This is a genomic window from Rickettsia endosymbiont of Urophora cardui, from assembly GCF_964030725.1.
Lineage (GTDB): Bacteria > Pseudomonadota > Alphaproteobacteria > Rickettsiales > Rickettsiaceae > Rickettsia.
This window is the reverse complement of record NZ_CAXIPY010000005.1, coordinates 1-115343: the sequence shown is the minus strand read 5'-3', so window position 1 is coordinate 115343 and position 115343 is coordinate 1. Positions and strand designations below refer to the sequence as shown.

Genomic DNA, 115343 nt, shown 5'->3' with positions numbered 1-115343 from the left:
TCATTATCATCTCTGGAGGTAAAGCCTCAATACTGTGATATAAAGTATGTAATTTTGCTTTATGGTTCAGAGTACTTACTTGTGTTAGGTTAAAATAATTTACATTAATATAATTAACCACCTTCTTGTCAAAGCACGATATGTCATTTGCTGACATCATCTCTTTTAACACTGACTGTACTAAATTATCTTTGGCATGACACTGATAAAAATTAAGCAGTTTTGCAGCATCAAGCGAATCATACTTCGAATCATCTTCACATAAGGACGAAATATTATGCATCACTTCTTTTACTTTATCATAACAAAGCATATTATGTTGTATTGCATTGTTAATACGGTATCTTATCCCTGGTTCTATCTTATGAGAACTTAAGTCTATTACTATTGACCTTATTAATCGATTTGATTCTATAGCAATTGTTAATTCCTCTAAGCCATAAGAAATAATAATATTGCCGTCAATATTAATAGAAGTAAGGCTAGTATGATCTTGAATAAATTCTGATAACTCTGCTGCTCCTTCATCGTCCAAACCGCACCGCGATAAATCAAGATGTGTTAGAGATTGATTCTTTTTTAATGCAGCTAATAAGTTTAATAATTCGCCGGGACGTATATAATTACCAGATAAATTAAGATGTTTAATCATATTATTGTTGCATATGATATGCTGTATAATCAATCGCATGCTTGCCGGGGCGATATTAGTATATGCCAAATCAATGTGATTAATAGTTGTGTTGTGTTGTAATTTTAGTACAATCTTTTTTATATCTGTGTAGTTAATATCAATATTTGATAACTTGATAGATGTGATAGAGTTTTGATCCGTGCTTAAGAATTCGTCAAACTTTTTGATATTTCTTGCGATATCTGCTGAGTATTCCCGTTGCATCTCGTCCTCTAATATGTCCCATGCTCTCATGTCAGGGTCTCCAGTTGATGCATTAAATTTATAGTCTGTATAAGTCTCTGTATAGATTTCACTATATCTTTGCAGAATATTTCTAGTGCCTTCGTACTCAAGTAAGTGTTTGTATTTATCCTGAGTGATATCGATTTTCTCAGGAAATTCTCGAAGATTATACACTTCTTGTTTTGTACCAGTGTTATAATTTGCATCAGTACCTGTATGGATTATTACTTTTTGTCTCTTTATGTACGGTGTATTATTGAATGGCTGATTTTCATGGGATGAGCATGTCGTAATATCACTTATTGCTTTATTGGGTTGATTGATGGTTATTGATTCTGGTTTTGTGAAGTTTATATTCAATTCCATTGTTTGAATATGATCAAGATTATTATTATCGTGTTGTGTAAAAAACTTAAATGGTTTACCAGCACGAGTTAGAACTTGTAATTCTGTAATACCTGCAGAATGGGTCAATATTTGAATATTAATGTTGTTGTCTTGAATTTTTAATATATACCACAGCGATTTCAAAGGTAGAAAGTCAAATGAGTGGTCGTCCTGAACAGTAGGCAATAGTAAGCGAGTAAAGTTGAATTTCGCAATTTGACTTACCAAATCTTGAAATATCAAAGGTATATTTACTACTCTTGGATTATACAAAGCAGTATATATGTTATTGATAACTCTTGTTATTATGGGATTTTGATTTTTATACTGCCAATGTGCAGCATGTCCACATAATGCTGTTATGTGCATTGCGTGAGTGCGTATCTGTATCTCTATATTTCGTTTAGATGAGTCCATCACGATGGTATGTAAGGATTGATAACCATTAGGTTTTGGTATATTGATATAATCTTTTACATGTCCTCTCCTAATCTGATATTGTTTATGTACGCAATCAAGAGCTTTATAACATTCTTCAATATCGTTAACTATAATCCTAATTCCTAGGATATCATATAATTGTGCTAAATTTACATTGTGATCTAGCATTTTTAGCCAGACAGAATAAGGATTTTTGACTCTACCAATGATTTCTGCATGAATATTTGATGCATGCAAAATGTTACTTAATAAATTAGAGACATCACATATCAATTTGTTACTGTTCCCATAAATTGTGTGTATATATTCTGTAATATATTGGTACTCATCTGGTTTTAGAAACTGCAAACAAATATCCTGTAATTCATTTTGGATTGCTCCTAAGCAAGCTTTCTGAACACATGGGAGATAAAATTCTATTATCTCTAAAATAACTATAGTGTTTTCTGTATGTGATTGATTTAAGTTAAATATACTAATTTTATGCAATAAGTAGCTTAATTTAATGCACAGTGTATGTGTCATAATATTTTCTGGAAGTGCAAATAAGCAGTCCATAAAATTCTTTTGCTGTACTTTGTGAGAAGGGATGTAATGAATTTTTGATAATTGAATAATACCCTGTATTATATTAGCAACTTTGATACCAAAATCATCTCTAATTATGTCTAACTTTAGATCATATAACTCTTCTTTTATCGGATCAATAAATGAACTGAGTAATGATGCAATTAAAGCATCTTGATAAGGATTAATAGTTAAAATGATTTCAGCAATTTCTAATGAATAAGAATGATCATTTTTATTATAAATTAAATAATCAATTATTCGACCTAAAGTTCTATCATCAATTGATACAATAGGACGACATCTTGAGAATAATAATCTTATTAATTTCTGCAACTTTTGATCATTTTGCATATGTATAACTTAATCCATGAAGATATTGCTACTAAATTTTGGCATGCCTGGTAAATTCCAGTATTAATTAAGCCAGATTTATATTTTCTTCCCATACCTCATTGGGTGTTTTATAACCGAGCACTTTTCTTGGTAAATTATTTAAAAAATCCTCAATTTCTTGTAATTGCTTTATTGTTAATTTTTTTATATCTAAAGATTTAGAGTATACTCTGTGCACCATTGAGTTAATCTTCTCTATCAATGGTTTTTGCCATGGAGAATAAGGATTGCAAAAATATACTTTTCGTTCAGATTTTGGCAATAGTTGTTCATGATTGGTAAATTCTTTGCCATTATCTAACGTTATGCTTTTGATTATATGCGACAATTGTTTAAGTTTTTTATTCATGTTACCAATCACATCTTGTGTTCTTTTTGAACGGTTTAAAGTGAGAAACACTTTTTGTGTTCTGATATCCACAAGAGCGCCTATATTACGACTTTGATTACCTTTGTTAAAAGTTAAATCACCTTCTAAATGACCTATTGCTGCTATCTTTCTATTTATCTCTGGTCTTTCAGTAATGGAAACTCGATTTGGTATTGTAATTCTTTTGTTTCTGATTCTTGTACCATGATGCAACCTATTTTTCCTTTTTCTTGCTAAAGATAAATATAATTTTTGCCTTTGTGCTATAGGAGATGTATAAATAAACTGGTATATACTCTCTGTAGAAATATTGACAGTATCTCGTGATAGTTTACGTCTACCTGAAATTATATCTGGTGAAATACCCTGTGTTAACTGCTTTATTATTTCTGCTCGTAAATTATTATCAATATCTAATTTTCTTTTTCTCTTACCTTGCCTTAAACTGCAAGCAAGTGTGTTAGCCCTATCTGGTCTATAATTATGCCTCATTCTCTTGAGTTTATAACATATAGTGCTTTTATCACGGCCAATCTTTGTCCCTATATATCGCGAGCTATAACCACTCTTATTCATTTCGTATATTTTAAATCTTTCATCTATCGTTAAATGAGCCATGATATATCTATATTTAAATGATGCTCCTCGCAGCAGAGCTACGAGGTATCTAAAAAAGTTTTAGTTGTTTCTTACTGAAGTTTTGACAAAATCCTTTCCATAAGGAGAAATGTATTCCAATTTTTTTATACTTTTTTAGTAATAACAAAATTTATTTATTCTATTTGGGTACATAATGTGTCAAAAACTGTAGCAATTTTGTCTAATATTGCTGGTTTATACTTACTAATATTATTTGGTAATTCTAGCTTTTTATTAAATGAGGTTTTGGTAATTTGGTTACTTCCATCAAAACTTGATTTTATTGTAATTTCCAACTTACCGTGTTTATTACTTTTGCGTATTACTGGTGCAAATGGTTTGACCTGATGATTATTTCTAATATTTCTATGATCTGGTATCCCTCTGGATATAGACTTTTCTAATATTTCTTCAAGGGCAATTTGTGGCATAGATCTATAAACTTCACTTGGAGACAACATATTGCTATTGATTTTTTTATCCCATGCCCTTACTTTTCTTGCCTTAACTGAAGATTGTGCATGATACAATATGTTGTACGCTAGCATTACGAATAACATATAATCCTCATCTTTATTTGGATCATTCGTTTGAAATTTATCCATCAATAATTTTGACTTACCAAATTTAAAAAAATGCTCAATATCAAACCTTTGTCTATAGTATTCATATACTTCTTTACCACTGATTTTATCTTTTTGTTGGCCAGAAACACATAACCATAAATCTCTGTTATATTTCCCATTTCCTGATGCATCTAACACCTTAACCTGAATAAAATTCAGCGGTTTATCAGACATGATATGCTGTTTCTTGCCCTTGATTAGATAATTCTTAAATAGTGAAATACTAATTGATATGTCACCATTTTTTGTAGCCTTTACTACAGTTTCTTCTGTATCTGGAATCAGTAAATTATCAGAACTACTACAAGAAATCTTAGCTCCATAAGATCTTTTACGACCTCTTGTTTTTTGCTCCTCTATATATATTTTGTAAATACTGCGATTAATTCTTTGGCGGGTTATTGTTACCGTATTTGCTTCATTGTGCAGCGGGTGAATGAAAGATAGAGCGCTATAACCTGCATCACCTACTGTTATATTTAGAGCCTTTTGTGGTATTTGCTTAACAATTTTCATTATTTGTTTGCTACCTTTGCTATACTTATTCTCATCTGATTTTACTCTATTTATAGATATTGGTACAGACCATTTAGGCTGAGCACCGATGCAAACTACACTATATTCATAACCCGCAACTGGTCGGTTATTAGCATTCTGTCTAATATATGTACGATCAATTGCTTTCTTGGAATCTTTCTTGCTACTCACTGTAGTATCTATTTGCAGTAAGTTTTTACCCTCATTAATCAGTTTACTTATTAAGTATTTTTCTATATCTTCTCGAGTCTTAAAACGTTGCTCATCTCTTATATTTAATGATTCATCACGAGCACAGTAAAAATTCTCTATAGCTCTGTATACACTTGACCAACTACGCTGAAAATATTTATTAGTTGTTAATTCAACAACAGATCTTGCTTTAACGCTATCATTAGTTACTAGTGATAGTATTAATTCTAAAACCACATCTTGATTATAGGGGAAAATTTTTTATTTCTTGCAACATTTCTTGCATAATCATACACACTAAAAACCATTTTGTATTTGAGCGTATTTATATCATACTTTATAAGTTTGGTTATCTTTTTGTCAAAACTTCAGTTCTTATGATATCACGAAGCAGAGCTTCGGGGAATTAAACCCTGAGAGATTAAAAATTGATTATATCTGGCTTAATTAATTATAGAACTTTCCTAGCTATATGCGGATATTGCTTACTCCATTTTTGATCAAATGACTCAAGAGCTAATTCTGCTTCTTTTTCAGTAGCAGAAGTATAGATTAGTTTCAAATCCGCTGCTAATTGCTTTCTATCTTTATATGATACATATTTGAGGCTATTCCTGATCTGATGGACAATACAAATTTGATGTTCAGTTTTCGGATATACTGATGCAATAGCATCAGACATACCAGTTAGATTATCACTACAAGCAATTAAGATATCTTTTACTCCTCGATTCTTCATTTCAGTAAAATTACCAAGCCAAAATTTAGCTCCTTCATTCTCACTTATCCATAAGCCTAAAATATCCTTTCTGCCAGATAAATCTATTCCTAAAGCTACATATACTGATTTATTAATAATAAGTTTATCTTGTCTTACTTTCACTACTAAACAGTCAAAATATACTATAGGGTATACTGATTCAAGAGGTCTACTCTGCCAAATCTTGACCTCATCTATTACTTCATCTGTAATCCTGCTGATTAGGCTCTCACTGATCTCAGCTCCATATAATTCTTGCAATTGTGTTTTAATATCAGACACACTCATACCCTTCGCATATAAGGATATTATCTTTTGGTCTAAGCCATCTATTCTTGTTTGTTTCTTTGAGACTATTATAGGTTCAAATTTACCTTGTCTGTCTCTTGGAACATTTATCTCTATAGTACCATTCTCACTAATCAGATTCTTACTAAAACTACCATGCCTCGCATTCTCAGTTTCAGCTCTATCATACTTGCTATAACCTAAATGTTCTGACATCTCAGCATGCAGTGCTCGCTCTAAAATACCCTTGGTTAATTCCTTAATTAATCCATTCTGACTTAGTACTGTTTTTAAATCTACTCCGCCTTCTATCAGCAAATCTATTGCTTCATTTATTTTTTTATTCTTCTCTATTTGCATTTCTGTTACCTATATTTTTAATTACTTCTAATATAGGCTCAACAAAAATTTACACAATCATTGCAAAAGACTCTTTTTATTACAGTCAATGCCAATGTATAGCCCAACAAAAATAACTCAAATCATAAAAAGTATTACTTCTAACCTGAATTCTGGATTAATCTAGGTTTGGAAGTAAGTATTTACAAGGGATAGAAGATACTCTATATAATTTTTAGCAAAAAAACAAGAGTATCCCCATGAAGAAAGATATTACTGCATTATTTTGTTTTGTCGATGATTTTTGTAAAATTAGCGAGCAGTGGATTAATAAATCATTTCTACCATTAATCTCTCAGGGTTTAATTCCCCGAAGCTCTGCTTCGTGATATCATAAGAAACAACTAAAACTTTTTTAGATACCTCGTAGCTCTGCTGCGAGGAGCATCATTTTCTTTTAGTCAAGTGTTTCCCTCAGCTCTTTATTATATAAAGCATAATATTCACCCTTATTATCAAGCAGCTGCTTATGGTTTCCTTGTTCACAAACCGCACCGTTTTTCATCACAATTATATTATCAAGGTCAGTAATACTACTTAAGCGATGGGTAATAATTAAAGTAGTTTTTCCTTTGTGTAATTTCTTGAGAGATTCTAGAATTTTCTGCTCAGAAGATTGATCTAAGCTGCTTGTTGCTTCATCCCAAATTAGAATAGGTGCATCTTTTAAGAAAGCTCTGGCAATCGATAAACGTTGACGCTGACCCCCTGAAAGAGTTGTCCCTTGCACGCCTATTTGTGTATCATAACCATTTGGTAGCTGCATGATAAACTCATGTGCATCAGCATATTGTGCTGCCTTAATTATTTCTTCCTGTGTAGCATTAGGTTGACTATATGCTATATTCTCGGCAACGCTAGTATCAAATAAATGCGTATCTTGTGTAACTAAAGCAATTTGGCTGCGTAGAGAAGTAAGCTTAATATCTTTAATATCATGAGTATTAATTAAAATTCTTCCTTCTGTTGGATCATAAAAACGTGCTAACAAATTGCTGAGTGAAGTTTTACCACTACCAGAACGCCCAACAAACGCAATCATTTTATTAGGTTTTAACTTTAAATCTATATGTTTTATAGCTACCTTACTTTCAAAACTTAAAGCTAATTTTTCAAAAGTAATTTGTGCGTCAGATAAATCGATTTCCTTAGAATTACTATGATCTTTAATTAAAGGTTCGGTCTCCAAAATACTAAATACCCTTTTAGCTGCTGCAATACCCTCTTGTAGGTTAATATTCAACGATACTAAACTTTTAAATGGTCTATAAGCTGCAGCAAAAGAAGCTAAAAAAGCAAATAATGCCCCTGGTGTAGTCTTCCCATCAAGTACCAAACTACCTCCATACCATACCATACCGCTAACTGCAAGACCGCTTAACCCCTCCATAATCGGTGAAACTAACGCATCTAATTTAGATGTTTTTTTGTAATATTCTAAAATATTATTAATAATTAATGCTGCTCTTTTACTTTCTATTTTTTCACCGACAAAAGATTTAATAATTTTAATTGACTGAAAGGCTTCATCAAGCTTAGAAGTATAATGCCCGAGCTCTTCTTGTGATCGTGCAAATATTCTTCTTATCCTTCTACCCATCTTTTGTATCGGATAAACAGCAAGCGGAAAAACAAGGAAAACCACACAAGATAATAGCGGTTCTAAATTAAACATCGTTATTATTAAACATACTACAGTTAGAAAATGTTTAGCACATCCGACGAGTAAATTAGAAACAGCACCACGCATTAAAGAAATATCGTTAGTAAAGCGGGATATAAGACGCCCTGAAGATTGCTTTTGAATAAAAGAAATATCGGCAAATAACAAATGCTCATACATTTTTATCTGCAAATCATTTAATACTCTCTGCCCGACAAATTTTATTAGATAATTCTGATAATATTCCGAAATTCCTTTGACAAAGAAAGTTACGATAAGCATTATCGGCATTATAACAAGCATTCTTCTATCATGCGTTAAAAAAATCTTATCAATAATAGGTCTAACCGCATGTACTATAATTGCCGTACAAATTGCTGCGACAGCCATACAAAATATTGCTACATATATCTTAGTTGCATAAGGTTTAATATGATTTTTTATCAACCTTTTAATTATATAAAAAGCTTGGTAGTCATTATCTAAATTATTATTCATTGTCGTTAAAAATATTAAATTGGTGAGTAGGACTAGTTGGCAGTGGAATTTTTAAATGCTCAAAAGCAGCAGCTGTTATCACCCTGCCCCGTGGTGTTCTTTGTAGTAAACCTATCTGTATTAGATAAGGCTCTATGGTTTCCTCAAGTGCATCACGCTGCTCGGAAAGAGCGGCGGCAATTGTCTCAATCCCGACAGGTCCGCCATTATAATTATCTGCTATAAATTTGAGATAACGATAATCATTGCTATCAAGCCCAATAATATCAACCTCCAAGCGGTTTAAACCAAAATTAGCTATTTCTTTATCTATTTCTAACTGATTGTTAACCGCTGCAAAATCTCTTATACGACGTAGCAACCTTAAGGCAATTCTTGGCGTTCCTCTACTTCTTCTTGCTATTTCTTCTGAACCTGAATCAATCAAATCAATATCAAGCAATTTACTTGCTCTGTTTAAAACCTTTTTCAGCTCTTCGGTATTATAGAAATTCAAACGCATAGGAATACCAAACCTATCACGCAAGGGGTTACTAAGCAAACCAAGACGGGTAGTAGCACCTATAAGCGTGAATTGCGGCAGGTTTATTTTTACCGATCTTGCAGCAGGACCTTCTCCGATAATTATATCAAGCTCAAAATCTTCCATAGCCGGATATAAAACCTCTTCAACCGAAGTATTTAAACGGTGAATCTCATCAATAAATAATACATCATTTTTTTCAAGGTTGGTGAGAATAGCGGCTAAATCTGCTGCTTTAAGTATGGCAGGACCGGAAGTAGATTTGAAATTACCACCTATCTCATTAGAAATAATCTTAGCAAGCGTAGTCTTACCTAGCCCAGGCGGACCGTAAAATAAAGTATGATCAAGATGCTCGCCACGTGATTTAGCTGCCCTAATAAATACAGAAAGGTTTTCCTTAATCTGTTGCTGTCCAACAAATTCTTGCAAATATGACGGTCTTAGCGGCAATTCTTGATCATTTTGACTTTTTTCAGGATATAATATGCTTGTCATCACATAATTAAATTATACATAATAACTAAATAATAGCGGAAAAACAATTTTTTGCTATATCTTAATTTACTGAAGTTTTGACAAAAATCTTATTTTTCTAACTAAAGTAAAAATTTATGTTTAAAATGATGCTCCTCGCAGCAGAGCTACGAGGTATCTATCCAAAAAGCTTTAACTGTTTTTGTTGAAATGCTTTATAAGAAGGTTTGCCTGAACCTTGATTCTGTACATAATGACGTAATTTCTGCTCATCACCATGTTTACCTAACGCTAATTTAGGATAAGGGATAGATAGAAAGCTTATAGATAAAGGGTTTAAAGGAGATTAATGTTGAGTTATGATAGATTTTTTTAATAAAAATTTTTTGTCAAAACTTCAGTCATTGTGGTGTATTGATAATTCAACAAATTGATTATTTGAAGAGTCTTTTGCAATGATTGTGTAAATTTTTGTTGAGCCTATATTAGAAGTAATTAAAAATATAGGTAACAGAAATGCAAATCGAGAAGAATAAAAAAATAAATGAAGCAATAGATTTGCTGATAAAAGGCGGAGTAGATTTAAAAACAGTACTAAGTCAGAATGGATTAATTAAGGAATTAACCAAGGGTATTTTAGAGCGAGCACTGCATGCTGAGATGTCAGAACATTTAGGTTATAGCAAGCATGATAGAGCTGAAACTGAGAATGCGAGGAATGGTAGTTTTAGTAAGAATCTGATTAGTGAGAATGGTACTATAGAGATAAATGTTCCAAGAGACAGACAAGGTAAATTTGAACCTATAATAGTCTCAAAGAAACAAACAAGAATAGATGGCTTAGACCAAAAGATAATATCCTTATATGCGAAGGGTATGAGTGTGTCTGATATTAAAACACAATTGCAAGAATTATATGGAGCTGAGATCAGTGAGAGCCTAATCAGCAGGATTACAGATGAAGTAATAGATGAGGTCAAGATTTGGCAGAGTAGACCTCTTGAATCAGTATACCCTATAGTATATTTTGACTGTTTAGTAGTGAAAGTAAGACAAGATAAACTTATTATTAATAAATCAGTATATGTAGCTTTAGGAATAGATTTATCTGGCAGAAAGGATATTTTAGGCTTATGGATAAGTGAGAATGAAGGAGCTAAATTTTGGCTTGGTAATTTTACTGAAATGAAGAATCGAGGAGTAAAAGATATCTTAATTGCTTGTAGTGATAATCTAACTGGTATGTCTGATGCTATTGCATCAGTATATCCGAAAACTGAACATCAAATTTGTATTGTCCATCAGATCAGGAATAGCCTCAAATATGTATCATATAAAGATAGAAAGCAATTAGCAGCGGATTTGAAACTAATCTATACTTCTGCTACTGAAAAAGGGAAAGTTCTATAATTAATTAAGCCAGATATAATCAATTTTTAATCTCTCGGGGTTTAATTCCCCGAAGCTCTGCTTCGTGATATCATAAGAAACAACTAAAACTTTTTTAGATAGTCTATCCGCCAAAAACACTTCAAATCCTGATCATTTGTAATGGGATAGAGTTTTGACAACAAATTGCTAAGATTTTCAATAAAAATTAATAAGTTATGTTAATTTTTACTGATACATTTCTGTGTTGGTCTAATTTTGATATGGAGCTATTGTTAACGATTTTTTATCGTTCATCTAGTTTTTGCATGATGATATTTTTGATTTATGTGGAGTTAGACACGATTTGTAAATGATTTGCAATGCATCGTAAATTCAAACCAATAGCAGAGATTATTGGATTGATAATATCTCCTATCATACCTTTCAAGAAGTTTCTACCCATCCGACCATATTGCTTTAAGTGACCTATTATTGGTTCTATGGCACTGCGTCTCTTGATCATAGACTTGTCCTCTTGTAACAACTTCTTCCGCGTTTTTGGGGTATATACCTTACTCTTCTCCTTTACATTGCTACCACTATACCCAAGATCAACAAATGATTTCTTTATCTTGATTCCAGTGACACTCTCTACTGCTTCAAAGCTCTGATGCAATGTATGACCATCATAAGGATTATTATGAAACGATTTTGCGGATAAAACAAAATTTCTACGACCACTTACTACTACCGCTACTTTATTGCCAAACTCATATGGCTTGTTGCGTTTTCCCTTTCCTATACACTCTACTTCAGGGGCATGAAAACTATATAATACTTTGTTATCTTCTTTATATTGCTTTTTAGCTTCTCTTTTTAAAACAGATTGGTTATGTATTTGTTTTATTTTTTGCAATACTTCTTGATTTTTGAGAGACAAGTTTAATTGCTTATTTTTGATCTCACGCTCACATACTCTAATCAAACGACCCAGTAATATTTTTAAATGCTTCATTATTTTTCAACGCTTCTTGGCTTTACTATGTTCTTTATATTTCCATAGCTTTACTATATCGCGTTTATAGGTTCTAGCGTATGTTTCATTCAAATGTATACCCAAACTGTTGCAAAGCTTTACTATGCTAAGCCTAGCTTTATCCATTAAATAAACATCGTGTGGGTGTTTGATATTCTTAATTTGTACAGTCGTATCAGCGATGATTAATTCCAAATCTTTTTTTTTAATTGTGTTAGTTTTTATCCCAACCCTGATCAACTCCGATAATATCTCATTATATCCAGCTTCACCTAATACACTACGAAACCGTCGTATACTAGTTTCCGAGATAGCTATGTCTTTTTCTATATATTCCCACCCGCAGAAATACTGCCAATACATATTCTCTTTTAGCTCTTCCTCTGATAATGAATCTGAAAAATTATACATTGCTTGTAGCATCGTTATGCCAAGCATCACTCTATGACATTTTCTATTTCTACCAAATTTCTTAATACAAACATTTTTTGATAACCACTCTTCGAGCCTAGACCAATTTATTAATTCTCTTAATTTATATAGCTTATTATTTGGGTTTAATTCTTCTTTTAATTTATAACCAAACAGTTTCCCTTGTTCTTGCGATTTGATAATGTTGTCTATTGGCATTGACTGAAATCCATAAGGTTTATGACCATATTTTATCATTTTCTTACGGATTGTTGTATTACTTCTTGTCTTAAAACCATATTATCTATAAGGCTTGTAGAGTTTTGGCGGACGGACTAGATACCTCGTAGCTCTGCTGCGAGGAGCATCATTTCCTTGATCAATATCTCTTGTACATAAGTTTCAAAAATGTTCTTATTACATGTTCCATCAAATATTATCGGGGCAATCATATCTTTGACACACAGCCCAGCAATCATACTAATACGTGATTGATGTTGATAGACCTTTTCACCATAACATCTTTGACCGATAATGCTCCACCCGTGTTCTCTACAGCTATTATCTTCTATCCCAGACTTATCTATAAATACTAAATCTTGTTTATCTATAGTTTTTAGTTTCAATATAAACTCATTCCTTAGACCAATATCCCTTTTGGGATGAAGAAAAGTTTTTTTTATAACTATACTCTAATTTATTAAGCAATCTTGATATAGTACTTGCAGATACTTTTTGACTCCAGTTCTTAGCTAGCTCCATGGTGGTTTTATCAAAATTAAGTTCTATAAATTTTTTAAATCCCTCTATGTCTCTTATTATTCTACGATGTCCTGTATGATAACCACTTTTTGCTTTGACATCGCCAGTTTGTTTCTTTAATTTTTTCCACTCTATTATAGTCTTCCTACTAATAGAGTATATCTCTGCAGTCTCTTTTATTGTTTTACCATCTGTTAAACTTTTTATTACTCGTATTCTTAAATCGTATGAATATGCCTTTGCCATAAGTTTTTCATTTAGTGTAATCCAACTCATACTATAAGTCACTACCTTATCGCATTAAGCTATATATCAATATAATGAAGATAAAGATATTTATGCACTTGCCGGTGAAGCTCCTAATTATGTATAGGTTTTAGTGTCATTGTAAGTGAGCTTAAAACTTAAGTAGAGCGTAGAAATCTCATAAAGCAAATTCCTGAGATTGCTTCGTCAATTACTTCGTAATTTCCTCGCAATGACGACTCTCAATCCACGCAGGCAAGCCTTAAGCGGGGATGACATCGAAGCCGTACAACAAGACCAGTTTCTCCTCACAATAACGTTTTATAGCATCAAAAAATTCAATGCGTAAAGATATCAACTTCATCCCAGCCGACTAAATCTAAATTGGCTCTGGTCGGTAGAAATTTAAAGATATCTTGAGCAAGTTCAAATCTATTTTCTTTAACTAACATTGCTATTAAATGTTCTCTTAACTTATGCAAATAAAGCACATCTTTAGCAGCATATTCTTGTTGGTCAGAAGATAGATTATCAGCACCCCAATAAGAAGATTGTTGTTGTTTGGAAATATTTACTCCTAACAATTCTCTACATATATCCTTAAGCCCATGGCTTTCAGTATAAGTTCTAACTAGCTTTGAAGATATTTTAGTACAAAAGATATTCTCTAAATCGATACCCAAATATTTTTTTATCGCTGCTAAATCAAATCTTGCGAAATGAAATATTTTGTAACGTTCTTTATCACTTAATAAATTTTTTAGGTTAGGAGCATTATAATTTTGATCTAGAAAATGCACAAGGTGAGCATCACCATTTCCGTTACTAAACTGCAATAGACACAGTTTATCTCTATATAAATTTAGTCCCATCGTTTCAGTATCTATTGCTAAATCACCTTCAAGTTCAAAATCATCCGGTAAATCATTTTGGTAAAGCGTAATAGTCATAATATATTCTTTGGTTAAATTTTAGATTTTGTGACGGAGTCTATGGTTTACTATTGGTATTAAAAACTTGTTCGCTTGGAGCTGCTATACCTAAAACTTTGCGTGCTTGTTCATCTAGCATATCCTTATCTAACGATTCGGTTCTAAGTAGTTTAACGTTATGTTCAAGCTCTACTCGTGCAGCTCGCAATAACTTCAATTCATCATAGGATTTTTCAAGCTGTCTATTTACTTTTAAATATGCAATAACTCCTTTATTGCCGTAAATGCAGTGAAAAACAAAATATCCTAGCAGCAATGCTAGGAAGATATTTAAAATTATTTTTTTTGTATTATTATTCGAAAGTACTAAATTAAGAATACTCATAAATATAATCCATTTATAAAAAATAATATTGGGGCAGTTAAAATTATACTGTCAAATCTATCTAATACTCCCCCATGACCAGGTATAATATTGCCGCTATCCTTAATATTAAACTTTCGTTTAAAATATGAAATAAATAAATCACTTAGTTGAGCTATTAAAGCTAGCGTACAACTAATTATAAACAAATAAATCTTATTTGAGAAATAGTAATTTTCAATATAAAAACTTGGTATAAAACTAATTAAGGTTGCAACTAAACCTGCAGATAATATTCCTGTCATTAAGCCACTCCAAGTTTTTTTAGGGCTGATTTTTGGAGCAAGTTTTGCACCGCCCAAGGTTTTGCCGCCAATCATCGCAAATGTATCTACCGACCAAATTATGCAAAAATAAAGCATAACAAGCCAATTATTTATATAGTTGCTACTTAAGAATATTAATAAGCTTATGGGAATTGGGATAATAATTAACCCTATTATTAGATATATAGTAGAAGAATAGGTCATATCATACCATTCGCTAAGCATCCCTATAGCTACTAATATCATTAAAACATAGAATAAAGGTTTAAGCCATAATATGGCTACCACAAATGATGGTACTAATACTATACCAGACAGTATTCTAAAATATAAATTTGATTTTTGTTTATCTTTTGCCAAACGTTCTTTTCCTTTTTGAATAATCATCTATAGCGTTTATTATGTCTTCTTTATTAAAATCAGGCCAATATTTTTGAGAAAAATATAGTTCAGCATAAGCTGCTTGCCAAAGCAAGAAATTACTAATGCGAAAAACACCGCCAGGTCTTATTAATAAATCTACATCCGGCATTTCTGGATCATATAACGCATTTTGTATATCGCTCTCAAGAATTTCTGTTTTACCACTTGCAATAATTTTAGTGCAAGCATCTGTTATTTCTTGACGACTACCATAGCTAAAAGCTATACAAAGAGTTAATTTGTTATTATCTTTCGTTAATTCTATAGTATTATTTATTTGTTTTTGCAATGAGTCGCTTAATAAATTAAGCCTACCTATTACTTTTATTTTAATGCCGTTTTTATGCAAATTATCTAGCTCTTTTTTTAAATAAATGTTTAATAACCTCATTAAAAAAGATATTTCTGTAGTTGAACGTTGCCAGTTTTCGGAAGAGAAAGTATATAGCGTAACGTATGGGATTTTAAGGTTAATAAATTCTGGTAATAATTCATGTACTTTATCAGCTCCGGCTCTATGTCCCTCAGATTTAGGTAAGTTATGCGTAGCTGCCCAGCGTGCATTACCATCCATTATTATTGCTAAATGTTTTATGTTAGTCATTGAAATATATATTTTTGGTTCTTTTTAACGTCATTGCGAGCCACTGAAAGTGGCGTGGCAATCTTATCAGAATGTCCTGAGATTGCTTCGTCGCTCTGCTCCTCGCAATGACGACTATACAAATTTTTAAAGTTCTATCTTAGTATACACAGGAATTGCTACTCTAACCGACAACCCACCTAAATCCTTACTATCTTCTAGATAAAGAAATCCGTTATGATCTTTTACTATCTCACGAGTAATAGCAAGTCCAAGACCTACATTACTTGAATTATCTAACTGCCTTGCTTTATCCGATCTATAAAATGGCTTTAATACTAAAGGTTTTTCTGCATTATCTATGCCGCTGCCATTATCTTCAATGATTATCGATAAGTTAGATGAGTTAGCATTTAACGAAATTCTAACTTTAGTACCATATTTTATAGCGTTACTAATTAAATTAGACAAGGCTCTTTCAAAAGAATGTGGTTTAATTCGAAGTTTTACTCCATCTAATTTAGTAGGGTTTATAAACTTTATATCTATATGTGACCATTTATTTAAAAAAGATTTAATCCAGGATAAAATAAAAACCTCTTTAAATTGTTCTGCACTTTCGCCTCTTGCAAAATCTAGATAGGAGTTTATCATTTGCTGCATAGTTAATATATCTTGCTTTAGTCCGTCCGTCTCTTCATTTTCGTCCATTAATTCAAGTTGTAATTTCATGCGTGTTAGAGGAGTTCTTAAATCATGAGAAATCATAGCAAGCATGGTAGTTCTTTTGGTAATTTGCTTTTCTATACGAGATTTCATCTTTAAGAAAGCAAGCCCTGCTTTTCTTATTTCTAAAGCACCTGTAGGCTTAAAATTCTTACTTTTTAAGATACCTCGACCGAATTCATCCATGCTATCTGCAAGAGCAACTATTGATTTAATTTGATTTTTAGAGAAAATAATAGAGATGGAAAGTAATATGATAGTTAAAAATATAATCCATAGAACAAAGATATACACTGTTGGGTTAAGTAATAGTTTGGCTGGAAAAGAAATATTTAATATCTCGTTATTTAGTTCTAATAATACTTGAATTCTATTTTCCTTAGTTAAGTTAATTATATTTTTTTCATGAATTTTTATATTTAAAATATTTTTAAATATAGTTAAGGGTTCGTTTAACTTAGGCTGTTTTGCTAATAGTTTCTTATTAGGCTCAAATTGATAAGATAAATTGAGATAATTTTCTGATAAATGTGTTATTTCTTTGGGATTGTCTTTATGCTCTTTAATTAAAGATTCTATTTCATTGATAATAATGGTGCTAGTATAATATGAAACATTATACCAATGACGATCATAAAACAAAAATATAGCAACTAGCTGTCCTATCAAAATCGGCATAATTATGATAAGCATAAATCTTAGGCATAAAGTCCTAGGTAATAGTTTAGATATAAAGTGCATATCCCTCATTACGCACGGTTTTTAAATATTTCGGTTCTTTAGGATTATCTTCTAGCTTATTTCTTATTCTGGTAATTTGTACATCAATAGAACGTTCACTAAGACCTCCCATAATTTTTGAAAGCTCAAGGCGGCTAACAGAAGTGCCAAGACGTTCTATAAATATCTCAAGTAACTTCTGCTCAGTAGAGCTAAGCGGAATTATCTGATCATTTTTAGTAAATTCTTTAGTATTATAATTATAAAAATTATTGCCAAATTTGGTTATATTTTTTTCTTTTTTGGGATTATTATAATTATTGATCAAGTTATTTATACGCAATAATAATTCTCGTGGTTCAAAAGGTTTAATAACATAATCTGATGCACCGGCTTCAAGACCTTTAACACGGTCATCAGCTTCCGATAAAGCAGTTAGCATTACTATTGGTATATTATTCCCAGCGTCCCTAATGGTAGTGGCAAAATCAAGCCCTGTAATGCTTGGTAACATGACGTCTAAAATAATCAAATCGTAATTAGACGTTTTTAGCAAATCCTTTGCCTCTATAGCTGAAATAGCCGTCGATACTAAAAACTCATTTTTATTTAAAAATTGCTTTAAAAGTGCTAATATTCTGGTATCATCATCAACAATTAGGATATGTGCCTTATATTCTTGCATATAAATATGATGTAATTTTTAAAAATTTTTCCGTCATTGCGAGGAGCATAGCGACGAAGCAATCTCAGGAGCTTGCTTTATGAGATTGCCACGCTCCTTGCAGTTACTCGCAATGACATCATTACTCTAGTACAAATAACAATTAATAACAATGACAAAAAATTCTGAAAATGATCTTTGGTATATTTGGATTAATGGTGAGTTAGTTCCTTATGAGCTTGCTACAGTGCATGCTTTAACTCATAGTTTGCATTACTCGGGATCAGTATTTGAGGGTGAGCGGGCTTATAATGGGAAAGTTTTTAAACTTAAAGAACATACTGAAAGATTGATTAAATCAGCAGAAGCTTTAGGATTAAAAGTGCCTTATAGTGTGGAAGAAATTATAAAAGCTCATGAATTATTAATAGAGAAAAATAAGATTCAGGATGCATATATAAGACCGCTTGTTTGGTGTGGGAGTGAGTCTTTAAATATTATTAACCCTAAATTGTCGACTAACGTTTTGATTGCAGCTGTTCCCTCTATGCCACGAGCATTTGTTGCAGGATTTAATTTGCATGTAAGCAGATGGCGTAAAGCTGCACCTAATATGATGCCGGTGCAATCTAAATCCGCTGCTCATTATAACATGGCAATAACAAGCAAGAAAGAGGCTAAAGGCCTTGGCTATGATGATGCATTATTACTTGATTATGAGGGGTATATTGCGGAATGTACTACAACCAATATTTTCTTTGTTAAAGATAATGTGCTATATACTCCAATTGCTGATAGATTTTTAGATGGTATAACAAGACAAACTATTATTGAAATTGCAAAAAATTTAGGGCTAGAAGTAAAAGAAGAGCGTCTAAAATTAGAACATATAGAAGATTTTATCAGCTGTTTTGCTACAGGTACAGCAATTGAAGTGCAGAATATTAATTCTATAGATCTTGGTAATAAGAAAGTTATTTTTAATGATCACAAAATTGTGAATGTTTTGAAAGAAGAGTATGGTAAAATTGTGAGGGGGTAGTATGTCATTCCCGCCTATGTAGGAATGACATCGAAGCCATGCAACAATATATCCTCGCAATGACAAAACAACATAAAAATGAAAAATAATGAATAATATATTTAAGGGTTTGATTACAGCAATAATAACGCCGTTTAAAAATAATAAACTAGATTTAGATGCCTTAGAAAAGATTTTAGAATATCAAATAAATGCTGAAGTGCATGCCGTAGTAATAGCAGGTTCAACAGGTGAGGGGAGTAGTTTAAGCTTTGAAGAGTATAAATTATTATTGCAGACGGCTAAGGATATTATAAATAAGCGTATTCCTGTAATTAGTGGATGTTCTTCAAATAATACCGCATATGCAATAGAGCTTGCGGCTGAATCTACAAAAATCGGAGTTGACGGCTTTATGATTAGTCTGCCGTCATATTTGAAGCCTACTCAAGATGGAATTTATAAACATTTCGAAGCAATACATGAAGCTAGTAATTTGCCGATTATGCTATATTCAGTTCCGAGTAGAACCGGAGTCGATTTTACAGATGAAACGATATTTAAGCTCGCTAAGTTACCTAGTATTTTAGCTTTAAAAGATGCAGGAATAGATTTAGAAAGACCACTTAGAATTAAATCTGTAGTTAATAAAGAATTTAATCTATTATGTGGTAATGATGATTTAAGTCTTGCTTTTAATGCTCAAGGCGGAGTAGGGTGCGTATCAGTAATTTCAAATATTACCCCTAAACTGTGCAAAGAGCTTCAAGAGAAATGGGATAACAATGATGTTAAAGGAGCTTTAGAGACTCATCAAAAATTATTACCTTTATATACAGCACTATTCGTAGAATCAAACCCAATTCCAGTTAAGTACGCTATGCATTATTTAGGATTATGCACAAACGAAATTCGTTTGCCTTTAACTGAAGCAACAGATACAACTAAAAAACAAATTGAGGAAATTATAACATCCTTATCTATAAAAGCATGACGGAATATAAGAAAATTATTGCACAAAATAAAAAAGCTCTCTTTAATTATTTTATTGAGGAAAGACTAGAAGCAGGTATTGTATTAAAGGGTAGTGAAGTTCAATCACTTCGTCAAGGTAAAGCATCTATAGAAGAGAGCCATGCAGCTGATACGGGAAATGAGGTATTTTTGTATAATTGTCATATTGCAGAATATGAAAAGGCAAATAGGTTCAATCATTCTACCAGAAGACCACGTAAATTGTTACTACATAAAAAAGAAATAAACAAAATTATCGGTAAAACTAAAATAAAGGGTTATACTCTAGTTGCCTTGTCTATGTATTTTAACAAAAAGAACAAAATAAAAATTGAGCTTGGTATTGCTAAAGGTAAAAAATTACACGATAAAAGAGAATCGATTAAAGAAAAAGATTGGAAGAGAGATCAGAGTAGATTGATCAGACAGAAGTAAAGGGTAAGGTATAGTTGTCACCCCGTGATTTATTCACGGGGTCTAGGAAAAAATATGTAATATTTTTTATTGTTTTTCTGGATCCCGTGGTCAAGCCACGGGATGACACAGTAGGAATTGCATCTCATCGCAATGATGTACCTTAGCCCGAAACAAAATAAAATTAATTTTAAAGGTTATTTATGCAGCATATTGTTGGAAAGATATTAGTTATATTTGTAGTAATTATAGGAGTTTTATTTATTTTTAAGACTATAAAAACTTCTTATACAAAACCTGTTTCCATAGAAGTTAAACAAAATGAAGAGCCGAAACAATGTGAAGAAGAAAGAGTTAAGAAGATTATAGAGGAATATCTGCTTAATACTCCTGAAATAATAATACAATCAATAGAAAATCTACAAAAGCGTAAAGTACAAGAAAGTGAAACCAAAGTTAATAGCTACATTAAGGATAACAAATTAGATATCGAGAATAGCCAAAATTTTCCTGTCATAGGTAATAAAGACGGTGATATAACTATAGTTGCTTTTTATGATTATTCTTGTTCCTACTGTAAAAAAGGTGATGTTTCTCTAAATGAGTTATTACCAAATGATCCAGAAGTGAAAATTTTGTTAAGACCATTACCTATCCTTGGTGATGCTTCTGATTATTTAGCAAAAATAGCATTAGCGGTTTATAAAATTAACCCTAATAAATTTAAAGCTGTTCATAGTGAGTTAATGAAGATAAGAAATGTTTCTAAAGAAACTGTCGAAGAATTATTAGCCAAAAATGACTTAAATATTACGGAAGTTGAAGAGATAGCTGACAGTTCTGAGATAAGAGATTTAATCGCTCAAAATATGCAGATAGCTAGAAATCTTAAAATTCAGGGTGTACCTGCATATATAATTAATGCTAGGTTAATCCCTGGGTCAGTAGATTTCCCTCAATTATTAAGCATAGTCAAAGAAATTAGAGATAATAAGGGGGCTTAGTTAAGCTTTAGGTGTATTAGTTGACATTTGATCTTACATTTAATCTCTCAGGGTTTAATTCCCCGAAGCTCTGCTTCGTGATATCATAAGAAACAACTAAAACTTTTTTAGATACCTCGTAGCTCTGCTGCGAGGAGCATCATTCTCTCAGGGTTTAATTCCCCGAAGCTCTGCTTCGTGATATACTACTTGAATGGAAGAAAGCAGTTATATACATAAGAGTCATAATGTCACAGTACTAATATATCATTTAGTAACGCCGGCAAAGTATAGAAGAGTAATATTCAATCAAGAACTAGATGATTATTTGTGTAAAATTTGTGAGCACATAGAAGATCGTTATGAAATTAGATTTTTAGAAATAGGAGTAGATAAAGATCACGTACATTTTTGATTACAGTCAATACCAATGTATAGCCCAACAAAAATAACTCAAATCATAAAAAGGGTAAATTCCAGTATTAATTAAGCCAGATTTATATTTTCTTCCCATACCTCATTGGGTGTTTTATAACCGAGCACTTTTCTTGGTAAATTATTTAAAAAATCCTCAATTTCTTGTAATTGCTTTATTGTTAATTTTTTTATATCTAAAGATTTAGAGTATACTCTGTGCACCATTGAGTTAATCTTCTCTATCAATGGTTTTTGCCATGGAGAATAAGGATTGCAAAAATATACTTTTCGTTCAGATTTTGGCAATAGTTGTTCATGATTGGTAAATTCTTTGCCATTATCTAACGTTATGCTTTTGATTATATGCGACAATTGTTTAAGTTTTTTATTCATGTTACCAATCACATCTTGTGTTCTTTTTGAACGGTTTAAAGTGAGAAACACTTTTTGTGTTCTGATATCCACAAGAGCGCCTATATTACGACTTTGATTACCTTTGTTAAAAGTTAAATCACCTTCTAAATGACCTATTGCTGCTATCTTTCTATTTATCTCTGGTCTTTCAGTAATGGAAACTCGATTTGGTATTGTAATTCTTTTGTTTCTGATTCTTGTACCATGATGCAACCTATTTTTCCTTTTTCTTGCTAAAGATAAATATAATTTTTGCCTTTGTGCTATAGGAGATGTATAAATAAACTGGTATATACTCTCTGTAGAAATATTGACAGTATCTCGTGATAGTTTACGTCTACCTGAAATTATATCTGGTGAAATACCCTGTGTTAACTGCTTTATTATTTCTGCTCGTAAATTATTATCAATATCTAATTTTCTTTTTCTCTTACCTTGCCTTAAACTGCAAGCAAGTGTGTTAGCCCTATCTGGTCTATAATTATGCCTAATTCTCTTGAGTTCATAACATATAGTGCTTTTATCACGGCCAATCTTTGTCCTATAATGGACTGAAAAAATTGGACAAAAAAATGAAGGAGTGTGTTTCCGCAATAAGTTAGAATAAATAGCAATAAACTTAAGAGGAAAGATGAAGAAAAATAAAGTAAAAATTTTCAGTGCTTCAGAAAAAACGGGGATAGTATTAGAATTAATAAAAGAGGAGTCGACACTTGGTCAGTTAGCTTCAAAATATGCAATAAGTGTTAAAACAATTCAAAATTGGAAAAAACAGTTTTTAGGTAATGCGGCATTAGCTTTTGAACCAGCTAAAGTTTTGAGTGAATATCAAGCACAAATAAATCATTTACAAGAGCAAAATGATGAACTTGCTAAAGCTCTTGGTAGAATCACAGTTGAGAGGGACTGGGCCGTGGGAAAGCTCAAAAGCTTGGATTTATCAAATAAAAAGAGTCTTGTACACTCCAAGCTAAATCAACTCTCAAAATCAAGACAGTGTGAACTATTAAAGATTAGTCGATCTACAGCCTACTATAAATCCAAGGAGATGAGTATAAATAAATTAAGTATTTTAAATAGAATAGATGAAATATATACAGATAATCCTGAATTTGGTTATCGCTATATTCATCAACAGTTACTAGAAGATGGTTTTATTGTCGGTAAAGATCGAGTACTGAAATATATGAGGATGATGGGTATAGAAGCTATTTACCCACATAAGAAAAAATCGGAAAGTTCTATAATTAATCTCTCAGGGTTTAATTCCCCGAAGCTCTGCTTCGTGATATCATAAGAAACAACTAAAACTTTTTTAGATACCTCGTAGCTCTGCTGCGAGGAGCATCATTTAAATATAGATATATCATGGCTCATTTAACGATAGATGAAAGATTTAAAATATACGAAATGAATAAGAGTGGTTATAGCTCGCGATATATAGGGACAAAGATTGGCCGTGATAAAAGCACTATATGTTATGAACTCAAGAGAATGAGGCATAATTATAGACCAGATAGGGCTAACACACTTGCTTGCAGTTTAAGGCAAGGTAAGAGAAAAAGAAAATTAGATATTGATAATAATTTACGAGCAGAAATAATAAAGCAGTTAACACAGGGTATTTCACCAGATATAATTTCAGGTAGACGTAAACTATCACGAGATACTGTCAATATTTCTACAGAGAGTATATACCAGTTTATTTATACATCTCCTATAGCACAAAGGCAAAAATTATATTTATCTTTAGCAAGAAAAAGGAAAAATAGGTTGCATCATGGTACAAGAATCAGAAACAAAAGAATTACAATACCAAATCGAGTTTCCATTACTGAAAGACCAGAGATAAATACAGGAGTTTCGCACTTAGCAAAATTGTGTATTAGTTAGAAGCCATTTAATGTTGTTCTGAATTGATGTTTTTATAACTTCCCAAGTTTGTTGATATAAAGTAATGTTTTCATTTATCCTCCTTTTGTTCATATCAAGCCAGGCCAATACAGCAAGGCAAATATGATTTCTTTGAGCTCGACCCGTGCGTGCCTGACAGCATTCAATACCACAAGTTTGTTTCAATTCTCGATGATAAACTTCTATAGACCAACGCGCCTTAACAATTTTCTCTATTTGCTCACGTGTAGGATTCTCTAAATTAGTTGTTATGTAATCAATGCGACCATTTTTTGCCACAAACTTAAATACCGTAACCCAACCGTATCCACGTAGGTGAATTTTTAGCCCTTCATCGGGAATCTCTAAAGTTTCCAAGCTAACATTACGATTAACTTTTCTATTTTTTCTTAGGTTGGTAACCCATATCCAACCTAAATTACGTATATGTTTTAAATTATCCAAACCACTATACCAAGCATCCATAACTATAGCATCAGGCTTGATACCTCTTTCTTTAGCTAAAGTAAGCATATCACGAAAATGCTCGTTCTTTGTTTTACCATCAGTTTCTTTATCATATATTCTATAATCTACAGGAGTAGATTGATCAATTTGAGTATTGTAATGCAGTAAGTTTACCATTCCTATACCAGGTATAACATCATGTACAGCCCCAGAATATTGATAATTTACAAGCTCGATCCTCTTACTGTATTGCTTTGACAATAAGGTGTCATCTCCCACTAATAAACAAGGATCTTCCAGATCAATATATTTTGACACTTTGCTATAGATTTCGCTAGGGCGAAAATCCTTACTCTTTAACCATCGACTTGCACTATCGTGCGATAGATCTAATGGACTTACTTCAGATAATGCTTTGCTAGTATATCTTACACTACTTGCTTGTAAGAATGATTTATATAAATCTTTGCTACATTTTGATCTTGTCATTTTTATCTAAAACTATTTTTCTCTAGATTAGCATATTATTTGCTAAGTGCGAAACTCCTGAAATAGAAAGATAGCAGCAATAGGTCATTTAGAAGGTGATTTAACTTTTAACAAAGGTAATCAAAGTCGTAATATAGGCGCTCTTGTGGATATCAGAACACAAAAAGTGTTTCTCACTTTAAACCGTTCAAAAAGAACACAAGATGTGATTGGTAACATGAATAAAAAACTTAAACAATTGTCGCATATAATCAAAAGCATAACGTTAGATAATGGCAAAGAATTTACCAAGTCCGTCCGCCAAAACTCTACAAGCCTTATAGATAATATGGTTTTAAGACAAGAAGTAATACAACAATCCGTAAGAAAATGATAAAATATGGTCATAAACCTTATGGATTTCAGTCAATGCCAATAGACAACATTATCAAATCGCAAGAACAAGGGAAACTGTTTGGTTATAAATTAAAAGAAGAATTAAACCCAAATAATAAGCTATATAAATTAAGAGAATTAATAAATTGGTCTAGGCTCGAAGAGTGGTTATCAAAAAATGTTTGTATTAAGAAATTTGGTAGAAATAGAAAATGTCATAGAGTGATGCTTGGCATAACGATGCTACAAGCAATGTATAATTTTTCAGATTCATTATCAGAGGAAGAGCTAAAAGAGAATATGTATTGGCAGTATTTCTGCGGGTGGGAATATATAGAAAAAGACATAGCTATCTCGGAAACTAGTATACGACGGTTTCGTAGTGTATTAGGTGAAGCTGGATATAATGAGATATTATCGGAGTTGATCAGGGTTGGGATAAAAACTAACACAATTAAAAAAAAAGATTTGGAATTAATCATCGCTGATACGACTGTACAAATTAAGAATATCAAACACCCACACGATGTTTATTTAATGGATAAAGCTAGGCTTAGCATAGTAAAGCTTTGCAACAGTTTGGGTATACATTTGAATGAAACATACGCTAGAACCTATAAACGCGATATAGTAAAGCTATGGAAATATAAAGAACATAGTAAAGCCAAGAAGCGTTGGAAAATAATGAAGCATTTAAAAATATTACTGGGTCGTTTGATTAGAGTATGTGAGCGTGAGATCAAAAATAAGCAATTAAACTTGTCTCTCAAAAATCAAGAAGTATTGCAAAAAATAAAACAAATACATAACCAATCTGTTTTAAAAAGAGAAGCTAAAAAGCAATATAAAGAAGATAACAAAGTATTATATAGTTTTCATGCCCCTGAAGTAGAGTGTATAGGAAAGGGAAAACGCAACAAGCCATATGAGTTTGGCAATAAAGTAGCGGTAGTAGTAAGTGGTCGTAGAAATTTTGTTTTATCCGCAAAATCGTTTCATAATAATCCTTATGATGGTCATACATTGCATCAGAGCTTTGAAGCAGTAGAGAGTGTCACTGGAATCAAGATAAAGAAATCATTTGTTGATCTTGGGTATAGTGGTAGCAATGTAAAGGAGAAGAGTAAGGTATATACCCCAAAAACGCGGAAGAAGTTGTTACAAGAGGACAAGTCTATGATCAAGAGACGCAGTGCCATAGAACCAATAATAGGTCACTTAAAGCAATATGGTCGGATGGGTAGAAACTTCTTGAAAGGTATGATAGGAGATATTATCAATCCAATAATCTCTGCTATTGGTTTGAATTTACGATGCATTGCAAATCATTTACAAATCGTGTCTAACTCCACATAAATCAAAAATATCATCATGCAAAAACTAGATGAACGATAAAAAATCGTTAACAATAGCTCCATATCAAAATTAGACCAACACAGAAATGTATCAGTAAAAATTAACATAACTTATTAGTCTATCCGCCAAAAACACTTCAAATCCTGATCATTTGTAATGGGATAGAGTTTTGACAACAAATTGCTAAGATTTTCAATAAAAATTAATAAGTTATGTTAATTTTTACTGATACATTTCTGTGTTGGTCTAATTTTGATATGGAGCTATTGTTAACGATTTTTTATCGTTCATCTAGTTTTTGCATGATGATATTTTTGATTTATGTGGAGTTAGACACGATTTGTAAATGATTTGCAATGCATCGTAAATTCAAACCAATAGCAGAGATTATTGGATTGATAATATCTCCTATCATACCTTTCAAGAAGTTTCTACCCATCCGACCATATTGCTTTAAGTGACCTATTATTGGTTCTATGGCACTGCGTCTCTTGATCATAGACTTGTCCTCTTGTAACAACTTCTTCCGCGTTTTTGGGGTATATACCTTACTCTTCTCCTTTACATTGCTACCACTATACCCAAGATCAACAAATGATTTCTTTATCTTGATTCCAGTGACACTCTCTACTGCTTCAAAGCTCTGATGCAATGTATGACCATCATAAGGATTATTATGAAACGATTTTGCGGATAAAACAAAATTTCTACGACCACTTACTACTACCGCTACTTTATTGCCAAACTCATATGGCTTGTTGCGTTTTCCCTTTCCTATACACTCTACTTCAGGGGCATGAAAACTATATAATACTTTGTTATCTTCTTTATATTGCTTTTTAGCTTCTCTTTTTAAAACAGATTGGTTATGTATTTGTTTTATTTTTTGCAATACTTCTTGATTTTTGAGAGACAAGTTTAATTGCTTATTTTTGATCTCACGCTCACATACTCTAATCAAACGACCCAGTAATATTTTTAAATGCTTCATTATTTTCCAACGCTTCTTGGCTTTACTATGTTCTTTATATTTCCATAGCTTTACTATATCGCGTTTATAGGTTCTAGCGTATGTTTCATTCAAATGTATACCCAAACTGTTGCAAAGCTTTACTATGCTAAGCCTAGCTTTATCCATTAAATAAACATCGTGTGGGTGTTTGATATTCTTAATTTGTACAGTCGTATCAGCGATGATTAATTCCAAATCTTTTTTTTTAATTGTGTTAGTTTTTATCCCAACCCTGATCAACTCCGATAATATCTCATTATATCCAGCTTCACCTAATACACTACGAAACCGTCGTATACTAGTTTCCGAGATAGCTATGTCTTTTTCTATATATTCCCACCCGCAGAAATACTGCCAATACATATTCTCTTTTAGCTCTTCCTCTGATAATGAATCTGAAAAATTATACATTGCTTGTAGCATCGTTATGCCAAGCATCACTCTATGACATTTTCTATTTCTACCAAATTTCTTAATACAAACATTTTTTGATAACCACTCTTCGAGCCTAGACCAATTTATTAATTCTCTTAATTTATATAGCTTATTATTTGGGTTTAATTCTTCTTTTAATTTATAACCAAACAGTTTCCCTTGTTCTTGCGATTTGATAATGTTGTCTATTGGCATTGACTGAAATCCATAAGGTTTATGACCATATTTTATCATTTTCTTACGGATTGTTGTATTACTTCTTGTCTTAAAACCATATTATCTATAAGGCTTGTAGAGTTTTGGCGGACGGACTTATTAATTTTTATTGAAAATCTTAGCAATTTGTTGTCAAAACTCTATCCCATTACAAATGATCAGGATTTGAAGTGTTTTTGGCGGATAGACTACCAATCATGAACAACTATTGCCAAAATCTGAACGAAAAGTATATTTTTGCAATCCTTATTCTCCATGGCAAAAACCATTGATAGAGAAGATTAACTCAATGGTGCACAGAGTATACTCTAAATCTTTAGATATAAAAAAATTAACAATAAAGTAATTACAAGAAATTGAGGATTTTTTAAATAATTTACCAAGAAAAGTGCTCGGTTATAAAACACCCAATGAGGTATGGGAAGAAAATATAAATCTGGCTTAATTAATACTGGAATTTACCTTAGTTTCAAATCCGCTGCTAATTGCTTTCTATCTTTATATGATACATATTTGAGGCTATTCCTGATCTGATGGACAATACAAATTTGATGTTCAGTTTTCGGATATACTGATGCAATAGCATCAGACATACCAGTTAGATTATCACTACACGCGGCTCTGTCTCATCAATTGTGTAAATTTCGTGAACCATTAAATTCTACCATCAAATTTGATCATAAAATGAGCCATAGCTTCATTCCAATTGGGGATAGGCATAGACCATTTTTTGGTAATATAATCAATTGTCAGATATAAAACCTTAAATACTGCGTCATCATTTGGAAAGATGCGTTTATTCTTAGTAACTTTTCTCAATTGGCTATTCAGCGATTCTATCGCATTTGTAGTGTAAATAATCTTACGAATCTCCTTTGGATATTGCAAGAAAATTATCAAATTATCCCAATTATTATACCAAGATTTAGCTATATGCGGATATTGCTTACTCCATTTTTGATCAAATGACTCAAGAGCTAATTCTGCTTCTTTTTCAGTAGCAGAAGTATAGATTAGTTTCAAATCCGCTGCTAATTGCTTTCTATCTTTATATGATACATATTTGAGGCTATTCCTGATCTGATGGACAATACAAATTTGATGTTCAGTTTTCGGATATACTGATGCAATAGCATCAGACATACCAGTTAGATTATCACTACAAGCAATTAAGATATCTTTTACTCCTCGATTCTTCATTTCAGTAAAATTACCGAGCCAAAATTTAGCTCCTTCATTCTCACTTATCCATAAGCCTAAAATATCCTTTCTGCCAGATAAATCTATTCCTAAAGCTACATATACTGATTTATTAATAATAAGTTTATCTTGTCTTACTTTCACTACTAAACAGTCAAAATATACTATAGGGTATACTGATTCAAGAGGTCTACTCTGCCAAATCTTGACCTCATCTATTACTTCATCTGTAATCCTGCTGATTAGGCTCTCACTGATCTCAGCTCCATATAATTCTTGCAATTGTGTTTTAATATCAGACACACTCATACCCTTCGCATATAAGGATATTATCTTTTGGTCTAAGCCATCTATTCTTGTTTGTTTCTTTGAGACTATTATAGGTTCAAATTTACCTTGTCTGTCTCTTGGAACATTTAGCTCTATAGTACCATTCTCACTAATCAGATTCTTACTAAAACTACCATTCCTCGCATTCTCAGTTTCAGCTCTATCATACTTGCTATAACCTAAATGTTCTGACATCTCAGCATGCAGTGCTCGCTCTAAAATACCCTTGGTTAATTCCTTAATTAATCCATTCTGACTTAGTACTGTTTTTAAATCTACTCCACCTTCTATCAGCAAATCTATTGCTTCATTTATTTTTTTATTCTTCTCTATTTGCATTTCTGTTACCTATATTTTTAATTACTTCTAATATAGGCTCAACAAAAATTTACACAATCATTGCAAAAGACTCCTACACGCAATTAAGATATCTTTTACTCCTCGATTCTTCATTTCAGTAAAATTACCAAGCCAAAATTTAGCTCCTTCATTCTCACTTATCCATAAGCCTAAAATATCCTTTCTGCCAGATAAATCTATTCCTAAAGCTACATATACTGATTTATTAATCTCTCAGGGTTTAATTCCCCGAAGCTCTGCTTCGTGATATCATAAGAAACAACTAAAACTTTTTTAGATACCTCGTAGCTCTGCTGCGAGGAGCATCATTAATAAGTTTATCTTGTCTTACTTTCACTACTAAACAGTCAAAATATACTATAGGGTATACTGATTCAAGAGGTCTACTCTGCCAAATCTTGACCTCATCTATTACTTCATCTGTAATCCTGCTGATTAGGCTCTCACTGATCTCAGCTCCATATAATTCTTGCAATTGTGTTTTAATCAGGAGTTTCGCACTTAGCAAAGTTGCGAATCAGTTAAAAGCCATCTGATATTGTTTTGAATTGATGTTTTTATAACTTCCCAAGTTTGTTGATATAAAGTAATGTTTTCATTTATCCTCCTTTTATTCATATCAAGCCAGGCAAATACTGCAAGGCAAATATGATTTCTTTGAGCTCGGCCCGTGCGTGCCTGACAGCGTTCAATACCACAAGTTTGTTTTAATTCTCGATGATAAACCTCTATAGACCAACGTGCCTTAACAATTTTCTCTATTTGCTCACGTGTGGGATTTTCCAAGTTCGTTGTTATGTAATCAATGCGACCATTCTTTGCCACAAACTTAAATACCGTAACCCAACCGTATCCACGTAGGTGAATTTTTAGCCCCTCATCGGGTATCTCTAAACTTTCCAAGCTAACATTATGATTAACTTTTCTATTTTTCCTTAGGGTGGTAACCCATAGCCAGCCTAAATTACGTATATGTTTTAAATCCTCCAACCCGCTATACCAAGCATCCATGACTATGGCATCAGCAGGAGTTTCGCACTTAGCAAATAATATGCTAATCTAGAGAAAAATAGTTTTAGATAAAAATGACAAGATCAAAATGTAGCAAAGATTTATATAAATCATTCTTACAAGCAAGTAGTGTAAGATATACTAGCAAAGCATTATCTGAAGTAAGTCCATTAGATCTATCGCACGATAGTGCAAGTCGATGGTTAAAGAGTAAGGATTTTCGCCCTAGCGAAATCTATAGCAAAGTGTCAAAATATATTGATCTGGAAGATCCTTGTTTATTAGTGGGAGATGACACCTTATTGTCAAAGCAATACAGTAAGAGGATCGAGCTTGTAAATTATCAATATTCTGGGGCTGTACATGATGTTATACCTGGTATAGGAATGGTAAACTTACTGCATTACAATACTCAAATTGATCAATCTACTCCTGTAGATTATAGAATATATGATAAAGAAACTGATGGTAAAACAAAGAACGAGCATTTTTGTGATATGCTTACTTTAGCTAAAGAAAGAGGTATCAAGCCTGATGCTATAGTTATGGATGCTTGGTATAGTGGTTTGGATAATTTAAAACATATACGTAATTTAGGTTGGATATGGGTTACCAACCTAAGAAAAAATAGAAAAGTTAATCGTAATGTTAGCTTGGAAACTTTAGAGATTCCCGATGAAGGGCTAAAAATTCACCTACGTGGATACGGTTGGGTTACGGTATTTAAGTTTGTGGCAAAAAATGGTCGCATTGATTACATAACAACTAATTTAGAGAATCCTACACGTGAGCAAATAGAGAAAATTGTTAAGGCGCGTTGGTCTATAGAAGTTTATCATCGAGAATTGAAACAAACTTGTGGTATTGAATGCTGTCAGGCACGCACGGGTCGAGCTCAAAGAAATCATATTTGCCTTGCTGTATTGGCCTGGCTTGATATGAACAAAAGGAGGATAAATGAAAACATTACTTTATATCAACAAACTTGGGAAGTTATAAAAACATCAATTCAGAACAACATTAAATGGCTTCTAACTAATACACAATTTTGCTAAGTGCGAAACTCCTGATCAGGATTGAGACCTCTTTCTTTAGCTAAAGTAAGCATATCACAAAAATGCTCATTCTTTGTTTTACCATCAGTGTCTTTATCATATATTCTATAATCTACGGGAGTAGATTGAGCAATTTTAGTATTGTAATGTAGTAAGTTTACCATTCCTATACCAGGTATAACATCATGTACAGCTCCAGAATATTGATAACGTACAAGCTCAATCTTCTGACTGTATTGCTTTGATAATAAGGTGTCATCCCCCACTAATAAACACGGTGCTTCCCAATCTATATATTTTGACACTTCCTTATAGATTTCGCTAGGACGAAAATCCTTACTCTTTAACCATCGACTTGCACTATCGTGAGATAGATCTACTGGACTCACTTCAGATAATGCCTTGCTAGTATATCTGACACTACTTGCTTGTAAAAATGATTTATATAAGTCCTTGCTACATTTTGTTCTTGTTATTTTTATCTAAAACTATTTTTCTCTAGATTAACATACTTTTTGCTAAGTGCGAAACTCCTGTTAATATCAGACACACTCATACCCTTCGCATATAAGGATATTATCTTTTGGTCTAAGCCATCTATTCTTGTTTGTTTCTTTGAGACTATTATAGGTTCAAATTTACCTTGTCTGTCTCTTGGAACATTTATCTCTATAGTACCATTCTCACTAATCAGATTCTTACTAAAACTACCATTCCTCGCATTCTCAGTTTCAGCTCTATCATACTTGCTATAACCTAAATGTTCTGACATCTCAGCATGCAGTGCTCGCTCTAAAATACCCTTGGTTAATTCCTTAATTAATCCATTCTGACTTAGTACTGTTTTTAAATCTACTCCGCCTTTTATCAGCAAATCTATTGCTTCATTTATTTTTTTATTCTTCTCTATTTGCATTTCTGTTACCTATATTTTTAATTACTTCTAATATAGGCTCAACAAAAATTTACACAATCATTGCAAAAGACTCAAATTTTACCCAGTTTTAGGTATTACTGGACCAAGACAATCAGGGAAAACTACTCTTGCAAAAATATTATTTCCTCTGATAAAATATTAAAATAATCGTTATTACGAAAATTAATATAATCCTAATAAATATAGTACCAAATTCCTAAGATTGCTGAATCAATACTACGCATCTAACAAACTATATCATTTCAAATACTGCTTTAGATACCTACCTGTATGGCTTTCGTCACATGCGGCAATATCAGCGGGGGTGCCATGTACCACTATCTTACCGCCTTTATCACCACCCTCAGGACCAATATCAATAATATAATCAGCTGTTTTTATCACATCTAGATTATGCTCGATAACCAAAACAGTATTTCCCATATCAACAAGCTTATGCAGCACTTTTAGCAATTTATTAATATCGTCAATATGTAGCCCTGTAGTTGGCTCATCTAGTATATACAGCGTTTTACCGGTTGAACGCCTTGACAGCTCTTTAGCAAGTTTAACACGCTGTGCCTCCCCTCCTGAAATGGTGGTAGCCGATTGACCGATTTTAATATAGCCAAGCCCTACTTCATTTAAGGTAATAAGTTTTTCATAGATTAATGGGATTTTTTCAAAGAATTGCATTGCATCTTCTACTGTCATCATTAATATATCAGCAATAGATTTACCTTTATATTTTATCTCTAAAGTTTCTCTATTATATCTATGACCGTTACAAATGTCACATTTTACATATACGTCAGGCAAGAAGTGCATTTCTATCTTAATGAGCCCATCACCTTGACATGCCTCACATCTACCGCCCTTAACGTTAAATGAAAACCTACCAACCTTATAACCTCTAGCTTTTGACTCAGGCAGTTCTACAAACCAGTCTCTAATATGAGTAAACGCACCGGTATAAGTTGCAGGGTTAGAACGCGGAGTTCTACCAATTGGTGACTGATTAATATCAATAATTTTATCTATATATTCAAGTCCTTTTAATTTTTGGTATTTTCCTGGAAATACTTTTGCTGTAGGCTCTAGATGCTTTAAAGCAGCCTTATATAGAGTATGGATCATCAAACTTGATTTTCCGCTTCCTGATACCCCTGTTATAGCAGTAAATGTACCGAGCGGGATTTTTATATCGACATTATCTAAATTATTAGAAACAGCTCCAATAAGCTCTATTGCTCTATTATCATGTCCTGTTCGTGTTTGCGTTGGCACTTTAATTGTTTGACGACCGCTTAAATATCTTCCTGTAATACTTTCTTCAAAATTCTTTATTTCTTCAGCATTACCCTCAGCAATAACCCGACCACCATGAATACCAGCACCAGGTCCTATATCAATAATATGATCAGCCTCATACATTGTTTCTTCGTCATGCTCAACTACTAAAACAGTATTACCAAGATCTCTTAGCCTTTTTAGCGTTTCAATTAATCTAGTATTATCACGTTGATGCAAACCAATAGATGGCTCGTCAAGTACGTATAAAACACCGCTTAAGCCCGATCCTATTTGCGAAGCAAGACGGATACGCTGACTTTCTCCTCCTGATAAAGTGCCAGACTCTCGTGACAATGTTAGGTAATCAAGTCCAACATTCATCAAAAATTTTAGTCTTTCATTAATTTCTTTAAGGATACGTTCAGCGATAAATAATTGTTTTTTATTTAATTTTTGTTCTAGGTGAGCAAACCATTGTTGCAGTGTTGCAATACTCATATCTGCTACTTCACCTATATGAATATTTACTATTTTAACACATAAAGCTTCGTCTTTTAGCCTATAGCCATTACAAGCCGTACATTTATGTTCGGACTTAAATTTAGCTAACTCTTCCTTGATTAAAACCGATTCTATAGTGCGATCTTTTTCTTGCAAACTCGGTATTATTCCAGCAAATGGCTGATGCATTACTTGTGTTTTAGAACCATCATGAAACTCAAATCTTATCGCTTCTTCTCCAGAACCTTCAAATAAAATTGTTTTAATATTATCAGATAAAGCTGAAAAAGGTGAGTCTATAGAAAATCTATAATGCTCAGCAAGTGCTTTTAATGTCTCTAGGATAAATTTTGAGGACGTACTGCCCCACGGCACTATTGCACCATCTTTAATGGATATTCTATGATCTGGTACAATTAAATCACGATCGAAGAACAACTCTTTACCAATTCCCTCGCATTTAGGACATGCACCAAAAGGACTATTAAAGGAAAATATTCTTGGTTCAATTTCTGTAAGCTGAAATCCTGACACTGGACAAGAATATTTTTCGGAAAAAGTTATACGCTGATTTTTTTCGTATTCAGTATTAGCTGCAGTTGGTAATTCTACGATTTCTAGGTAGGTAATACCATCAGCAAGATTTAATGAACTCTCTAAACTATCAGCCAGCCTATGGCCTAAATTCTCATCTAAAACTATTCTATCAACAATTACTTCAATATTATGTTTTTTATTTTTATCAAGCTTCGGCAAATCATCTATTTCACAAGTTTCCCCATTAACAATTAACTTCTGGAATCCTTGCTTTTTCAGATTCATAATCTCATATTTGAATTCCCCTTTATGTCCTCTGACAATCGGAGCTAGTAAATATATCTTCGTACCTTGCGGTAATTCATTTATTATATCTACCATTTCAGAAACAGTTTGACTATGTATAGGAAGACCCGTTGCCGGAGAATAAGGAATCCCAACCCTTGCATATAATAACCTGAGATAATCGTAAATCTCAGTTATAGTTCCAACTGTAGAACGCGGATTCTTAGAAGTAGTTTTCTGATCAATCGCAATAGCTGGCGATAATCCAGAAATAGACTCAACATTCGGTTTATTTTGCAAATGCAAAAATTGCCTTGCATATGAAGATAAGCTCTCAACATATCTTCTTTGACCCTCTGCATAAATCGTATCAAACGCTAAGGAAGATTTACCCGAACCGCTAAGACCAGTTATAACGACAAATTTATTCCTTGGAATATCAACATTTATATTCTTTAGATTGTGCTCTTTAGCACCACGTACCTTGATATATTCTTGGTTCATATCACTCTTACTGAAAAATTTTAGGATATTTTAAAAAACCTGTAGTATTATAGGCTCTTTTATTTTATTATTGCAATAATAATATTTTTAAAATAGGTAATCTATGGCAGGTAGCTTAAATAAAGTGACATTAATAGGCAATTTAGGACGTGATCCTGAAATTAGAACTACGGGGGAAGGAAAGGAAATAGTGAATCTTTCTTTAGCCACCACCGACATTTGGAAAGACCGTGTTACCGGTGAAAAAAAAGAAAAGACCGAATGGCATAGAGTAGTGATATTTAACGAAGGGTTAGTATCTGTTGTAAAAAACTACGTTAAAAAAGGTGGTAAATTATATATTGAAGGCTCGTTACAAACTCGTAAATGGCATGATAGTTCAGGCGTAGAAAAATATACTACAGAAATCGTATTACAAAATTTTAATTCACAATTAATATTATTGGATAGCAAAAATTCTACTAGTTCTAGTCTTCAAGATTCAGGTCATAGTGAATATAAACATTCCAAACCTTCTTTTGATCATAGCGACTTAGATGACGAAATACCGTTCTAATTATCGTAACGTTATTGCGAGGAGTGGCAAAGCCTACTGTGTCATCCCGTGGCTTGGGAACTAGATCCAGTAAAAATACTAATATTAGTATTTTTTATTATTTTTTCTGGATTGCCACGCCACTTTCAGTGGCTCGCAATGACGAGGAAAATAATCATTAAATACATTATGAAAAATTTTATTTGGATAATATTTTTAGTTTCTGTGCTACTTTCTGGTTGTTCTACTACCCATGATGTGGCAAGTAGAGTGAAACATTCGCAAGATATAGCTAAACAAAATAATTTTCAGCAACAACTTGTAAAAGGTGGTGATTTTATTCTTACGACTTATCAGCGTGTCACTGATCGTAATCAGCCTTTTGTATTTTACATTGAAGGGGATGGACATCTTGCAGATGGAGGCGTTAATTCTGACAACCCTACCCCTGTTAATCCAATGTTGTTAAGACTTGCTACAATCGATAAGCGACCGAATGTTGTTTATATAGCAAGACCTTGTCAATATACTCCTTTAGAGATGAATGCAAAATGCGTTAATGATTATTGGTTAGATAAAAGAATGAACCATGAAGTGGTAAATTCAATTAATGATGTCATAAATACTATTAATAATGGGCAGAAATTTAGCTTAGTTGGCTTTTCAGGTGGCGGCGGGCTTACAATATTAATCGCTAGCCAAAATAGTAATGTGAAAGATATTATAACGATTGCCGGTAATTTAGATACTGAGAAATTTGACAAGCATCATAATTATCGTGGTTATCTAACTAAATCATTAAATCCAATAAATTACGCAAGGCAAATCAGTCACATCCCTCAACTACATCTCTCAGGAGCAGATGACAAAAGAGTTCCAACTTTTATCGCAGAACTTTATATAAACGCTAGCTCATCTAATTGTGTCAAGCATAAGGTTTTACCTAATATTACTCATGCAAAAGGCTGGGATACAGTTTGGAATAGTATATTAAATATTCCGCTAAACTGTAAATGATGCTCCTCGCAGCAGAGCTACGAGGTATCTAAAAAAGTTTTAGTTGTTTCTTATGATATCACGAAGCAGAGCTTCGGGGAATTAAACCCTGAGAGATTAATTCTAATACTATCCCCGTTTTTTCTGAAGCACTGAAAATTTTTACTTTATTTTTCTTCATCTTTCCTCTTAAGTTTATTGCTATTTATTCTAACTTATTGCGGAAACACACTCCTTCATTTTTTTGTCCAATTTTTTCATGTATGGACCTCCTGTAGAATGCAAGAAAAAAATAACATCAATAATAAAAACAAACAAATGCAGTCATGTATCCGGCTTATAGCTGATAAATCAACCTAATTTATTCTACAGCCCTGATGGAATTCGCTGGCTTACAAACTATATACTTATCAGTCCATCGGCTTCTAAAAGAGCCACTGAAAAACGCAGTTTTTTTGTAAGCTAAGGTTTGTCTTATTTACCATCAATATTAATTATCTCAAGCATATTTCGGGTTGGAATCTCTTACATATTGTTTTGCTTTTACCTATTCATTATATAAATCACCATTTATTTTACTTATAAGTGCTATGCTACACACTCTTTAGCTACAAACTTTACTCTCTACATAATCATCTCCTGATCTTAGTACAGCAAACACCACTCTTGCCAACTTATTAGCTATGGCAACTGTCGTTTTATTATGGCTACTTCGCTCAGATAAATTAAACATCCATTTCGTAAATTGGCTAAAATCTTTTTTAGATTTCTGTTCTTCCGATGTAAATCTTATCTTGGCATTTAGTACAGCTCTAGCCCCTTGAATTAATAAAGTGCGTAAGTATACATCACCTCGCTTGCTAATTCCCAGCAGCTTATCCTTCCCACCACTTGAATGTTGTCTTGGCACTAATCCTAGCCATGCCGATAATTGCCTGCCATTCTCAAAACTTGTAGCATTACCTATTGATGCTATTAAAGCAGTAGCAGTAATTAAACCAAGACCAGGTATAGCTCTTAATCGTTGATATTGAGTTAGGTTACTTGCTATCATTGTTAATCGTTTTTCTATCTCTTTTATTTTTCTGTTATTATCTAAGAATTCTTCTTTTAGTTCACTAAATGTTTGATAACTTAACTGGCTTAATTTCCCTGCATCTAAAATCTCAATTAATTTTGTGATAACCTTATTAATGCCTTGAGGAACAATAAAACCAAACTCATGTAGTAGCCCCCTAATTTCATTAGCAAGTGCTGTACGATTTTTTACCAATCTCTCTCTTACCCTATGTATTGATAAAATTTCTTGTTGCTCTATAGTTTTAATTGCAACAAATCTCATATTAGGTCTTGTCACGGCTTCACATATCGCTTCAGCATCTGCTTGATCATTTTTATTAGTTTTAACATATGGTTTGACAAATTGCGGTGCCATTAGTTTTACTTCATGCCCTAATTTAGTTATTTCTCTTGCCCAATAACTAGAACCACCACAAGCTTCCATCCCTACTAAGTCTATCCGCCAAAAACACTTCAAATCCTGATCATTTGTAATGGGATAGAGTTTTGACAACAAATTGCTAAGATTTTCAATAAAAATTAATAAGTTATGTTAATTTTTACTGATACATTTCTGTGTTGGTCTAATTTTGATATGGAGCTATTGTTAACGATTTTTTATCGTTCATCTAGTTTTTGCATGATGATATTTTTGATTTATGTGGAGTTAGACACGATTTGTAAATGATTTGCAATGCATCGTAAATTCAAACCAATAGCAGAGATTATTGGATTGATAATATCTCCTATCATACCTTTCAAGAAGTTTCTACCCATCCGACCATATTGCTTTAAGTGACCTATTATTGGTTCTATGGCACTGCGTCTCTTGATCATAGACTTGTCCTCTTGTAACAACTTCTTCCGCGTTTTTGGGGTATATACCTTACTCTTCTCCTTTACATTGCTACCACTATACCCAAGATCAACAAATGATTTCTTTATCTTGATTCCAGTGACACTCTCTACTGCTTCAAAGCTCTGATGCAATGTATGACCATCATAAGGATTATTATGAAACGATTTTGCGGATAAAACAAAATTTCTACGACCACTTACTACTACCGCTACTTTATTGCCAAACTCATATGGCTTGTTGCGTTTTCCCTTTCCTATACACTCTACTTCAGGGGCATGAAAACTATATAATACTTTGTTATCTTCTTTATATTGCTTTTTAGCTTCTCTTTTTAAAACAGATTGGTTATGTATTTGTTTTATTTTTTGCAATACTTCTTGATTTTTGAGAGACAAGTTTAATTGCTTATTTTTGATCTCACGCTCACATACTCTAATCAAACGACCCAGTAATATTTTTAAATGCTTCATTATTTTCCAACGCTTCTTGGCTTTACTATGTTCTTTATATTTCCATAGCTTTACTATATCGCGTTTATAGGTTCTAGCGTATGTTTCATTCAAATGTATACCCAAACTGTTGCAAAGCTTTACTATGCTAAGCCTAGCTTTATCCATTAAATAAACATCGTGTGGGTGTTTGATATTCTTAATTTGTACAGTCGTATCAGCGATGATTAATTCCAAATCTTTTTTTTTAATTGTGTTAGTTTTTATCCCAACCCTGATCAACTCCGATAATATCTCATTATATCCAGCTTCACCTAATACACTACGAAACCGTCGTATACTAGTTTCCGAGATAGCTATGTCTTTTTCTATATATTCCCACCCGCAGAAATACTGCCAATACATATTCTCTTTTAGCTCTTCCTCTGATAATGAATCTGAAAAATTATACATTGCTTGTAGCATCGTTATGCCAAGCATCACTCTATGACATTTTCTATTTCTACCAAATTTCTTAATACAAACATTTTTTGATAACCACTCTTCGAGCCTAGACCAATTTATTAATTCTCTTAATTTATATAGCTTATTATTTGGGTTTAATTCTTCTTTTAATTTATAACCAAACAGTTTCCCTTGTTCTTGCGATTTGATAATGTTGTCTATTGGCATTGACTGAAATCCATAAGGTTTATGACCATATTTTATCATTTTCTTACGGATTGTTGTATTACTTCTTGTCTTAAAACCATATTATCTATAAGGCTTGTAGAGTTTTGGCGGACGGACTACTAAACATTGTGGTAAATTAGCCATAAATGTTAAAACCTGATCTCTCATCAATTTTTTCTTTAATACTGTCTTGCCATTTTTATCTACACCATGAATTTGAAAAATTCTTTTTGCAATATCTATACCAATTGTAGTAACCTCCATATGGACCTCCTTAATTGTTGTTTTAATATGTTAAATATTAACCCTAGAAGATTAGCAACTGCTTTTCATTCTCTATATCAGGAGGTCCATACCATTAGTCCATTATACCCCCGTGGCTTGACCACGGGGTCTTGTATCGCAAACTACGTCCTAAGATACCGCGATCAAGTTGCGGTATGACAAGGGAAAAACTGGTCCACGCAGGCAATGCCATAACACCACTATTTTTGCTTATAGACAGTCACTCGCATCTGGTGTATTGCTTTAAAGCCTAAATAAATTGCGATACGTTCTAGTATAATTTCTTGGTAAAAAGATACTTCTAAAGCTGTTGCATGATCTTCTGCTTGTATAAACAACGTATTAATCTTTTGTTTTTTATTAGTATCAGCAATTATTTTTAAAGGTAATACCTTATCGCTAAATTTAAATCCGACTATTTGGTTCCAATTAAACATAATTTCAGGAAGCAAAGGATGTTGCCTTGCAAATATATGCCTAACTATTTTATGAACATCATCTTTAATTAGCTTCATCTTAATAAACTTTGGACAGTTAAAGTAATTACTGCTAAAGCAAGCATCACAGATATTATAGGTAAGTATAACGACAGTACGGATAATATCATCAAGAATATATTACAAATTGCTATAATTGATACTACCCGTTTATGAGATTTGCCTTTTTTGACAGCTTTTTGGAAAAAATGCTTTAAGTGAGGTTGCCAAATTTTTTCTTTATTTACTAATCTAATTAATATAGTCAGTACCGCATCGGTTAAGTAATATAAACTAGCGATAAAGCAAGCTATAAATAAGTTAATATTTGTAGTAGCAAGCATCAACAAACAAAAACCTAGTAAGAAACCAAGGCTAATGCTACCCACATCTCCTAAGAATATTTTTGCCGGCTGCCAATTAAATATTAAAAATCCAATAGAACAACCAAGTATAACAATATTCGTACTGAATATAAAATATGGATTAGCAAGTAGCTGAAATTGTAGTAAACATAATATAAGTATAGTGCTTGATAGATGAATAGACTCTATACAACTCATGCCGTCTATACCATCCATAAAATTATATATATTAACGAAGCCACTTAAAGCTATAATTAATGCAATAAAAATAAGATATATTGGTACATTAATATTAGCAGCAAAATCCAGAGAGATCAAAAGATAGATAGCAAAAGCAGAACAAATTAAATGAGTTATCAACCGAATTAGTACCGGCACAGGTTTTAAATCATCTAAAAAAGAAACTGTCGCAATTACAAATAATGGCGGTAATATTTTTGCCGAGTTAGTAAGCAAACCGCTTGTTATATATTCAAAACTGCTTAAAGCAATCATTACAACAATTACGATAGCAAGACCTCCACCACGTGGGGTAATCTTATTATGAGAACGACGCTGACTAGGTATATCAACTAAACCAATTATCTTAAAATATTTGGTCAATATGTATGTTAATATAGTAGTTGCTATAAAAGAAAAAATAAATAATACAATATAGCTATTTATATTCATAGTAACATGTTAGATTCAAAGCTAAAATATTTATTATTACTGATAATTACATGATCATGCACTATAATATTTATTGTTTTACACATATCTACTATTATATTTGTCATATCAATATCGGCTTTTGAAGGATCAGGGCTACCACTTGGATGATTATGAACAAGTATAATATTACTCGCCTCATGGCTTTGTTGCATAAATAAGCTTTTGAATATACTGCCCCTAACCCCGCAATGCTAGCCTAGCCAACAGGCACAGAGATAGGTTTACCAATTTCAAACATTTTGTTTAATAAGTGGCATTTAATAGACATTTCTTTTGTCATATTTTGATCATGTCTTGATAGAAACTTACTACCAAAAGAAGTTTTAAATCGAAAGAACGTGTTCTCTACACGCTCCCTTCTACCATAATTATTCTTTACCCTCCATGCTTGGTATCCTTTGTTTTGTTGATATATAACAGCTGCATCTCTCTCAGTTTTATCCCTAAGCGATTGAACTTTTACTGAAGAGTTTGGGGGTCTAATAACTGGTTTTATCTTCTTCTTTCTCAACAATTGATATGTAGATTCACCGTCATACCCTCGATCTCCCAGAAAATCCTTGGCTCTGACATTAGCTATTAGTAGTCCAATCTGTGATCTATCATCTATAGTATGCTCTGTGGTACTATCGGCAAGTATCATACCTTGATCTTCTATAACGATATGTAGCTTTTTCCATATGCGACGCTTATATTGCTTACCATGCTTATTTTCTAGCCATTCGTTCCCTGTGTAGGCTTGTATCCCTGTACTATCCATTGAAATACAACTAAATTCTTTATCTTGATTTCCATGTAAATACCTAAGATCTAATGACTTCATACGCTTACTTAATGTTGTATAGTCTGGACATCTAATAGATAAACCCGATATTTCAAAGAGCCAGTTTATAAAGCCTTGGGTTTGGCGTAACTTAAGACCGAATAAGCATCTGATCTTCAAACACTGTAATATAGCGTGATCACTATAGCGTCTAGGTCTTCCTCGTTTCATTTCCTCTCTGTAACCAGCATACCAGCCAATCGCCAAATCACTGGCAATCATAAAATCTATGCGACCCCTGTTGCGTAAAAAATTATTATATTCTGACCAATTCGTTATTTTATATTTAGAATACTTGCGTGATTTACTAAAAGGGGCTTTCTTCCGAGATTTCATATAATCTGGATTATTTTTAATTCAGGACATCTTACCAGATTATCACCACTCTTGCTCTACAAATCTTATTGATGCAACAAAGCCACGCCTCATTATATAACCTGAATTCTGGCTTAATCTAGGTTTGGAAGTAAGTATTTACAAGGGATAGAAGATACTCTATATAATTTTTAGCAAAAAAACAAGAGTATCCCCATGAAGAAAGATATTACTGCATTATGATAGTGGACTGAAAAATCAAGACAAAAAAATGAGTAGTATGTTTTCCTAATTTTTCGATTATCAGGCAGCAATTTGCTGATAATTTTGCATATAATTCAGATATACATTCATAGTCCGTCCGCCAAAACTCTACAAGCCTTATAGATAATATGGTTTTAAGACAAGAAGTAATACAACAATCCGTAAGAAAATGATAAAATATGGTCATAAACCTTATGGATTTCAGTCAATGCCAATAGACAACATTATCAAATCGCAAGAACAAGGGAAACTGTTTGGTTATAAATTAAAAGAAGAATTAAACCCAAATAATAAGCTATATAAATTAAGAGAATTAATAAATTGGTCTAGGCTCGAAGAGTGGTTATCAAAAAATGTTTGTATTAAGAAATTTGGTAGAAATAGAAAATGTCATAGAGTGATGCTTGGCATAACGATGCTACAAGCAATGTATAATTTTTCAGATTCATTATCAGAGGAAGAGCTAAAAGAGAATATGTATTGGCAGTATTTCTGCGGGTGGGAATATATAGAAAAAGACATAGCTATCTCGGAAACTAGTATACGACGGTTTCGTAGTGTATTAGGTGAAGCTGGATATAATGAGATATTATCGGAGTTGATCAGGGTTGGGATAAAAACTAACACAATTAAAAAAAAAGATTTGGAATTAATCATCGCTGATACGACTGTACAAATTAAGAATATCAAACACCCACACGATGTTTATTTAATGGATAAAGCTAGGCTTAGCATAGTAAAGCTTTGCAACAGTTTGGGTATACATTTGAATGAAACATACGCTAGAACCTATAAACGCGATATAGTAAAGCTATGGAAATATAAAGAACATAGTAAAGCCAAGAAGCGTTGGAAAATAATGAAGCATTTAAAAATATTACTGGGTCGTTTGATTAGAGTATGTGAGCGTGAGATCAAAAATAAGCAATTAAACTTGTCTCTCAAAAATCAAGAAGTATTGCAAAAAATAAAACAAATACATAACCAATCTGTTTTAAAAAGAGAAGCTAAAAAGCAATATAAAGAAGATAACAAAGTATTATATAGTTTTCATGCCCCTGAAGTAGAGTGTATAGGAAAGGGAAAACGCAACAAGCCATATGAGTTTGGCAATAAAGTAGCGGTAGTAGTAAGTGGTCGTAGAAATTTTGTTTTATCCGCAAAATCGTTTCATAATAATCCTTATGATGGTCATACATTGCATCAGAGCTTTGAAGCAGTAGAGAGTGTCACTGGAATCAAGATAAAGAAATCATTTGTTGATCTTGGGTATAGTGGTAGCAATGTAAAGGAGAAGAGTAAGGTATATACCCCAAAAACGCGGAAGAAGTTGTTACAAGAGGACAAGTCTATGATCAAGAGACGCAGTGCCATAGAACCAATAATAGGTCACTTAAAGCAATATGGTCGGATGGGTAGAAACTTCTTGAAAGGTATGATAGGAGATATTATCAATCCAATAATCTCTGCTATTGGTTTGAATTTACGATGCATTGCAAATCATTTACAAATCGTGTCTAACTCCACATAAATCAAAAATATCATCATGCAAAAACTAGATGAACGATAAAAAATCGTTAACAATAGCTCCATATCAAAATTAGACCAACACAGAAATGTATCAGTAAAAATTAACATAACTTATTAATTTTTATTGAAAATCTTAGCAATTTGTTGTCAAAACTCTATCCCATTACAAATGATCAGGATTTGAAGTGTTTTTGGCGGATAGACTTCATAGGCTTTTTAGGCTCTGTCTCATCAATTGTGTAAATTTCGTGAACCATTAAATTCTACCATCAAATTTGATCATAAAATGAGCCATAGCTTCATTCCAATTGGGGATAGGCATAGACCATTTTTTGGTAATATAATCAATTGTCAGATATAAAACTTTAAATACTGCGTCATCATTTGGAAAGATGCGTTTATTCTTAGTAACTTTTCTCAATTGGCTATTCAGCGATTCTATCGCATTTGTAGTGTAAATAATCTTACGAATCTCCTTTGGATATTGCAAGAAAATTATCAAATTATCCCAATTATTATACCAAGATTTAGCTATATGCGGATATTGCTTACTCCATTTTTGATCAAATGACTCAAGAGCTAATTCTGCTTCTTTTTCAGTAGCAGAAGTATAGATTAGTTTCAAATCCGCTGCTAATTGCTTTCTATCTTTATATGATACATATTTGAGGCTATTCCTGATCTGATGGACAATACAAATTTGATGTTCAGTTTTCGGATATACTGATGCAATAGCATCAGACATACCAGTTAGATTATCACTACAAGCAATTAAGATATCTTTTACTCCTCGATTCTTCATTTCAGTAAAATTACCAAGCCAAAATTTAGCTCCTTCATTCTCACTTATCCATAAGCCTAAAATATCCTTTCTGCCAGATAAATCTATTCCTAAAGCTACATATACTGATTTATTAATAATAAGTTTATCTTGTCTTACTTTCACTACTAAACAGTCAAAATATACTATAGGGTATACTGATTCAAGAGGTCTACTCTGCCAAATCTTGACCTCATCTATTACTTCATCTGTAATCCTGCTGATTAGGCTCTCACTGATCTCAGCTCCATATAATTCTTGCAATTGTGTTTTAATATCAGACACACTCATACCCTTCGCATATAAGGATATTATCTTTTGGTCTAAGCCATCTATTCTTGTTTGTTTCTTTGAGACTATTATAGGTTCAAATTTACCTTGTCTGTCTCTTGGAACATTTATCTCTATAGTACCATTCTCACTAATCAGATTCTTACTAAAACTACCATTCCTCGCATTCTCAGTTTCAGCTCTATAGCTAACGCGAAAAGGTTTTTACCATAGTTTTTGTATTTACTCACATATTCACCAGATCTAAATCCTATTAAACATTGCTGGACTAACTTTAAAAACTGTTTACATAAAATTATTGATCAATGCCTAAGTTTTTCCTAATCTGTGGTAGAAACATTTCCGTGTTAGCTATATCATACTTGCTATAACCTAAATGTTCTGACATCTCAGCATGCAGTGCTCGCTCTAAAATACCCTTGGTTAATTCCTTAATTAATCCATTCTGACTTAGTACTGTTTTTAAATCTACTCCGCCTTCTATCAGCAAATCTATTGCTTCATTTATTTTTTTATTCTTCTCTATTTGCATTTCTGTTACCTATATTTTTAATTACTTCTAATATAGGCTCAACAAAAATTTACACAATCATTGCAAAAGACTCGCTTTTTATAACCAATACTTGAATGAAATCTGTGATAATTATATTTATTCAGATAATGATCAATCCCCTCTTTTAACTCTTTAACATTGTTAAAATCATTAATAAAGATACAATTATATTTTAAAGTTCTAAAAAACCTTTCTATTACTATATTATCAATACTTCTACCTTTGCCATTCATTGAAATTTGGATATCATGCTCCTTGAGAATATTTATGTGGTCATAACTGGTATATTGGCTACCTTGATCACTATTAAATATCTGTGGAGCGTTATACTTACTGAGAGCTTGTTTCAAGACATCAGTTACAAGAGATGCATCCATAGAATTTGACAGTTTATAGTCCGTCCGCCAAAACTCTACAAGCCTTATAGATAATATGGTTTTAAGACAAGAAGTAATACAACAATCCGTAAGAAAATGATAAAATATGGTCATAAACCTTATGGATTTCAGTCAATGCCAATAGACAACATTATCAAATCGCAAGAACAAGGGAAACTGTTTGGTTATAAATTAAAAGAAGAATTAAACCCAAATAATAAGCTATATAAATTAAGAGAATTAATAAATTGGTCTAGGCTCGAAGAGTGGTTATCAAAAAATGTTTGTATTAAGAAATTTGGTAGAAATAGAAAATGTCATAGAGTGATGCTTGGCATAACGATGCTACAAGCAATGTATAATTTTTCAGATTCATTATCAGAGGAAGAGCTAAAAGAGAATATGTATTGGCAGTATTTCTGCGGGTGGGAATATATAGAAAAAGACATAGCTATCTCGGAAACTAGTATACGACGGTTTCGTAGTGTATTAGGTGAAGCTGGATATAATGAGATATTATCGGAGTTGATCAGGGTTGGGATAAAAACTAACACAATTAAAAAAAAAGATTTGGAATTAATCATCGCTGATACGACTGTACAAATTAAGAATATCAAACACCCACACGATGTTTATTTAATGGATAAAGCTAGGCTTAGCATAGTAAAGCTTTGCAACAGTTTGGGTATACATTTGAATGAAACATACGCTAGAACCTATAAACGCGATATAGTAAAGCTATGGAAATATAAAGAACATAGTAAAGCCAAGAAGCGTTGGAAAATAATGAAGCATTTAAAAATATTACTGGGTCGTTTGATTAGAGTATGTGAGCGTGAGATCAAAAATAAGCAATTAAACTTGTCTCTCAAAAATCAAGAAGTATTGCAAAAAATAAAACAAATACATAACCAATCTGTTTTAAAAAGAGAAGCTAAAAAGCAATATAAAGAAGATAACAAAGTATTATATAGTTTTCATGCCCCTGAAGTAGAGTGTATAGGAAAGGGAAAACGCAACAAGCCATATGAGTTTGGCAATAAAGTAGCGGTAGTAGTAAGTGGTCGTAGAAATTTTGTTTTATCCGCAAAATCGTTTCATAATAATCCTTATGATGGTCATACATTGCATCAGAGCTTTGAAGCAGTAGAGAGTGTCACTGGAATCAAGATAAAGAAATCATTTGTTGATCTTGGGTATAGTGGTAGCAATGTAAAGGAGAAGAGTAAGGTATATACCCCAAAAACGCGGAAGAAGTTGTTACAAGAGGACAAGTCTATGATCAAGAGACGCAGTGCCATAGAACCAATAATAGGTCACTTAAAGCAATATGGTCGGATGGGTAGAAACTTCTTGAAAGGTATGATAGGAGATATTATCAATCCAATAATCTCTGCTATTGGTTTGAATTTACGATGCATTGCAAATCATTTACAAATCGTGTCTAACTCCACATAAATCAAAAATATCATCATGCAAAAACTAGATGAACGATAAAAAATCGTTAACAATAGCTCCATATCAAAATTAGACCAACACAGAAATGTATCAGTAAAAATTAACATAACTTATTAATTTTTATTGAAAATCTTAGCAATTTGTTGTCAAAACTCTATCCCATTACAAATGATCAGGATTTGAAGTGTTTTTGGCGGATAGACTTTATAGCTCAATATGGCCTTGCTATGCCAATCTATAATAGCTGCCATATACATAAAGCCACCATTAGTTCTAATGTAAGTAATGTCACCACTCCAAACCTCATTCACATTAGGCACATACACTTGCTTTGTTGAGCCAGATTTAGTCCAATATTGATCAAGTAAGTAGCTATAGATCTTATGCTTGACTAACGAATATTAGAATTACCCTCAACGAACATTAAAATTACCTATAAAAAAGAAGTAACTATGGACAGTAAAATCGAATAAAAATTTATTTTTAAATATTTAAATATTATTCGAGAATTACTGATGACATGTACAAATAACCAAGTAGGTATTTTAATGCAAAAGATCAAAAAATATAATCAGATAATTTCTGCTGCAAAAGCAGGTATGAGTGTAAAAACGGCACGTAAGTATTTACGTATTAATATAAGTATCCAAGCGAATTACGCACAATACGTAAATATAGGACACGTAAGGATCCATTTGTGAAGCACTGGGATGAAATAGAATCAATGCTAGAATCAGCACCGGAGTTGCAAGCAACTACCATATTAGCATATTTGACAGAAAAGTATCATGGGAATTATAATGGGAAGCAATTACGCTGTTTGCAGAAAAGGTTGAAACAATGGAGAGCTGCACATGGTAAGGATAAGACAGTAATCTTTTTACAAAATATTCTTCCTGGCAAACAGAGTCAGTCTGATTGGACCAATATGAATCAATTGGGTATTTGTATTGGTGGGCGGCTCTGTCTCATCAATTGTGTAAATTTCGTGAACCATTAAATTCTACCATCAAATTTGATCATAAAATGAGCCATAGCTTCATTCCAATTGGGGATAGGCATAGACCATTTTTTGGTAATATAATCAATTGTCAGATATAAAACCTTAAATACTGCGTCATCATTTGGAAAGATGCGTTTATTCTTAGTAACTTTTCTCAATTGGCTATTCAGCGATTCTATCGCATTTGTAGTGTAAATAATCTTACGAATCTCCTTTGGATATTGCAAGAAAATTATCAAATTATCCCAATTATTATACCAAGATTTAGCTATATGCGGATATTGCTTACTCCATTTTTGATCAAATGACTCAAGAGCTAATTCTGCTTCTTTTTCAGTAGCAGAAGTATAGATTAGTTTCAAATCCGCTGCTAATTGCTTTCTATCTTTATATGATACATATTTGAGGCTATTCCTGATCTGATGGACAATACAAATTTGATGTTCAGTTTTCGGATATACTGATGCAATAGCATCAGACATACCAGTTAGATTATCACTACAAGCAATTAAGATATCTTTTACTCCTCGATTCTTCATTTCAGTAAAATTACCAAGCCAAAATTTAGCTCCTTCATTCTCACTTATCCATAAGCCTAAAATATCCTTTCTGCCAGATAAATCTATTCCTAAAGCTACATATACTGATTTATTAATAATAAGTTTATCTTGTCTTACTTTCACTACTAAACAGTCAAAATATACTATAGGGTATACTGATTCAAGAGGTCTACTCTGCCAAATCTTGACCTCATCTATTACTTCATCTGTAATCCTGCTGATTAGGCTCTCACTGATCTCAGCTCCATATAATTCTTGCAATTGTGTTTTAATATCAGACACACTCATACCCTTCGCATATAAGGATATTATCTTTTGGTCTAAGCCATCTATTCTTGTTTGTTTCTTTGAGACTATTATAGGTTCAAATTTACCTTGTCTGTCTCTTGGAACATTTAGCTCTATAGTACCATTCTCACTAATCAGATTCTTACTAAAACTACCATTCCTCGCATTCTCAGTTTCAGCTCTATCATACTTGCTATAACCTAAATGTTCTGACATCTCAGCATGCAGTGCTCGCTCTAAAATACCCTTGGTTAATTCCTTAATTAATCCATTCTGACTTAGTACTGTTTTTAAATCTACTCCACCTTCTATCAGCAAATCTATTGCTTCATTTATTTTTTTATTCTTCTCTATTTGCATTTCTGTTACCTATATTTTTAATTACTTCTAATATAGGCTCAACAAAAATTTACACAATCATTGCAAAAGACTCAGTATTTAAGGTTTTATATCTGACAATTGATTATATTACCAAAAAATGGTCTATGCCTATCCCCAATTGGAATGAAGCTATGGCTCATTTTATGATCAAATTTGATGGTAGGATTTAATGGTTCACGAAATTTACACAATTGATGAAACAGAGCCTCATTTGGAAAGATGCGTTTATTCTTAGTAACTTTTCTCAATTGGCTATTCAGCGATTCTATCGCATTTGTAGTGTAAATAATCTTACGAATCTCCTTTGGATATTGCAAGAAAATTATCAAATTATCCCAATTATTATACTAAGATTTAGCTATATGCGGATATTGCTTACTCCATTTTTGATCAAATGACTCAAGAGCTAATTCTGCCAGGAGTTTCGCACTTAGCAAATAATATGCTAATCTAGAGAAAAATAGTTTTAGATAAAAATGACAAGATCAAAATGTAGCAAAGATTTATATAAATCATTCTTACAAGCAAGTAGTGTAAGATATACTAGCAAAGCATTATCTGAAGTAAGTCCATTAGATCTATCGCACGATAGTGCAAGTCGATGGTTAAAGAGTAAGGATTTTCGCCCTAGCGAAATCTATAGCAAAGTGTCAAAATATATTGATCTGGAAGATCCTTGTTTATTAGTGGGAGATGACACCTTATTGTCAAAGCAATACAGTAAGAGGATCGAGCTTGTAAATTATCAATATTCTGGGGCTGTACATGATGTTATACCTGGTATAGGAATGGTAAACTTACTGCATTACAATACTCAAATTGATCAATCTACTCCTGTAGATTATAGAATATATGATAAAGAAACTGATGGTAAAACAAAGAACGAGCATTTTTGTGATATGCTTACTTTAGCTAAAGAAAGAGGTATCAAGCCTGATGCTATAGTTATGGATGCTTGGTATAGTGGTTTGGATAATTTAAAACATATACGTAATTTAGGTTGGATATGGGTTACCAACCTAAGAAAAAATAGAAAAGTTAATCGTAATGTTAGCTTGGAAACTTTAGAGATTCCCGATGAAGGGCTAAAAATTCACCTACGTGGATACGGTTGGGTTACGGTATTTAAGTTTGTGGCAAAAAATGGTCGCATTGATTACATAACAACTAATTTAGAGAATCCTACACGTGAGCAAATAGAGAAAATTGTTAAGGCGCGTTGGTCTATAGAAGTTTATCATCGAGAATTGAAACAAACTTGTGGTATTGAATGCTGTCAGGCACGCACGGGTCGAGCTCAAAGAAATCATATTTGCCTTGCTGTATTGGCCTGGCTTGATATGAACAAAAGGAGGATAAATGAAAACATTACTTTATATCAACAAACTTGGGAAGTTATAAAAACATCAATTCAGAACAACATTAAATGGCTTCTAACTAATACACAATTTTGCTAAGTGCGAAACTCCTGTCTGCTTCTTTTTCAGTAGCAGAAGTATAGATTAGTTTCAAATCCGCTGCTAATTGCTTTCTATCTTTATATGATACATATTTGAGGCTATTCCTGATCTGATGGACAATACAAATTTGATGTTCAGTTTTCGGATATACTGATGCAATAGCATCAGACATACCAGTTAGATTATCACTACAAGCAATTAAGATATCTTTTACTCCTCGATTCTTCATTTCAGTAAAATTACCGAGCCAAAATTTAGCTCCTTCATTCTCACTTATCCATAAGCCTAAAATATCCTTTCTGCCAGATAAATCTATTCCTAAAGCTACATATACTGATTTATTAATAATAAGTTTATCTTGTCTTACTTTCACTACTAAACAGTCAAAATATACTATAGGGTATACTGATTCAAGAGGTCTACTCTGCCAAATCTTGACCTCATCTATTACTTCATCTGTAATCCTGCTGATTAGGCTCTCACTGATCTCAGCTCCATATAATTCTTGCAATTGTGTTTTAATATCAGACACACTCATACCCTTCGCATATAAGGATATTATCTTTTGGTCTAAGCCATCTATTCTTGTTTGTTTCTTTGAGACTATTATAGGTTCAAATTTACCTTGTCTGTCTCTTGGAACATTTAGCTCTATAGTACCATTCTCACTAATCAGATTCTTACTAAAACGGTAAATTCCAGTATTAATTAAGCCAGATTTATATTTTCTTCCCATACCTCATTGGGTGTTTTATAACCGAGCACTTTTCTTGGTAAATTATTTAAAAAATCCTCAATTTCTTGTAATTGCTTTATTGTTAATTTTTTTATATCTAAAGATTTAGAGTATACTCTGTGCACCATTGAGTTAATCTTCTCTATCAATGGTTTTTGCCATGGAGAATAAGGATTGCAAAAATATACTTTTCGTTCAGATTTTGGCAATAGTTGTTCATGATTGGTAAATTCTTTGCCATTATCTAACGTTATGCTTTTGATTATATGCGACAATTGTTTAAGTTTTTTATTCATGTTACCAATCACATCTTGTGTTCTTTTTGAACGGTTTAAAGTGAGAAACACTTTTTGTGTTCTGATATCCACAAGAGCGCCTATATTACGACTTTGATTACCTTTGTTAAAAGTTAAATCACCTTCTAAATGACCTATTGCTGCTATCTTTCTATTTATCTCTGGTCTTTCAGTAATGGAAACTCGATTTGGTATTGTAATTCTTTTGTTTCTGATTCTTGTACCATGATGCAACCTATTTTTCCTTTTTCTTGCTAAAGATAAATATAATTTTTGCCTTTGTGCTATAGGAGATGTATAAATAAACTGGTATATACTCTCTGTAGAAATATTGACAGTATCTCGTGATAGTTTACGTCTACCTGAAATTATATCTGGTGAAATACCCTGTGTTAACTGCTTTATTATTTCTGCTCGTAAATTATTATCAATATCTAATTTTCTTTTTCTCTTACCTTGCCTTAAACTGCAAGCAAGTGTGTTAGCCCTATCTGGTCTATAATTATGCCTCATTCTCTTGAGTTCATAACATATAGTGCTTTTATCACGGCCAATCTTTGTCCCTATATATCGCGAGCTATAACCACTCTGATTCATTTCGTATATTTTAAATCTTTCATCTATCGTTAAATGAGCCATGATATATCTATATTTAAATGATGCTCCTCGCAGCAGAGCTACGAGGTATCTAAAAAAGTTTTAGTTGTTTCTTATGATATCACGAAGCAGAGCTTCGGGGAATTAAACCCTGAGAGATTAAATAAACGTATTGTATCAACAATGCCATCTGTCTGGTATATCAAATTCAGATTTCCAAGTTGATCTTTGTTTAATTTCTATATCTCAGGAGTTTCGCACTTAGCAAATAATATGCTAATCTAGAGAAAAATAGTTTTAGATAAAAATGACAAGATCAAAATGTAGCAAAGATTTATATAAATCATTCTTACAAGCAAGTAGTGTAAGATATACTAGCAAAGCATTATCTGAAGTAAGTCCATTAGATCTATCGCACGATAGTGCAAGTCGATGGTTAAAGAGTAAGGATTTTCGCCCTAGCGAAATCTATAGCAAAGTGTCAAAATATATTGATCTGGAAGATCCTTGTTTATTATTGGGAGATGACACCTTATTGTCAAAGCAATACAGTAAGAGGATCGAGCTTGTAAATTATCAATATTCTGGGGCTGTACATGATGTTATACCTGGTATAGGAATGGTAAACTTACTGCATTACAATACTCAAATTGATCAATCCAGGAGTTTCGCACTTAGCAAAATTGTGTATTAGTTAGAAGCCATTTAATGTTGTTCTGAATTGATGTTTTTATAACTTCCCAAGTTTGTTGATATAAAGTAATGTTTTCATTTATCCTCCTTTTGTTCATATCAAGCCAGGCCAATACAGCAAGGCAAATATGATTTCTTTGAGCTCGACCCGTGCGTGCCTGACAGCATTCAATACCACAAGTTTGTTTCAATTCTCGATGATAAACTTCTATAGACCAACGCGCCTTAACAATTTTCTCTATTTGCTCACGTGTAGGATTCTCTAAATTAGTTGTTATGTAATCAATGCGACCATTTTTTGCCACAAACTTAAATACCGTAACCCAACCGTATCCACGTAGGTGAATTTTTAGCCCTTCATCGGGAATCTCTAAAGTTTCCAAGCTAACATTACGATTAACTTTTCTATTTTTTCTTAGGTTGGTAACCCATATCCAACCTAAATTACGTATATGTTTTAAATTATCCAAACCACTATACCAAGCATCCATAACTATAGCATCAGGCTTGATACCTCTTTCTTTAGCTAAAGTAAGCATATCACAAAAATGCTCGTTCTTTGTTTTACCATCAGTTTCTTTATCATATATTCTATAATCTACAGGAGTAGATTGATCAATTTGAGTATTGTAATGCAGTAAGTTTACCATTCCTATACCAGGTATAACATCATGTACAGCCCCAGAATATTGATAATTTACAAGCTCGATCCTCTTACTGTATTGCTTTGACAATAAGGTGTCATCTCCCACTAATAAACAAGGATCTTCCAGATCAATATATTTTGACACTTTGCTATAGATTTCGCTAGGGCGAAAATCCTTACTCTTTAACCATCGACTTGCACTATCGTGCGATAGATCTAATGGACTTACTTCAGATAATGCTTTGCTAGTATATCTTACACTACTTGCTTGTAAGAATGATTTATATAAATCTTTGCTACATTTTGATCTTGTCATTTTTATCTAAAACTATTTTTCTCTAGATTAGCATATTATTTGCTAAGTGCGAAACTCCTGTATCTTTATCATTCGCTATATCCCATTGCTTTTCTTTAGGATTCGGCAAATCGTCTAAACAGCTTTTAGCGAGTTCTAAGGATAAGAAATTATCAATTACTCAATGTTTAAAAGGCGATAAAAAATACTCTTTTTCTTTTGCTGCATTTATTATTTTTTTTATGCTTTCTTCTGCAAAATTTTTCATTTGCTGCTGAGAAAATCGTTTGGTATTCATTATTACACCTCTTATTTTGCTTGAATGTTATAGCTAACACGGAAATGTTTCTACCACAGATTAGGAAAAACTTAGGCATTGATCAATAATTTTACGTAAACAGTTTTTAAAGTTAGTCCAGCAATGTTTAATAGGATTTAGATCTGGTGAATATGTGAGTAAATACAAAAACTATGGTAAAAACCTTTCCGCGTTAGCTATATGTTATTTTTGCATGGATCACTTGCACTATTGTCACCCCGTGACTTGTTCACGGAGTCCAGTTAAAAATACTAATGATATTAGTATTTTTATTTATTTTCTGGATACCTAAGGTACAAGCAACTAGATGACACCACTCTCACAATAACGATTTACTTATGCCATACTGTGCGGTTAATATAATCCACATAACTTAAAACTATACGTAATATCTTCTTAGATACAAGTCCTGCTTCATTATAATCAGATACTATAGCTTGCGAACGTTTATTATCATGCTCTTCAGTAATAGTCTTTACCGCTTGTAATACCCGCTCAGCCTTAAAACCAGACATAATTAACGTCCCGGCATCCATACCTTCAGGACGCTCGTGAGCTTCTCTAATATTTAAGGCAGGCAAATTAAGTATTGATGCTTCTTCAGTGATAGTACCGCTATCGGATAAAATACAAAAAGTATTCATTTGCAATTTTACATAATCGGTAAAACTAAAAGCCGGTAAAAATCTTATTTTATCTTCCAGCTCTTTAAAATTTTCTAAATCTTCAAGTCTTTTTTTAGTTCTCGGATGCGTAGAAAAAATTATCAGGAAATTATACTCTTTAATAAGCATTTGTAGACTATGTAGTAATTCTTTTAAATTATTTTTGACATCTACATTTTCTTCACGATGCGAACTAATTAAGAAATATTGTTTTGGTGTGAGTGATAATTTATCTAGAATATCTGACTTTAATATTTTAGGCATGAAGCAGTCAAGTACTTCTGGCATATGTGAACCTGATTTAAAGGTAAGCTCAGCCGGTAGCCCTTCAGCAATTAAATAACGTCTTGCATGCTCGGTTAATGTAATATTAACATCGCTAATATGATCAATGATTTTGCGGTTTATTTCTTCCGGCACTCTTTGATCAAAGCAGCGATTTCCTGCTTCCATATGAAAAATCGGAATCTTACGACGTTTAGCAGCAATTGCAGAAAGACAAGAATTAGTATCACCGTAAAATAGCACAGCATCAGGTTTTTCTTTTTCAAGAACTTCATCTACTTTTTCAATAACAAGTCCTATAGATTTTGCTGTGTTATCTGCTGCAACTTCTAAAAAATAATCTGGTTTTCTGATTCCCATATCATCAAAAAAAACCTGATTTAATTCGTATGCATAATTTTGACCGGTATGAACTAGAATATGTTTGGTATGTTTATCAAACTCAGAAATCACACAACATAGCTTAATAAGCTCAGGACGAGTACCGACAATCGTCATTACCTTAAGCATTTTTTAGCTCCTCTTGAATATGATCAAGATTGAGTAACAACTCTTTGACTTCTTCTAGATTTAAACGCTTTGTGTTATGGGAAGTATAATCCTCTAGAAGTGCTACTTTCTTTTCACCCTCAACAAAGTACTTTGCATAATTAAGATCGCGTCCATCCATAGGAATGCGGTAGTAATTACCTAAATCCTCGGCTTTCGCCATTTCCTCCGATGATACTAAAGATTCATAATGTTTTTCACCATGACGTGTGCCGATAAAACGTATTTTATTTTTACTATCAAATATTACTTGTAATGCTTTTGCGAGTATTTCAATAGTACTAGCCGGAGATTTTTGTATCAAAATATCACCTTGATGACCATGCTCAAATGCATATAAAACTAAATCTACGGAATCTACGAGCGACATTAAAAAACGCGTCATTGAGGGTTCTGTAATAGTTAAATCTTTATTTTGCTTAATTTGATTAATAAATAAAGGAATTACCGACCCTCTTGATGCCATAACATTACCATATCTAGTAACACAAAATACTGTTTTATCTTTCACATTCATACGTGCTTTTGCTACTGTTAGCTTTTCCATTAACGCTTTAGATAAGCCCATCGCATTAATTGGATATACGGCTTTATCAGTGCTAAGTACTATAACTTTTGCAACTTTATTAATTGTTGCTGCTCTTAAAACATTTTCAGCACCTAAAATATTAGTATTTATTGCTTCCATCGGATAAAATTCACATGTTGGTACTTGCTTTAAAGCAGCAGCATGGAATACGTAATCTACACCTTTCATTGCGTCATCAATGCTGTTATAATTACGCACATCCCCGATATAGAATTTAATTTTTGGATTATTCAAAGCAATACGCATATCTTCTTGCTTTTTTTCATCTCTACTAAAAATTCTGATTTCTTTGATATCTTTAATAATATCATTTTTAAGAAAACGAGAAAGTACTGCATTACCAAATGAACCTGTACCTCCGGTAATCAACAAAGTTTTATCTACAAACATTATTTATAAATACCTATTTTTAATGATGCTCCTCGCAGCAGAGCTACGAGGTATCTAAAAAAGTTTTAGTTGTTTCTTATGATATCACGAAGCAGAGCTTCGGGGAATTAAACCCTGAGAGATTAATTTATTTCGACGTCATCGGGAGGATAGGCGAAGCCTACTGTGTCATCCCCATGGCTTCTATGTTATTCTTAGCAACGGCGGGAATCCAGAAAAAAAAAATATAAATACAACAAATTTTTAAAATTAAAAGCTCGACTTATCTCGCTTTTTCTGGAACCCGTGGTCAAGCCACGGGATGACACACATCACCCAAAACACACATACGCTTCACAAGCTCCCTCCACTCAGGCGGGTTATAACCTGTTATCTTATTAAAACGTATAGCGTCCAGTGAGCGATCTATTACTAACTCATCTGATGGAATAATATCGATTTTTTTATTATATATTTCTGCTATTAGCTTTAATAATTCTAACTTATTAATTGGCTTTGATGCAACATGATAAAGACCGTGAAGCTTTTTATTAGGTAGCACAAAATCCTTTATTATTCTTGCAAGCTCTACAGTCGGAAAACCTGAATATATAGCTTTTTCAAAACCTTTTACTGACCCTTCTGAACTTAAAAACCAGTTAGTCAAGCTTCTATTTCCTGAAAGTTCATGACCTATAATTGAGGTACGAAGCGTAATAGCATGCGGATAATCTACCTCACCAAGAAATTTAGAACGACCATATAAATCATAACAATCCGGAAAATCACTTTCTTTGTAATTACCTTTTTTTCCTGAAAATACACAATCAGTGCTAATATGAATAAAACGTGCATTAATAAGTTCACATAACCTTGCAAGCCTATGCGGCAGTAAACTATTAATGGGTAGTGCTTTTAAAGGATCATTTGCATCAGCAAGCTGTTTTACCAGCCCTATACAATTTATTACTACATTAGGCTTTACTTTATTTAATACTTCAACTAACGAATCGTTATTCTCAACATCTACATTTGGAATTATTTTATCTGCTAACTCTTTAGAAAAATAAGAACGAGCTGAGCTGCTCCGACTTGTCGCATAAATATCAAGATTTTTGTCAGTACTCAAAAACCTAAACATGCTATGACCAAGCATGCCGGTTGCACCTAAAATCAATATTTTCATAAATTAAATTTACTTTAATTTCCACATCGTTTCTAACATAAATAGTATATCGTTGCAATAGGTTTTGTAGTAGACACGTCATTGTGAGGAGATGCATAGCAGAGGACGGAGGCAATCTCATGAAGCAATACAATAATTCCTAAGATTGCTTCGTCGTTTTGCTTCTCGCAATGACGTTATTTTAAGTCAACCTCTTGACTATCTCTTCCCTTTTTATCAAAGGTAGCACCTTTGATATTTCCGGTCCTGATTCCTTACCGGTTAAAGCAAGACGCAATGGTAAAAACAACTCTTTTCCTTTTCGATTTGTTATTGCTGCGAGTTTTTTAGTCCATATCCCCCACGTCTCGGTGGTAATTTCTTCTTCAGGTAATAACTCTGCTGCTTGTTTTAGATATTCTTTATCTAAATTCAAATCTTTTATGTTTGGAGTTTTATGACAAATCTCCCACCAATCTTTTGCATCAAATAATTTTTTTAAGTTAGGTCTTACTGGTAGCCAAAAATTTTCGTCAATATATTCAGCATCTATTTCTTTAAGACGATCTTTTACCTCGTTAAATTCTAGACTTATTAATAATTTATGATTTAATCTTTCTAGATCTTCCGGCTGGTAAATAGTTGGGCTTTTAGAAAAACTACTTATCTCAAAATGTTTTACTAACTCATCCATCTTTTTATGAGGGATAATTTGTGCTGATGATCCAAGCAAACTAAAGAAGCTCGCAATTGCCATCGCTTCTAATCCGATTTCTTCCCTTAAGGTTGCAATCTCAAACCCCCCTACTCTTTTTGAAATTTTTTCATCCTTATTAATGATTAAGCTTAGATGTCCAAAAGTTGGTGGAGACTTATCTAAAGCTTTAAACATTTGAATTTGAATAGCAGTATTACTAACATGATCTTCGCCTCTAATAATGTGAGTGATCTCATAATCAACATCGTCAATAACCGAGCATAACATATAAGTCATACTTCCATCTGCCCTTATTACTATCGGGTCACTTAAAGCCTTACCCTCATACTTAACTTCGCCTTTGATCATATCATGCCAAGCAATCGGTTCATGATCTACCAAAAATCTATAATGCGGCTTTCGTCCTTGTTCTATATATTTTTGTATTTGATCTTCTGTTAGATTTAGGGCTGATCGATCATAAATAGGAGGCAACCCTTTAGAAAGCTGAAATTTACGCTTTAACTCAAGCTCTTCTGGCGTTTCATAGCAGGCATATAATCTTTTTTTATCCAATAATAGTTTTTTGATCTCATCATATCTACTTAAACGACTTAATTGATTAAATGTTTGATCCCAATTAAGGTTTAAAAACTTTAGGTCTGTTCTAATAGCGTCTTTATATTCTTGTTTGCTACGCTCTAGATCCGTATCGTCAAATCTTAAAATAAACTGTCCATCATGCTTCTTCGCATATAGCCAATTAAGTAGTGCTGCTCTTATATTACCGACATGTAACATACCTGTCGGTGATGGAGCAAATCGTGTTATAACTTTTGTCATTTTTACTTATTTTTTTGTCTTTTTAACTTTTATCTTTTTATCGACAAGATTAGTTACCTCATCCATATTTAGAGGATTTGGTTGTTTAGCAGCAATTGCATTTAGTTTTTCTTCAATTAACTTCATTGCATCATCTAAGCTTAAATTTAAGAAATCATATTTTTTAGGTATCGAAATAAATTTACCCATATATTTTATGTATGGAGCAAACTTACCATACCCGACTAAAACTTCTTCACCGCTATCTTTATGATTACCGATTTTAAGCGGTAAACTCAAAAGCTTTAATGCCATATCAAGAGTGATATCATTTTGATTTAAACCAGCAGGCAAAGGTGAGCGTTTTGGCTTTATTTTGCTATCAACTTGCTCACCATATTGGATATAAGGTCCATAAGGTCCTTTTTTCAAATATATTTCTACTCCCTCTTTATCCTTGCCTAAAACTTTGTTTGCATTAACAATATCTTTTGCTTCCCCATCAGCTTCATTATTATCATTACCACTAACAATAGATTTTCTAAAATTACATTCAGGGTAATTGCTACATGCTAAAAATGCTCCAAATTTACCAAGCTTTAAGCTTAGCTCACCAGTTTTGCATGATGGGCAAACTTTAGAGTCTTTATTTTCCCCAAATATATGATAATCAAGAGCTTGCTGTACATAGCTAATAATTTCTGTAATGTTTTGCTTATTTACAGATTCTATATTATGGTTAAAGCCATTCCAAAAATTACCTAAAGCAGATTTCCATTCAAGCTTGCCAGTAGCTATTTCATCTAGCTCATTTTCAAGCCCTGCTGTAAAATCATATTCAACATATTTTTTGAAAAAACCAACTAAAAATACCGTCACTAAAAGCCCTAGCTCTTCAGGCATAAAACGTTTTTTCTCTAACGTCACATATTTACGATCTTGTAAAACTGATAAAATAGTAGCATAAGTTGATGGACGACCAATTCCAAGCTCTTCAAGCTTTTTCACTAAGCTAGCTTCTGAATATCGTGGCGGTGGTTCGGTAAAATGCTGATTTGGAATGATCTCTTTAGTTTTCAAATGCTCTTGTTCTTTTAAAGGCGGCAGCATCTTATTTTCTTCTTCAGCCTCATCGTCTATACTTTCACGATAGACTTTATAAAACCCATCAAAAGCTATAGTTGATCCGTTTGCTCTTGCCAAATATTCCTTATTTTCTGAAGCTAAAGTTGCATTTACTAAATCCATTATGACATTTTCCATTTGGCAAGCTATAGTCCTTTTCCAAATTAATTCATAAAGCTTATAATAATCTTTCTCTAGCTTTTCCTTTAAATCATTAGGGATATAGTTAATATTTGTCGGTCTTATAGCTTCGTGAGCTTCTTGAGCGTTTTTGACTTTCGATTTATAAATACGCGGACTGCTTGGTAAATATTTATCGCCATAATCTTTATTTATTAATTTACGTATTTCATCTACCGCATCGTTTGATAAGGTAACGCCGTCAGTTCTCATATAAGTAATAAGCCCGATAGTTTCCTTACCGATATCTACACCCTCATATAGCTTTTGGGCTATTTGCATGGTCTTTTTAGCACTGAAACCTAATTTTCGTGCAGCTTCTTGTTGCAGGGATGAAGTAATGAAAGGCGGTTGCGGCTGACGTTTTTGTTGCTTCTTTTCTATCTTATCAACATGAAAATCTTGAGATTTAAGCTTTTCGGTTAAATCTTTTGCTGCTTTATCATTAGTAATCGAAAATTTTTCTAGCTTTTGGTCGTTTATATGGGTTAATTTAGCGGTAAATAGCTCATTATTACTATTTAGCATTTTAAGGCTAATATCCCAATATTCTTCCGACTTAAATCGTTCTATCTCATCTTCACGCTCACATATTAAACGTAATGCTACAGACTGTACACGCCCTGCTGATTTACAGCCAGGAAGCTTACGCCATAAGAGAGGTGATAGTGTAAAACCAACTAAATAGTCTAAAGCTCTTCGTGCTTGTTGAGCATTTACTAAATTATTATCAAGTTTTCTAGGATTTTCTATAGCATGAGTAATTGCGTTTTTGGTAATTTCGTTAAACGCTACTCGCTTAAAAAAATCATCGGATTTGACTTTGTTTTTTTCTTTAATTACTTCTGCAATATGCCATGAGATGGACTCACCCTCACGGTCTGGATCGGTTGCAAGATATACTGACTCAGCGTTTTTTGCATCTTTAATTATTGCATCCACATATTTACCTGCTTTCTCTGAAATATCATATTTCATTGAAAAATTTTCATCAGGTATTACAGAACCTTTTTTAGATGGAAGATCTCTAATATGACCAAATGAGGCAATAACTTTAAATTCATCACCCAAATATTTATTTATTGTTTTTGCCTTTGCTGGCGATTCTACTATTACTAATTTCATCAATTATTATTATTTATTATATACTTATCTAATTTGTATAATTTTATTATAAAAACAACTATTTTTACTTATCAGCAGTATAAATTAACGATATTTTATTGCTGGGGTGTCGCATTGCCTTACCAGCAAGCTCTAATTCTAATATTATTGTATATATAATAGGCAGCGGTAATTCCGTCATTTTTTGTAAATAATCAAAATCTATCGGTACTGCAGATAATAATTCTATAACAGCAGCACGCTCTTTTTCTGATGGTTCTTTTACCTGCATTGTATTTAGTGGCTTAAAATTAGCATCTAACTCAGCAAAATCTTTAAATAAGCTTTCATCTTTCTTCATAAATTCTTCATATTGCGGCAAATTAGCTACAATATCATTAACTGATTCTACTAAATATGCACCTTGTCTAATAAGTTTATTTGTACCTTGACATCTTGGATCTAAAGGAAAACCCGGAACGGCAAAAATTTCTCTATTCTGTTCAAGTGCAAATCTTGCGGTAAATGATGCTCCTCGCAGCAGAGCTACGAGGTATCTAAAAAAGTTTTAGTTGTTTCTTATGATATCACGAAGCAGAGCTTCGGGGAATTAAACCCTGAGAGATTAAACCTTCTTTCTCTAAACTTGCAAACAATTTTTTATTTTCCGGTGGATATATATGATCAATACCGCCAGCAATAACTCCAATAGTTCTAGAAGTTGCTGCTTGATGCACACTGCTATCTATTCCTCTTGCTAAGCCTGAAACAGTCACATACCCCTCTTCTGCTAACTCGGCAGCAATTTTATGAGCAAAACTTCTCCCGTTTGCCTAGGCATTTCTAGCTCCAACTATCGCAATACATTTATGATGATTTAGTAAATCTATATTACCTTTATAGCTTAATACCGGCGGGGGATCATAAATTTCAAATAATAATCGTGAATATTCTAGAGATTTATATGTGATAAGTTTAGAATTATTTTTTTAAGCAGTTCTAATTCTTTCTCAGCATCACTTTTACTAAAAATCTTAATCGGCTTTGATTTTCCACCCCTTAGTGAAAAATCCCCAATATTTTCTATCTGAAGTTTTGACAAAAATTCTAATTTTTCTGACTAAAGTAAAAATTTATATTTAAAGTTAAATATTTAGTGCTTTTATCAGCTTAAAAGCGATATTTCTACAATTTAAAGTAAATTATTGGATATATAATACAAATTATAGATTGATACACTCGCCACTTTTTTTAATAAAAATTTTTTGTCAAAACTTCAGTTCTATGCTAGTTGCTATATCACCAAATAACTTTATTAAGCTATAGAAAGTTTTAGGTCCTACATTTTCACTTCTAATAAGTCGTAAAATATTAATTGTTTCAAGATCATAAGATATTTTAGAAGTAGGAGCAGAAAATAGTTCTTTTAGCATTAGTAAAGTTTGTTTGGTGTTAGTGAGTGTTTGTTATTATTTCTGCAAATGTTATTGCTAAAAGAACAGTAGACGAAGTTTTATTTGGAAAAGAGCAAGGCGTTTTGAAGCTTTTAACCGCAGCGTACATATAGTACGTGAGGATTAAAAGCAAAAAACAACAACGCCAATTTTTCAAATAAAACGAGTATACTATAATTTCTCTGCATGTGAGCTTAAGTAATGTGCTATACCCTCATGCGATGGCGTAATAGCTTCTTCACCTTTATGCCAACCTGCCGGACAAACTTCACCATGTTTTTGATTATGAGCTAATGCATCTATTACTTTCAATGTATAATTAATATCACGACCGATTGGCAGATCATTAACTAACATATGACGTACTACAAAATCTTCATCTATTAAAAAAGTACCACGTAATGAAATACCGCCATCATTAAGCACGTTATACATTGAAGAAATTTCTTTTTTAAGATCAGAAACCATTGGGAATTGAACCTGTCCAAGTCCACCTTTGCTATGAGGAGTATTTTTCCAGGCTAAATGGCTAAAATGCGAATCAACACTAACTGACACTACTTTAGTATTTCTTTCAGTAAACTCACCAAGTTTATTATGAAATGCTATAATTTCCGATGGACATACAAAAGTAAAATCTAACGGGTAAAAGAACAATATAATTTTATGTCCTTTAGCATAACGGCTAAGAGTCAATTCACCTTCTACATTATTATTAGGCATAATTGCTGTAGCTGTAAAATCTGGGGCAGTTTTGCCAACAAATACTTTCATATTTTCACAAACATTCTCATTTTTTAGCATATTCTCACCTTTTTAGTTAACAACCTAATTATGATATATAAAACTAATCATTATTACAACAATAAATCTTCACAAATTTTATTTACTTTCTTTCTTTTCTGAAGAAGTTTTTAATTGGTTAAATATACCTAGAGTTTGAGTAATAAAACTACTTGGCTCTGAAAGATTTGCAGGTAAAATTACTGTGTTAGTATCTTTAGCTAAATTACCGAATGCGTTAATATACTGCTCGGCTATTTTAAGAGATACCGCCTCACTACCACCAGTTTTCTGCATTGCTGCTGCTATAGTCTCAATACTTTTAGCTGTAGCGGTTGCAACTAAACCAATCGCTTCCGATTCACCTTTTGCTCTATTAACTTGATCAGTATAGGAAGCTTCTGAATTTAGAACTATTTGTGCTTTTTCCCCTTCCGCATGGTTAATCTTTGCCTGTCTATTACCCTCAGACTCTAAGATTTGTGCACGTTTTTGACGCTCTGCCGCTACTTGCAATTCCATAGCTTTAAGGATAGATTGCGGTGGCTGGATATCCTTGATCTCATAACGCATACATTGTATGCCCCAATTTATCGCTGCTTGGTTAATGGCTGCAACAATAGCAACGTTTAAAGTTTCACGTTCTTCAAAAGTTCTATCTAACGGTAATTTACCAATTTCCGAACGCATAGTAGTCTGTGCAAGCTGGGTTATTGCATAGTAAGGATTATTAACACCGTAAGACGCTGCCATTGGATCAATGATTTTTACATATAAAACACCATCAATAGATAATGTTACGTTATCGTTTGAAATAGCAGTTTGTGCAGTAACATCTATCGCTTCTTCTTTCAAAGTATGTTTATAAGCTACTCTTTGAATTACCGGAATTAATAAATTCAATCCAGGTTGCAGCACCTTATCGAACTTCCCTAATTTCTCCACTACCCAAGCTTGTTGCTGAGGCACAACTTTAACCATTTGTATTATAACCAAGATAGCTATGATACTAAAAATTAATAATGCATATTCCATATTTACACCTTTTTTATTTTCGCTTTTATCTTATATCTAAATTTTGGAAATTACTAGAGATATTATTGTGGGTTGGGGGTTAGGTGTCATTGCGAGGAGGCGAAGCCGACGTGGCAATCTCAGGAGTCTAAATTTCATGAGATTGCCACGCTCACTTTGTTCGCTCGCAATGACATGTTCTAATAAGAACGATCCAAAATAAACCTAATAATAGAAAATAAATATTCTTTATAAATATTTTGAACGGGGATTTTATGAAGCAAGCTAATAGCTTCATTTTCTAAGCTATTCAGATGATTTATAATATCCTTACTAATTTTATGCTTTACCATCAAATCACATACTTGCACAAATTCTTCCTTAGTACGATTATCTGACTTTATCATATTTTTAAGATGGGCTTTATCGTCTTTCTCTAATTTATCATATAAGAAGATTAGTGGGAGTGTCACTTTCCCCTCTAAAAAATCATCACCGATGTTCTTTCCTACCTGCTTATCATTGCCAAGATAATCAAGCAAATCGTCTATAACCTGAAATATAGTACCGAGTAATCTTCCAAACTCTTCCATATCTTTAGAAATATCATCACTCTGATTTGCTATGATAGCTCCAACAGAGCAAGAAGCACCAAATAATTCAGCAGTTTTAGACTTAACTATTTGCTGATATTCTTCTATATTTATAAGACGACGCTCGTTTAGCTTAACTAGCTGCACTACCTCACCTTCTGAAATTATCGCTGAAGCTTTTGCTAAAACATTCATAGATTTAATAGAGCCAGAAGCTACCATTAATTTAAATGATTGACTAAAAAGAAAATCACCGACTAAAATACTTGTTTTACTTCCCCAAATAACGTTAGCAGTTGGCTTAAATCTTCGGAGCGTACTGTCATCTACTACATCATCATGAAGTAGTGTTGCTGTATGAATGAATTCCACGGCACTAGCAAGCTTTAGATGACTATCGCCATTATAATCAAACATTTTAGCAGTTATGATAGTTAATAGCGGACGAATGCGTTTGCCACCTGCTGCCAGTAAATATTTACCGACTTTCTCTATTAACTCTTCATCACTTTTTAAACAGCTAATAATCAAGTTATTTAACTGTGTTACTTCATCTTTTAAATCTTGCTGTATTTTTACTATAATATCCATTATTTTGTAATCTCTTGCCACATAGTGTCATTAATATCTTGAAACCCTGGTAGCATACATTTTTCTAGTATTTTTTGATGTTCTTTAAAATCCGGTATTAGCTCCATGATTTTTTCTTTTAAATTATCACCTGCTTTAACTTCTTTTACTGCGGCTTGGTATAAAGACAAATAATATAAAGGTAGAATTGTATTTATATCATCTATAGTACCTATTTTAGTTTTATTTAAATCTGATAAATCAAAATTATATTCAAAACTAACATCAATTAAGTTAGAAGAATTTGGGTGATCGGAAATAGTTTTAAAAAAAGATATAAAAGCATTTTTATATATTGCTTTGCTTTTTTCCGAAAGATCTTTGTATATATAAGAGCTTAGTACCTCCATTATTTTAGGATAATTATTAGCTATGATATCACCCTTACTATAAGAATCTTTAAATATATTTACTAATGTTTCGTTTGTTATATTAAATCCTGTTCTATTTGAATACAAACTTAGAGCATTTATTTTAGCTCTAGTTAACTGATTTAACTCAGTAAATAAACTAGCATTTAATTTAAAATCATATTCTCGGTTTTCCAAAATACTAAAATCAAACTGCTGATTATTATCTAAAATATAGCTTAGTTTAGAGTTTAAATTTTTATATGACTCATTATCTGAAATTGTCAGCAGATAGTTTTGCCTGTCATAATATTTTCTTATAAAACTTAAGAAATTTGTTATAGAGTTTTGCTTTAGCTTAATTTTTGAATCTATCAAAAGACTAACATTATTATTACCTAAACCATCCAACTTACCTTTATATAGTAAATTAATGTTATTTTCAAAACTATTACTATTTATTTGTGCATTAGTAATTTTAATTGTTAAATCTTTGGCAAAGTCCTTAAAATTTGGGTTACCCGCAGTAACTAAAAAATTAGCTGAAAATTTAAAGTTATTATGCCATGCTAATCTGTATAATAACAGCCCTGCCGGAATTATTCTATCTTCAAGATCACTCTGTATTATTTCTGTATCATAATTAATTTCTAATTTTTGTGGTATATTATCAAGAAAATCTTGTTTACTTGTATAATACTTACTCTTATCAAATGCTAAAGTAAATAGAGTATGATCTTCTTCATATAGCGTTTTATTATCTACCAAATCAAAAATTTCTGCTTTATTTAAAGTAAATTTAATATCTTCTATAAAATTTATTATTTCAAAAAAATCCTTTTTCTCTTTTACAATTTTAAATAATCTAAGACTTAAAGGCATTTTTGCGGATAATATACAATTATCATTATAAAATTTTACTCCAAAGCCTCTCTCAATTGGTTTAAATCTGCCAACTGCCTCTCCTGAAAAATCTATAAATATTTGCTGCTTTAATAAATCATAACCAATATTTATAGGTGAGTTAAATTCGATTTTTCTATTAACACTTTCTTCTTGCCAATTAATAATTGAAACACCAAATTTAAAAGGAAAACCGTAAGGCTTAGCTTTAGAAAATTTAACAAAATATTGCTGAGAATCATCGATATTAAGATAAGTATCAGAATATTTTTGATTTATAGAATTTGATAAGGAAAATAGGATTGCAACCCACAATACGCCATAAGTTAATACAGCAAGAATAGATACAAAAAATATTATTTTTAAAGTTTTTTTCATTTCTTTAAATTTAAATTAAAGAAATATTTAATTTCATTCCTAGAGCAATCGCAGCACGATCAAGGGTATCAAGAGTAACATTAGGATTATTAGGGTTTAGAAGTCTATTTACGGCTGATCTACTAGTTTCCATTTTTTCAGCCATTTCTGTTTTTGTTATATGCTTTTGTTCCATAATTTGCTTTATTTGTTCAGCAAGAATACGCTTATGGGCTACTGCTGTAACTTCTTCTAATATTCCTATTTCATTAAGAAAATCATCAAAATTAGCACCAATATACTTTTGATTAAGTTTATTCACAATTCTACCTCTTTTTTTCTTTTAAATGCTAAATCTAACTCTTTGTTAGGAGTTTTTTAAGATTTTTTTTATAAATCCATGTAACAGGATCATTTCACTATCTACTATACAACAAAATACTCTTCCTATTTTACCATCATAAATTCGCAGAACTAAATGATGCCCCTCGCAGCAGAGCTACGAGGTATCTATCCAAAAAGCTTTAACTGTTTTTGTTGAAATGCTTTATAAGAAGGTTTGCCTGAACCTTGATTCTGTACATAATTACGTAATTTCTGCTCATCACCATGTTTACCTACTGTGCTCATAAAATATCCTTTACTCCAAAACTCACTTCCCCATAATTTTTCTTTAAGATTTGGATATTTCTCAAACATTTTCTTAGAAGTAATACTTTTTATGATTTGAGTTATTTTGGTTGGGCTATACATTGGTATTGACTGTAATAAAAAATGTACGTGATCTTTATCTACTCCTATTTCTAAAAATCTAATTTCATAACGATCTTCTATGTGCTCACAAATTTTACACAAATAATCATCTAGTTCTTGATTGAATATTACTCTTCTATACTTTGCCGGCGTTACTAAATGATATATTAGTACTGTGACATTATGACTCTTATGTATATAACTGCTTTCTTCCATTCAAGTAGTATATCACGAAGCAGAGCTTCGGGGAATTAAACCCTGAGAGATTAAAAGTTTTTTCATATGATTATTATAGTGAGTTTAGCGTCATAGCAAGGAGATGCATCACTTACACAACTCAGTATATTCCTTATTCAACTTTACAACATCCCAAATCCATAAGCTAATCATAACTATAAAAATTACTAATAGATATATTATTATAGAGTCAAAAGTAGCAGTAGGAATAATTATAAATATTAAGGACTGAATAAATGCACCGAGTGATTTACCAAATTTTGTGCCTATTACTTCTACAGCAGCTTTACCCTTGGTTCTAAGTTCAAGCGATAATGGGATATATGCCATTTCTTTTGTTGAATCAAAGAGTGAATATTTAGATGATTTACTCAGGATATTTTGAATTGCTCCGACAATTATTGCTGCATATAAAAGGTTAAAATTACCAAAACATGAACCTATTTCTTCGATAAAAATTATGAAAATAAAAAACATTAAACCTGTTATAGATAACATAATAGGTGTTAATAATGCAGAAACAAACCAACCGAGCCTTCTAAGAATATTGCTTCCTATGATCATGAAAGTGACGCATGATATGCCCATCAAAATATTAAATCTGCCCATAAAATGAACATAATCTATAGTACTTGGATATAGTTCTTTTACTTTTGCTTTCCAAGGTCCTTCTACAATATTAATCAATAAGCCATAGCAGATTATTAATAAGGCAATACGACCTATATATTTCGAGTTAATTACTAGCTTAATACTTTCCAAAACTGAAAGTTTAGTTTTGGTTTTAGCTTTAACTTTCTTTGAATCTAAAACATTTATAGAATCAGTCAAAATAAATTTATTTATTACTCTAAATAGCAGCATAGAGATAACACCCGCTGCAACAATTATTGACATAATAGGTTGTAGCATCTCTGTTGTTTGAGAGGTTAAATTAACTGATGCATCGAAAGAATTTGGTAATAATTCCGGATCTATTATTTTATTACCTGAGAAAAACACGAGTACACTACCTGCAAGTATTAGTCCCATATTACCAACCATACCAAGGACTGGATAAAATCTTTTTGCTTTATTAGTATCAAAAATATGGTTAGCAAACTGCCAAAACATTAAGTTTATAACTACAGCACTCCATAACTCAGCAAAGATATACATAAGCCCATAGCTCCATTTACTGGCTATTTTAATAAACCATTTGAAGTTAGGGTAAGATGTTATCAAGCTACTTATTATTTCATCATTAGGATGATAAGCTTCTTGATTTGGATAAATAATATAAGCAAAAAATAAGAAAAATAATAGAAAGCTACCAACTATAATGTAAAAAACATATTCGAAATTGAATTTATTACTGAGCTTAACGTAAAGTATTGTAAAGATCACGCATGAGGGCAATACTAACCATAATTTTAAAAAGCTAATAATCTCTGCTCCCATAGAGGGTACTACTAAGCTATCCTTTATAGAACGCAATGCTCCGAAATTGAAAAGAATACATAGCATCATTAATGCCATAGGTATGAAAAGCTTTAATTCCTTTCTTTCTATTGGCCAAATTATTTCCTTAACTTTTTCAAAAAAGGTTTTGGGCGGCAACATTTATATTGTAACCTTACATAAAAAATAATCGTGGCAAGCCACGGGGAATTTAACCCAACAGGGATTAAATTAAATTCTGTGAATCTTTTTAAATATTCATAGAATCTAAACTTTTAAATCTCTTACTCATTAAAGTCAATTAAAATCTTTATTGTCCCAAGGAGTAAACTCTCTATATCGCCAATAATATTTTTCAATTTCTTGATACTTTTCTAAAATATCTTTTGTCCATTTTATTTCCTCATTATTCCATGGTTTCTTTTGACCAGCATAATGCATAATGAAATATGAAAAATAAGTATCTCTATCTATAAAGTAGGTATAAAAATTCCATCTCATAGATAATGGATATATGTAATTATGAAAAGCAATATTTAATAAATCTTGATCAGGATAAGCAAAACTACATTTTGAATTATGCATTGCATCTAAAACCATATTCTTTGCTTGCTTTTCACGCATATTTTGTAGATTTAAAAATACTATACCACTATTTTTATAAAAATTATTTATTTTTCTATTACATTCTTCTTCTACTTTTAAAGTACAATAAGTAAGAGCCGTATCCATACTACCAGCAACTATATAGTTTGACATATCTAACTTTTTGAAAGAATTTAAATCACGCAACACAATAATGTCCGCATCCAGATATAATATAGACTCTAAATTTGGAAAGACTTGATCAAAATATAATCTATACATTATTAAAGGAGGCCACATCTCCGAAAATTCTATTTTTTTATTAGCTAAATTTAAGTCTAATACATTTTCAGGAAAAGGAACCAAATCTATAGAATAGTCCCTTATATGTTTCATAGAAGCTAATTTTTCCATTGATTCTTCTGTAAGCGAATCTTTCGGATTCATCACAATATGAAATTTATAAAAACTATCTAGATCACTATTTATTAAACTTGAAGCAATAACTGTTGCAGCATGCCGAGCAAACTTATCATTAATAATTAATAATTAATGCTATATCTAGTGTATTATCTTGTTTAATACCAGTTAACTTAATTACATTTTGTATTTCCTCTATGGCAAGCTTATAATCAAGCTTTATATCCTGCTCATTAAGTGAGGGTCTACCAAGTAGGTGAATCATGCTAAGCCTATACAAACATCTTGCTGTAAGCTCAGCTATATTAAGAGAAATTAGATTATTTAGAGCAGGAATTTCATCTTTTGTATAACCGCTAAAATATTTTATTAAGTCAGAATCATTTTTTATATTCAAATGTTCTTTTACTTCTTTTTCATAACCTGAAATTATTAATTTTGCTAAATTAATCACAGCATTTTTAGTATATAAAGTATCAAGACCATAACTACCATTTTTAATTGCTTTATATTGCTCTACTAAAGTCGCATCCTCACCAGCATATAGTTGCAGCAAACAATCATAACCTTTTGCGACTTCTAAACGTACCTTTCCATCTTCTATTTTAAAAGTACAAATTTTTTCTAATTTTACCTTATCTTTAACGCTTAGCGGCTTATCTTTCAACTGCTCAAGTGCTGAGTCAAAGTTGAATAGATCTTCACGCATAATACTATAAAGCTTTTGATAGCTATAGGTAGAGATATCTCTAATACAATAATTTTCTGAATGCATTTTATGATTACTCGTGAAAAATCCTATAACAACTATAAACATTATTAAAATTAGAAGAAGCAACAGAGGAATTTTAATGGTAGCAAAAATATTTTTTTTAGACCTTTTTTTAAACATTTAAATTTATAACTAATTAGTTTAAAAGAATTTATCAATTAATAAGAAAACTCGCAATAATTATATTAGATTATTTAGCTATTTTCATTTATTATTTATAATTCTAGGCGTTATTTATAACAATTAAAACAATATGTCACGCAGTTTATCTATTATTTGGTTATTTGGACTTATTAGCGGCTTTAATATAATGATTACCGGTAATACATTAAATTATTGGCTTGCTAAAGAGAATACAGCTTTGCAAACGATAGGTTTACTATCACTTATAACTTTGCCCTACTCTATCAATTTTTTATTTGCCCCAATTTTCGATAGTTTAAAGATTAAATATTTAGACAAAATTTTTGGTCATAGATTATCTTGGATTTGCTTAACTTCCATAGCCCTAGTATTTTTTGTATATATTTTAAGCTTTTTAAATCCTTTTGATAATTTATTATTATTTGCCTCTATCTCATTGATTATTTCATTTTTTAGCTCTATGCAAGATACTATATTAAGTGCTTTTAGGACAGAAATAGTTAATAAGGAATCTCTTGGTTTTGCTTCAGGAATATATATATTTGGTTACCGATTCGGTATGCTTCTTGCAAACTCAGGAGCTATATATTTATCTATATATTTAACGTTCAACGAAATATATAAAATTTTTGCAATTTTAATATTTATTTATCTTATTTTACTTATAGTTGGTGTAAAATATTGTAGAGTTAATCAAAATAAATATATAGAACAAACTACAAATAATAGTGATGGCGTTTTTGCTTTTATAAGGAATATTCTAAAACCGATAGGCTCTATCTCTTATATTATCCTCATATTAGTCTTCCTAATATTATATAGATTACCTGATAATTTTATTAATGTCATGATCAATCCGTTTTTACTTCATTTAAATTATGATGCTTTTGAAATAGCAAGTGTCGGGAAGTTTTGGGGAGTTATGGGTGCTATCGTTGGCGGATTACTCGGCGGTTTTATTATGAAGAAAAAGAATATATTAGATAGCATACTACTATTTGGTATTATTCATGCTTTAGCTCATATATTATTTATTATTCTTAAAATATACGGGAAAAATTCCACACTATTATTTATTACAATAGGAGCAGAAAGTATTACGGGTGGTATGACGATGACAGCTTACATTGCTTTTATCTCATCATTATGTCAAGACAAGTTTCGTGCTACGCAATATTCATTCTTTTCATCCATGATGGGTATTTCTAGATCAATTTTTCCAATAATTTCAGGTTATATAGTAGTAAATTTTGGCTGGCAAAATTTCTTTTTATTTACTACTATTATAACTATTCCATCTTTACTAGTATTATTAAAAATAAAAAATAAATTACAACAATGATGCTCCTCGCAGCAGAGCTACGAGGTATCTAAAAAAGTTTTAGTTGTTTCTTATGATATCACGAAGCAGAGCTTCGGGGAATTAAACCCTGAGAGATTAAAAACTTTAAAGATTTTCGTGATGCAATAACGGCAGCAATGGTAAAAACCTTCCCGTGTTAGCTATACTACTTGAATGGAAGAAAGCAGTTATATACATAAGAGTCATAATGTCACAGTACTAATATATCATTTAGTAACGCCGGCAAAGTATAGAAGAGTAATATTCAATCAAGAACTAGATGATTATTTGTGTAAAATTTGTGAGCACATAGAAGATCGTTATGAAATTAGATTTTTAGAAATAGGAGTAGATAAAGATCACGTACATTTTTTATTACAGTCAATACCAATGTATAGCCCAACAAAAATAACTCAAATCATAAAAAGTATTACTTCTAAGAAAATGTTTGAGAAATATCCAAATCTTAAAGAAAAATTATGGGGAAGTGAGTTTTGGAGTAAAGGATATTTTATGAGCACAGTAGGTAAACATGGTGATGAGCAGAAATTACGTAATTATGTACAGAATCAAGGTTCAGGTAAACCTTCTTATAAAGCATTTCAACAAAAACAGTTAAAGCTTTTTGGATAGATACCTCGTAGCTCTGCTGCGAGGAGCATCATTTGTTTGCAATGTCTATTGTATTAATGATTCAAATTCTTTAACTACTGCTTGATAGAGCTTACGTTTGAATGGAATAATAATTGATAGTAATTCATCAAGTGATGCCCAACGCCATTCGTCAAATTCTGGATTAAGAGTGTTTATATTAATATCTTCGTTAGTGCCAGTGAATCTAATTAAAAACCAGCGTTGTTTCTGTCCGCGAAAATTACCGTCCCATAATTTAGGAATTAAAAAACTTGGTACATCGTAACTATACCAGCATTTACTTTCGGCAATTATATATCCTTTGCTGCTTCCTATTTCTTCTAACATTTCACGCATAGCTGCAATACTTGGGGTTTCGCCAGGTACTATTCCACCTTGCGGCATTTGCCATGCAGAGATTTTAGTATCTATTCGCTTACCAACAAATATTTTATTATCGGCGTTTAATATCATCATACCAACGCCTGGTCTATAAGGTAATGCTAGATGTTTTTTAGAAGTTTTATTCATAGTTATAATTGTACAACTTTATTTTTACCAGTTGTTTTAGCTTCATACATAGCTTTGTCCGAGCGTTCAATAAAATCTTCAATTGACTCACCTTTTTTATATTCTGTCACCCCTATAGATACGGTCTTTTTTAAAGGTTCTTCTTGCTCGTCTATTTGAAAGTTCATGCTTTCTATTTTAACTCTAACTCGCTCTGCTGTATATATTGCTTGGTCAATATTTATATCATTTAAAAGTATAGTAAATTCTTCGCCACCAAATCTTGCTATTAAATCAGTTACTCTAAAGGTATTTTTTAAAATACGAGAAGTGGTTATTAAAACTTTATCTCCTGCTTGATGTCCATAAGTATCATTTACATGCTTAAAATTATCGATATCACACATAAGCAAATATAATTTCATGCCTTCTTTATTAGCCTTTTCAACCATCTGCTTAATATGTACATCGAAATAGCGGCGATTAAATAAACCTGTTAATCCGTCTTTAGCTGCTAAATTTACGCTTTGTTCTAAATCGTTACGTAAATTATCTTGATATTGCTTACGTCTTAATTGTGTTTTAATTCTTGCCGCTAGCTCACTTTCATCAATAGGATAAACACAATAATCATTAATGCCAAGCTCAAATCCTTTCATAACTAATTGCATTTGATTTTCGTTTCCGTTTTCATCTTCATAAATTTGTAAAATTAATATTACTCCACTTATTTCCGGTTTGCCTCTTAAAATAGCTCCTACTCTTAAAGGATCTTCATTTTCAAGAGTACTACTAATCACTATAAGATCAGGTTTATATTCATTTATAGTATCTGTCTCTTCAGAATTACTGATTACTTTTACGTTAGATGTAATTTTAAGCAACATTTGTTTTATGTTCTTAGCTTGTACTACATCATCGTTAATTAGCAATATTTTCTTATCTGCAAAATCATCATGTATTTCAACATTAATACCACCAAGTAATGCATTAGTACTATTACGAATTTTTAATTCATCAATTAAGCTTTTCATTCTTGATAATGATTTAATTCTTATAAAAAGAGCATTATCATTAATTGGCTTTGTCAAAAACTCATCTGCACCAGCCTCTAGCCCTTTAACACGATTATCAACATCAGAAAGAGCAGTTACCATTACTACCGGTATGTGGGTAGTTTCAGGATCAGATTTAATTTTTTTACATACTTCAAATCCATCCATCTCAGGCATCATAACATCAAGAAGTACTATATCTACTTTTTCTTTTTTTAAAATGTTTAATGCTTCTTTGCCGCTGCTCGCTTTAAAAACAGTATAATACTCATTTAAAAGCTTTGCTTCTAGTAATTTAATATTCGTTTCTATATCGTCTACTATTAATATGTTTGCACTCATAAGATTAAATTCTTGTTTTTAAAGGAAATAATTTGTATATTTATATTTTTTTAAAGTAAGTTTAAGTGTAATAATATATGAAAATTTCGGCAAATTCAATTAGAACAGGCAATATATTAGTTTATAATAACGATTTATGGGTGGTAAGCAAACAACCTGAGCATACCCAGCCTGGAAAAGGTGGTGCCTATGTGCAAGTTGAGATGAAAAATTTAAAGACTGGCACAAAACGTAACGAGAGATTTAGTTCTTCAGATCACTTAGAAAAAGCTGAACTTGAACAAAAAGATTATCAATTTTTATATTTTGAAGATAATAATATAGTGTTGATGGATAATCAGACTTTCGAGCAAATAAGTGTAGGCAAAGAAATTTTAGATGAAAAATTACCTTTTTTAACTGAAAATATGATTGTTAAAGTCGAATTTTATAATGAAAAACCTCTAAGTATTGAACTCCCTGCAACAGTTATATTAGAAATTATTGAAACTGATCCAGTAATAAAAGGAGCAACCGCAACCGCTTCGTACAAGCCAGCAACTCTTGCAAACGGGGTTAAGGTAAAAGTACCTCAATATTTAGAGATAGGCGAAAAAATTGTTGTTAAGACTGAGGATTTAACCTATGTTGAAAGGTCTAAGTAGTCTACTCGATGAACTTCAAAAATGAGTCTTTTGCAATGATTGTGTAAATTTTTGTTGAGCCTATATTAGAAGTCAATGATGCTCCTCGCAGCAGAGCTACGAGGTATCTAAAAAAGTTTTAGTTGTTTCTTATGATATCACGAAGCAGAGCTTCGGGGAATTAAACCCTGAGAGATTAATAAATCAGTATATGTAGCTTTAGGAATAGATTTATCTGGCAGAAAGGATATTTTAGGCTTATGGATAAGTGAGAATGAAGGAGCTAAATTTTGGCTTGGTAATTTTACTGAAATGAAGAATCGAGGAGTAAAAGATATCTTAATTGCTTGTAGTGATAATCTAACTGGTATGTCTGATGTTATTGCATCAGTATATCCGAAAACTGAACATCAAATTTGTATTGTCCATCAGATCAGGAATAGCCTCAAATATGTATCATATAAAGATAGAAAGCAATTAGCAGCGGATTTGAAACTAATCTATACTTCTGCTACTGAAAAAGAAGCAGAATTAGCTCTTGAGTCATTTGATCAAAAATGGAGTAAGCAATATCCGCATATAGCTAAATCTTGGTATAATAATTGGGATAATTTGATAATTTTCTTGCAATATCCAAAGGAGATTCGTAAGATTATTTACACTACAAATGCGATAGAATCGCTGAATAGCCAATTGAGAAAAGTTACTAAGAATAAACGCATCTTTCCAAATGATGACGCAGTATTTAAGGTTTTATATCTGACAATTGATTATATTACCAAAAAATGGTCTATGCCTATCCCCAATTGGAATGAAGCTATGGCTCATTTTATGATCAAATTTGATGGTAGAATTTAATGGTTCACGAAATTTACACAATTGATGAGACAGAGCCTCAAAAATTGGCTACGTCGTCCTACAAGTACTGTGGTGCTCACGTATTAAGTATACGCTCCGCTCCTCGTCTTGTGGACGCCTTGCTCTTTTTGAAGTTGATCTTCGTATACTGTTCTTATTTATTTGTTAATTATTAAAATTAAATGCAACCTATAACTAATTTATTAATTAATTCACTGCGTAAAGCGGTTAAATTTGTACATAGAGATTTTTTAGAGCTTGAAATGCTTCAAAAAAATCCTATTAGAAATGAAGAGTTTTGTAAGCGATCTTATTTAAGATTAAAAACTTTATTATGTGAAGAATTACAAAAACATACGAAATATTTATTTTTTCCTGAAGATCAATTTGATCCCAACAATAATTATGAAACTGTTTTTTTAGTCAATCCTATAGATAGTCCAAATAATTTTGCTAGAAGTCTTCCTTTTTTTGCTGTATCAATAACTTGTTTGAAGCAAAATCAAGATGGTCTAACACCTGTTTCTACTGTTATATATTTTCCGGTTCTTAATGAGGTATATTACGCTGAAAAGGGTAGAGGGGCTTGGGTAGAAAAAAATGATTTAGGCTCTAACCATAAAGGTCTAAGGTTAAGGGTTTCTGATAATGCTAATTTGGAAAATTGTCTAACAATTATTGAAGATTTAAAAAACAATAATTTTCAAGAGATTAATAACAGTAGAACTTTTGGTTCTTCTTGTTATGCAGCGATGCTTTTAGCATCAGGTAAGGCTGACTTAATATATTTACCATTATTAAATTTTACGCTATATTATTCTTTTGATCTTTTTATTAAAGAAGCAGGTGGTATAGTTGCAGATTCTAGTGATAAATTTATATATTCAAATCGTTACATTACTGGAGAATTAAAAAAATCTTAAGCAAAACATTATTTTAAATTTGCATTTTTAGCATTAAGATATAATAATTAAGCATATTAATTGTATCTGTAAGTGTATTATGAAAAAGTTTGACATTGATTGCGATTTTGGAGGACAAAAGTCTAAATTTACCATTTATATAGGTACACCACAAGATGGACATCACCCATTGCAGTTCCAATCAAAATGGTTATCAGATGAGAGAGGCGGTACTATTCCTGATGCTGTTATGGATGCAGTAAAACAGCTATATGATATTTCGAAAAAAAATAATGTATCGTTTGAAGATTTGTGTGTTTATGCTCTTGGTACTGCTCAAGAAGCTTACACCACAAGTAACGATGAAGATGAGACAGAAAGAGAGGATAATGATGATGAAGATAATAAAGCGAAACAAGCATAAATTGGAAGCTTGTGGATACTCGGTGTCATTCCGTGGCAGCATTGCTTGTGTGGATACCAAGTCATCTGAGCTACGCAAATGAAATGAGCGTGGCAATTCAGAAAAAATAATAACTATAGAGATTAAAATGAAACAATATAACGACTTATTTAAAATTATTCACCGTGAAGGTTACATATTTATTGCTAGTTTTGCATTAGTAAGCTTCTTACTTGCTTCTTTTAACGAAAAGCTTGGTTGTATGGGATTTATTGCTACTGCTTGGTGTATTTATTTTTTCCGTAATCCCGATCGTTTCGTACCGATAGGTAATGATTTGGTAATAAGTCCTGCAGACGGGGTAATTCAAGAAATCAAAGAAGCCTTACCACCGGCAGAGCTAGGGCTTGGTGATGTCGAAATGATTAGAGTTAGTATTTTCCTAAATATCTTTAACGTGCATGTGAATAGAATTCCAGCAAATGGTAAAATTTTAGCATTGCATTATAACCCTGGAAAGTTCTTTAATGCTTCTCTTGATAAAGCAAGTGTTTATAACGAACGTCAATCTGTATTAATGGAAACAGAGCAGGGACAGAAAATTGCTTTTGTTCAAATTGCAGGATTAATAGCAAGACGTATAGTTTGTGATCTAGAGGAAAGTAACGAAGTTAAAGCAGGCGAGCGATATGGTATAATTCGTTTCGGTAGTAGAGTCGATGTATATCTACCACTAAAAACTGCTTTATTAGTAAGTAAAGGACAAATTGCTATTGGTGGCGAAACTATCATTGCAGATTTTGGACGCAAAAAGACAGCTGAATTACAGTTTGAAAGAAAGTAGAAGCAACCGTCATTGCGAGGAGTGGCAAAGCCGCAACGTGGCAATCGAGTCTTTTGCAATGATTGTGTAAATTTTTGTTGAGCCTATATTAGAAGTAATTAAAAATATAGGTAACAGAAATGCAAATAGAGAAGAATAAAAAAATAAATGAAGCAATAGATTTGCTGATAGAAGGCGGAGTAGATTTAAAAACAGTACTAAGTCAGAATGGATTAATTAAGGAATTAACCAAGGGTATTTTAGAGCGAGCACTGCATGCTGAGATGTCAGAACATTTAGGTTATAGCAAGTATGATAGAGCTGAAACTGAGAATGCGAGGAATGGTAGTTTTAGTAAGAATCTGATTAGTGAGAATGGTACTATAGAGATAAATGTTCCAAGAGACAGACAAGGTAAATTTGAACCTATAATAGTCTCAAAGAAACAAACAAGAATAGATGGCTTAGACCAAAAGATAATATCCTTATATGCGAAGGGTATGAGTGTGTCTGATATTAAAACACAATTGCAAGAATTATATGGAGCTGAGATCAGTGAGAGCCTAATCAGCAGGATTACAGATGAAGTAATAGATGAGGTCAAGATTTGGCAGAGTAGACCTCTTGAATCAGTATACCCTATAGTATATTTTGACTGTTTAGTAGTGAAAGTAAGACAAGATAAACTTATTATTAATAAATCAGTATATGTAGCTTTAGGAATAGATTTATCTGGCAGAAAGGATATTTTAGGCTTATGGATAAGTGAGAATGAAGGAGCTAAATTTTGGCTTGGTAATTTTACTGAAATGAAGAATCGAGGAGTAAAAGATATCTTAATTGCTTGTAGTGATAATCTAACTGGTATGTCTGATGCTATTGCATCAGTATATCCGAAAAATGAACATCAAATTTGTATTGTCCATCAGATCAGGAATAGCCTCAAATATGTATCATATAAAGATAGAAAGCAATTAGCAGCGGATTTGAAACTAATCTATACTTCTGCTACTGAAAAAGAAGCAGAATTAGCTCTTGAGTCATTTGATCAAAAATGGAGTAAGCAATATCCGCATATAGCTAAATCTTGGTATAATAATTGGGATAATTTGATAATTTTCTTGCAATATCCAAAGGAGATTCGTAAGATTATTTACACTACAAATGCGATAGAATCGCTGAATAGCCAATTGAGAAAAGTTACTAAGAATAAACGCATCTTTCCAAATGATGACGCAGTATTTAAAGTTTTATATCTGACAATTGATTATATTACCAAAAAATGGTCTATGCCTATCCCCAATTGGAATGAAGCTATGGCTCATTTTATGATCAAATTTGATGGTAGAATTTAATGGTTCACGAAATTTACACAATTGATGAGACAGAGCCTGGCAATCTCAGGAAAATTCTACTTTATGAGATTGCCGCACTCGCTCCGCTCGCTCGCAATGACGTTATAATATCATAAACCATATTTTCTTGAGTATCTGCATTGTTAAAAATTCGTAAAACTATAATATCTAAACCTGTACCTATAATAAAATTAATACCAAACTTTGTAACTCTGCTTGGTTTAGTAACTGGTGTGAGTTCAGTAAAATTTGCATTAGATAGTAAATGGGAAATTGCCGTGTATTGTATTATAGTAGCAGCAATTATTGATGGCATTGATGGAAGAATCGCAAGGATGCTAAATGCTACTAGCCCATTTGGTGCAGAACTTGATTCTTTATGTGATTTTGCTAATTTCGGTATAGCACCTGCTTATTTAATATATTTATGGTCTTTCCAGCAATATGAGTATAAAGTATTTTCTTCAGCAGTAATGTTACTATTCATAGTATGTATGGCTCTACGTCTTGCTAGGTTTAATGTTGGTATTTATCAGCCAAAACAAGATAAAAAACCTGAGCATTTCTTTACAGGTGTACCTGCCCCTTGTGGTGCTTTACTTGCCTTAGTTCCTGTAATGATAGATTTTGAAATCGGTACATTATTGAATATAAATGTTCGTATTCATACTATAACAATTAATATATATTTAGCTATAATAGCCTTTCTGCTTGCTAGCAGACTTCCTACAATTTCAACAAAAAATCTAAGTATCCAGCCTGAATATTTATCGCTTGCAATGATTTTATTTGCTGTTGTTATCATAAATCTTATAATATATCCATGGTATGCATTGCCATTTATTGCAGTTATATATATTCTGTCTATCCCGTTTTGTTATTTCTTAAAACATAAATTTAATAACAATTAATTATGCTTGATGTATTAAAACAAAATATTCAAAAATATAAAAACCACCCATTTGCTAAATATATATTCATTGTAGCATTTATAGTAATAATTTACTCGGGTTATAAAATTTATGTTTGGGTAAATACAGAATCAACAGATAATGCTTATATTGATGCTGATATTTCAGATGTTAGTGCTGAAATTAATGGGGTTTTAACTAATCTATTAGTGACTAATAATACAAAAGTTAGTAAAGGCGATTTAATCGGCGAAATCGATGATAGAGACTATAAAGCCAAGCTTGCAGCACTTGAGGCATCTATTGGAGCTTCAGAAAAAAATATAGAGATTATTGATCAAAAAATATCTATAGGGCAGAACCAACTAGAACAGTCAGGCGAAAAACTAAAACTTGCCGCAACAAGTTTTAATATTGTTTCAACTGATTTTACTAGGGTACAAGAGTTAAATAAGGCAAAATTTGTCAGTATTAAAGCGTTGGACGATTCTAAAAATGCTTATCAAAAAGCAAAAACTGATTATAAACAAGCACAGCTAGATATAGATATCTCTAAGCAAAACTTACAGCTACTTGGGCTTGAAAAAGCTGCAGAACAAGAAAAGCTAAAAGAATTAGAAGCAAATAAAAAAATTACCTTACGGAGCTTGGAGAACACTAAACTTATTGCTGCGGTATCTGGTGTATTTGGTAATAGTAGTTTAGAAATGGGAAGTTATATAACGCCTGGTAGAGCCTTATTTTCCATAGTACAAGATAATTCAATGTATATTCAGGCTAATTTCAAGGAAACTCAAATTAAGAAATTTCAACCGGGTATGAAAGTAGAAATCCAATTTGATGCTATTCCTAAGAAAACATTTTATGGAAAAATCCGTAATATTTCCCCTGCTACCGGTTCTAAATTTACCTTAATCCCACCCGATAATGCCACCGGTAATTTTACTAAAATAGTGCAGCGTGTACCTGTTTTAATTGATTTTGATGCACCTGTTGCCAATCTCATCCCAGGTATGTCAGTAATCGTATCTATCAGAACTGACCAGAAGATGTCTACTCGATGAACTTCAAAAATTAGCTATAGTTCTATTAAGTACGCAGATAGCCATGTAATGATGCTCCTCGCAGCAGAGCTACGAGATATCTATCCAAAAAGCTTTAACTGTTTTTGTTGAAATGCTTTATAAGAAGGTTTGCCTGAACCTTGATTCTGTACATAATTACGTCAGGAGTTTCGCACTTAGCAAAGTTGCGAATCAGTTAAAAGCCATCTGATATTGTTTTGAATTGATGTTTTTATAACTTCCCAAGTTTGTTGATATAAAGTAATGTTTTCATTTATCCTCCTTTTATTCATATCAAGCCAGGCAAATACTGCAAGGCAAATATGATTTCTTTGAGCTCGGCCCGTGCGTGCCTGACAGCGTTCAATACCACAAGTTTGTTTTAATTCTCGATGATAAACCTCTATAGACCAACGTGCCTTAACAATTTTCTCTATTTGCTCACGTGTGGGATTTTCCAAGTTCGTTGTTATGTAATCAATGCGACCATTCTTTGCCACAAACTTAAATACCGTAACCCAACCGTATCCACGTAGGTGAATTTTTAGCCCCTCATCGGGTATCTCTAAACTTTCCAAGCTAACATTATGATTAACTTTTCTATTTTTCCTTAGGGTGGTAACCCATAGCCAGCCTAAATTACGTATATGTTTTAAATTCTCCAACCCGCTATACCAAGCATCCATGACTATGGCATCAGGATTGAGACCTCTTTCTTTAGCTAAAGTAAGCATATCACAAAAATGCTCATTCTTTGTTTTACCATCAGTGTCTTTATCATATATTCTATAATCTACGGGAGTAGATTGAGCAATTTTAGTATTGTAATGTAGTAAGTTTACCATTCCTATACCAGGTATAACATCATGTACAGCTCCAGAATATTGATAACGTACAAGCTCAATCTTCTGACTGTATTGCTTTGATAATAAGGTGTCATCCCCCACTAATAAACACGGTGCTTCCCAATCTATATATTTTGACACTTCCTTATAGATTTCGCTAGGACGAAAATCCTTACTCTTTAACCATCGACTTGCACTATCGTGAGATAGATCTACTGGACTCACTTCAGATAATGCCTTGCTAGTATATCTGACACTACTTGCTTGTAAAAATGATTTATATAAGTCCTTGCTACATTTTGTTCTTGTCATTTTTATCTAAAACTATTTTTCTCTAGATTAACATACTTTTTGCTAAGTGCGAAACTCCTGTACGTAATTTCTGCTCATCACCATGTTTACCTACTGTGCTCATAAAATATCCTTTACTCCAAAACTCACTTCCCCATAATTTTTCTTTAAGCTTTGGATATTTCTCAAACATTTTCTTAGAAGTAATACTTTTTATGATTTGAGTTATTTTTGTTGGGCTATACATTGGTATTGACTGTAATAAAAAATGTACGTGATCTTTATCTACTCCTATTTCTAAAAATCTAATTTCATAACGATCTTCTATGTGCTCACAAATTTTACACAAATAATCATCTAGTTCTTGATTGAATATTACTCTTCTATACTTTGCCGGCGTTACTAAATGATATATTAGTACTGTGACATTATGACTCTTATGTATATAACTGCTTTCTTCCATTCAAGTAGTATATCACGAAGCAGAGCTTCGGGGAATTAAACCCTGAGAGATTAAAAAAAGTGGCGAGTGTATCAATCTATAATTTGTATTATATATCAACTGAAGTTTTGACAAAAATTCTAATTTTTCTGACTAAAGTAAAAATTTATGATGAACGAACATTAGAATTACCCATGACGAATATTAAAATTACCCATTTTTGAGTAAAAAATATTGTCTAAAGTGTTACATTATTATCCTCCGATTTTATAGTTAATTTTTTGCCTTTAGCTGTAGCGATTCTATAACTTTCAGTATTGAGTTCAAGAATTGAAGAATGGTGAACCAATCTGTCAATAACTGCTGACGTAGTCATTTCATCTTTAAAAATAGTATTCCATTTTGCAAAAACTAAATTGCTAGTAATTAATACACTACGCATTTCATAACGTTCAGCTAATAAGGTAAATAAAACATCAGTTTCTTCACGATTATATGGTACATATGATATATCATCAATTATCAATATTTGGAAAGTTCTATAATTAATTAAGCCAGATATAATCAATTTTTAATCTCTCAGGGTTTAATTCCCCGAAGCTCTGCTTCGTGATATCATAAGAAACAACTAAAACTTTTTTAGATACCTCGTAGCTCTGCTGCGAGGAGCATCATTTAAATATAGATATATCATGGCTCATTTAACGATAGATGAAAGATTTAAAATATACGAAATGAATAAGAGTGGTTATAGCTCGCGATATATAGGGACAAAGATTGGCCGTGATAAAAGCACTATATGTTATGAACTCAAGAGAATGAGGCATAATTATAGACCAGATAGGGCTAACACACTTGCTTGCAGTTTAAGGCAAGGTAAGAGAAAAAGAAAATTAGATATTGATAATAATTTACGAGCAGAAATAATAAAGCAGTTAACACAGGGTATTTCACCAGATATAATTTCAGGTAGACGTAAACTATCACGAGATACTGTCAATATTTCTACAGAGAGTATATACCAGTTTATTTATAGAGTCTTTTGCAATGATTGTGTAAATTTTTGTTGAGCCTATATTAGAAGTAATTAAAAATATAGGTAACAGAAATGCAAATAGAGAAGAATAAAAAAATAAATGAAGCAATAGATTTGCTGATAGAAGGCGGAGTAGATTTAAAAACAGTACTAAGTCAGAATGGATTAATTAAGGAATTAACCAAGGGTATTTTAGAGCGAGCACTGCATGCTGAGATGTCAGAACATTTAGGTTATAGCAAGTATGATATAGCTAACACGGAAATGTTTCTACCACAGATTAGGAAAAACTTAGGCATTGATCAATAATTTTACGTAAACAGTTTTTAAAGTTAGTCCAGCAATGTTTAATAGGATTTAGATCTGGTGAATATGTGAGTAAATACAAAAACTATGGTAAAAACCTTTCCGCGTTAGCTATAGAGCTGAAACTGAGAATGCGAGGAATGGTAGTTTTAGTAAGAATCTGATTAGTGAGAATGGTACTATAGAGATAAATGTTCCAAGAGACAGACAAGGTAAATTTGAACCTATAATAGTCTCAAAGAAACAAACAAGAATAGATGGCTTAGACCAAAAGATAATATCCTTATATGCGAAGGGTATGAGTGTGTCTGATATTAAAACACAATTGCAAGAATTATATGGAGCTGAGATCAGTGAGAGCCTAATCAGCAGGATTACAGATGAAGTAATAGATGAGGTCAAGATTTGGCAGAGTAGACCTCTTGAATCAGTATACCCTATAGTATATTTTGACTGTTTAGTAGTGAAAGTAAGACAAGATAAACTTATTATTAATAAATCAGTATATGTAGCTTTAGGAATAGATTTATCTGGCAGAAAGGATATTTTAGGCTTATGGATAAGTGAGAATGAAGGAGCTAAATTTTGGCTTGGTAATTTTACTGAAATGAAGAATCGAGGAGTAAAAGATATCTTAATTGCTTGTAGTGATAATCTAACTGGTATGTCTGATGCTATTGCATCAGTATATCCGAAAACTGAACATCAAATTTGTATTGTCCATCAGATCAGGAATAGCCTCAAATATGTATCATATAAAGATAGAAAGCAATTAGCAGCGGATTTGAAACTAATCTATACTTCTGCTACTGAAAAAGAAGCAGAATTAGCTCTTGAGTCATTTGATCAAAAATGGAGTAAGCAATATCCGCATATAGCTAAATCTTGGTATAATAATTGGGATAATTTGATAATTTTCTTGCAATATCCAAAGGAGATTCGTAAGATTATTTACACTACAAATGCGATAGAATCGCTGAATAGCCAATTGAGAAAAGTTACTAAGAATAAACGCATCTTTCCAAATGATGACGCAGTATTTAGTCTATCCGCCAAAAACACTTCAAATCCTGATCATTTGTAATGGGATAGAGTTTTGACAACAAATTGCTAAGATTTTCAATAAAAATTAATAAGTTATGTTAATTTTTACTGATACATTTCTGTGTTGGTCTAATTTTGATATGGAGCTATTGTTAACGATTTTTTATCGTTCATCTAGTTTTTGCATGATGATATTTTTGATTTATGTGGAGTTAGACACGATTTGTAAATGATTTGCAATGCATCGTAAATTCAAACCAATAGCAGAGATTATTGGATTGATAATATCTCCTATCATACCTTTCAAGAAGTTTCTACCCATCCGACCATATTGCTTTAAGTGACCTATTATTGGTTCTATGGCACTGCGTCTCTTGATCATAGACTTGTCCTCTTGTAACAACTTCTTCCGCGTTTTTGGGGTATATACCTTACTCTTCTCCTTTACATTGCTACCACTATACCCAAGATCAACAAATGATTTCTTTATCTTGATTCCAGTGACACTCTCTACTGCTTCAAAGCTCTGATGCAATGTATGACCATCATAAGGATTATTATGAAACGATTTTGCGGATAAAACAAAATTTCTACGACCACTTACTACTACCGCTACTTTATTGCCAAACTCATATGGCTTGTTGCGTTTTCCCTTTCCTATACACTCTACTTCAGGGGCATGAAAACTATATAATACTTTGTTATCTTCTTTATATTGCTTTTTAGCTTCTCTTTTTAAAACAGATTGGTTATGTATTTGTTTTATTTTTTGCAATACTTCTTGATTTTTGAGAGACAAGTTTAATTGCTTATTTTTGATCTCACGCTCACATACTCTAATCAAACGACCCAGTAATATTTTTAAATGCTTCATTATTTTCCAACGCTTCTTGGCTTTACTATGTTCTTTATATTTCCATAGCTTTACTATATCGCGTTTATAGGTTCTAGCGTATGTTTCATTCAAATGTATACCCAAACTGTTGCAAAGCTTTACTATGCTAAGCCTAGCTTTATCCATTAAATAAACATCGTGTGGGTGTTTGATATTCTTAATTTGTACAGTCGTATCAGCGATGATTAATTCCAAATCTTTTTTTTTAATTGTGTTAGTTTTTATCCCAACCCTGATCAACTCCGATAATATCTCATTATATCCAGCTTCACCTAATACACTACGAAACCGTCGTATACTAGTTTCCGAGATAGCTATGTCTTTTTCTATATATTCCCACCCGCAGAAATACTGCCAATACATATTCTCTTTTAGCTCTTCCTCTGATAATGAATCTGAAAAATTATACATTGCTTGTAGCATCGTTATGCCAAGCATCACTCTATGACATTTTCTATTTCTACCAAATTTCTTAATACAAACATTTTTTGATAACCACTCTTCGAGCCTAGACCAATTTATTAATTCTCTTAATTTATATAGCTTATTATTTGGGTTTAATTCTTCTTTTAATTTATAACCAAACAGTTTCCCTTGTTCTTGCGATTTGATAATGTTGTCTATTGGCATTGACTGAAATCCATAAGGTTTATGACCATATTTTATCATTTTCTTACGGATTGTTGTATTACTTCTTGTCTTAAAACCATATTATCTATAAGGCTTGTAGAGTTTTGGCGGACGGACTATTTAAAGTTTTATATCTGACAATTGATTATATTACCAAAAAATGGTCTATGCCTATCCCCAATTGGAATGAAGCTATGGCTCATTTTATGATCAAATTTGATGGTAGAATTTAATGGTTCACGAAATTTACACAATTGATGAGACAGAGCCTATTTATACATCTCCTATAGCACAAAGGCAAAAATTATATTTATCTTTAGCAAGAAAAAGGAAAAATAGGTTGCATCATGGTACAAGAATCAGAAACAAAAGAATTACAATACCAAATCGAGTTTCCATTACTGAAAGACCAGAGATAAATAGAAAGATAGCAGCAATAGGTCATTTAGAAGGTGATTTAACTTTTAACAAAGGTAATCAAAGTCGTAATATAGGCGCTCTTGTGGATATCAGAACACAAAAAGTGTTTCTCACTTTAAACCGTTCAAAAAGAACACAAGATGTGATTGGTAACATGAATAAAAAACTTAAACAATTGTCGCATATAATCAAAAGCATAACGTTAGATAATGGCAAAGAATTGACCAATCATGAACAACTATTGCCAAAATCTGAACGAAAAGTATATTTTTGCAATCCTTATTCTCCATGGCAAAAACCATTGATAGAGAAGATTAACTCAATGGTGCACAGAGTATACTCTAAATCTTTAGATATAAAAAAATTAACAATAAAGCAATTACAAGAAATTGAGGATTTTTTAAATAATTTACCAAGAAAAGTGCTCGGTTATAAAACACCCAATGAGGTATGGGAAGAAAATATAAATCTGGCTTAATTAATACTGGAATTTACCCAATATTTTTTACTCAAAAATGGGTAATTTTAATATTCGTCATGGGTAATTCTAATGTTCGTTCATCAAGCTTGTTTCAAGACATCAGTTACAAGAGATGCATCCATAGAATTTGACAGTTTATAGCTCAATATGGCCTTGCTATGCCAATCTATAATAGCTGCCATATACATAAAGCCACCATTAGTTCTAATGTAAGTAATGTCACCACTCCAAACCTCATTCACATTAGGCACATACACTTGCTTTGTTGAGCCAGATTTAGTCCAATATTGATCAAGTAAGTAGCTATAGATCTTATGCTCACTATCGTTTCGAGAAGTAGATTTTTTCTTATGTGGGTAAATAGCTTCTATACCCATCATCCTCATATATTTCAGTACTCGATCTTTACCGACAATAAAACCATCTTCTAGTAACTGTTGATGAATATAGCGATAACCAAATTCAGGATTATCTGTATATATTTCATCTATTCTATTTAAAATACTTAATTTATTTATACTCATCTCCTTGGATTTATAGTAGGCTGTAGATCGACTAATCTTTAATAGTTCACACTGTCTTGATTTTGAGAGTTGATTTAGCTTGGAGTGTACAAGACTCTTTTTATTTGATAAATCCAAGCTTTTGAGCTTTCCCACGGCCAGTCCCTCTCAACTGTGATTCTACCAAGAGCTTTAGCAAGTGCATCATTTTGCTCTTGTAAATGATTTATTTGTTCTTGATATTCACTCAAAACTTTAGCTGGTTCAAAAGCTAATGCCGCATTACCTAAAAACTGTTTTTTCCAATTTTGAATTGTTTTAACGCTAATTTAGGATAAGGGATAGATAGAAAGCTTATAGATAAAGGGTTTAAAGGAGACAGGAGTTTCGCACTTAGCAAATAATATGCTAATCTAGAGAAAAATAGTTTTAGATAAAAATGACAAGATCAAAATGTAGCAAAGATTTATATAAATCATTCTTACAAGCAAGTAGTGTAAGATATACTAGCAAAGCATTATCTGAAGTAAGTCCATTAGATCTATCGCACGATAGTGCAAGTCGATGGTTAAAGAGTAAGGATTTTCGCCCTAGCGAAATCTATAGCAAAGTGTCAAAATATATTGATCTGGAAGATCCTTGTTTATTAGTGGGAGATGACACCTTATTGTCAAAGCAATACAGTAAGAGGATCGAGCTTGTAAATTATCAATATTCTGGGGCTGTACATGATGTTATACCTGGTATAGGAATGGTAAACTTACTGCATTACAATACTCAAATTGATCAATCTACTCCTGTAGATTATAGAATATATGATAAAGAAACTGATGGTAAAACAAAGAACGAGCATTTTTGTGATATGCTTACTTTAGCTAAAGAAAGAGGTATCAAGCCTGATGCTATAGTTATGGATGCTTGGTATAGTGGTTTGGATAATTTAAAACATATACGTAATTTAGGTTGGATATGGGTTACCAACCTAAGAAAAAATAGAAAAGTTAATCGTAATGTTAGCTTGGAAACTTTAGAGATTCCCGATGAAGGGCTAAAAATTCACCTACGTGGATACGGTTGGGTTACGGTATTTAAGTTTGTGGCAAAAAATGGTCGCATTGATTACATAACAACTAATTTAGAGAATCCTACACGTGAGCAAATAGAGAAAATTGTTAAGGCGCGTTGGTCTATAGAAGTTTATCATCGAGAATTGAAACAAACTTGTGGTATTGAATGCTGTCAGGCACGCACGGGTCGAGCTCAAAGAAATCATATTTGCCTTGCTGTATTGGCCTGGCTTGATATGAACAAAAGGAGGATAAATGAAAACATTACTTTATATCAACAAACTTGGGAAGTTATAAAAACATCAATTCAGAACAACATTAAATGGCTTCTAACTAATACACAATTTTGCTAAGTGCGAAACTCCTGGGAGATTAATGTCCCCCTACGGGGATAAAAAATCCCTCGCCTTCAGGCGAAGGGAAGATATAATGAAGTTGCTTTAGCAACGAATTTATAAAAAGATATGAGAAGTTATAGAAAAAATAGTCATAGCCAGTATGATTTAAAAGTACATATTATATGGATACCAAAGTATAGAAAAAGAGCATTGGTAGGAAAAGTAGCTGAGAGAGTCAGGGATTTATTAAGGCAAATTTGCATGGAACATGAAGCATATATAATTTCAGGTAAAGTATCTTGTGATCATGTTCATATATTTATTTCATACCGTCCTCAAGTGGCTTTAAGTAAGCTTGTACAATATCTAAAAGGGAGTAGCTCAAGAATATTATTGCAAGAATTTGCTCATTTAAGGAAACAATTTTGGGGTAATCATTTTTGGGCTAGAGGATATATGGCAGTGAGTTCAGGTAATATTACTGACGAAATGATACAGCAGTATATTGATGAACAAGAAGGTGAGCCAGTAAATGATGATCGATTTCTAATCGATTCCACTTTATAACCCCTCAGCTTATAGCTGAGGGTTGTTTAGTGTTGAGTTATGATAGATTTTTTTAATAAAAGATCAGTAACTCAACATGAAAAGATGTATCATAACTGTATATTATTTAGTAGATAATTTTTGTAAAATATATGAAGAATGGATAGAACACCGTCTATTATCAACAAATCAGCAAAGGCATAGAATAGGAAAATTAAGTCTTGCAGAATTGATGACAATAGTCATATATTTTTATCTATCGCCTTGCAAGGACTTTAAAAACTATTATTTATACTACTTACCGCATAAATATAAGGGTTACTTTAATTTACCATGTTATAGTAGAATAGTACAATTATGGCCAAGGTTAATATTGCCATTGTCAATAATGTTGCAATTACTACGAGGTGAAGATACAGGAATATATTTTATTGATTCAACAAAACTATCTATTTGTCATGCTAAGCGCACTTCTAGTAATAGAGTTTTTGGTAAAATTGCCAAAGTTGGGATGAGTAGTTAGTCTATCCGCCAAAAACACTTCAAATCCTGATCATTTGTAATGGGATAGAGTTTTGACAACAAATTGCTAAGATTTTCAATAAAAATTAATAAGTTATGTTAATTTTTACTGATACATTTCTGTGTTGGTCTAATTTTGATATGGAGCTATTGTTAACGATTTTTTATCGTTCATCTAGTTTTTGCATGATGATATTTTTGATTTATGTGGAGTTAGACACGATTTGTAAATGATTTGCAATGCATCGTAAATTCAAACCAATAGCAGAGATTATTGGATTGATAATATCTCCTATCATACCTTTCAAGAAGTTTCTACCCATCCGACCATATTGCTTTAAGTGACCTATTATTGGTTCTATGGCACTGCGTCTCTTGATCATAGACTTGTCCTCTTGTAACAACTTCTTCCGCGTTTTTGGGGTATATACCTTATTCTTCTCCTTTACATTGCTACCACTATACCCAAGATCAACAAATGATTTCTTTATCTTGATTCCAGTGACACTCTCTACTGCTTCAAAGCTCTGATGCAATGTATGACCATCATAAGGATTATTATGAAACGATTTTGCGGATAAAACAAAATTTCTACGACCACTTACTACTACCGCTACTTTATTGCCAAACTCATATGGCTTGTTGCGTTTTCCCTTTCCTATACACTCTACTTCAGGGGCATGAAAACTATATAATACTTTGTTATCTTCTTTATATTGCTTTTTAGCTTCTCTTTTTAAAACAGATTGGTTATGTATTTGTTTTATTTTTTGCAATACTTCTTGATTTTTGAGAGACAAGTTTAATTGCTTATTTTTGATCTCACGCTCACATACTCTAATCAAACGACCCAGTAATATTTTTAAATGCTTCATTATTTTCCAACGCTTCTTGGCTTTACTATGTTCTTTATATTTCCATAGCTTTACTATATCGCGTTTATAGGTTCTAGCGTATGTTTCATTCAAATGTATACCCAAACTGTTGCAAAGCTTTACTATGCTAAGCCTAGCTTTATCCATTAAATAAACATCGTGTGGGTGTTTGATATTCTTAATTTGTACAGTCGTATCAGCGATGATTAATTCCAAATCTTTTTTTTTAATTGTGTTAGTTTTTATCCCAACCCTGATCAACTCCGATAATATCTCATTATATCCAGCTTCACCTAATACACTACGAAACCGTCGTATACTAGTTTCCGAGATAGCTATGTCTTTTTCTATATATTCCCACCCGCAGAAATACTGCCAATACATATTCTCTTTTAGCTCTTCCTCTGATAATGAATCTGAAAAATTATACATTGCTTGTAGCATCGTTATGCCAAGCATCACTCTATGACATTTTCTATTTCTACCAAATTTCTTAATACAAACATTTTTTGATAACCACTCTTCGAGCCTAGACCAATTTATTAATTCTCTTAATTTATATAGCTTATTATTTGGGTTTAATTCTTCTTTTAATTTATAACCAAACAGTTTCCCTTGTTCTTGCGATTTGATAATGTTGTCTATTGGCATTGACTGAAATCCATAAGGTTTATGACCATATTTTATCATTTTCTTACGGATTGTTGTATTACTTCTTGTCTTAAAACCATATTATCTATAAGGCTTGTAGAGTTTTGGCGGACGGACTGGCTTTGTTGCATAAATAAGCTTTTGAATATACTGCCCCTAACCCCGCAATGCTAGCCTAGCCAACAGGCACAGAGATAGGTTTACCAATTTCAAACATTTTGTTTAATAAGTGGCATTTAATAGACATTTCTTTTGTCATATTTTGATCATGTCTTGATAGAAACTTACTACCAAAAGAAGTTTTAAATCGAAAGAACGTGTTCTCTACACGCTCCCTTCTACCATAATTATTCTTTACCCTCCATGCTTGGTATCCTTTGTTTTGTTGATATATAACAGCTGCATCTCTCTCAGTTTTATCCCTAAGCGATTGAACTTTTACTGAAGAGTTTGGGGGTCTAATAACTGGTTTTATCTTCTTCTTTCTCAACAATTGATATGTAGATTCACCGTCATACCCTCGATCTCCCAGAAAATCCTTGGCTCTGACATTAGCTATTAGTAGTCCAATCTGTGATCTATCATCTATAGTATGCTCTGTGGTACTATCGGCAAGTATCATACCTTGATCTTCTATAACGATATGTAGCTTTTTCCATATGCGACGCTTATATTGCTTACCATGCTTATTTTCTAGCCATTCGTTCCCTGTGTAGGCTTGTATCCCTGTACTATCCATTGAAATACAACTAAATTCTTTATCTTGATTTCCATGTAAATACCTAAGATCTAATGACTTCATACGCTTACTTAATGTTGTATAGTCTGGACATCTAATAGATAAACCCGATATTTCAAAGAGCCAGTTTATAAAGCCTTGGGTTTGGCGTAACTTAAGACCGAATAAGCATCTGATCTTCAAACACTGTAATATAGCGTGATCACTATAGCGTCTAGGTCTTCCTCGTTTCATTTCCTCTCTGTAATCAGCATACCAGCCAATCGCCAAATCACTGGCAATCATAAAATCTATGCGACCCCTATTGCGTAAAAAATTATTATATTCTGACCAATTCGTTATTTTATATTTAGAATACTTGCGTGATTTACTAAAAGGGGCTTTCTTCCGAGATCTCATATAATCTGGATTATTTTTAATTCAGGACATCTTACCAGATTATCACCACTCTTGCTCTACAAATCTTATTTATGCAACAAAGCCGGTCGCATTGATTACATAACAACGAACTTGGAAAATCCCACACGTGAGCAAATAGAGAAAATTGTTAAGGCACGTTGGTCTATAGAGGTTTATCATCGAGAATTAAAACAAACTTGTGGTATTGAACGCTGTCAGGCACGCACGGGCCGAGCTCAGGTAAATTCCAGTATTAATTAAGCCAGATTTATATTTTCTTCCCATACCTCATTGGGTGTTTTATAACCGAGCACTTTTCTTGGTAAATTATTTAAAAAATCCTCAATTTCTTGTAATTGCTTTATTGTTAATTTTTTTATATCTAAAGATTTAGAGTATACTCTGTGCACCATTGAGTTAATCTTCTCTATCAATGGTTTTTGCCATGGAGAATAAGGATTGCAAAAATATACTTTTCGTTCAGATTTTGGCAATAGTTGTTCATGATTGGTAAATTCTTTGCCATTATCTAACGTTATGCTTTTGATTATATGCGACAATTGTTTAAGTTTTTTATTCATGTTACCAATCACATCTTGTGTTCTTTTTGAACGGTTTAAAGTGAGAAACACTTTTTGTGTTCTGATATCCACAAGAGCGCCTATATTACGACTTTGATTACCTTTGTTAAAAGTTAAATCACCTTCTAAATGACCTATTGCTGCTATCTTTCTATTTATCTCTGGTCTTTCAGTAATGGAAACTCGATTTGGTATTGTAATTCTTTTGTTTCTGATTCTTGTACCATGATGCAACCTATTTTTCCTTTTTCTTGCTAAAGATAAATATAATTTTTGCCTTTGTGCTATAGGAGATGTATAAATAAACTGGTATATACTCTCTGTAGAAATATTGACAGTATCTCGTGATAGTTTACGTCTACCTGAAATTATATCTGGTGAAATACCCTGTGTTAACTGCTTTATTATTTCTGCTCGTAAATTATTATCAATATCTAATTTTCTTTTTCTCTTACCTTGCCTTAAACTGCAAGCAAGTGTGTTAGCCCTATCTGGTCTATAATTATGCCTCATTCTCTTGAGTTCATAACATATAGTGCTTTTATCACGGCCAATCTTTGTCCCTATATATCGCGAGCTATAACCACTCTTATTCATTTCGTATATTTTAAATCTTTCATCTATCGTTAAATGAGCCATGATATATCTATATTTAATTAAAAATTGATTATATCTGGCTTAATTAATTATAGAACTTTCCTGTGAGCGTGAGATCAAAAATAAGCAATTAAACTTGTCTCTCAAAAATCAAGAAGTATTGCAAAAAATAAAACAAATACATAACCAATCTGTTTTAAAAAGAGAAGCTAAAAAGCAATATAAAGAAGATAACAAAGTATTATATAGTTTTCATGCCCCTGAAGTAGAGTGTATAGGAAAGGGAAAACGCAACAAGCCATATGAGTTTGGCAATAAAGTAGCGGTAGTAGTAAGTGGTCGTAGAAATTTTGTTTTATCCGCAAAATCGTTTCATAATAATCCTTATGATGGTCATACATTGCATCAGAGCTTTGAAGCAGTAGAGAGTGTCACTGGAATCAAGATAAAGAAATCATTTGTTGATCTTGGGTATAGTGGTAGCAATGTAAAGGAGAAGAGTAAGGTATATACCCCAAAAACGCGGAAGAAGTTGTTACAAGAGGACAAGTCTATGATCAAGAGACGCAGTGCCATAGAACCAATAATAGGTCACTTAAAGCAATATGGTCGGATGGGTAGAAACTTCTTGAAAGGTATGATAGGAGATATTATCAATCCAATAATCTCTGCTATTGGTTTGAATTTACGATGCATTGCAAATCATTTACAAATCGTGTCTAACTCCACATAAATCAAAAATATCATCATGCAAAAACTAGATGAACGATAAAAAATCGTTAACAATAGCTCCATATCAAAATTAGACCAACACAGAAATGTATCAGTAAAAATTAACATAACTTATTAATTTTTATTGAAAATCTTAGCAATTTGTTGTCAAAACTCTATCCCATTACAAATGATCAGGATTTGAAGTGTTTTTGGCGGATAGACTAACTAGTCCGTCCGGCTTTGTTGCATAAATAAGATTTGTAGAGCAAGAGTGGTGATAATCTGGTAAGATGTCCTGAATTAAAAATAATCCAGATTATATGAGATCTCGGAAGAAAGCCCCTTTTAGTAAATCACGCAAGTATTCTAAATATAAAATAACGAATTGGTCAGAATATAATAATTTTTTACGCAATAGGGGTCGCATAGATTTTATGATTGCCAGTGATTTGGCGATTGGCTGGTATGCTGATTACAGAGAGGAAATGAAACGAGGAAGACCTAGACGCTATAGTGATCACGCTATATTACAGTGTTTGAAGATCAGATGCTTATTCGGTCTTAAGTTACGCCAAACCCAAGGCTTTATAAACTGGCTCTTTGAAATATCGGGTTTATCTATTAGATGTCCAGACTATACAACATTAAGTAAGCGTATGAAGTCATTAGATCTTAGGTATTTACATGGAAATCAAGATAAAGAATTTAGTTGTATTTCAATGGATAGTACAGGGATACAAGCCTACACAGGGAACGAATGGCTAGAAAATAAGCATGGTAAGCAATATAAGCGTCGCATATGGAAAAAGCTACATATCGTTATAGAAGATCAAGGTATGATACTTGCCGATAGTACCACAGAGCATACTATAGATGATAGATCACAGATTGGACTACTAATAGCTAATGTCAGAGCCAAGGATTTTCTGGGAGATCGAGGGTATGACGGTGAATCTACATATCAATTGTTGAGAAAGAAGAAGATAAAACCAGTTATTAGACCCCCAAACTCTTCAGTAAAAGTTCAATCGCTTAGGGATAAAACTGAGAGAGATGCAGCTGTTATATATCAACAAAACAAAGGATACCAAGCATGGAGGGTAAAGAATAATTATGGTAGAAGGGAGCGTGTAGAGAACACGTTCTTTCGATTTAAAACTTCTTTTGGTAGTAAGTTTCTATCAAGACATGATCAAAATATGACAAAAGAAATGTCTATTAAATGCCACTTATTAAACAAAATGTTTGAAATTGGTAAACCTATCTCTGTGCCTGTTGGCTAGGCTAGCATTGCGGGGTTAGGGGCAGTATATTCAAAAGCTTATTTATGCAACAAAGCCATACCTCATTGGGTGTTTTATAACCGAGCACTTTTCTTGGTAAATTATTTAAAAAATCCTCAATTTCTTGTAATTGCTTTATTGTTAATTTTTTTATATCTAAAGATTTAGAGTATACTCTGTGCACCATTGAGTTAATCTTCTCTATCAATGGTTTTTGCCATGGAGAATAAGGATTGCAAAAATATACTTTTCGTTCAGATTTTGGCAATAGTTGTTCATGATTGGTAAATTCTTTGCCATTATCTAACGTTATGCTTTTGATTATATGCGACAATTGTTTAAGTTTTTTATTCATGTTACCAATCACATCTTGTGTTCTTTTTGAACGGTTTAAAGTGAGAAACACTTTTTGTGTTCTGATATCCACAAGAGCGCCTATATTACGACTTTGATTACCTTTGTTAAAAGTTAAATCACCTTCTAAATGACCTATTGCTGCTATCTTTCTATTTATCTCTGGTCTTTCAGTAATGGAAACTCGATTTGGTATTGTAATTCTTTTGTTTCTGATTCTTGTACCATGATGCAACCTATTTTTCCTTTTTCTTGCTAAAGATAAATATAATTTTTGCCTTTGTGCTATAGGAGATGTATAAATAAACTGGTATATACTCTCTGTAGAAATATTGACAGTATCTCGTGATAGTTTACGTCTACCTGAAATTATATCTGGTGAAATACCCTGTGTTAACTGCTTTATTATTTCTGCTCGTAAATTATTATCAATATCTAATTTTCTTTTTCTCTTACCTTGCCTTAAACTGCAAGCAAGTGTGTTAGCCCTATCTGGTCTATAATTATGCCTCATTCTCTTGAGTTCATAACATATAGTGCTTTTATCACGGCCAATCTTTGTCCCTATATATCGCGAGCTATAACCACTCTTATTCATTTCGTATATTTTAAATCTTTCATCTATCGTTAAATGAGCCATGATATATCTATATTTAAATGATGCTCCTCGCAGCAGAGCTACGAGGTATCTAAAAAAGTTTTAGTTGTTTCTTATGATATCACGAAGCAGAGCTTCGGGGAATTAAACCCTGAGAGATTAAAAATTGATTATATCTGGCTTAATTAATTATAGAACTTTCCAAGCCTTGGGTTTGGCGTAACTTAAGACCGAATAAGCATCTGATCTTCAAACACTGTAATATAGCGTGATCACTATAGCGTCTAGGTCTTCCTCGTTTCATTTCCTCTCTGTAATCAGCATAATCGCCAAATCACTGGCAATCATAAAATCTATGCGACCCCTATTGCGTAAAAAATTATTATATTCTGACCAATTCGTTATTTTATATTTAGAATACTTGCGTGATTTACTAAAAGGGGCTTTCTTCCGAGATCTCATATAATCTGGATTATTTTTTAATGTCCCCCTTCGGGGATCAAAAATCCCTCGCCTTTAGGCGAAGGGAAGATATAATGAAATTGCTTTAGCAATGAATTTATATCAAGAAATATGAGAAGTTATAGAAAGAATAGTCATAGTCAGTATGATTTAAAAGTGCATCTTATATGGATACCAAAATATAGGAAGAGAATATTGATAGGCAAAGTATCGGAAAGGACTAGAGATTTACTGAGGCAGATTTGCATGGAACATGAAGTACATATAATTTCAGGGAAAATATCATGTGATCACGTACATATGTTTATCTCATATAAGCCGCAAATATCTCTTAGCAAGTTAGTACAGTATTTAAAAGGCATTAGCTCAAGAATTTTATTGCAAGAATTTACTCATTTACGAAAACAATTTTGGGGCAATCATTTGTGGGCTAGGGGCTATATGGCAGTCAGTTCAGGTAATATAACTGATGAAATGATACAGCACTATATTGATGAACAGGAAGGTGAACCTGTGAATGATGATCGATTTCTAATCGATTCCACTTTATAACCCCTCAGCTTATAGCTGAGGGTTGTTTAGTTCAGGACATCTTACCAGATTATCACCACTCTTGCTCTACAAATTTTATTTATGCAACAAAGCCATATATAACAGCTGCATCTCTCTCAGTTTTATCCCTAAGCGATTGAACTTTTACTGAAGAGTTTGGGGGTCTAATAACTGGTTTTATCTTCTTCTTTCTCAACAATTGATATGTAGATTCACCGTCATACCCTCGATCTCCCAGAAAATCCTTGGCTCTGACATTAGCTATTAGTAGTCCAATCTGTGATCTATCATCTATAGTATGCTCTGTGGTACTATCGGCAAGTATCATACCTTGATCTTCTATAACGATATGTAGCTTTTTCCATATGCGACGCTTATATTGCTTACCATGCTTATTTTCTAGCCATTCGTTCCCTGTGTAGGCTTGTATCCCTGTACTATCCATTGAAATACAACTAAATTCTTTATCTTGATTTCCATGTAAATACCTAAGATCTAATGACTTCATACGCTTACTTAATGTTGTATAGTCTGGACATCTAATAGATAAACCCGATATTTCAAAGAGCCAGTTTATAAAGCCTTGGGTTTGGCGTAACTTAAGACCGAATAAGCATCTGATCTTCAAACACTGTAATATAGCGTGATCACTATAGCGTCTAGGTCTTCCTCGTTTCATTTCCTCTCTGTAATCAGCATACCAGCCAATCGCCAAATCACTGGCAATCATAAAATCTATGCGACCCCTATTGCGTAAAAAATTATTATATTCTGACCAATTCGTTATTTTATATTTAGAATACTTGCGTGATTTACTAAAAGGGGCTTTCTTCCGAGATCTCATATAATCTGGATTATTTTTAATTCAGGACATCTTACCAGATTATCACCACTCTTGCTCTACAAATCTTATTTATGCAACAAAGCCAGGGGCAGTATATTCAAAAGCTTATTTATGCAACAAAGCCACCAAGTCCAGGAAGCTTAGAAAATAGATAAATTAGCTGGTCTATCTCGTTATTATCGTTCATATTAAGCCTTTATTACGACGGTTCCAGCTATTTTATCATGTAATGCTTGTTTTTGAGAAGAGAAAAGTATGAAGAAAATACCGATCGGAAATGTCATATATCCAAGGAATCTTTTAATTAACTGTTTAAGGGTCGGACGGTTAAAGTTGCTTGCATCTACTATTCTCATACGCATAAATATTTTACCAATGGTTGCTCCTTTATAATACCAAAAACCTATAAAATATGAACCTATCACTGTTAAATTAATTAGTAAAATTGAAACATTAAATAAAATATATTGATTAAAATTTCCTGCTTTAAGATATTCATAAAATTCTTGACTCATAACAGATTTAAGCACCTCGCTTTGATTATGCAAGTCAATATTATAGCTCTGGAAGTAATCACGGTAGAAAAAAACCATTAGATAAAAGAAACAAAATTGTAAAATTGGAATTGCTATGAAAGCAAATAACGATAAATCAAGTGCCGTAGAAAAAATACGTGCTATAAAATCTGGGTATATAATTTGTTTTTTCATTGCTGATTACTATTTTTTGATGTTTAATTATAAATAATTTAAAAACATTACAGTATTTATGGAACAATTTGAAGCATTTAGTTTATTATTTGTTGATAGTTTTGTCTCAAACTTATTCATCGGTTTTCAGCGTGAATTAATTTTTCATTCTATGAAAATGTTTGGTAACTATAGTTACCCTGTAATGTTTATAGTAGCTACTTGTGCTTCTCTTGGTGGTAATATAGTTAATTATATTTTTGGTAAATGTGCTTTAAATATTTTCTACTCTTCTAAAAATGAACAAAATATCTTAAGGCATAAAAATTTAGCACAACTTTTTTATAAATATGAGATATTTATACTTCTTCTAATGGCGTTTCCTTTTTGGGGAAGCTTTATTTCCTTATTTTCTGGTTTTTTTAAAACAAAATTTTCAAAATTTTTGGGGCTTGGTTGTTTAGCAAAAGCCTGCTATTATATTGCAGAACTATATATTATATAAATAGCCATGAAAAAATTAACCTCAGAAAACTCTCATAGACAGCAAAAAGTAGCAAGTATAATAAATAAAGCATTAATTGAGATTTTACATCGTGGTAAAATGCTTGATCCTAGACTTTACGATTTTCCTCTTACGATAACAAAAATTATAGTTACTGCCGATTTAAAAATAGCCAATTGCTATTTTCTACCTTTTAACACTAAACTAACGCCTCAAGAAATTACCGAAAGCCTAAATAATTCCAAAAATGCTATCAGAAATTTTGTAACAGGCAAGATAAATATGAAATACTCACCCGATATAAGATTTCATTACGATCACGGATTTGACAATGCCTTAAAGGTAGAGCAACTACTAAAGGATACTAATAATATATAATTGCTAAAAATGGGATATATTTTAGATAGGCACAGGTGCTAGGGGATAAACTCAATCATTGAAAACAATAATTATCCACTGCATTAAGTAAAAATACTTAGTGCAGCAGTCCCCTAGCATAAAGTATGCACTAAAGGCTTAATAAGCTGTTTTGCAATAATGGAGTTTAAACATCATTCACGTTTTACATACTATCAACAGTAATTAAAATAATCAAGTGCTTTTAGTTACTTTTTAGTATTTTTTTAAACTATAAGTATACCCATATTATTTCTTAATGTTTCTACATTTTTAGTATAAAAATCTATTAATCTCTTAGGGTTTAATTCCCCGAAGCTCTGCTTCGTGATATACTACTTGAATGGAAGAAAGCAGTTATATACATAAGAGTCATAATGTCACAGTACTCATATATCATTTAGTAACGCCGGCAAAGTATAGAAGAGTAATATTCAATCAAGAACTAGATGATTATTTGTGTAAAATTTGTGAGCACATAGAAGATCGTTATGAAATTAGATTTTTAGAAATAGGAGTAGATAAAGATCACGTACATTTTTTATTACAGTCAATACCAATGTATAGCCCAACAAAAATAACTCAAATCATAAAAAGTATTACTTCTAAGAAAAATGTTTGAGAAATATCCAAATCTTAAAGAAAAATTATGGGGAAGTGAGTTTTGGAGTAAAGGATATTTTATGAGCACAGTAGGTAAACATGGTGATGAGCAGAAATTACGTAATTATGTAGTCTATCCGCCAAAAACACTTCAAATCCTGATCATTTGTAATGGGATAGAGTTTTGACAACAAATTGCTAAGATTTTCAATAAAAATTAATAAGTTATGTTAATTTTTACTGATACATTTCTGTGTTGGTCTAATTTTGATATGGAGCTATTGTTAACGATTTTTTATCGTTCATCTAGTTTTTGCATGATGATATTTTTGATTTATGTGGAGTTAGACACGATTTGTAAATGATTTGCAATGCATCGTAAATTCAAACCAATAGCAGAGATTATTGGATTGATAATATCTCCTATCATACCTTTCAAGAAGTTTCTACCCATCCGACCATATTGCTTTAAGTGACCTATTATTGGTTCTATGGCACTGCGTCTCTTGATCATAGACTTGTCCTCTTGTAACAACTTCTTCCGCGTTTTTGGGGTATATACCTTACTCTTCTCCTTTACATTGCTACCACTATACCCAAGATCAACAAATGATTTCTTTATCTTGATTCCAGTGACACTCTCTACTGCTTCAAAGCTCTGATGCAATGTATGACCATCATAAGGATTATTATGAAACGATTTTGCGGATAAAACAAAATTTCTACGACCACTTACTACTACCGCTACTTTATTGCCAAACTCATATGGCTTGTTGCGTTTTCCCTTTCCTATACACTCTACTTCAGGGGCATGAAAACTATATAATACTTTGTTATCTTCTTTATATTGCTTTTTAGCTTCTCTTTTTAAAACAGATTGGTTATGTATTTGTTTTATTTTTTGCAATACTTCTTGATTTTTGAGAGACAAGTTTAATTGCTTATTTTTGATCTCACGCTCACATACTCTAATCAAACGACCCAGTAATATTTTTAAATGCTTCATTATTTTCCAACGCTTCTTGGCTTTACTATGTTCTTTATATTTCCATAGCTTTACTATATCGCGTTTATAGGTTCTAGCGTATGTTTCATTCAAATGTATACCCAAACTGTTGCAAAGCTTTACTATGCTAAGCCTAGCTTTATCCATTAAATAAACATCGTGTGGGTGTTTGATATTCTTAATTTGTACAGTCGTATCAGCGATGATTAATTCCAAATCTTTTTTTTTAATTGTGTTAGTTTTTATCCCAACCCTGATCAACTCCGATAATATCTCATTATATCCAGCTTCACCTAATACACTACGAAACCGTCGTATACTAGTTTCCGAGATAGCTATGTCTTTTTCTATATATTCCCACCCGCAGAAATACTGCCAATACATATTCTCTTTTAGCTCTTCCTCTGATAATGAATCTGAAAAATTATACATTGCTTGTAGCATCGTTATGCCAAGCATCACTCTATGACATTTTCTATTTCTACCAAATTTCTTAATACAAACATTTTTTGATAACCACTCTTCGAGCCTAGACCAATTTATTAATTCTCTTAATTTATATAGCTTATTATTTGGGTTTAATTCTTCTTTTAATTTATAACCAAACAGTTTCCCTTGTTCTTGCGATTTGATAATGTTGTCTATTGGCATTGACTGAAATCCATAAGGTTTATGACCATATTTTATCATTTTCTTACGGATTGTTGTATTACTTCTTGTCTTAAAACCATATTATCTATAAGGCTTGTAGAGTTTTGGCGGACGGACTATGTACAGAATCAAGATTCAGGCAAACCTTCTTATAAAGCATTTCAACAAAAACAGTTAAAGCTTTTTGGATAGATACCTCGTAGCTCTGCTGCGAGGAGCATCATTCACTATATTTTTTTCCATCTATTATGAAACCAGAACCATTGGCTAGGATTTTGTTTAACCCAATTTCCCAAAATTTGGTTAATATTAAGCATGATATTATAGCAATCTGTTTTACTATCGCCTGTTTGCTCCCAGGTTAAATTTGGATGGATTATTAGCTTAAAATAACTACCTTTAGTCCTAACAATTTGACATGGCACAATCGGATATCCATACTGTAAAGCTATTTTAGCAATAGCATTAGCAGTCATGGCAGGATAACCTAAAAACGGTACTTCGATGCCGTCATTCATTTTCTGATCAACAAGCATAGCAATAGATTCACGCCCTTTAATTGCTCTAACTAGAGCTCTGCTACCATCTGGTCCTTTAGGAATGAGCCTTAGCTTAGAACTAGCACGACTCTCATTAATCAGCTTATTAACATAAGGATTATTAGCTTTACGATAGATTACAGCAAATTTAGGATAAATTTTATGAATAATTTTAACAGCAATATCCCAATTAGCAAAATGACCAGTAAAAAATAAAAAAGGCTGCCCTTTTAGCTTTTTAATATTTTCCCAACCTATTATCTCAATCCGGCGTTCTAGTTCTAACTCATCCATTTCATTGATATAAGCAAACTCGCCTACGAACCTACCGAAATTATCCCAAGTCTGGTCTATAGTTTTTTCTACATCAAACGTATCACCAAAAACAGCTTTAATATTTCGTCTAGCAATTTTATTAACAGCAAATAATATACCAATTTTGCGAGCTATAAAACTGCAAATATCCGCTGCTTTATCTATACCAAATATGCCAATTATCTTCAAAAAAATAATAATAATAGCATACTCAATTAGATATCTAATCTTTTTTAAAAATTTTTTCATAAAGTAAATTAGGATTATTAATAGATAACTTCACATCTAAGCATACAATAATATCACTCGAATCACCAATCTTAACGTAATCTTTTCTCGTAGTGATAAGAGTAGCATTATTTGTTTTAGCAAGTAGAGATAAATTTTCTAAATCTGCTTGTAAATAATTATAATGATCAGGAAATATTTTATACCCTACTATATTCAAACCATAATTTTTTAAGGTAAGAAAGAAACGTTCAGGATTACCTATGCCGCTAAAAGCAAAATAATTTTTATTTTTGTCTATATCGCTTGAAGCTACTATTTGTGCTTGTATTAACTTATTGGCATAAGAAGCTAAACTAACTGGTATTCCATCAGAATTATTACCTACTAAAAAAATTAAATCCGCAGCGCTTAAAGCTCTATTTGGATATTCTCTTAATGGACCTGCAGGAATTAAAAATCTATTCCCGAAAAGCCTTTGGCTATCTACAGAAACTATAGTGATATCTTTATGAAAATAAGGATTTTGTAGAAAGTCATCAACTATTATTATGCTTGGCTTAAGTTCACGAATCAGAGGTAAAATTTGCTTAATATTTTTAGTAGCAATAACTGTGCCGTGCTTTGCAAGTATTACAGACTCATCACCTACTTCTAGAGCATCATGCTCTACTTTTGCAATAGTTGCTTCTTTAAGGTTACTACCATAAGCTTTAGTGACTATAACAAAATCTATATTTTGGGTCTTCAGTAAATTAGCTAGATACATAACTATCTGCGTTTTACCAGTACCGCCTACGCTGCAATTACCGACACAAATAACTTTACCAGGTAATATAACGGGACGTGCAAAAACATGCCGCAAAAATCCTAGAAATTGATATATCCAACTTATAGGGAATAATATATAAGCTATAATATTTCGCTTTTGCCAAAATTTAGGATATAGAAGTTTAATCATACTAAAAAATTATGTTTCTGCGTATCATTATAACGCTAATTTAGGATAAGGGATAGATAGAAAGCTTATAACCTGAATTCTGGATTAGCTAATTTTGAGATATAGCAGGTTTGTTAGGTTTCATACAGTATGCAATTAGGGCGGATAAGATATGTACAAAGGCATTCCAAATTGATCTATGTCTTGTATGTTCGATCTCGAAAGCACCCTTCAGCACACTAAATACTGTTTCGATAATTGAGCGTTTGCGTAATAATATTTTTTCAAATAATGGCATAAGTTTATTCTTCATTTTCTTCTTTATGCCAGTTACTAACTTGATTCCTTTGCTGTATAGATCATCAAAGAGCTCCTGTTTGATATAACCCTTATCGCCAAACAATAATCCCGTGATATGTTGGGTGATTATCGAAACCGGCGCTCTATCATCTACATTACCAGGCGTTAGTTTTAGACCTTGAATCTCACCTTTTTCGTTAATAACCAAATGTAATTTTAGACCAAAAAACCAACTTTTTGTTGTTTTACCCAAAGCAGCAATACCGGCAAAGACTTTATTACGAGAGATTCTTTTTCGATGACAAACCTCTAAAGATGTGGCGTCAATATAAGAAACTCCCGTAGATTGAGCTGCCTGCATATACCATTCAAGTAATAAAACTAAATAACTCAGAACTCTTGGTTTTAGAGCTATAAAACGAGTATATGATGGAAGAGTTACAAAGTCTGATTTATATAATTGTAGATAGGACATATAAAAATATTTAAAGTTTTTACAAGGTGATTGATGGTATAAAAGCACTATTGTTAACAGCTCAGAATAGCTTATTTCAGGCTTGCTTGTAGGGTTTTTATTAATTAATGGTAGAAATGATTTAATGATGCTCCTCGCAGCAGAGCTACGAGGTATCTAAAAAAGTTTTAGTTGTTTCTTATGGCTTTGTTGCATAAATAAGCTTTTGAATATACTGCCCCTAACCCCGCAATGCTAGCCTAGCCAACAGGCACAGAGATAGGTTTACCAATTTCAAACATTTTGTTTAATAAGTGGCATTTAATAGACATTTCTTTTGTCATATTTTGATCATGTCTTGATAGAAACTTACTACCAAAAGAAGTTTTAAATCGAAAGAACGTGTTCTCTACACGCTCCCTTCTACCATAATTATTCTTTACCCTCCATGCTTGGTATCCTTTGTTTTGTTGATATATAACAGCTGCATCTCTCTCAGTTTTATCCCTAAGCGATTGAACTTTTACTGAAGAGTTTGGGGGTCTAATAACTGGTTTTATCTTCTTCTTTCTCAACAATTGATATGTAGATTCACCGTCATACCCTCGATCTCCCAGAAAATCCTTGGCTCTGACATTAGCTATTAGTAGTCCAATCTGTGATCTATCATCTATAGTATGCTCTGTGGTACTTATCGGCAAGTATCATACCTTGATCTTCTATAACGATATGTAGCTTTTTCCATATGCGACGCTTATATTGCTTACCATGCTTATTTTCTAGCCATTCGTTCCCTGTGTAGGCTTGTATCCCTGTACTATCCATTGAAATACAACTAAATTCTTTATCTTGATTTCCATGTAAATACCTAAGATCTAATGACTTCATACGCTTACTTAATGTTGTATAGTCTGGACATCTAATAGATAAACCCGATATTTCAAAGAGCCAGTTTATAAAGCCTTGGGTTTGGCGTAACTTAAGACCGAATAAGCATCTGATCTTCAAACACTGTAATATAGCGTGATCACTATAGCGTCTAGGTCTTCCTCGTTTCATTTCCTCTCTGTAATCAGCATACCAGCCAATCGCCAAATCACTGGCAATCATAAAATCTATGCGACCCCTATTGCGTAAAAAATTATTATATTCTGACCAATTCGTTATTTTATATTTAGAATACTTGCGTGATTTACTAAAAGGGGCTTTCTTCCGAGATCTCATATAATCTGGATTATTTTTTAATCTCTCAGGGTTTAATCTCTCAGGGTTTAATTCCCCGAAGCTCTGCTTCGTGATATCATAAGAAACAACTAAAACTTTTTTAGATACCTCGTAGCTCTGCTGCGAGGAGCATCATTTAAATATAGATATATCATGGCTCATTTAACGATAGATGAAAGATTTAAAATATACGAAATGAATAAGAGTGGTTATAGCTCGCGATATATAGGGACAAAGATTGGCCGTGATAAAAGCACTATATGTTATGAACTCAAGAGAATGAGGCATAATTATAGACCAGATAGGGCTAACACACTTGCTTGCAGTTTAAGGCAAGGTAAGAGAAAAAGAAAATTAGATATTGATAATAATTTACGAGCAGAAATAATAAAGCAGTTAACACAGGGTATTTCACCAGATATAATTTCAGGTAGACGTAAACTATTACGAGATACTGTCAATATTTCTACAGAGAGTATATACCAGTTTATTTATACATCTCCTATAGCACAAAGGCAAAAATTATATTTATCTTTAGCAAGAAAAAGGAAAAATAGGTTGCATCATGGTACAAGAATCAGAAACAAAAGAATTACAATACCAAATCGAGTTTCCATTACTGAAAGACCAGAGATAAATAGAAAGATAGCAGCAATAGGTCATTTAGAAGGTGATTTAACTTTTAACAAAGGTAATCAAAGTCGTAATATAGGCGCTCTTGTGGATATCAGAACACAAAAAGTGTTTCTCACTTTAAACCGTTCAAAAAGAACACAAGATGTGATTGGTAACATGAATAAAAAACTTAAACAATTGTCGCATATAATCAAAAGCATAACGTTAGATAATGGCAAAGAATTTACCAATCATGAACAACTATTGCCAAAATCTGAACGAAAAGTATATTTTTGCAATCCTTATTCTCCATGGCAAAAACCATTGATAGAGAAGATTAACTCAATGGTGCACAGAGTATACTCTAAATCTTTAGATATAAAAAAATTAACAATAAAGCAATTACAAGAAATTGAGGATTTTTTAAATAATTTACCAAGAAAAGTGCTCGGTTATAAAACACCCAATGAGGTATGGGAAGAAAATATAAATCTGGCTTAATTAATACTGGAATTTACCCTCTACAAGTCTTATTTATGCAACAAAGCCCTGCTGCGTAATGCGTAAGGTGAGTAATTTATCACTTTTTTAATTATAGCATAAGTTTTGGTTTGTTGGATACCTGATTTTGTTAATTATTACTTGCTTTGCATTACAAATTTTTATTTAATTATTGTAATATATGTCGAGTGGTTTTGACATAGTCTTAATTTTATTAGTACTAAAAAATGAAATTTTATCAAACAGTAAGTTATTATAAGATAGGGTTACGAATTATAATATTGGTATTTTTATCAATATTACACGTTGATACACTAGTAATGGCTTCAGATCATGACGATGGTTATGTGACAGTAACAAGCAAAAAGAGCAAAAGAAAACAGGGAACACTAGATCAAAAAGTAGCAAAGTCACAAGTAAGCGTTGATGTTCAAATACAAGCGATGCAGGCTCAAAATAAAGTTCAAGCAGATGCAGTAGCTGAACAGCAAAAACTACAAGCAGAACGTGAAGCTAATGAAAGAGCTGAACAGCAAAAACTACAAGCAGAACGTGAAGCTAATGAAAGAGCTGAACAGCAAAAACTACAAGCAGAACGTGAAGCTAATGAAAGAGCTGAACAGCAAAAACTGCAAGCAGAATGTGAAGCTAATGAAAGAGCTGAACAGCAAAAACTGCAAGCAGAACGTGAAGCTAATGAAAGAGCTGAACAGCAAAAACTGCAAGCAGAACGTGAAGCTAATGAAAGAGCTGAACAGCAAAAACTGCAAGCAGAACGTGAAGCTAATGAAAGAGCTGAACAGCAAAAACTACAAGCAGAACGTGAAGCTAATGAAAGAGCTGAACAGCAAAAACTGCAAGCAGAACGTGAAGCTAATGAAAGAGCTGAACAGCAAAAACTGCAAGCAGAACGTGAAGCTAATGAAAGAGCTGAACAGCAAAAACTGCAAGCAGAGTATCAGCAATGTCAAACTAACTCAATAAGAGTAGACGAGGAATATGTTAAAAAACCTGAGTCACAACAATTAGCTGAGGCAATCAATAATATGATCGTTGGACATACGGAAAATGCTTTTGTATCGGCAGCGCAAAAAGAAGTGATCCGAGAAAAATCTACACTTGTTATAAAAAATCCTGAAAAATATGCGGTAGAACTGGCTCAAGAATTAGTAAAGAATAAAGCTGAACTAAAAGAAGTGATTAAAATAGCTAATTATGATGCTTTTGTAGTGGGTAAAACACAACAAGAGCAAGCTTTATTATTTGCAACAAATTTAGCTCAGGTTGCACCTGATAATATAAAAAAAGTAGTAGAGCATTTAACCGAGCAAGGAACAAGAGCGGTTAATGTAGCAAATATGATGTATAAAGTAGTCACTTCTAACATTAATAATCACCTATCAGGTGGTACTATGGTAGCAGTTGCAGCGGGTGATCAAGAAAGCCCTATAGTTACTAAAAAAGGATTATGGGTTATCGGTACTTTTGGTTCAAGTAATCAAGATGCACATCAAGGTAATCCTAGCTATAAAGGCACTGTATCCGGCGGTATTATCGGTGGTGATATTTATATCGGGGAAAATAGTCTTGTCGGTATTGCATATAGCCGTATGAACGCTGACTTTAGGTTTAAAGATCCAAGCACTGGTGATAAACTGTCGGCAGAAAGCGATATTATTTCTCTATACGGCCAACAACAATTTAGTATCGGTCTTATATTACAAGAAATATTTTCAGCAAGTAACAGTAAAATTAACACCAAGAATTTAAGACAAGTTGGACCTAATAGGTATAAGACTGCTAGCGGTAAATATACAAGCAAAGCTTACGGTTTTGAGGGTAATATCGGTTATCAATTCTCTGTCATGGACGGTATAAATTTAATGCCTAATATTGGTATTAGATATAATACGTATAAAGATACTTCTTATATCGAAACCGGTACAGGCGTGAATAATATGTATATCGCAGGTACGTCGGGTAACTTAACTACCGGTATTCTAGGTATAAAAATAACTACTCCTAAGAGAGTATCAAACGATGCTCAAATAGTACCGGGATTACATGCTTCCATAGAAAATAGTTTGAGCAATAAGCAACCTAAGGTGAAAGCTAGATTTATTTGGGCAGATAATTACTTTGAGAAGACTACAAGCAATAGCACACCAAAAGTCAGCTATACTGTAGGTGCAAATTTACTTGCATCTTATAAGAATATTGAGCTACTTGCAACGTATCACTGTAATTTACGTAACAAATATACTAGTCATCAAGGTTCATTAAAGTTAAAGATATTGTTCTAATAATGTAAATCTTTAGACCTGAAGTTTTGACAAAACTTCAGTTAGACGGGTTATTGAAAAAATGGCTAGGTTGGCGTCGGTTACAATTGAAAATTCAAGGACTAAGGAGAACAAAACCTGGCTCTGTTTCATCAATTGTGTAAATTTCGTGAGCCATTAAATCCTACCATCAAATTTGATCATAAAATGAGCCATAGCTTCATTCCAGTTGGGGATAGGCATAGACCATTTTTTGGTAATATAATCAATTGTCAGATATAAAACCTTAAATACTGCGTCATCATTTGGAAAGATGCGTTTATTCTTAGTAACTTTTCTCAATTGGCTATTCAGCGATTCTATCGCATTTGTAGTGTAAATAATCTTACGAATCTCCTTTGGATATTGCAAGAA

98 protein-coding genes and 33 pseudogenes (1 of these 131 running past the window's edge) are annotated in these 115343 nt (G+C 32.4%); 49 read left to right on the top strand and 82 right to left on the bottom strand.

Annotated elements, in window-relative coordinates:
• The 4 genes and pseudogenes from AAHI98_RS07050 to AAHI98_RS07035 form a co-directional block, all read right to left on the bottom strand.
• Positions 1–2668, bottom strand: partial view of a hypothetical protein gene (locus AAHI98_RS07050; RefSeq protein ID WP_342225477.1) — the 5' portion only. Its footprint begins 80 nt before the window's first position; the window shows 2668 of its 2748 coding nt (coding positions 1–2668); the start codon lies at positions 2666–2668; its stop codon lies off the left edge, out of view.
• Positions 2669–2735: 67 nt separating this feature from the next.
• Positions 2736–3698 (bottom strand): IS30 family transposase, encoded by a 963-nt coding sequence (locus AAHI98_RS07045; protein ID WP_342225476.1) that lies wholly within the window; start codon positions 3696–3698, stop codon positions 2736–2738.
• Positions 3699–3853: 155 nt separating this feature from the next.
• Positions 3854–5311, bottom strand: a complete 1458-nt coding sequence (locus AAHI98_RS07040) for a transposase (protein WP_342225276.1) — start codon at positions 5309–5311, stop codon at positions 3854–3856.
• A gap of 226 nt (positions 5312–5537) precedes the next feature.
• Positions 5538–6482, bottom strand: a pseudogene (locus AAHI98_RS07035) (IS256 family transposase); the annotation flags it as partial.
• A gap of 239 nt (positions 6483–6721) precedes the next feature.
• Here AAHI98_RS07035 and AAHI98_RS18585 point away from each other — a divergent pair.
• Positions 6722–6820 (top strand): annotated as a pseudogene (locus AAHI98_RS18585) (IS982 family transposase); the annotation flags it as partial.
• A gap of 98 nt (positions 6821–6918) precedes the next feature.
• On the opposite strand, the gene AAHI98_RS07030 reads toward AAHI98_RS18585, so the two are convergent.
• Both AAHI98_RS07030 and ruvB read right to left on the bottom strand, forming a co-directional pair.
• Positions 6919–8682 (bottom strand): ABC transporter ATP-binding protein, encoded by a 1764-nt coding sequence (locus tag AAHI98_RS07030; protein WP_342225474.1) that lies wholly within the window; start codon positions 8680–8682, stop codon positions 6919–6921.
• Complete coding sequence (ruvB, locus tag AAHI98_RS07025; protein ID WP_342225473.1) at positions 8675–9703, bottom strand: Holliday junction branch migration DNA helicase RuvB; 1029 nt, start codon at positions 9701–9703, stop codon at positions 8675–8677. The genes AAHI98_RS07030 and ruvB overlap by 8 nt, the downstream gene beginning before the upstream one ends.
• Before the next feature lie 495 nt (positions 9704–10198).
• On the opposite strand from ruvB, the pseudogene AAHI98_RS07020 reads away from it, so the two are divergent.
• Positions 10199–11077: pseudogene (locus AAHI98_RS07020) on the top strand (IS256 family transposase); the annotation flags it as partial.
• A gap of 319 nt (positions 11078–11396) precedes the next feature.
• Here the strand turns inward: AAHI98_RS07020 and AAHI98_RS07015 are convergent.
• The 10 genes from AAHI98_RS07015 to AAHI98_RS06970 all read right to left on the bottom strand — a co-directional run bounded on the left by AAHI98_RS07015 (position 11397) and on the right by AAHI98_RS06970 (position 18267).
• Positions 11397–12068, bottom strand: coding sequence for a transposase (locus tag AAHI98_RS07015; RefSeq protein WP_342225471.1), 672 nt, complete (start codon positions 12066–12068; stop codon positions 11397–11399).
• Between the two features lie 6 nt (positions 12069–12074).
• Complete coding sequence (locus AAHI98_RS07010) at positions 12075–12758, bottom strand: transposase (RefSeq protein WP_342225470.1); 684 nt, start codon at positions 12756–12758, stop codon at positions 12075–12077.
• Between the two features lie 77 nt (positions 12759–12835).
• The gene (locus AAHI98_RS07005; RefSeq protein ID WP_342225469.1) at positions 12836–13126 is read right to left on the bottom strand and encodes a transposase; all 291 of its coding nucleotides are present in this window, start codon (positions 13124–13126) and stop codon (positions 12836–12838) included.
• Positions 13127–13133: 7 nt separating this feature from the next.
• Positions 13134–13538 (bottom strand): helix-turn-helix domain-containing protein, encoded by a 405-nt coding sequence (locus AAHI98_RS07000; RefSeq protein WP_342225468.1) that lies wholly within the window; start codon positions 13536–13538, stop codon positions 13134–13136.
• A 308-nt stretch (positions 13539–13846) separates the two neighbouring features.
• Positions 13847–14458 carry a ribonuclease D gene (locus AAHI98_RS06995; protein WP_342225467.1) on the bottom strand — a complete coding sequence of 204 codons (612 nt, stop codon included), beginning with the start codon at positions 14456–14458 and terminating at the stop codon, positions 13847–13849.
• 40 nt (positions 14459–14498) lie between these two features.
• A complete protein-coding gene (locus AAHI98_RS06990; RefSeq protein WP_342225466.1) occupies positions 14499–14825 on the bottom strand; it encodes an FtsB family cell division protein in 327 nt (108 codons plus the stop codon).
• Positions 14822–15517, bottom strand: a complete 696-nt coding sequence (locus AAHI98_RS06985) for a phosphatidate cytidylyltransferase (protein WP_342225465.1) — start codon at positions 15515–15517, stop codon at positions 14822–14824. The genes AAHI98_RS06990 and AAHI98_RS06985 overlap by 4 nt, the downstream gene beginning before the upstream one ends.
• Complete coding sequence (gene uppS, locus AAHI98_RS06980) at positions 15477–16157, bottom strand: polyprenyl diphosphate synthase (protein ID WP_342225464.1); 681 nt, start codon at positions 16155–16157, stop codon at positions 15477–15479. Before uppS ends, AAHI98_RS06985 begins: the two co-directional genes overlap by 41 nt.
• A 126-nt stretch (positions 16158–16283) precedes the next feature.
• Positions 16284–17603, bottom strand: coding sequence for a sensor histidine kinase (locus AAHI98_RS06975; protein WP_342225463.1), 1320 nt, complete (start codon positions 17601–17603; stop codon positions 16284–16286).
• Positions 17587–18267, bottom strand: coding sequence for a response regulator transcription factor (locus tag AAHI98_RS06970; RefSeq protein WP_342225462.1), 681 nt, complete (start codon positions 18265–18267; stop codon positions 17587–17589). The genes AAHI98_RS06975 and AAHI98_RS06970 overlap by 17 nt, the downstream gene beginning before the upstream one ends.
• Positions 18268–18418: 151 nt before the next feature.
• On the opposite strand from AAHI98_RS06970, the gene AAHI98_RS06965 reads away from it, so the two are divergent.
• From AAHI98_RS06965 to tnpA (AAHI98_RS06945), 5 genes and pseudogenes are all read left to right on the top strand, one after another.
• A complete protein-coding gene (locus tag AAHI98_RS06965) occupies positions 18419–19288 on the top strand; it encodes a branched-chain amino acid transaminase (RefSeq protein ID WP_342225461.1) in 870 nt (289 codons plus the stop codon).
• An 88-nt stretch (positions 19289–19376) separates the two neighbouring features.
• On the top strand, positions 19377–20261 hold the full coding sequence (dapA, locus tag AAHI98_RS06960) for a 4-hydroxy-tetrahydrodipicolinate synthase (protein WP_342225460.1): 885 nt from the start codon (positions 19377–19379) through the stop codon (positions 20259–20261).
• A complete protein-coding gene (gene smpB / locus AAHI98_RS06955) occupies positions 20258–20716 on the top strand; it encodes an SsrA-binding protein SmpB (protein ID WP_341788105.1) in 459 nt (152 codons plus the stop codon). The genes dapA and smpB overlap by 4 nt, the downstream gene beginning before the upstream one ends.
• Before the next feature lie 182 nt (positions 20717–20898).
• Positions 20899–21699, top strand: coding sequence for a DsbA family protein (locus AAHI98_RS06950; RefSeq protein ID WP_342225459.1), 801 nt, complete (start codon positions 20899–20901; stop codon positions 21697–21699).
• Positions 21700–21892: 193 nt separating this feature from the next.
• Positions 21893–22156 (top strand): annotated as a pseudogene (gene tnpA / locus AAHI98_RS06945) (IS200/IS605 family transposase); the annotation flags it as partial.
• 8 nt (positions 22157–22164) lie between these two features.
• Here tnpA (AAHI98_RS06945) and AAHI98_RS06940 read toward each other — a convergent pair.
• Entirely contained in the window at positions 22165–23103 is a 939-nt protein-coding gene (locus AAHI98_RS06940; protein WP_342225458.1) for an IS30 family transposase, read from the bottom strand.
• 37 nt (positions 23104–23140) lie between these two features.
• Here AAHI98_RS06940 and AAHI98_RS06935 point away from each other — a divergent pair, with 37 nt between their 5' ends.
• Positions 23141–23806, top strand: a complete 666-nt coding sequence (locus AAHI98_RS06935; RefSeq protein WP_342225345.1) for an IS3 family transposase — start codon at positions 23141–23143, stop codon at positions 23804–23806.
• Between the two features lie 71 nt (positions 23807–23877).
• Positions 23878–24390: pseudogene (locus tag AAHI98_RS06930) on the top strand (transposase); the annotation flags it as partial.
• Here the strand turns inward: AAHI98_RS06930 and AAHI98_RS06925 are convergent.
• Positions 24379–25359 (bottom strand): IS701 family transposase, encoded by a 981-nt coding sequence (locus AAHI98_RS06925; protein ID WP_342224689.1) that lies wholly within the window; start codon positions 25357–25359, stop codon positions 24379–24381. The pseudogene AAHI98_RS06930 and the gene AAHI98_RS06925 sit on opposite strands and share 12 nt — an antisense overlap.
• 61 nt (positions 25360–25420) lie before the next feature.
• Between AAHI98_RS06925 and AAHI98_RS18580 the strand changes: the two are divergent.
• Positions 25421–25648, top strand: a pseudogene (locus AAHI98_RS18580) (IS30 family transposase); the annotation flags it as partial.
• An 80-nt stretch (positions 25649–25728) separates the two neighbouring features.
• Entirely contained in the window at positions 25729–27090 is a 1362-nt protein-coding gene (locus AAHI98_RS06915; RefSeq protein WP_342224717.1) for an IS5 family transposase, read from the top strand.
• A gap of 319 nt (positions 27091–27409) precedes the next feature.
• Here the strand turns inward: AAHI98_RS06915 and AAHI98_RS06910 are convergent, their stop codons facing one another.
• A complete protein-coding gene (locus AAHI98_RS06910) occupies positions 27410–28771 on the bottom strand; it encodes an IS5 family transposase (RefSeq protein ID WP_342224717.1) in 1362 nt (453 codons plus the stop codon).
• A gap of 172 nt (positions 28772–28943) precedes the next feature.
• Here AAHI98_RS06910 and AAHI98_RS18575 point away from each other — a divergent pair.
• Positions 28944–29198, top strand: a pseudogene (locus AAHI98_RS18575) (transposase); the annotation flags it as partial.
• A gap of 22 nt (positions 29199–29220) precedes the next feature.
• Here the strand turns inward: AAHI98_RS18575 and AAHI98_RS06900 are convergent.
• The 4 genes and pseudogenes from AAHI98_RS06900 to AAHI98_RS06880 form a co-directional block, all read right to left on the bottom strand.
• Positions 29221–29370: pseudogene (locus AAHI98_RS06900) on the bottom strand (transposase); the annotation flags it as partial.
• Positions 29371–29407: 37 nt separating this feature from the next.
• Entirely contained in the window at positions 29408–30622 is a 1215-nt protein-coding gene (locus AAHI98_RS06895; RefSeq protein WP_342224662.1) for an IS256 family transposase, read from the bottom strand.
• Positions 30623–30697: 75 nt separating this feature from the next.
• Positions 30698–31130, bottom strand: a pseudogene (locus tag AAHI98_RS18125) (transposase); the annotation flags it as partial.
• A gap of 14 nt (positions 31131–31144) precedes the next feature.
• A pseudogene (locus tag AAHI98_RS06880) lies at positions 31145–31666 on the bottom strand (transposase); the annotation flags it as partial.
• Positions 31667–31728: 62 nt separating this feature from the next.
• Between AAHI98_RS06880 and AAHI98_RS06875 the strand changes: the two are divergent.
• On the top strand, positions 31729–32709 hold the full coding sequence (locus AAHI98_RS06875; protein ID WP_342224656.1) for an IS701 family transposase: 981 nt from the start codon (positions 31729–31731) through the stop codon (positions 32707–32709).
• Positions 32710–32723: 14 nt separating this feature from the next.
• On the opposite strand, the pseudogene AAHI98_RS06870 reads toward AAHI98_RS06875, so the two are convergent.
• From AAHI98_RS06870 to uvrA, 3 genes and pseudogenes are all read right to left on the bottom strand, one after another.
• Positions 32724–33185, bottom strand: a pseudogene (locus AAHI98_RS06870) (IS701 family transposase); the annotation flags it as partial.
• A gap of 62 nt (positions 33186–33247) precedes the next feature.
• Positions 33248–33619, bottom strand: a pseudogene (locus AAHI98_RS06865) (transposase); the annotation flags it as partial.
• Positions 33620–33883: 264 nt separating this feature from the next.
• A complete protein-coding gene (gene uvrA, locus AAHI98_RS06860) occupies positions 33884–36745 on the bottom strand; it encodes an excinuclease ABC subunit UvrA (protein WP_342225451.1) in 2862 nt (953 codons plus the stop codon).
• 103 nt (positions 36746–36848) lie between these two features.
• On the opposite strand from uvrA, the gene ssb reads away from it, so the two are divergent.
• Together ssb and AAHI98_RS06850 are read left to right on the top strand one after the other, a co-directional pair.
• Positions 36849–37301, top strand: a complete 453-nt coding sequence (ssb, locus tag AAHI98_RS06855; protein ID WP_342225450.1) for a single-stranded DNA-binding protein — start codon at positions 36849–36851, stop codon at positions 37299–37301.
• A 168-nt stretch (positions 37302–37469) separates the two neighbouring features.
• Positions 37470–38297 (top strand): alpha/beta hydrolase family protein, encoded by an 828-nt coding sequence (locus AAHI98_RS06850; RefSeq protein WP_342225533.1) that lies wholly within the window; start codon positions 37470–37472, stop codon positions 38295–38297.
• Between the two features lie 583 nt (positions 38298–38880).
• Here the strand turns inward: AAHI98_RS06850 and AAHI98_RS06845 are convergent.
• The 7 genes and pseudogenes from AAHI98_RS06845 to AAHI98_RS06815 form a co-directional block, all read right to left on the bottom strand.
• A pseudogene (locus AAHI98_RS06845) lies at positions 38881–39789 on the bottom strand (IS110 family RNA-guided transposase); the annotation flags it as partial.
• A 203-nt stretch (positions 39790–39992) separates the two neighbouring features.
• Positions 39993–41354, bottom strand: a complete 1362-nt coding sequence (locus tag AAHI98_RS06840) for an IS5 family transposase (RefSeq protein WP_342224717.1) — start codon at positions 41352–41354, stop codon at positions 39993–39995.
• 42 nt (positions 41355–41396) lie between these two features.
• Positions 41397–41579, bottom strand: coding sequence for a hypothetical protein (locus tag AAHI98_RS06835; RefSeq protein ID WP_410526218.1), 183 nt, complete (start codon positions 41577–41579; stop codon positions 41397–41399).
• A 221-nt stretch (positions 41580–41800) separates the two neighbouring features.
• Positions 41801–42115 (bottom strand): DUF721 domain-containing protein, encoded by a 315-nt coding sequence (locus tag AAHI98_RS06830; protein WP_342225448.1) that lies wholly within the window; start codon positions 42113–42115, stop codon positions 41801–41803.
• Entirely contained in the window at positions 42112–43113 is a 1002-nt protein-coding gene (locus tag AAHI98_RS06825) for an MraY family glycosyltransferase (protein ID WP_342225447.1), read from the bottom strand. The genes AAHI98_RS06830 and AAHI98_RS06825 overlap by 4 nt, the downstream gene beginning before the upstream one ends.
• Positions 43110–43307 (bottom strand): JAB domain-containing protein, encoded by a 198-nt coding sequence (locus tag AAHI98_RS06820; protein WP_342225446.1) that lies wholly within the window; start codon positions 43305–43307, stop codon positions 43110–43112. Before AAHI98_RS06820 ends, AAHI98_RS06825 begins: the two co-directional genes overlap by 4 nt.
• A 44-nt stretch (positions 43308–43351) precedes the next feature.
• Positions 43352–44314, bottom strand: a complete 963-nt coding sequence (locus AAHI98_RS06815) for an IS5 family transposase (RefSeq protein WP_342225445.1) — start codon at positions 44312–44314, stop codon at positions 43352–43354.
• A 412-nt stretch (positions 44315–44726) separates the two neighbouring features.
• On the opposite strand from AAHI98_RS06815, the gene AAHI98_RS06810 reads away from it, so the two are divergent.
• Positions 44727–46088: an IS5 family transposase gene (locus AAHI98_RS06810; protein WP_342224717.1), complete on the top strand. Its 1362-nt coding sequence runs from the start codon at positions 44727–44729 to the stop codon at positions 46086–46088.
• Between the two features lie 255 nt (positions 46089–46343).
• Here AAHI98_RS06810 and AAHI98_RS06805 read toward each other — a convergent pair.
• The 3 pseudogenes from AAHI98_RS06805 to AAHI98_RS06795 form a co-directional block, all read right to left on the bottom strand.
• A pseudogene (locus AAHI98_RS06805) lies at positions 46344–47381 on the bottom strand (IS256 family transposase); the annotation flags it as partial.
• Positions 47382–47553: 172 nt separating this feature from the next.
• A pseudogene (locus AAHI98_RS18570) lies at positions 47554–47694 on the bottom strand (IS256 family transposase); the annotation flags it as partial.
• A 74-nt stretch (positions 47695–47768) separates the two neighbouring features.
• Positions 47769–48191, bottom strand: a pseudogene (locus AAHI98_RS06795) (transposase); the annotation flags it as partial.
• A 33-nt stretch (positions 48192–48224) separates the two neighbouring features.
• Here AAHI98_RS06795 and AAHI98_RS06790 point away from each other — a divergent pair.
• Entirely contained in the window at positions 48225–49586 is a 1362-nt protein-coding gene (locus tag AAHI98_RS06790) for an IS5 family transposase (protein ID WP_342224717.1), read from the top strand.
• A gap of 200 nt (positions 49587–49786) precedes the next feature.
• Here AAHI98_RS06790 and AAHI98_RS06785 read toward each other — a convergent pair.
• Positions 49787–49975, bottom strand: a pseudogene (locus AAHI98_RS06785) (DDE-type integrase/transposase/recombinase); the annotation flags it as partial.
• Positions 49976–50101: 126 nt separating this feature from the next.
• Here AAHI98_RS06785 and AAHI98_RS06780 point away from each other — a divergent pair.
• Both AAHI98_RS06780 and AAHI98_RS06775 read left to right on the top strand, forming a co-directional pair.
• A complete protein-coding gene (locus tag AAHI98_RS06780; protein ID WP_342225443.1) occupies positions 50102–50287 on the top strand; it encodes a hypothetical protein in 186 nt (61 codons plus the stop codon).
• On the top strand, positions 50284–50586 hold the full coding sequence (locus AAHI98_RS06775) for a hypothetical protein (RefSeq protein ID WP_342225442.1): 303 nt from the start codon (positions 50284–50286) through the stop codon (positions 50584–50586). The genes AAHI98_RS06780 and AAHI98_RS06775 overlap by 4 nt, the downstream gene beginning before the upstream one ends.
• Here the strand turns inward: AAHI98_RS06775 and AAHI98_RS06770 are convergent.
• Positions 50583–51797, bottom strand: a complete 1215-nt coding sequence (locus AAHI98_RS06770) for an IS256 family transposase (RefSeq protein ID WP_342224662.1) — start codon at positions 51795–51797, stop codon at positions 50583–50585. The two genes, AAHI98_RS06775 and AAHI98_RS06770, sit on opposite strands and share 4 nt — an antisense overlap.
• A gap of 68 nt (positions 51798–51865) precedes the next feature.
• On the opposite strand from AAHI98_RS06770, the pseudogene AAHI98_RS18565 reads away from it, so the two are divergent.
• A pseudogene (locus AAHI98_RS18565) lies at positions 51866–51988 on the top strand (IS256 family transposase); the annotation flags it as partial.
• Positions 51989–52024: 36 nt separating this feature from the next.
• On the opposite strand, the pseudogene AAHI98_RS06765 reads toward AAHI98_RS18565, so the two are convergent.
• A pseudogene (locus tag AAHI98_RS06765) lies at positions 52025–52234 on the bottom strand (transposase); the annotation flags it as partial.
• Between the two features lie 60 nt (positions 52235–52294).
• On the opposite strand from AAHI98_RS06765, the gene AAHI98_RS06760 reads away from it, so the two are divergent.
• Positions 52295–53275: an IS701 family transposase gene (locus AAHI98_RS06760; protein WP_342224656.1), complete on the top strand. Its 981-nt coding sequence runs from the start codon at positions 52295–52297 to the stop codon at positions 53273–53275.
• A 13-nt stretch (positions 53276–53288) separates the two neighbouring features.
• Here AAHI98_RS06760 and AAHI98_RS06755 read toward each other — a convergent pair.
• Positions 53289–53963, bottom strand: a pseudogene (locus AAHI98_RS06755) (IS256 family transposase); the annotation flags it as partial.
• A gap of 23 nt (positions 53964–53986) precedes the next feature.
• Positions 53987–54949, bottom strand: coding sequence for an IS30 family transposase (locus tag AAHI98_RS06750; RefSeq protein WP_342225440.1), 963 nt, complete (start codon positions 54947–54949; stop codon positions 53987–53989).
• A 265-nt stretch (positions 54950–55214) separates the two neighbouring features.
• On the opposite strand from AAHI98_RS06750, the pseudogene AAHI98_RS06745 reads away from it, so the two are divergent.
• Positions 55215–55568, top strand: a pseudogene (locus tag AAHI98_RS06745) (IS701 family transposase); the annotation flags it as partial.
• Between the two features lie 13 nt (positions 55569–55581).
• Here AAHI98_RS06745 and AAHI98_RS06740 read toward each other — a convergent pair.
• From AAHI98_RS06740 to AAHI98_RS06660, 17 genes and pseudogenes are all read right to left on the bottom strand, one after another.
• Positions 55582–56562: an IS701 family transposase gene (locus AAHI98_RS06740; protein WP_342224656.1), complete on the bottom strand. Its 981-nt coding sequence runs from the start codon at positions 56560–56562 to the stop codon at positions 55582–55584.
• Between the two features lie 630 nt (positions 56563–57192).
• On the bottom strand, positions 57193–58320 hold the full coding sequence (gene wecB / locus AAHI98_RS06735) for a non-hydrolyzing UDP-N-acetylglucosamine 2-epimerase (RefSeq protein WP_342225438.1): 1128 nt from the start codon (positions 58318–58320) through the stop codon (positions 57193–57195).
• Positions 58313–59338 (bottom strand): polysaccharide biosynthesis protein, encoded by a 1026-nt coding sequence (locus AAHI98_RS06730; RefSeq protein WP_342225437.1) that lies wholly within the window; start codon positions 59336–59338, stop codon positions 58313–58315. Before AAHI98_RS06730 ends, wecB begins: the two co-directional genes overlap by 8 nt.
• Positions 59339–59627: 289 nt before the next feature.
• Positions 59628–60503, bottom strand: a complete 876-nt coding sequence (locus AAHI98_RS06725; protein ID WP_342225436.1) for a dTDP-4-dehydrorhamnose reductase family protein — start codon at positions 60501–60503, stop codon at positions 59628–59630.
• Between the two features lie 181 nt (positions 60504–60684).
• Positions 60685–62022, bottom strand: a complete 1338-nt coding sequence (gene gltX, locus AAHI98_RS06720; RefSeq protein WP_342225435.1) for a glutamate--tRNA ligase — start codon at positions 62020–62022, stop codon at positions 60685–60687.
• A 6-nt stretch (positions 62023–62028) separates the two neighbouring features.
• Entirely contained in the window at positions 62029–64431 is a 2403-nt protein-coding gene (topA, locus tag AAHI98_RS06715; RefSeq protein WP_342225434.1) for a type I DNA topoisomerase, read from the bottom strand.
• 64 nt (positions 64432–64495) lie between these two features.
• The gene (locus AAHI98_RS06710) at positions 64496–64771 is read right to left on the bottom strand and encodes a DprA-like winged helix domain-containing protein (RefSeq protein ID WP_342225433.1); all 276 of its coding nucleotides are present in this window, start codon (positions 64769–64771) and stop codon (positions 64496–64498) included.
• Positions 64772–64997: 226 nt separating this feature from the next.
• Positions 64998–65339, bottom strand: a pseudogene (locus tag AAHI98_RS06705) (DNA-processing protein DprA).
• A gap of 339 nt (positions 65340–65678) precedes the next feature.
• Positions 65679–65843: a DNA processing protein DprA gene (locus tag AAHI98_RS06700; protein ID WP_342225432.1), complete on the bottom strand. Its 165-nt coding sequence runs from the start codon at positions 65841–65843 to the stop codon at positions 65679–65681.
• A 192-nt stretch (positions 65844–66035) separates the two neighbouring features.
• The gene (locus AAHI98_RS06695) at positions 66036–66638 is read right to left on the bottom strand and encodes a peroxiredoxin (protein WP_342225532.1); all 603 of its coding nucleotides are present in this window, start codon (positions 66636–66638) and stop codon (positions 66036–66038) included.
• 108 nt (positions 66639–66746) lie between these two features.
• Complete coding sequence (locus AAHI98_RS06690; protein ID WP_011477384.1) at positions 66747–67682, bottom strand: SPFH domain-containing protein; 936 nt, start codon at positions 67680–67682, stop codon at positions 66747–66749.
• Between the two features lie 179 nt (positions 67683–67861).
• A complete protein-coding gene (locus tag AAHI98_RS06685) occupies positions 67862–68845 on the bottom strand; it encodes a polyprenyl synthetase family protein (protein ID WP_342225531.1) in 984 nt (327 codons plus the stop codon).
• Complete coding sequence (locus AAHI98_RS06680; RefSeq protein WP_342225431.1) at positions 68845–70515, bottom strand: hypothetical protein; 1671 nt, start codon at positions 70513–70515, stop codon at positions 68845–68847. The genes AAHI98_RS06685 and AAHI98_RS06680 overlap by 1 nt, the downstream gene beginning before the upstream one ends.
• Positions 70516–70525: 10 nt before the next feature.
• On the bottom strand, positions 70526–70816 hold the full coding sequence (locus AAHI98_RS06675; protein ID WP_342225430.1) for a helix-turn-helix domain-containing protein: 291 nt from the start codon (positions 70814–70816) through the stop codon (positions 70526–70528).
• 188 nt (positions 70817–71004) lie between these two features.
• Complete coding sequence (gene tnpA / locus AAHI98_RS06670; RefSeq protein ID WP_342224823.1) at positions 71005–71463, bottom strand: IS200/IS605 family transposase; 459 nt, start codon at positions 71461–71463, stop codon at positions 71005–71007.
• A gap of 108 nt (positions 71464–71571) precedes the next feature.
• Positions 71572–73086 carry a nucleotide exchange transporter Tlc3 gene (tlc3, locus tag AAHI98_RS06665; protein ID WP_342225429.1) on the bottom strand — a complete coding sequence of 505 codons (1515 nt, stop codon included), beginning with the start codon at positions 73084–73086 and terminating at the stop codon, positions 71572–71574.
• A gap of 135 nt (positions 73087–73221) precedes the next feature.
• Positions 73222–74821 (bottom strand): annotated as a pseudogene (locus AAHI98_RS06660) (glycosyltransferase family 8 protein).
• A 133-nt stretch (positions 74822–74954) separates the two neighbouring features.
• Here AAHI98_RS06660 and AAHI98_RS06655 point away from each other — a divergent pair.
• Together AAHI98_RS06655 and tnpA (AAHI98_RS06650) are read left to right on the top strand one after the other, a co-directional pair.
• Positions 74955–76187 carry an AmpG family muropeptide MFS transporter gene (locus AAHI98_RS06655; protein WP_342225428.1) on the top strand — a complete coding sequence of 411 codons (1233 nt, stop codon included), beginning with the start codon at positions 74955–74957 and terminating at the stop codon, positions 76185–76187.
• Between the two features lie 174 nt (positions 76188–76361).
• On the top strand, positions 76362–76820 hold the full coding sequence (gene tnpA / locus AAHI98_RS06650) for an IS200/IS605 family transposase (RefSeq protein ID WP_342224823.1): 459 nt from the start codon (positions 76362–76364) through the stop codon (positions 76818–76820).
• A gap of 45 nt (positions 76821–76865) precedes the next feature.
• On the opposite strand, the gene AAHI98_RS06645 is transcribed toward tnpA (AAHI98_RS06650), so the two are convergent.
• Positions 76866–77351, bottom strand: a complete 486-nt coding sequence (locus tag AAHI98_RS06645) for an RNA pyrophosphohydrolase (protein WP_011477635.1) — start codon at positions 77349–77351, stop codon at positions 76866–76868.
• 2 nt (positions 77352–77353) lie between these two features.
• On the bottom strand, positions 77354–78727 hold the full coding sequence (locus AAHI98_RS06640; RefSeq protein WP_342225427.1) for a PleD family two-component system response regulator: 1374 nt from the start codon (positions 78725–78727) through the stop codon (positions 77354–77356).
• Between the two features lie 77 nt (positions 78728–78804).
• Here AAHI98_RS06640 and efp point away from each other — a divergent pair, with 77 nt between their 5' ends.
• The 8 genes and pseudogenes from efp to AAHI98_RS06600 all read left to right on the top strand — a co-directional run bounded on the left by efp (position 78805) and on the right by AAHI98_RS06600 (position 85666).
• Positions 78805–79371 (top strand): elongation factor P, encoded by a 567-nt coding sequence (gene efp / locus AAHI98_RS06635; RefSeq protein WP_342225426.1) that lies wholly within the window; start codon positions 78805–78807, stop codon positions 79369–79371.
• Between the two features lie 177 nt (positions 79372–79548).
• Positions 79549–80208 (top strand): annotated as a pseudogene (locus AAHI98_RS06630) (IS256 family transposase); the annotation flags it as partial.
• Between the two features lie 182 nt (positions 80209–80390).
• The gene (locus AAHI98_RS06625) at positions 80391–81131 is read left to right on the top strand and encodes an inositol monophosphatase family protein (protein WP_342225425.1); all 741 of its coding nucleotides are present in this window, start codon (positions 80391–80393) and stop codon (positions 81129–81131) included.
• 79 nt (positions 81132–81210) lie between these two features.
• Positions 81211–81534 carry a DUF2610 domain-containing protein gene (locus AAHI98_RS06620; protein WP_342225424.1) on the top strand — a complete coding sequence of 108 codons (324 nt, stop codon included), beginning with the start codon at positions 81211–81213 and terminating at the stop codon, positions 81532–81534.
• A 127-nt stretch (positions 81535–81661) separates the two neighbouring features.
• On the top strand, positions 81662–82357 hold the full coding sequence (locus AAHI98_RS06615; protein WP_342225423.1) for a phosphatidylserine decarboxylase: 696 nt from the start codon (positions 81662–81664) through the stop codon (positions 82355–82357).
• 119 nt (positions 82358–82476) lie between these two features.
• On the top strand, positions 82477–83691 hold the full coding sequence (locus AAHI98_RS06610) for an IS256 family transposase (protein ID WP_342225422.1): 1215 nt from the start codon (positions 82477–82479) through the stop codon (positions 83689–83691).
• A 140-nt stretch (positions 83692–83831) separates the two neighbouring features.
• Positions 83832–84602 (top strand): CDP-alcohol phosphatidyltransferase family protein, encoded by a 771-nt coding sequence (locus AAHI98_RS06605; protein WP_342225421.1) that lies wholly within the window; start codon positions 83832–83834, stop codon positions 84600–84602.
• Between the two features lie 2 nt (positions 84603–84604).
• Entirely contained in the window at positions 84605–85666 is a 1062-nt protein-coding gene (locus AAHI98_RS06600) for an HlyD family secretion protein (protein ID WP_342225420.1), read from the top strand.
• Between the two features lie 176 nt (positions 85667–85842).
• Here AAHI98_RS06600 and AAHI98_RS06595 read toward each other — a convergent pair whose 3' ends face one another.
• From AAHI98_RS06595 to AAHI98_RS06585, 3 genes are all read right to left on the bottom strand, one after another.
• Positions 85843–86823, bottom strand: coding sequence for an IS701 family transposase (locus tag AAHI98_RS06595; protein ID WP_342224659.1), 981 nt, complete (start codon positions 86821–86823; stop codon positions 85843–85845).
• A 22-nt stretch (positions 86824–86845) separates the two neighbouring features.
• Positions 86846–87265 (bottom strand): IS200/IS605 family transposase, encoded by a 420-nt coding sequence (gene tnpA, locus AAHI98_RS06590; protein ID WP_410526217.1) that lies wholly within the window; start codon positions 87263–87265, stop codon positions 86846–86848.
• A gap of 217 nt (positions 87266–87482) precedes the next feature.
• A complete protein-coding gene (locus AAHI98_RS06585) occupies positions 87483–87812 on the bottom strand; it encodes an ATP-binding protein (RefSeq protein ID WP_342225419.1) in 330 nt (109 codons plus the stop codon).
• 124 nt (positions 87813–87936) lie between these two features.
• On the opposite strand from AAHI98_RS06585, the pseudogene AAHI98_RS06580 reads away from it, so the two are divergent.
• From AAHI98_RS06580 to AAHI98_RS06570, 3 pseudogenes are all read left to right on the top strand, one after another.
• A pseudogene (locus AAHI98_RS06580) lies at positions 87937–88278 on the top strand (transposase); the annotation flags it as partial.
• 110 nt (positions 88279–88388) lie between these two features.
• Positions 88389–88529: pseudogene (locus AAHI98_RS18560) on the top strand (IS256 family transposase); the annotation flags it as partial.
• 172 nt (positions 88530–88701) lie between these two features.
• Positions 88702–89628 (top strand): annotated as a pseudogene (locus AAHI98_RS06570) (IS256 family transposase); the annotation flags it as partial.
• A gap of 204 nt (positions 89629–89832) precedes the next feature.
• Here the strand turns inward: AAHI98_RS06570 and AAHI98_RS06565 are convergent.
• On the bottom strand, positions 89833–91194 hold the full coding sequence (locus AAHI98_RS06565; protein WP_342224717.1) for an IS5 family transposase: 1362 nt from the start codon (positions 91192–91194) through the stop codon (positions 89833–89835).
• Positions 91195–91265: 71 nt separating this feature from the next.
• On the opposite strand from AAHI98_RS06565, the pseudogene AAHI98_RS06560 reads away from it, so the two are divergent.
• Positions 91266–91388: pseudogene (locus tag AAHI98_RS06560) on the top strand (IS256 family transposase); the annotation flags it as partial.
• A 38-nt stretch (positions 91389–91426) separates the two neighbouring features.
• A pseudogene (locus AAHI98_RS06555) lies at positions 91427–92053 on the top strand (IS30 family transposase); the annotation flags it as partial.
• An 83-nt stretch (positions 92054–92136) separates the two neighbouring features.
• On the opposite strand, the gene AAHI98_RS06550 reads toward AAHI98_RS06555, so the two are convergent.
• Both AAHI98_RS06550 and AAHI98_RS06545 read right to left on the bottom strand, forming a co-directional pair.
• A complete protein-coding gene (locus tag AAHI98_RS06550; protein WP_342225414.1) occupies positions 92137–92697 on the bottom strand; it encodes a DDE-type integrase/transposase/recombinase in 561 nt (186 codons plus the stop codon).
• The gene (locus AAHI98_RS06545; protein ID WP_342225413.1) at positions 92655–92810 is read right to left on the bottom strand and encodes a hypothetical protein; all 156 of its coding nucleotides are present in this window, start codon (positions 92808–92810) and stop codon (positions 92655–92657) included. Before AAHI98_RS06545 ends, AAHI98_RS06550 begins: the two co-directional genes overlap by 43 nt.
• A gap of 188 nt (positions 92811–92998) precedes the next feature.
• Here AAHI98_RS06545 and AAHI98_RS06540 point away from each other — a divergent pair, with 188 nt between their 5' ends.
• From AAHI98_RS06540 to AAHI98_RS06530, 3 genes and pseudogenes are all read left to right on the top strand, one after another.
• On the top strand, positions 92999–93979 hold the full coding sequence (locus tag AAHI98_RS06540) for an IS701 family transposase (RefSeq protein WP_342224656.1): 981 nt from the start codon (positions 92999–93001) through the stop codon (positions 93977–93979).
• A gap of 111 nt (positions 93980–94090) precedes the next feature.
• Positions 94091–94531 (top strand): IS200/IS605 family transposase, encoded by a 441-nt coding sequence (gene tnpA / locus AAHI98_RS06535; RefSeq protein ID WP_342225002.1) that lies wholly within the window; start codon positions 94091–94093, stop codon positions 94529–94531.
• Between the two features lie 76 nt (positions 94532–94607).
• Positions 94608–95030, top strand: a pseudogene (locus AAHI98_RS06530) (transposase); the annotation flags it as partial.
• Between the two features lie 205 nt (positions 95031–95235).
• Here the strand turns inward: AAHI98_RS06530 and AAHI98_RS06525 are convergent.
• A complete protein-coding gene (locus AAHI98_RS06525; protein ID WP_342225412.1) occupies positions 95236–96597 on the bottom strand; it encodes an IS5 family transposase in 1362 nt (453 codons plus the stop codon).
• A gap of 136 nt (positions 96598–96733) precedes the next feature.
• On the bottom strand, positions 96734–97696 hold the full coding sequence (locus tag AAHI98_RS06520; protein WP_342224734.1) for an IS5 family transposase: 963 nt from the start codon (positions 97694–97696) through the stop codon (positions 96734–96736).
• Between the two features lie 78 nt (positions 97697–97774).
• On the opposite strand from AAHI98_RS06520, the pseudogene AAHI98_RS06515 reads away from it, so the two are divergent.
• Positions 97775–97942, top strand: a pseudogene (locus AAHI98_RS06515) (transposase); the annotation flags it as partial.
• Positions 97943–97953: 11 nt separating this feature from the next.
• On the opposite strand, the gene AAHI98_RS06510 reads toward AAHI98_RS06515, so the two are convergent.
• A complete protein-coding gene (locus AAHI98_RS06510) occupies positions 97954–98916 on the bottom strand; it encodes an IS30 family transposase (protein ID WP_342224646.1) in 963 nt (320 codons plus the stop codon).
• Between the two features lie 118 nt (positions 98917–99034).
• On the opposite strand from AAHI98_RS06510, the gene AAHI98_RS06505 reads away from it, so the two are divergent.
• Together AAHI98_RS06505 and AAHI98_RS06500 are read left to right on the top strand one after the other, a co-directional pair.
• Entirely contained in the window at positions 99035–99607 is a 573-nt protein-coding gene (locus tag AAHI98_RS06505) for a transposase (protein WP_342225410.1), read from the top strand.
• A gap of 301 nt (positions 99608–99908) precedes the next feature.
• Positions 99909–100871 carry an IS5 family transposase gene (locus AAHI98_RS06500; protein WP_342224734.1) on the top strand — a complete coding sequence of 321 codons (963 nt, stop codon included), beginning with the start codon at positions 99909–99911 and terminating at the stop codon, positions 100869–100871.
• Between the two features lies 1 nt (position 100872).
• Here AAHI98_RS06500 and AAHI98_RS06495 read toward each other — a convergent pair whose 3' ends face one another.
• From AAHI98_RS06495 to AAHI98_RS06485, 3 genes are all read right to left on the bottom strand, one after another.
• The gene (locus tag AAHI98_RS06495; protein WP_342225409.1) at positions 100873–101865 is read right to left on the bottom strand and encodes an IS30 family transposase; all 993 of its coding nucleotides are present in this window, start codon (positions 101863–101865) and stop codon (positions 100873–100875) included.
• Between the two features lie 139 nt (positions 101866–102004).
• On the bottom strand, positions 102005–102127 hold the full coding sequence (locus tag AAHI98_RS06490; RefSeq protein WP_342225408.1) for a transposase: 123 nt from the start codon (positions 102125–102127) through the stop codon (positions 102005–102007).
• Positions 102124–102285, bottom strand: coding sequence for a hypothetical protein (locus AAHI98_RS06485; RefSeq protein ID WP_342225407.1), 162 nt, complete (start codon positions 102283–102285; stop codon positions 102124–102126). The genes AAHI98_RS06490 and AAHI98_RS06485 overlap by 4 nt, the downstream gene beginning before the upstream one ends.
• Before the next feature lie 111 nt (positions 102286–102396).
• On the opposite strand from AAHI98_RS06485, the gene tnpA (AAHI98_RS06480) reads away from it, so the two are divergent.
• Positions 102397–102837 carry an IS200/IS605 family transposase gene (gene tnpA, locus AAHI98_RS06480; RefSeq protein ID WP_095568239.1) on the top strand — a complete coding sequence of 147 codons (441 nt, stop codon included), beginning with the start codon at positions 102397–102399 and terminating at the stop codon, positions 102835–102837.
• 79 nt (positions 102838–102916) lie between these two features.
• Here the strand turns inward: tnpA (AAHI98_RS06480) and AAHI98_RS06475 are convergent, their stop codons facing one another.
• The 3 genes and pseudogenes from AAHI98_RS06475 to AAHI98_RS06465 form a co-directional block, all read right to left on the bottom strand.
• A complete protein-coding gene (locus tag AAHI98_RS06475; protein WP_342225406.1) occupies positions 102917–103681 on the bottom strand; it encodes an IS5 family transposase in 765 nt (254 codons plus the stop codon).
• A 124-nt stretch (positions 103682–103805) separates the two neighbouring features.
• Positions 103806–103868: pseudogene (locus AAHI98_RS06470) on the bottom strand (recombination mediator RecR); the annotation flags it as partial.
• Between the two features lies 1 nt (position 103869).
• Entirely contained in the window at positions 103870–104391 is a 522-nt protein-coding gene (locus AAHI98_RS06465) for an RDD family protein (RefSeq protein WP_342225405.1), read from the bottom strand.
• A 58-nt stretch (positions 104392–104449) separates the two neighbouring features.
• Between AAHI98_RS06465 and AAHI98_RS06460 the strand changes: the two genes are divergently transcribed.
• The 3 genes and pseudogenes from AAHI98_RS06460 (at position 104450) to tnpA (AAHI98_RS06450) (ending at position 106062) form a co-directional block, all read left to right on the top strand.
• Complete coding sequence (locus AAHI98_RS06460) at positions 104450–104875, top strand: YqaA family protein (protein ID WP_342225404.1); 426 nt, start codon at positions 104450–104452, stop codon at positions 104873–104875.
• Between the two features lie 6 nt (positions 104876–104881).
• Entirely contained in the window at positions 104882–105253 is a 372-nt protein-coding gene (gene rbfA, locus AAHI98_RS06455) for a 30S ribosome-binding factor RbfA (RefSeq protein WP_342225403.1), read from the top strand.
• 361 nt (positions 105254–105614) lie between these two features.
• Positions 105615–106062, top strand: a pseudogene (gene tnpA, locus AAHI98_RS06450) (IS200/IS605 family transposase).
• Positions 106063–106208: 146 nt separating this feature from the next.
• Here tnpA (AAHI98_RS06450) and AAHI98_RS06445 read toward each other — a convergent pair.
• From AAHI98_RS06445 to AAHI98_RS06420, 6 genes are all read right to left on the bottom strand, one after another.
• Positions 106209–107570, bottom strand: coding sequence for an IS5 family transposase (locus tag AAHI98_RS06445; protein ID WP_342224717.1), 1362 nt, complete (start codon positions 107568–107570; stop codon positions 106209–106211).
• A 188-nt stretch (positions 107571–107758) separates the two neighbouring features.
• Entirely contained in the window at positions 107759–108634 is an 876-nt protein-coding gene (locus AAHI98_RS06440) for an LpxL/LpxP family acyltransferase (protein ID WP_342225402.1), read from the bottom strand.
• A complete protein-coding gene (gene lpxK / locus AAHI98_RS06435) occupies positions 108609–109574 on the bottom strand; it encodes a tetraacyldisaccharide 4'-kinase (RefSeq protein WP_342225401.1) in 966 nt (321 codons plus the stop codon). Before lpxK ends, AAHI98_RS06440 begins: the two co-directional genes overlap by 26 nt.
• 88 nt (positions 109575–109662) lie before the next feature.
• Positions 109663–110457: an IS982 family transposase gene (locus tag AAHI98_RS06430; protein WP_458693695.1), complete on the bottom strand. Its 795-nt coding sequence runs from the start codon at positions 110455–110457 to the stop codon at positions 109663–109665.
• 110 nt (positions 110458–110567) lie between these two features.
• Positions 110568–111008 carry a transposase gene (locus tag AAHI98_RS06425; protein WP_342225400.1) on the bottom strand — a complete coding sequence of 147 codons (441 nt, stop codon included), beginning with the start codon at positions 111006–111008 and terminating at the stop codon, positions 110568–110570.
• On the bottom strand, positions 110974–111531 hold the full coding sequence (locus AAHI98_RS06420) for an IS5 family transposase (RefSeq protein ID WP_342225399.1): 558 nt from the start codon (positions 111529–111531) through the stop codon (positions 110974–110976). Before AAHI98_RS06420 ends, AAHI98_RS06425 begins: the two co-directional genes overlap by 35 nt.
• Before the next feature lie 153 nt (positions 111532–111684).
• Between AAHI98_RS06420 and AAHI98_RS06415 the strand changes: the two genes are divergently transcribed.
• Positions 111685–112647 (top strand): IS30 family transposase, encoded by a 963-nt coding sequence (locus AAHI98_RS06415; protein ID WP_342225398.1) that lies wholly within the window; start codon positions 111685–111687, stop codon positions 112645–112647.
• Positions 112648–112874: 227 nt separating this feature from the next.
• On the top strand, positions 112875–114950 hold the full coding sequence (locus AAHI98_RS06410; protein WP_342225397.1) for an autotransporter outer membrane beta-barrel domain-containing protein: 2076 nt from the start codon (positions 112875–112877) through the stop codon (positions 114948–114950).
• A gap of 156 nt (positions 114951–115106) precedes the next feature.
• Here AAHI98_RS06410 and AAHI98_RS06405 read toward each other — a convergent pair.
• On the bottom strand, positions 115107–115343 hold a 237-nt coding region (locus AAHI98_RS06405), incomplete at its 5' end, for a transposase (protein WP_342225396.1).

Bases quoted from the DNA above. Each gene is read 5' to 3' on its own strand.
- AAHI98_RS07045 (WP_342225476.1), bottom strand. From the start codon at position 3,698: ATGGCTCATTTAACGATAGATGAAAGATTTAAAATATACGAAATGAAT.
- AAHI98_RS07030 (WP_342225474.1), bottom strand. From the start codon at position 8,682: ATGAATAATAATTTAGATAATGACTACCAAGCTTTTTATATAATTAAA.
- ruvB (WP_342225473.1), bottom strand. From the start codon at position 9,703: ATGACAAGCATATTATATCCTGAAAAAAGTCAAAATGATCAAGAATTG.
- AAHI98_RS07015 (WP_342225471.1), bottom strand. From the start codon at position 12,068: ATGAAGCATTTAAAAATATTACTGGGTCGTTTGATTAGAGTATGTGAG.
- AAHI98_RS07010 (WP_342225470.1), bottom strand. From the start codon at position 12,758: ATGATAAAATATGGTCATAAACCTTATGGATTTCAGTCAATGCCAATA.
- AAHI98_RS07000 (WP_342225468.1), bottom strand. From the start codon at position 13,538: ATGAGTTGGATTACACTAAATGAAAAACTTATGGCAAAGGCATATTCA.
- AAHI98_RS06995 (WP_342225467.1), bottom strand. From the start codon at position 14,458: ATGACTATTACGCTTTACCAAAATGATTTACCGGATGATTTTGAACTT.
- AAHI98_RS06990 (WP_342225466.1), bottom strand. From the start codon at position 14,825: ATGAGTATTCTTAATTTAGTACTTTCGAATAATAATACAAAAAAAATA.
- AAHI98_RS06985 (WP_342225465.1), bottom strand. From the start codon at position 15,517: ATGATTATTCAAAAAGGAAAAGAACGTTTGGCAAAAGATAAACAAAAA.
- uppS (WP_342225464.1), bottom strand. From the start codon at position 16,157: ATGACTAACATAAAACATTTAGCAATAATAATGGATGGTAATGCACGC.
- AAHI98_RS06975 (WP_342225463.1), bottom strand. From the start codon at position 17,603: ATGCACTTTATATCTAAACTATTACCTAGGACTTTATGCCTAAGATTT.
- AAHI98_RS06970 (WP_342225462.1), bottom strand. From the start codon at position 18,267: ATGCAAGAATATAAGGCACATATCCTAATTGTTGATGATGATACCAGA.
- AAHI98_RS06965 (WP_342225461.1), top strand. From the start codon at position 18,419: ATGACAAAAAATTCTGAAAATGATCTTTGGTATATTTGGATTAATGGT.
- dapA (WP_342225460.1), top strand. From the start codon at position 19,377: ATGAATAATATATTTAAGGGTTTGATTACAGCAATAATAACGCCGTTT.
- smpB (WP_341788105.1), top strand. From the start codon at position 20,258: ATGACGGAATATAAGAAAATTATTGCACAAAATAAAAAAGCTCTCTTT.
- AAHI98_RS06950 (WP_342225459.1), top strand. From the start codon at position 20,899: ATGCAGCATATTGTTGGAAAGATATTAGTTATATTTGTAGTAATTATA.
- AAHI98_RS06935 (WP_342225345.1), top strand. From the start codon at position 23,141: ATGAAGAAAAATAAAGTAAAAATTTTCAGTGCTTCAGAAAAAACGGGG.
- AAHI98_RS06925 (WP_342224689.1), bottom strand. From the start codon at position 25,359: ATGACAAGATCAAAATGTAGCAAAGATTTATATAAATCATTCTTACAA.
- AAHI98_RS06915 (WP_342224717.1), top strand. From the start codon at position 25,729: ATGATAAAATATGGTCATAAACCTTATGGATTTCAGTCAATGCCAATA.
- AAHI98_RS06910 (WP_342224717.1), bottom strand. From the start codon at position 28,771: ATGATAAAATATGGTCATAAACCTTATGGATTTCAGTCAATGCCAATA.
- AAHI98_RS06895 (WP_342224662.1), bottom strand. From the start codon at position 30,622: ATGCAAATAGAGAAGAATAAAAAAATAAATGAAGCAATAGATTTGCTG.
- AAHI98_RS06875 (WP_342224656.1), top strand. From the start codon at position 31,729: ATGACAAGATCAAAATGTAGCAAAGATTTATATAAATCATTCTTACAA.
- uvrA (WP_342225451.1), bottom strand. From the start codon at position 36,745: ATGAACCAAGAATATATCAAGGTACGTGGTGCTAAAGAGCACAATCTA.
- ssb (WP_342225450.1), top strand. From the start codon at position 36,849: ATGGCAGGTAGCTTAAATAAAGTGACATTAATAGGCAATTTAGGACGT.
- AAHI98_RS06850 (WP_342225533.1), top strand. From the start codon at position 37,470: ATGAAAAATTTTATTTGGATAATATTTTTAGTTTCTGTGCTACTTTCT.
- AAHI98_RS06840 (WP_342224717.1), bottom strand. From the start codon at position 41,354: ATGATAAAATATGGTCATAAACCTTATGGATTTCAGTCAATGCCAATA.
- AAHI98_RS06835 (WP_410526218.1), bottom strand. From the start codon at position 41,579: ATGGAGGTTACTACAATTGGTATAGATATTGCAAAAAGAATTTTTCAA.
- AAHI98_RS06830 (WP_342225448.1), bottom strand. From the start codon at position 42,115: ATGAAGCTAATTAAAGATGATGTTCATAAAATAGTTAGGCATATATTT.
- AAHI98_RS06825 (WP_342225447.1), bottom strand. From the start codon at position 43,113: ATGAATATAAATAGCTATATTGTATTATTTATTTTTTCTTTTATAGCA.
- AAHI98_RS06820 (WP_342225446.1), bottom strand. From the start codon at position 43,307: ATGCAACAAAGCCATGAGGCGAGTAATATTATACTTGTTCATAATCAT.
- AAHI98_RS06815 (WP_342225445.1), bottom strand. From the start codon at position 44,314: ATGAAATCTCGGAAGAAAGCCCCTTTTAGTAAATCACGCAAGTATTCT.
- AAHI98_RS06810 (WP_342224717.1), top strand. From the start codon at position 44,727: ATGATAAAATATGGTCATAAACCTTATGGATTTCAGTCAATGCCAATA.
- AAHI98_RS06790 (WP_342224717.1), top strand. From the start codon at position 48,225: ATGATAAAATATGGTCATAAACCTTATGGATTTCAGTCAATGCCAATA.
- AAHI98_RS06780 (WP_342225443.1), top strand. From the start codon at position 50,102: ATGACATGTACAAATAACCAAGTAGGTATTTTAATGCAAAAGATCAAA.
- AAHI98_RS06770 (WP_342224662.1), bottom strand. From the start codon at position 51,797: ATGCAAATAGAGAAGAATAAAAAAATAAATGAAGCAATAGATTTGCTG.
- AAHI98_RS06760 (WP_342224656.1), top strand. From the start codon at position 52,295: ATGACAAGATCAAAATGTAGCAAAGATTTATATAAATCATTCTTACAA.
- AAHI98_RS06750 (WP_342225440.1), bottom strand. From the start codon at position 54,949: ATGGCTCATTTAACGATAGATGAAAGATTTAAAATATACGAAATGAAT.
- AAHI98_RS06740 (WP_342224656.1), bottom strand. From the start codon at position 56,562: ATGACAAGATCAAAATGTAGCAAAGATTTATATAAATCATTCTTACAA.
- wecB (WP_342225438.1), bottom strand. From the start codon at position 58,320: ATGCTTAAGGTAATGACGATTGTCGGTACTCGTCCTGAGCTTATTAAG.
- AAHI98_RS06730 (WP_342225437.1), bottom strand. From the start codon at position 59,338: ATGTTTGTAGATAAAACTTTGTTGATTACCGGAGGTACAGGTTCATTT.
- AAHI98_RS06725 (WP_342225436.1), bottom strand. From the start codon at position 60,503: ATGAAAATATTGATTTTAGGTGCAACCGGCATGCTTGGTCATAGCATG.
- gltX (WP_342225435.1), bottom strand. From the start codon at position 62,022: ATGACAAAAGTTATAACACGATTTGCTCCATCACCGACAGGTATGTTA.
- topA (WP_342225434.1), bottom strand. From the start codon at position 64,431: ATGAAATTAGTAATAGTAGAATCGCCAGCAAAGGCAAAAACAATAAAT.
- AAHI98_RS06710 (WP_342225433.1), bottom strand. From the start codon at position 64,771: ATGAAGAAAGATGAAAGCTTATTTAAAGATTTTGCTGAGTTAGATGCT.
- AAHI98_RS06700 (WP_342225432.1), bottom strand. From the start codon at position 65,843: ATGCTAAAAGAACTATTTTCTGCTCCTACTTCTAAAATATCTTATGAT.
- AAHI98_RS06695 (WP_342225532.1), bottom strand. From the start codon at position 66,638: ATGAAAGTATTTGTTGGCAAAACTGCCCCAGATTTTACAGCTACAGCA.
- AAHI98_RS06690 (WP_011477384.1), bottom strand. From the start codon at position 67,682: ATGGAATATGCATTATTAATTTTTAGTATCATAGCTATCTTGGTTATA.
- AAHI98_RS06685 (WP_342225531.1), bottom strand. From the start codon at position 68,845: ATGGATATTATAGTAAAAATACAGCAAGATTTAAAAGATGAAGTAACA.
- AAHI98_RS06680 (WP_342225431.1), bottom strand. From the start codon at position 70,515: ATGAAAAAAACTTTAAAAATAATATTTTTTGTATCTATTCTTGCTGTA.
- tnpA (WP_342224823.1), bottom strand. From the start codon at position 71,463: ATGGAAGAAAGCAGTTATATACATAAGAGTCATAATGTCACAGTACTA.
- tlc3 (WP_342225429.1), bottom strand. From the start codon at position 73,086: ATGTTGCCGCCCAAAACCTTTTTTGAAAAAGTTAAGGAAATAATTTGG.
- AAHI98_RS06655 (WP_342225428.1), top strand. From the start codon at position 74,955: ATGTCACGCAGTTTATCTATTATTTGGTTATTTGGACTTATTAGCGGC.
- tnpA (WP_342224823.1), top strand. From the start codon at position 76,362: ATGGAAGAAAGCAGTTATATACATAAGAGTCATAATGTCACAGTACTA.
- AAHI98_RS06645 (WP_011477635.1), bottom strand. From the start codon at position 77,351: ATGAATAAAACTTCTAAAAAACATCTAGCATTACCTTATAGACCAGGC.
- AAHI98_RS06640 (WP_342225427.1), bottom strand. From the start codon at position 78,727: ATGAGTGCAAACATATTAATAGTAGACGATATAGAAACGAATATTAAA.
- efp (WP_342225426.1), top strand. From the start codon at position 78,805: ATGAAAATTTCGGCAAATTCAATTAGAACAGGCAATATATTAGTTTAT.
- AAHI98_RS06625 (WP_342225425.1), top strand. From the start codon at position 80,391: ATGCAACCTATAACTAATTTATTAATTAATTCACTGCGTAAAGCGGTT.
- AAHI98_RS06620 (WP_342225424.1), top strand. From the start codon at position 81,211: ATGAAAAAGTTTGACATTGATTGCGATTTTGGAGGACAAAAGTCTAAA.
- AAHI98_RS06615 (WP_342225423.1), top strand. From the start codon at position 81,662: ATGAAACAATATAACGACTTATTTAAAATTATTCACCGTGAAGGTTAC.
- AAHI98_RS06610 (WP_342225422.1), top strand. From the start codon at position 82,477: ATGCAAATAGAGAAGAATAAAAAAATAAATGAAGCAATAGATTTGCTG.
- AAHI98_RS06600 (WP_342225420.1), top strand. From the start codon at position 84,605: ATGCTTGATGTATTAAAACAAAATATTCAAAAATATAAAAACCACCCA.
- AAHI98_RS06595 (WP_342224659.1), bottom strand. From the start codon at position 86,823: ATGACAAGAACAAAATGTAGCAAGGACTTATATAAATCATTTTTACAA.
- tnpA (WP_410526217.1), bottom strand. From the start codon at position 87,265: ATGGAAGAAAGCAGTTATATACATAAGAGTCATAATGTCACAGTACTA.
- AAHI98_RS06565 (WP_342224717.1), bottom strand. From the start codon at position 91,194: ATGATAAAATATGGTCATAAACCTTATGGATTTCAGTCAATGCCAATA.
- AAHI98_RS06540 (WP_342224656.1), top strand. From the start codon at position 92,999: ATGACAAGATCAAAATGTAGCAAAGATTTATATAAATCATTCTTACAA.
- tnpA (WP_342225002.1), top strand. From the start codon at position 94,091: ATGAGAAGTTATAGAAAAAATAGTCATAGCCAGTATGATTTAAAAGTA.
- AAHI98_RS06525 (WP_342225412.1), bottom strand. From the start codon at position 96,597: ATGATAAAATATGGTCATAAACCTTATGGATTTCAGTCAATGCCAATA.
- AAHI98_RS06520 (WP_342224734.1), bottom strand. From the start codon at position 97,696: ATGAGATCTCGGAAGAAAGCCCCTTTTAGTAAATCACGCAAGTATTCT.
- AAHI98_RS06510 (WP_342224646.1), bottom strand. From the start codon at position 98,916: ATGGCTCATTTAACGATAGATGAAAGATTTAAAATATACGAAATGAAT.
- AAHI98_RS06500 (WP_342224734.1), top strand. From the start codon at position 99,909: ATGAGATCTCGGAAGAAAGCCCCTTTTAGTAAATCACGCAAGTATTCT.
- AAHI98_RS06495 (WP_342225409.1), bottom strand. From the start codon at position 101,865: ATGGCTCATTTAACGATAGATGAAAGATTTAAAATATACGAAATGAAT.
- AAHI98_RS06490 (WP_342225408.1), bottom strand. From the start codon at position 102,127: ATGAAACGAGGAAGACCTAGACGCTATAGTGATCACGCTATATTACAG.
- AAHI98_RS06485 (WP_342225407.1), bottom strand. From the start codon at position 102,285: ATGAGATCTCGGAAGAAAGCCCCTTTTAGTAAATCACGCAAGTATTCT.
- tnpA (WP_095568239.1), top strand. From the start codon at position 102,397: ATGAGAAGTTATAGAAAGAATAGTCATAGTCAGTATGATTTAAAAGTG.
- AAHI98_RS06475 (WP_342225406.1), bottom strand. From the start codon at position 103,681: ATGAGATCTCGGAAGAAAGCCCCTTTTAGTAAATCACGCAAGTATTCT.
- AAHI98_RS06465 (WP_342225405.1), bottom strand. From the start codon at position 104,391: ATGAAAAAACAAATTATATACCCAGATTTTATAGCACGTATTTTTTCT.
- AAHI98_RS06460 (WP_342225404.1), top strand. From the start codon at position 104,450: ATGGAACAATTTGAAGCATTTAGTTTATTATTTGTTGATAGTTTTGTC.
- rbfA (WP_342225403.1), top strand. From the start codon at position 104,882: ATGAAAAAATTAACCTCAGAAAACTCTCATAGACAGCAAAAAGTAGCA.
- AAHI98_RS06445 (WP_342224717.1), bottom strand. From the start codon at position 107,570: ATGATAAAATATGGTCATAAACCTTATGGATTTCAGTCAATGCCAATA.
- AAHI98_RS06440 (WP_342225402.1), bottom strand. From the start codon at position 108,634: ATGAAAAAATTTTTAAAAAAGATTAGATATCTAATTGAGTATGCTATT.
- lpxK (WP_342225401.1), bottom strand. From the start codon at position 109,574: ATGATTAAACTTCTATATCCTAAATTTTGGCAAAAGCGAAATATTATA.
- AAHI98_RS06420 (WP_342225399.1), bottom strand. From the start codon at position 111,531: ATGAGATCTCGGAAGAAAGCCCCTTTTAGTAAATCACGCAAGTATTCT.
- AAHI98_RS06415 (WP_342225398.1), top strand. From the start codon at position 111,685: ATGGCTCATTTAACGATAGATGAAAGATTTAAAATATACGAAATGAAT.
- AAHI98_RS06410 (WP_342225397.1), top strand. From the start codon at position 112,875: ATGAAATTTTATCAAACAGTAAGTTATTATAAGATAGGGTTACGAATT.